The organism is Candidatus Dependentiae bacterium (genome assembly GCA_018266175.1).
GTDB lineage: Bacteria > Babelota > Babeliae > Babelales > RVW-14 > JAFEAY01.
In genome coordinates this window covers 57,672-173,014 of sequence record JAFEAY010000025.1, presented here as the reverse complement: position 1 = coordinate 173,014, position 115,343 = coordinate 57,672, and the positions used below count along the sequence as shown (strand labels likewise).

Sequence of the window (115,343 nt, the reverse complement as noted above, 5' to 3'; positions counted from 1 at the left end):
TTATAATCAACCAACCATTTTTATTGAAACGAATATCCGAACTATTTTCATCTACTTTTTCTTTAAGCATCTGCGCGAAGTTTACGATAAGCAAATTATGCCTTTAATTGAAGCAACGCTTGATCATCAAGCGCCACGAGCATGGTACTATGCTTTGATGGATTACGGAGTCATGCTCAAGAAAAATGTTGGAAACTTGAATCAGTTTAGCAAGCACTATACCAAGCAATCCAAATTTGAAGGCTCAGATCGCCAGATTAGAGGGATGATTTTACAGTTACTGCTCGATGTTCCAGGAATAAGTACCGATGATTTACTCATGCACTTTGCAGGCCTGGGCAAAGAAGAAAACCGAGTCAAAATTTTATTGAATGACTTGCTGCAAGAAAAGCTTATTTGGCTCTGTGAAAATCAGTTGCAATTAGGAAGCAAGGTATAGCTTGATGTATTGCCATTCATATAAACTCTCTATTTTTTTTGGGGCGATGCCGGCCACCTTTTTCAGCTGAACTGAACATGCGAATTGCAATAAAAAGAATTAAGCATGAAAGCAGGTAGTTCCAAGAAATTCGCTCATTGAGAAAAATCCAGCCATAAAATCCACCAAAAACTGGAATTGAAAATGTTGTTAGCGATAAGAATGTTTCTGAATATTTATCAAGTAACCGAGCATATAAATTATTACAGATCATGTATTCGATAATGATGGTGCTTGCCAAGAGCCCAAAGAATGGGTAAAAATCGTGGATAACGATAGGGCCTTCAAGTACTGGAACTGTACATAACGCAAGAGTTCCTCCGGTGAGCATTGAATAGCCGTTGAGCGTGAGCGGAGAGTAGTGTCGTTCGTGTACAAGTTCTCGAATAATAAACCAGCCATAACTGTAGGCAGCTGCAGAAATAATAACGGCAATTTCTGGAAAAGAGATGAAAAACATGCCCTGTAGAAACTCTTCTCTTGGGGTTGTTGTCATGAGAATTGGAAAGAGACCAATGAAGCCAAGCGTAAGTCCTGCCCATTTTTTAAATGACATTTTTTCTTTGAAAAAAAGATAAGCAATTAGATATGAAGTAAAGGGGCCAAAGTTATAGAGTAAGCAGGCCTTTGATGATGGCATATAATTCATGCCCCAAAATTGTAGGACATAACTCAGAAAAATGGTGAAAAAGCTTACTTGAAAAAACAGCCAGAGATCTTTTTTTTGAATAATTAGTTTATGACGAGCGGTAAAAAGCTGATACGAAAAGAGAATAATTCCTCCTATAACCATGCTCATGCCGACAAAGAAAACTGGTTTCGTGTAGTTTAAAACGACTTTGCCAAGTGTGAAAGTACTTGCTAACAAAGCGTTTAAAATAATAATAGGTAGCATCTAGTACCGTATTAACTCCCTATAATAAACCGTGAAATAAACCTCATATTTTTTTGCAGATACTGGTTATACACTTTTTCTAGGCTTTTTTCTACACTAATTTAAGTATAGTTTTTTGTTTATAGGTAATGCTATGTTTTGGAATAAAAATGATTATTCATCAACAGGGAGGGTTGTGTATTTTTTTTGGAGATGCTTTTAGTTGCAGCACTTCACCAAAAGATGCCCAATTTGGATTTTTTTGCCAAAGTCTTTGTTCGCAACTTCCGGCACGTAGCCTGGTTGTTTTAAAACAGGTTCATGGGGTTGCAGGGCAATTTATTGATAAAATTAATAATGAAATTGAGATTTTTGAGCACGAAGGTGACTATTTAACGACCAATCAACCTGAAGTTGCTTTGGGGGTTTTAACGGCCGATTGTCTTCCAGTTGTGATGTATGATCCTGTTAACCATGCTATTGCCGTGGTTCATGCAGGTTGGCGAGGGTCCGTCGCCAGAATTGCAGCGTATGCACTTGAGAGTCTTGTACGCAATGTTGGTACTCAACCTAGCGATCTCCAAGTATTTTTTGGTCCTGCAGCCAAAGTCTGTTGTTATGAAGTTCAAGAAGATTTTTGTGATTTGGTAAAAGATAATCATTTGGCCAGTGGCGCACTAATCAAGAGGAATGGCAAAGTTTATTTTGATAAAGTTTTATTTAATAAGAGCTTATTAATTGAATTAGGAGTTAAGCCTGAAAATATCAACCAGCAGTACAATCAGTGCACTATGTGCACGCAAGGGTTTCATTCTCATCGCCGCTCCGGTGGACTTGCGGGGCGACAACTTACTTGTGCATTGCTTACTGATATTGAGTAAAAATAACGTTTTTAAGTAATTTTATAAAAGCGTGCACCATGAATTTGTACTTGAATTGTCGTATGCAAAAGAGGTTGGAGTTTTTTGCTCATCATTTTGTGTTTCTGAATCTTGGGTTATGATATTGAATTCAGGAGATAGTAATTTATTAATTTGTGAATCGGTTTTGAGCGTCCACTCAGTAATAAAGTCGGCAATATCTGTTGCAAGCTTGCCAAGCAGGTTTTTGCATTCTCCCATAATTTTATCGTCGCCTATTACTAATTGCTGTTCGATCTTTCTTGAAACTTCTTGCATGCCTTCCATGAGTGATGAGCGAATGTCCAGTGATGTTACATGAGTGTATCCACCAATTTCAAGGTATGAGCTAAGGCCTAGGGAGTTTTCTGAGCACATTTCAAATTCATTTTCATGATCTGGATCTAAGTTGCCTGCGCTTGGGTTTATATGAAATCCACCAGCAAGGATAATGAATCTATCCTGTTGTTCAATGAATGATTGACTCAGAAGCCACAAGGCATTTGCCTCTATCATGCTGTCCAGAGGAAGAAATTCCTCTTCGAGTGACAAAGCAAAGAGTTCTTGTCCATAAAGCCCTTCATTGAGAAAGTTTTTGTATTGTTGGCCTGATAAAAAGCGGGTGCTTTTCAGGTGGTTATTGCATGCATCAAAAAGTTCCTTAAAAATAGGCTTAAAATCTTTATCAGGTGTTCTTGCTTGGTACATTGTAATTTGTCCAAAGAGTTCTTCCATGAATAACCCAGATAGGTATTTATCAAAAAAATCGGGATGTTCTTCAATAAGTCCATCTAAGCCAAATGATGCAGCAATGTTATGAGCTTGCCGAACTTCAATACATTCAGTGTTAAGATTATTAATTGATGCTCTATCAAGATGAGGAAATTTTGTACACAGGCTTTCTGGTGGTAGGCAAAATGTTTGGAGGGTACTTATTTTATGGTTATTGCTGCAAAGAAAAGTATTAATATTCTCTTTAAGGTGGTTATCGAGCTGACACCACTCAGAGCTTGTGAAAGTCCCTTCAAAAAGGATTTTGGTAGTTGCTTTTTTGGCTTCAAGTTTTCGTGAAAGTTGATCAATAAGAATTGTTTGAACTTCAGGAAAATCTTTTGCTAGTTCGTGATGATCGCTTCCAAGTAATGCAACGATTACCTTTTTTCACCCGAGGCAAGTGTTATGGGTTTTGCAAGAACATCAACGCGGTAAATAAAAGCGTGCGTAGTCTGTGAAAAAAATAAGCTTATAAAAACAACAACAAGCGACAATGATTTCTTGAAAATTGTAGTAATCATAAGAATGGACTCCATTTCAATTTATTACTAATATATTTTCAACTTATCATTTTTTTGATTTTTGTAAAGAAACGACTTTTATGGGGGAAAAAATGGGTCTTTTAATAGGAGCAGGGTTAATTAGATAGCTTTTTCAAAGCCTGCTTTGCCGAAAACTCCAGCAACAGGGATGCTTCCATAAATAGGGAATTTGCTACACAGGGTCATAATTTCTGCTTTGAGATGAGTTAAAAAATGCTCATCGTCATGTCGTCTAATTGCCTCATCGATCCAATGAACCAATTGAACAGCTTCAAGTTCTGTAAAGCCACGTGTGGTGATTGCAGGTGTTCCAATACGAATGCCGCTGGTAATGAAAGGACTTTCGGTGTCCTGGAAGACCATGTTGCGGTTGAGGGTGATATTGCAACGCCCCAACGTCTCTTCGACGAGCTTGCCGGTAATTTTTGTTGTACTTGAGCTGGAGATAGCGCTTTTTTTCAGGTCGATTAAGAAGAGGTGTGTGTCAGTTCCACCTGAAATAACGTGGTAACCAAGCTCCTGAAATGTTTGCGCCATAGCTTGAGCATTTTTAATGACTTGCTCTTGGTAGGTTTTAAATGACGGTTCAAGTGCTTGGGTAAATGCTATAGCTTTAGCCGCAATAACATGGAGCAATGGTCCGCCCTGGCTCCCTGGAATAATAGTTTTATCAATGCTCGCACCAAATGGTTGCTTGCTCACAATTATGCCCCCTCGGGGACCGCGCAGTGTTTTGTGAGTAGTGCTGCTCACAATATCAGCATAAGGGACTGGGCTTGGAATAATCCCTGCAGCCACAAGGCCTGCGATATGGGCCATATCAACAAAGAAGAGCATATTGTGGGTTTTGGCAATGTGGGCAAGCCGAGCATAATCAATGAGGCGAGAATAAGCACTGGCGCCAGCAACCAACATTTTAGGTCTGTGCTGTGCGGCCAATTGTTCGATTTGATTATAATCAAGAAGCCCTGTTTCAGGGTTAATGCCGTAGTGGATCATATTATAAAGTTTTCCAGAGAAGTTCATTTTATGTCCATGGGTCAAGTGTCCGCCAGCATCAAGGCTCATAGCCAAAATAGTATCACCAAGCTGCAGCTGGCTAAAATAGACCGCCATATTTGCAGAAGAGCCGGAGTGCGGTTGTACATTCGCACAGTCAGCTTTAAAGAGTTCTTGAGCAAGCTGGATAGCCTTGCTTTCAATCTGATCAACAATTTCACAGCCGCCGTAGTAACGCCTTCCTGGATATCCTTCAGCATACTTATTGGTTAAAACCGAGCCTGTGGCGGCCAGTACATCTGGGTGAACATAGTTCTCAGATGCTATCAGGTTAACGCATTGTTCTTGGCGCTGCTCTTCTAGCTGGATGAGCTTAAAAATCGCGTTTTCCATCGGTTCTCCTCGGCTTTAACTCTTTAAAAGTATTGACTGTTAGTATTTATTTATTGTTATACTCGTAATTGAGTACATGCAAAGAGTACCATTTTTTACCTGAATTGTTGAACCTCGGGAGATTAGCTATGAAAAAGATTATTTTAGCAGGTTTAGTTGCTGCAAGTGTGTTATTACCACTTCAAGGACGCGGTGGGGATGCCGTTGTCGGTGCGCTTGGCGGTCTTGCAGTTGGTACCATGATTGGTCAGGCTGCAGCAGACTCATCAGGGCGTCGTGCAACTCGAGCTGAGGATGAAATTCGACGAGCAGAAGATCGGCAAGAGATGCGCCGAAACCAAGATCAAGAGCGAATTGCTCGTCTCGAGCGCGAGCTTGAGCACAGTAAATTAAAAACAAAAGTTAAGCATGCTCAACCTCAAGGAACCGATCCGTTGATGATTTTCTTAGTTGTCTTGGTTGGTTTACTCATGGCGGCCGTGGCAGGATTGGGCTTCGCAGTGCTTCGTCGTCGACCATAAAAATAAAAATTGAAGGGTGAATTTATGAAAAAATTAATAGTTATAAGCGTATTCGCCGTAATGTCACTTGCTGCGTGCTATCGAATTTATGCTCGAGGAGGTGGTGATTCATTTGCTGGCGGAATGGCGGGTGGCATGTTTGGTGGTTTGCTTGGTGGTACAATTGCTTCAAGTGCCAATCGAAGTGGTGATGATGGTGGATCGCATCGCGCAGTAAAAAATTTGCGTGAAGAAATGGACGATTTACGAAGAGCTTTGAAGGCTGATCTTGAGGGTTTAAATAATAAGATTGATAAAATTTGGCGAGAAGTGAAACAGCTTAAAAAGCAAGTCGGTAAGGCAAGAAAGTCTAAGAAGAGGCGAGCTGTTGAAGTCTAACTTGAGTAACTTATTCAAAAATATCTAAAGGCGCTGGTAAAAAAGCCAGTGCCTTTTCCGAAATTATAGTATCGTAGATTAGTGGGGTTAATTAACCCAAGAAATAAGTTTATGATTCCAGAACAATTCTATTGAGCTTTGGAAATAAATTTTTATCTAATACCAATTCTTTAATTTTGGATGTTGCCAGGTTAATTGCTTGAAGCTCATTAAATGATTTTGAAAGCTCTATAGATTCAAGGTTTCTTGTACACATAAGCATGAGGTTTCTTAAGTTGGGGCAGTTATCACCGGAAATGTTTAGATTTTTAATCTCTGAGGCTAGGAGGTTAATTTCATGAAGCCTATAAAACGATCCAGAGAGTTCAATCGATTCAAGGTTTCTTGTAGATTTAAGGCCAAGTTTTCTTAGGTTAGGGCAGTTGTCACCAGAAAGTTTCAGATTCTTAATCTTGGAGTGAGACAAACCAATCTTGCCAAGATTATTGAACGATCCTGAGAGTTCAATCGATTCAAGCTTAGGTGTAGATTTAAGACTGATTCTTTCTAAATTAGGGAAGTTATCGCTAGAAATTTTTAATTTTTTAATTACTGAATAAGTAATGTCTATTCTTCGAACTGTATTAAATGATCCAGAGAGTTCAATCGATTCAAGCTTGGGTAGCTCATGCAAATAGAGTGTTTTTAAGTTAGGAAAGTTGCCGCGAGAAAATTTTAGTTTTTTAATTCCCGTACCTTGGAGACCAATCAGTTCAAGATTATTAAATGATCCAGAGAGTTCAATCGATTCAAGCTTAGCTTCTAATGCGTTCATGCGTTGGGGATAAACATGAACAATGAGCTCTTTTAATTTAGGGTAGTGGCCAGCAATCTTCAGTTTTTTAATTCCTAATTCTGGTAAGTGAATTTCTTCAAGTTCATTAAATGATCCGGATATTTCAATTAATTCAATATTAGCTTTCACATCAAGCGGATCAAGATTTATTGTTGCAAGATTGATTAGTGCAAGATTGATTTTTTTTAGATTAGGGCAGTTGTCGCTAGAAAATGTTATTTTTTTTTGATTAATCTTATTTTCAGCGATAAACCACCTTATATCTTTAAAAAATTCATGTGCTTGCTCTTCCGTTTCAAATCTATCTGATTTTTTATTGTAAATTAAGGTTTTCACCTCGTGTTGCAGGACTTCATCTATGCTATTGTTTTTCAATCCAAGGAAACTTTCAATAACGGGTTGAATGTTTTTACACATTTGTTGGTCTTCCCATAAAAAGGACTGTAGTGCATTTTGCAATATTGATTTTCCTCGAGGGTAAGAAATAATGTTCTTTTTAAGCATCTCATGTAATTGTTTGAGCATGATAATAATTGAGGCGCTATCAATGATATTTTTTGAAAAAAGTTTATGCAGGCATGTTGTTACAACAGATTTTGTTTCTGATAACAATAAAATCTGTTCTCCAGTTGAGTTTTGTAATATCTGGGTATGGTGACAAGAAATCTCTTCTACAGGCTTTCTATCTATTGGAATAAGGCTCGTAATTGAGTCAAATTGTGCGTGGCCAGGTGTAATTTTCATCAAAAATTTAAAATCTTGGTTAACCTGTATGGTGATTTTTGCAGAACAATCTTTACGTTTATCAGAAGCGGTGTAGGTTGCAACATCATTAAAGCGAATATCTATATTTTGCTTCTCAGGAGCAACTCTTTTAAAAAAGGTTTCAAGTCCATTCTCCATCCATTTCCTTACATCTTGGGCGTACTGATTGTCGTTATGGAAGAATGGTTCTTGTTGAAGTTCAAGTTCAAAAACAACGTTGAGTACTCGCATGATGTTAACAAGACCGCTATCAACTTCGTTATCATTATTGCAACTAAGTGGAAGATATTTTTTATTGTAGCGAATTTTAGAATCAAGATTATTTACTACTTTGCTCCAAGCATTACGTATTGTCTTTTCACCTGAGTTTGCTTGTTCAGGTTTTTGAAGTTGATAAAATGCTTCAAGCATATCAACTGTTTTTATGTTCTTAATTTTTTCCAGAGCATGATGCAAATTCCAATCTTTGGTTTGTTTGTTATACAAAGCTAAATTACACAAGTGACGAATAGTTGTTTCGGTACAATCGGCAAAAGCTTTGTTTTCAAGTAATTGATTGCTTTCTCGGTTATACCCACACGCAAGACCATTGTTGACTGGTTTGCATCTCCGTGCATATGGAATAACACTTTCGATCAAGTCTTTATTTTGAATTACCCAGAGGTCGTCAAGTGTTACATCGCAATCTTTTTGTGCAATAGATTTTTGGAGATCGGTTTTATCAATTAAACCGCTTTCAAACATTACTTCATGATCAACAATTTGTTCATCTAAGTTATTAATAAGATTTGGAATTTCGTCTGAACCGAATTTTAAACAAAAGAAAGCATTGAGTAGCATCTCAGCTGTGTATTTTGGGTAAAATGTTGCTTCGGTATATTTTTCAAAATGTATGTAATGTTCAGGGTTAGATGCATGAAGTGTTTTGCGATCATCGCGCTCTTCGAGCTCTATGCATTTGCACAGGACAGATAAGAGCTTTTGGGCCTGTGGCAAAAATATGCGAAAACGTCGATTGTTACTTAAAAAATTTTTAAAAAATTCTTTATCAACTTGATTTTGAGCCGCTGATTGAAGTCGCTTGATAATACTTCCAAAGTTATTACCAAATTCATTCCCGCCCATGAAGAGTAACTTTTCCCCATTATTCATGATTTCAAAAGACTTAACTGTTGTTCTAACTTTTGCACAAAAATTCAAGAGTGTAGCGATATCTTCAACGTTTAATTGAGCCCCAATACTTTGGGTGTTATTTGTCATAGCAGTCAACTGGCCCGCAGGTGATGGGAACAACAAGATTGCGAGCGCTGCAAATGGATCTCCTTTGGGTGCTGAGTCCTGAATATATAAGCGACGCCCCTGGACGTCTATTGGTCCTGGAATGACATTGTAAAAACGGATTGCATGTATAGTTCCATTTTTAAGTGCAGCACAACCAATGTTGGGTGCGTATAGTTTATTGCCATTGAAGTGCTTAAAAAGGCCTTTTAATGCCAAGGGTGAGATATTTGCTTGTGAGGAGCTCAAGTAAAATGTTGAAAGAAGAATTAAATTCAATAAAAAACGCATAATATTCATCATAACCTTTTTAATAGCTAGTAAGATTTTTTATTGGAATAGACTTTCTGGTCCTAATTTTTTTAAGTATAAATAAATTACGTATGTGGCGTATTATACCTGTATTATCAATGACACGCTATTAATCTTTTGCTCGTTAAGATTCAATTTATTTGCATAGATGATTTTTTATCCCCTGATATGTTATCTTTTGAAAAAACTATTTTTTTAAAACAGAATAAAAGGAGCTTTTATGTGTCGATCATCTCTGCGCTTCATGCTTATGCTTGCCGCTATGCACTGCATGCCAGGCTGTCTATCATCTGAAAAAAGTAGCCCTGTATTGCATATGAAAAATATCACTCTTAGTGAAAAACCCACTCCAGCAATTATTCTTGGCGGTGGCATTGCAGGTCTAACGGCAGCACTTTACATGGCGCAAGCAAACATTCCATGTATAGTTATTGAGGGATCAAAGCCTGGAGGTGCGCTTGCTCAATCGCACTCTGTGCGCAATTGGCCAGGGAAAAATGATGTTCCAGGTGCTCAAATTGTTTCAGAAATTAGAGATCAGGTTATTTCAAATAATGTTCCAATACTTGCCCAAGAAGTTATTGGGGTTGATTTTTCATCATGGCCCTACAGTATCAAAACTAGGCAGCTTACCGATGGTCAAGTAATCGAATACAAGGTTCTTTCTTGTATTATCGCTATGGGAGCGGAGCCAAACTTTTTGGGTATTCCTGGGGAGACTGGTAATAATGGTTATTGGGGGCGCGGTGTCAGTAACTGTGCTGTCTGCGAAGGGTCACTTTACAAAGATAAAACAGTGGTGGTAGTTGGCGGAGGAGATGCTGCTATTGTTGAAGCTGGTTATCTTTCGAATATTGCCAAAGAAGTACATGTGCTTATTCGTAAAGATGTTTTTCGCACCAAAGACATTCAAGCACGTGATCGAGCATTGCATAAAGCAAATGTAAATGTTCAATTTAATACTCAAGCAAAAGAAATTTTGGGTGATGGAAAAAAAGTAACCCAGGTTATCGTTGAAAATAGCAAAACTCATGAGCGTAAAGTGCTCGATGTAGATGGTTTTTTTCTTGCTATCGGTTCACAGCCTAAAACTGCAGTTTTTAGAAATCAGCTTGAACTTGAACAGCGTGGATTTATTATATTAAAGGATCAGCAAAGAACTTCAAAGCCAGGGGTATTTGCAGCTGGGGATGTTTGTGATCCTATTTTTATTCAAGCGATTACCTCTTCAGGTCAGGGATGTATGGCCGCTTTGCAAGCAAAGAAGTTTTTAGAAGATGTTGGTTTTGAAGTAACATTTCAAAATCAACATCAACAAGAAGAGGGCGTTAGTCATGACGTGCGTGTCTCTGAATCTGTGCGTGTTGCAAAAGAACCCGAGCATGAAGGTAAGCGACGTCGTGTGCACGAACCAAAAGATTTGAGAGAATTTGTTCGTTTAACTGCCCGTGAGCAGCTGCCATCCGTTATTGACTTGTACTCAACATGGTGCATGCCCTGCAAGCGTATGGAGCCTATTTTTGATGATCTGGCAGAAGTTTATAAAGATAGAGTAAACTTTATTAAAATAAATGTCAGCAATAGTGTTCCGAGTGCCGGCTCACTGGTTAAAATGTTGCACGGTAATGAAGTGCGAGCAGTTCCGACGTTCTTGTTTGTACGTGATGGTAGAGAAGTTGGGCGCATTGGTGGCATGTGTACCCGTGAGCAGCTTAAGCAGGGAATTCAAGAGATATTACTTAAAAAAAAATAGACAGGAGCAGTGATGAACAAGATTTTTAATCAGCTTATTTTAATCAGTATTATTGTCTGTTGTAGTTTGTACGACATGCAAGCAAAGTTGCATATTTCAAGTTTAAATCGGGCAGAGCAGCCAACGTCGGTGATAATTCTTGGAGGTGGACTTTCAGGTCTTGCAGCGGCATCGTGTTTTACTGAAAACGGTGTTTCGTGCTTAGTTATCCAAGGACCTGTGCCTGAAGGTGCACTCATGAAGGCAAGAATGGTGAGAAACTGGCCAGGAAAACCGGGAGCTGCTGGTTCTGACATTATCGATGAAATGAGCAGCCATGTTCAGGCAAATAAAATCCCTATTCTTGAAGAAGAAGTCATTAATGTTGATTTTTCATTTTGGCCCTATCGAGTTACAACTCGACGCCTTGATGACGGTGTTATTGTTGAACGAACTGCTTTGAGTTGCATTATTGCTATGGGATCTGAACCTAATTTACTCGGTATTCCAGGTGAAAGCGGTGATAATGGGTATTTTGGAAAAGGGGTTTGTACCTGTGTTTGGTGTGATGGTCCTTTGTATAAAAATAAAAAAGTTGCCGTTATTGGAAGTGGGCAATCGGCTATTTTTGAAGCAACGCATCTTGCAAGTATTGCTCGAGAGGTGTTAATTGTTGCGCGTGAAGATCGTCTTGCGGCTCGAGATCCTCAAGAATTGGATCGCTTATTAGCAAGGCCAAATGTTAAAGTTGTATTTAATACTGATGCGCAAGAAGTTAAGGGCGATGGTAATGCCGTAACGCAGTTAGTTGTGCGGAATAATAAAACAAATCAACAATCGACTATTAACGTTGATGGTATCTTTTTAGCGATTGGATCTCGACCAAAAACATCACTTTTTAAGGACCAAATAAAACTTAATGAACGAGGAACAATTGAGCTTGGTATAAATCAAGCAACATCAAGAGAGGGTGTGTTTGCTGCCGGTGAGGTCTGCGCGAGCAGGTTTTCCTCCGCAATAGCCTGTGCTGGGCAAGGTTGCATTGCGGCGATTCAAGCAAAAAACTTTCTTGAAGAGGTTGGTCTTCCTTTTTCAGCTCAAAAAGATTGGGGATACAATACTCGAAGTGATTTAGGATTGCATCATGATTATGTTGCGAGTGATGAAAGTAATATCAGTGAATATCGAGGAGCAAGTGAAATTTATACACAGGATGATTTTAAAAAGCTTGTTCTTGATGCTTCATTGCCACTGGTTATCGATTTTTATTCTCCAGCTTGTTCATCGTGCAAGCGCATGATGCCTGTTTTTGAAGAGCTTGCAAAGGGATATCAAGGCAAAGTTAATTTTATCAAAGTGAGTATCTCCAATATGGATATTGAAGCTGGCTTATTGGTAAAAAGACTTCGCGGAACTGAAATTAAAAGCGTGCCAACGTTTTTATTGGTGCGCAGCGGAAAAGAAGTTTCTCGGGTTATTGGCGTGCTGACGCGCGATCAGCTTAAGCAAAAAATTGATCAAACTTTCCGTCTATAAAATGTAGGAGGAGGTTGCAGAGGATTCTTTGTGACCTCCCCTATAATTTATTGAGAGATGGTCTGTGGATTCAGCCCGAAATGGATTAAAAGCTTGGTGTCAGCAGGAGTTGCATAGGGGCTTGCGGCTATATCAAGCCAAAGGTCGGGGTGATCCTGGAGGTTGAAGAACACTTGCTGAGTTGGTAAATTTTTTAAATCGACAAAAATTGTTATAAGAAAATTTTGTGAACCATGTTTGCTGAGTAGGGCGGCTTGAATAAGCCCTTTGTAATCAATTACTTCTGGAGATGTAGATAGAAGTTCATTATAAAGCTTCTTAAATTTTTGAAGATAATCAATTCGTTTATAGTAATCATCGCATTTATTGGATTTTTCAATGATTTTTTTGAGAGGGCGAGTTATGAGTTGCTTATGTGCTTGTTTAATCTTTTCGTCTTCTCTTTTCTTATGCTCAAGGGCAAGAAGTTTAGTTTGAAGGTCTTCTTGTTCTATGCGAGCTGCATCTTCAATCTGGTTCATGTATCTAATAATTTCTTCTGAAGATGGCATAAGCAGATTTGTGCATTGTTCAAAAATTTCGCGTTGGTATTGCAGAGGTGGCTTGATTGTAATGAACTGTAGGAATTCATAGGGGATTTTTTGTAGGTCACATACCGGAAGCTCAAGCTTAGGAATTACAAGTGTTTGTTGCTCGGTTTGTGGTGCCCTACAAAGAGGGCATACAAGAAGAGCAGGTTTTGCAAGCTCTTCAACTTCATCGATTGTGAGTGGATGATTACATGCATAAGGAAAATACAGCTCCATTCCAGGTTCAAAGGTATTAAGATAAATATATGAGTGACTGCCAAGTGTAAAGCGTGTACCATCTTGAGAAAAAATAGTGTACTCAGTTTGAGAGTCTATTGTTTGAACTTGAATCATACGTTGAGTTTGAGATAGAGAGAGCAGCAGGGTTTGGCCTTCTTTAATAAGCTGATTAAAAAGAGGCTCATTAATTAATTTTGTTTCTAATGGATCATCTACTTTTTTAGAATCGATATTTTCTAACTGATCAGCAGAGTCGAATTCACCTTCGAGTCGTCGATATTTGAGCTCCCCATCAGGTTCAGATGGTGTATTTTCATAATAAGATCGACTGCGTTTATTCTTATTATTTGTATTCAATTTTTCTGGTTCGTGCATGCATTCGATTGGTGCATTGCTTACAATAATTCCTGCAAAAAGCACTGATAAAAACTTTGTATTCATGAAATAACCCCCCACTTATATAGGTTTAAGATAGCACAATAAATTCTAATTGTAAATACCGGCAGGGAGGGTTATTGATTACAAAAAAGCTTTGAATTTATTCATTTGAGCAAAATAAAAAATTAAGCTTAATTTTTTATTTCAGACTTACAATTTTGATGTATAAAGTCTTAGTTAGTGGGCTTTTTCAGGAGGGGAAAAGTAATTCTTTTTATTGATATTATTGGGAATGGTGGTACCATTAATCTTGCGATTTTGAAACTGTGGGGCATCTTAGCATAAACATAGCGAAATTGCGATCTAGATTTGATTATTGGGTTGGGGTACCGTGGGAAAAATTTTACGCAGTGGGTGTTTGTCGCTTCAAGCGATATTCATCACTCTTATTCTCTGGTGTGCGGTTGTTGAAGCTCAGCAGCCCGCACCGGAAATTCTTGATCGTTTCATCGATGACAAACAGCTTGAAAAAATTCTTGAGCCTGCAATGCTTGCAGCTGAAAAATATTGCTCAGATGAGTATATTGATCAACTTGTTAACAAAGAGCATTACCAGTGGATGTGGCAAGAAAATTTTAATAACCAACTCCTTGCTCGTCTTCCACTTGTTCACAATATTGAACTTGGCATTTATGCAAAAGATCTCATGAAGGGTGGGTTTCTTGCAGGCGACTGGATGATTGAATGGCTGCTTTATACATGGTGTCATTCATACATTGTGAACCTTATGTTTGACCATGTAGTATTGCATTGCGATGACTATCTTAATCTTTTGCAGTCGGTGAGTGATGGTAAATTTCCGGCAGATCAGCTCGCAGGAAAGATGCATGAAATTGGCCCTTTCTCCGTGCAAAGCACCATAAAACAAGCATTGCCTCTATTAGATAAGCAGCTTATTGGCATGGCTATGATGGCCGTTGTTGTTTCTCAATCAATGCTTTGGAGCAAGAAATCACTCTTTTTGGTTGATGAGCCCGATTTATCAGCATTTTTTAAAGTGCCTGAAGTGCATGGCAATAAGCCAATCAGTTTATTTTCGTTTGTCGAAAAAAACCCTCTTCTTTCTATGCCCTTGTATCCCATGCGTGGCGGTGTTATGAACACTGTTAATATGGTTTTTAGATCGTGGGGATTACTTCCAGAGTGGAGCGATGCTTGGTATGTTTCTTTGGGGACTCAAATTTCATTTATGCTTCTATTTATAAATCGTACCTATACAACTAAATTTTCTACAAGTTGGATAAAGTGGTCAACGCAATCCACCGATATTTTTCGTACCTTGCTTGATGCCTACCAAAAGTCGCTGTCTGATGAAACGATCAGCGATCAAGCTCGAGTACACATTAAAGATATGCTTAAACGATATATTGCACAGGGGCATACTCTTTCATTTATTGAATGGATGTCGCTCAAAATTTTTTGGTATGGAATATGGCAAACAGCAGTGAATTGCACCTTGGCGCTTCCCGCATGGATAAAAATTGGTAAAAGCGCGTATCAGCTTTATAAGACTGTTAATAATGACTCTGAACCAGATCTTGAATTGGAGATTGTATGAATTTTTTAAAATTAATTGTGCTCATGTCAGTATGTTTGGCATCATCGTTTCTATGTGCTGATGAATCGGTTCTTCTTGATATTGGTGGTGTTAAATTTTCACCAGAAGCTGCATCAAAAATGGTTGCAGGTTCTGTTCAAGTAATTAATGAAATAGCCCAACGCAAGCGTGAAAAAATTGAAAAAGAGCTTGCTGTCATAACGCAAGAACGTGCTGCTCTTGGAGCTCAAAAAGATCTGTATCAAATTGGGCAATCTGAATTTGAACAAAAAGTTAAAGCACTTGATCAAAAAGCCGCACGTCTTGAACGTTGCCTTGAAAATTCAGAAAAAGCGGGCGAGCAAGCTGCTGCAACGGTGCAAAATGCAATGCTTGCAGGTTGGAATACTTTTCTTGATGTTCGACGCGATGAAGCAACACGAAAAACTCAAATAGCGGTTGCCGGTGTCAGTAAGGCTGTTGAGAATGAAGGAGCCTTGCAACGGCTTGAATTTTTATCCAAAAAAATGACCGAGCCTGAAACGTTGGTGCGTTTTGGTGGGTTCATGGTTTTGACTTCATGCGGCATGGTGGGTGGTTACTACGGCCTACGAATTCTTTCAAACCATATTCAGTCGCTGATGGGCATGCCAACACTTGTGCGAGAATCATCGCGCAAATCGGCTATGGGTTATTGGATGCAAAGCATTAATGAAAAACTTTTTGGTCCGGGCGATACGCTACAGCCGCTTGAAGAAATCATTTTAAGTGCTGAGTTAGATCTGCAAATTAAGCAACTTGCCGATGATGTGCGAACGAGCTACATCAGCGCTCTTCCCTTTAGAAATCTATTGCTCTACGGCCCTCCAGGTACCGGAAAAACTATGATTGCAAAAGCGATTGCTCGAACATCTGATTTGGATTTTGCATGTGTTTCAGGCGCAGACTTTTCTCAGTTTGCACAAGGAAATGATGTTGAGCAACTTCATATTTTACTTGATTGGGCTGCAAAATCTGAACGAGGGTTAGTACTTTTTGTTGATGAGGTTGATGCGTTTGCTCGCCGCCGCGATCAGTCAGATGATCGATGGGTTAAGTTGCTCAATGCATTTCTTTCTCGAACCGGAGAGCTTTCAGAAAAATTTATGATTATTGCTGCAACTAACCATCTTGAAATGCTTGATAATGCATTTCTAAGTCGTATGCATAAGCGTTTGTATGTTGGTCTTCCGGGGCAATCAGAACGTGTGCGCATGATTAAGCAGTATCTTGAGAAATATATTGCGCATGACAAGCGCACTGTTCTATGTAAGGGTAAGCGCGTAGAGGCATCGCTCACTATTTCTGCAGATGTTGATGAAACCTATCTTGAACAAGTAGCAGAGCGTATACAGGGATTTGCAGGGCGAGATATTGCTTTTATGATTGATGAGCTTCGTGCTATTTGTTATCGAAGCCCAGTGCTCTTATTGACCAGAAATATTTTTGATGCGCTGATTGATCAGACTCTGCATAATAGAGCGCAAGAAGCTCTAGTAAGTGGCGTTGCAGGGCCCGCCGCTTAGTTGTCAGAGTTCACCTTTAAGCTTTGAAAATTTGCATTCAACAGAGCATCAAGCGCGTATTGATTATGATTTCTTTGAGCAAGATCAAGAGCATCTTTTCCATCTTTGTGCCGTTTGATCTTAAGATCTCTTTTGTCATGGCAATATTTTTGCACAACAAAATCAAAAACTTCTGGCTGAAGATTTTTTGTTGCAACCATTAAGTCTGTTGAACCATAATTATTTATATTTTCGACTTCTATTCCAGGGATATCATAAAGTTTTTCCACCATGTGCAGCGTGCCTATTTCAAGGGCTTTACACAAGGCGGTTCTTTTGCGGTAGTCACGAGCATTAATAGGGCAATTTTCTTTGAGATAATATTCTAAAAACAGATCAAATATATCGTTGTCTCCAGTTTCAATAGCAAGCATAAGCATTGTTTTTCCGTTTGCATCACTGATTAAAATGGAGTGACAGAGTTCCTCAACAAAACGACGGTCTTTGAGTTTGAATCGATATTTTTCGATCATTCGAAAGTATTTTAGCGTGTAAATTTGTTTAGATACTAAATCTTGATTTTGAATAAAGCTCAGAAGTTTAACGTAAATTTGTTCTACCTCATTTTTTTTAAAATCTAAATCAAAGCATCGACTGACTACTCGTATGAGATTTCCATTTATATGAAGATTGCGAATGAATTTTTTTTGATTTTTCGAAAAAATTTTATTCATAAAAGTAACTGGATATTCGGTGAGAGCTAAAAACTCTAGTTGGGCTGGAGTAAATTCTTGGTGTGCGTTTTGCCATCCAAAAGCAGAAAAACTATAAAATATTGTGATGAAAAAAATGGATAGAAGTGTAGCGTGCATTATGAATCTTTTTTTCTTGAGTAATTAACGGTCTATGAATTGCATGATGCCTAGAGATTTTTGCATTGCCGGGGTTCCTATTTCTTGAGCAAGATCATAGGCTGTTTTGCCATCTGCTGCGCGAGCATTCAAAGGGCATTGTTGCTTTTGATAATATTTGAAAAAGAGTTCAAAAATAACATCATTTCCTGTTTTTATTGCAAGCATGAGGCCGGTTTCTCCTTTTTCGTTAACAAGAGAAGAGAAATTAGTTGTTTGTATAATATTTTCTATTTTAAGATTTTCACTATCAACAGAATAGTTTCCTGAAATTATAGAGGCAAGAGCCTGAAGAATATAGAATCTTTTACGTGCAAAGTTATTATTGATAGCAGAGTATCCTTCGATGAGTAAGGGCATTGCAAGAAGTTTTTCTAAAATTTCTTGCGCATAAAAATTGTCATCGCGGTCTTTGATTGCATGATAGTGTTCCATTAGTTTAATCAGATTACCGTTATCATAGAGGTAGTGCATAAATATTTGTTGATCATTACTGAATGCTGTATTTCGTATATAACTTGTATCATTTGATGTTCTAATAATTTCAAAGTGATCAAGCGTAAAACTTTGGTAGGAGTTTTCCCAGCAAAGTGCCGAAGAAAAGAATGAAAATATTGTTGCAACGTATGTTGCATATTTACCTATCATAAGGACCTTTACGGCATAAGAGAATATTTTTTAGATGTTGTTATTTTGGTTCAGCCAGTTTAATGTGCAGTTTTTTAAGTTGTGTATCATCAACGGCTGATGGGCTTTTAATCATTAAACAGCTGCCATTGCTTGTTTTTGGAAACGCAATAACATCACGAATTGATTGTGTGCTGCCAAGAATCATAATGAGTCTATCGATACCCAGTGCAATTCCACCTTCAGGAGGGTAGCCAAAATTCTGAGCATCAAGCAAGAATCCCATAACTTCTTTCATTTTCTCTTCAGAAAGACCCAAAACATTAAAGATTTTTTTCTGTAACTGCGCGTTATGAATACGAATCGATCCGCCGCCGAGTTCTTCACCGTTGCATACCAAGTCGTAGGCTCGTGCCTTGACCTGTGCAAGATCTTGCTCTTCCCAACCGTCGTGTGGGCTGGTGAATGGGTGATGACGTGCGTACCAGCGCTGATCATCTTTGTTCCACTCAAACATTGGAAAGTCTGTAACCCAGAATATTTTGTGTTGAGCAGCATCAATCAGATTAAGTACTTTACCCAATTCAAGCCGTAATTGCCCGAGTGTTGTCCAAGCGTCCTCAAAGTTTCCTGCAACCAAAAAAAGTGTGTCGTTTGTGGTGAGGTCAGGTACAAATTGTTGTGCTTGACTGAAAAAATCTTCAGGCAAAAATTTTGCAATCGATGATTCAGGGTTGCCATTGTCGGTAAAACGAACTGAAACGAGGCCTGCGGCACCAAATTCTTTGGTTGCTTTCAGGTTCCAAGCGTCAAATTCTGAGCGAGAGAATTTGTGATTTTTAATGCATAAAGCACCAAGTTTGCCGCCAATTTCAAGGGCTGTTTTAAAAAAGGGAACACTTGTTGTTGCAAATAGTTTCGTGCAATCATGAATTTCAAGATCAAACCGCATGTCCGGCTTGTCCGAGCCAAAGCGCATAAAAACTTCGTCATAGGTATAGCGTGCAAGTGGTAAGTTTAACTCGTAGTTTAAAAACTTTTTCCAAAGCAATTGAACAAGTCCTTCGCAGACATCTTGAATATCTTGTTCATTAATAAAAGCCATTTCAACGTCGAGTTGCGTGAACTCAAACTGTCGATTAGCGCGCAAATCTTCATCGCGAAAGCAGCGAGCAATTTGGAAGTAACGCTCAAAGCCGCCAACGGTCAGAAGTTGTTTGTAAATTTGTGGAGATTGAGGCAAGGCATAAAAAGTTCCAGGTTTGATGCGTGCCGGAACCAAAAATTCACGTGCACCTTCTGGAGTGCTTTTATGCAAAATTGGAGTTTCAATTTCTAAAAATTCAAGATTATTAAAATAATTACGCATGGCAAAAACAACATCATGCCGGAGCTTGAGGAGACGTTGAAGTTGTGGACGTCGCAAATCTAGATAGCGGTATTCAAGTCGTAATTCTTCGGAAATATTTGCGTCATCAAGTTGAAATGGAAGAGCGGCTGATTTGCTCAAAATTTCCATAGTTTGAACTTTGATTTCAAATGCACCCATCTTGAGCTGCTTATTGATGTTGCCTTCTGTTCGCTTGGCAACGGTGCCAGTAGTAGCAAGGACAAATTCAGATCTGATGGTGTGAGCTTGCTCACATGCTGGCGAAGAGTCTTGAGGATCAAGAACAAGTTGAATAATCCCGCTTTGATCGCGCAAATTAATGAACGTGAGCCCGCCAAGGTCTCGTCTGCTATCAACCCAGCCGACAACATGAACTTGTTTGCCAACCATCTGTTCATTAATTTTTCCGCAGTGTGCGGTGCGCTTAAAGTGAGCCATTTAAAAAATCCTTTGTTTAAAAACTCCAAAAAAGGAGGTATATAGGCTATTGTAGCACCTTTTTGCAAAAGCAAAAGACCTAAGGTTCATACTTTGTAATTTAAAATTTGTTTGTATTTGTTATAAGGTTTTTAGTTAGATTCAAGTTTTTTGTGATTATGGTATGCCTGAAAAGGCTCTAAAAAATTAATAGATTTTAGTGCTTTTTTTTCAAATAATTATCAGCGACGCTCATTAATTCAAGCAAGCGTTTTGGGTTCATTTTTTTTAAGAGTGAAACAACAAGATTCATCCGAGGATTAGCACTGAATAATTTGGCATGTTGATGAATAAAATTCCAATAAAGCGCATCCCAAAGCTCACACCAAGCGCCCTTTTTATAATCAGACATTCCCAAAATATATTTTGAACTTGAGCAGTATGGTTTTGAGGTCATGCTTCCTCCATCAGCGTACTGACTCATGCCATAGACATTGGGTACCATGACCCAATCGTATGCATCAATAAAGAGCTCCATAAACCATTGATACACATCATCAGGGTGAATTTGTGATAGAAGCATGAAATTACCGATTACCATGAGTCGTTCTATATGATTTGTATAAGCGTATTTCAAAACATGATTTATGCTTATATCAAGGGGAGTAACGCCGGTTGTTGCCTTCCAAAAACCTTTTGATAGTCGTTTTTTATGTTTAAAAAAATTACTCGATTTTTGCGATTTGCCGGTTAAACAATAAACTCCACGAACGAATTCTCGCCATCCTATAATTTGACGGATAAATCCTTCAAGTGAGTTAAGAGGAATTTCTTCTTTATTTGCATATTCAAGAGTCTCATTAATAACTGTTTGAGGAAGCAACAGTCCCGAGTTAAGCAGTGGTGATAGCAGCGAATGAAAGGATATAGGATTTGATTCTTTCATTGCATCTTGATAAGAACCAAAAAGTTTTAACTTAGTTTTTAAAAAATTTCCAAGCCACTTCAAGCTCTGTGCGGTTGTGACTGGATATATAAATGAATCCGAAACCCCAGGATTATTTGGAAAAAGCTTTTCAATATAACTTCGGGCTTCGCGAACAAAAGAACTTTGATTTTTTTTAGGGATACTCGGAATTTTAAGATGAGGTGGTATTGGTTCACGATTTTGAGAATCAAAGCTCCAAGTTCCTCCTAATGGTTTTCCTTGTATCATCAGAATGTTAAAACGCTTACGCATTTTTGTGTAAAAAGAAGCCATTGTATGGCGCTTTTTGCCAGGAAGCATTTTTATAATATCTTCCTGCGTAAGCAAAAAAATCGGTGTGTTGTGAACTGATAGCGCCAGTTTAAAGCTTTTTGCTTCTGCAGTTAATCGTTTCATGAGTTCATGATCAACGACATCAAACATATCGAGGGTACTGATTTTATTCTTTTTACAAAAATCGAAGACTTTTTTTAATCCATTTTTACATACGTGATAATCAAAATACTCGACATCAATTCCTTTTTTTTTAACCATGGCAGCATATGCTTTCATGCTTGCACGATGAAAGATTAATTTTTGTTTGTGAAAGTTCATTCGTCCAAAGAAGTGGTTATCTTCCACAAGAATGACATGAGCTGCTGTCTTTAATAATTCCTGAGATTCAAATAATTGATGAGGAAAAATAAGAAAGGTTTTTTTTGACATATATTAATCCTAATCATGAGCGGATCAATTTATTCACCCTGTAATTTGAGTAATAATATACGATAGCATGCTCGCCAAGCCTGTCATAAAAGTACCCCAAGCTAAATCAATAACTGTGATTACCATTGGCCAATCATTAAGCGTTGCGTGGTTCGTTAAATCATATGCTGCATAAGCAACGAAGCCAAAAAAAGCCCCATTTAAAAAGACTGTACTCGTTGGGTAGGAGTTTTGAAGTGCCGGAGAAAGAATAAAGTGCACAATTCCATAGGCATAAATAATGTAAAAAAAAATGGCGGGGAGTAATACAAAATTTCCACTCATCAAATGCGAAAGCTGTTTCATGTACAATATTTTTGCTGTGCAAAAAAGCCAAGTTCCATCAATAATAAGTAAAGCGAGTAAAGAGGTTATATAAGAGATATAAATTTTTTGTATCACACCCTTCTCCTTTCATTCTTGAGTCAATTATATAAAAATGATTAACTCGTCAGAGTATTTTTTTTGATACAGGTTTTTTATGTTTTTACAAAAATTATTAAATCTACTTGACCGTATTGGATGGTCCATGCTCCTGGCAATCTCGTAGGATCAAAAAGTAACGACAAAAAACCTTAGCATTTTCATGTTAGAATCCTGAGGTTATTGACTTTTTAATTGCAAATTCAAGTGTTGTAATTCAAGAAAAAACAGAAATAGCTCAAGTAATAACTTTATAGGACTTTGCAGTCAGATGCAAATCCCCGCTCAGCCTGCCTACGTACGTATAATGTTATATTCTAGACTTATCGGCACGTTATCGGCATACTAAAATTATCAGTGATGCCGATAATGTGCCGATAAAAAAGGGAATTTCATGGTAAAGTTTGATCCTCGATTTTCTATAACCCCTCAAATTGTACAGTATCTCATGCGTATTGAGGCAGCAAAACAAGAGATTGCAATGCTACCCATTACTCCAACGGTGCTTGCAAATCTCAGGGAAACAGCGCGTCTTGCCTCAACTCATTATTCAACCATGATTGAGGGTAATCGGTTGACGCAAGAGGAGGTTAAACTAGTTCTCAAGGAAGGGCAAAGTTATGCTGGTCGAGAGCGTGATGACCTTGAAGTAAAAGGCTATTATGCAGCACTTGATATGATTGAGCATTTTTGTGCTCAAGGTAAGCCGCTAACTGAAAAAGTTATTCAAAAAATTCATGGGTTAGTTATTGGTGGTGGGAAAAAAATAGTTTCCCCTACACCGTATCGTGATGGGCAAAATGTTATTCGTGATGCCGCAACAAGGCGAATTGTTTATTTACCACCCGAAGCTCAAGATGTTTTACCGCTTATGCATGCACTCATTGTTTGGATAAAAAAGCAAGCTACATTACCAGCGCCGCTTGTTGCAGCACTTGCTCATTATCAACTGGCAACAATTCATCCTTACTATGATGGCAACGGTAGAACTGCGCGTCTTTTAGCAACTTTAATTTTGCATATGCGAGGATATGATTTAAAACGAATCTATTCGCTTGATGAATATTATGCACATAACTTAAATGCCTACTACCAGGCTTTGAGCGTTGGTCCTTCTCATAATTATTACGAAGGGCGTGCGCAGGCTGATGTTACCGATTGGGTTAACTATTTTTGCGCAGGTATGGCTGAATCATGTGAGAAAATAAGAAATCAAGCACGTGGTGCATTGCAGCGTGGAAAAGCTGATCAATCACAACAGCTAAGACTTTTGGATTCAAAACAACGTAAAGCGCTTGATCTTTTTAGACAATATAAAACTGTGTCTGCTCAACAGATTGGAGCCATTTTTGGATTTAAGCCTCGAACTTCTAGTGAGCTCTGTCGTCGTTGGGTTGATGATGGATTTCTTGTTGTAGTTGATACGTCTCGCAAAGCAAGAACGTATCAACTAGCAGCTTTTTTTTCGGATTTACTTAACTCTTAAGAGTGTTTTTTTGATACAGGTTTTTGATATTTTTACAAAAATTATCAAACTTTGATTTTAAGCTCGTCAAGAGGCTTTGTGGTGGTTCTTGTATTTTAATGGCAACTGATTCAACTCCTTCAACTGACGATGCTTCGTGTGCTCGAATTTTGTCACGAACCTTCATTAAAATAATTCCAAGGTTGTTGTAACCAGCCTTGCCTGTTTTAGGATTGATTCCAATTCCCCAATATGTGTCAGGTGCTGCATGTTCAACAAGAACTTTATTCCCTGTACTCAGAAGAAGCTTTTTTAAATCAGCATGTTGTTTGAATTTTGCTTTAACTGCTCGATACATGGCGCCCCACTTAATTGCGGACCATTCATCCTTAGGAATAACTGCATGTTGATTTCGGTCTGCCCTTGCAGCATTAAATGCATCGCGTCCTGATCTACATTTTGTTCGAATATATTCTTGAATTCCTGGATTGTTAGGAAATCTTTGTGCTTGAAAATAATGTTCTGTCGTTGGCCATTCTTTTCCATCAAGTAAGATAGGAGCTGAGTAAAAGTTGGTAAACTCGTAGTAGGGCTCCCCACGATTATAAAATAAAATATCTTCCCACTCTTCACTATAAGGAAAAGGAGTTGATCTGTTTTCAGATCGGCTTGACCGTATTGGATGGTCCATACAGCCTGCAATCCCGTAGGATAAAAAAGTAACAATAAAGAACGTTAGCATTTTCATATTAGACTCCTGGGGTTATTGAGTTTTTAATTGCAAATGCAAGTGTTGTAATTGAAGCAAGGAATAAAAAAAGTCCTAGTAATAACTTTATACGATTTTGCCGTGCAGTGCAAAAGTAGTAAACCGACGAAACCAGCAATACCAGTGAATAAAGCTCCAGGACTACCTCTTTGTTGAGGAGCGGTGATAGGAAATAAATACATACTGCCAGCATCATAAATCCAAATGATTTTTTAATTTCTTCCATCCATTCTCCAGAGCGTGGAAGCAGATGGAGTGCCCCTGAAAAGGTTCCAATCAGGAGTAAGAGTGTTCCCATGCCCAGTGAAAAGAAAAAGAGGTATAAAAAACCTAACACAGGATTGCCAGTCTTTGCGGCTATTGCAAGAAGTATAGCAAGTGCTGGGGTGAGGCACGGTGATGCGACGGTTCCAGAAATTGCCCCAAATAAAAAGCTATGTGTTAGAGAGTGCTTTACAGAAAGATCTCGGCTTCGAGTTAAAAATGAAGGCATGTATAATTCGTAAAATCCAAACATTGCAAAGGCCAGATAGAGAAAGAAGATGATAATAAAGAGAATAAACCAAGGACTTGCAAGCCACCGACCAAAAATAATAGAAGTTGAGGCAGAAAGATAACCAAGGCTTGCATAAACAACTGATATTCCTAAAACATAACTGAGTGCAGAAAAGAAATTATAGGCCATCGACTGAGTAGCTTGTGCTTGTAAAATTCCTACGGTGATAGGAATCATTGGATAAATGCAGGGGGTAAAGCTGACCAAAACACCAGCAAGAAATGCTAAAATAAGCGCATAAAAAATATTGCTATTTTCCGACTGTGTTGCTTGCTTGAGCATATCAATAACATTAATACGAGTATCGGCTTCTGGATTTTGTTCAGTGGTAGCTGTTTGCGGTTGTATTTCTTCAGGGCCAGATGCCTGAGTTATTGCACAATGAGGGACAAGCATACTTGTAATGAACAGCATGAGCATAGCGAACTTTGTGCACTTGGTCATATGCCACCTTTCAAGGTTGATAAATATTATTCTTTATTAATTTTTTTCCAGTATTCCTTCATTCATATAACGCGTAAGTCCTTTGTAGTGCAAGAATTTATTCAGTTGCAATCAAAAAACGCCGACCTGTAAACTCTTGATAAGAATGTAAAAGTATGGCTTGAGGTAGAGGGGAATGTATGACTGAAAATCACCGAGCGATTTTACTTGTGGTTGCTTTTTTTATAGTCGGTTCATTTATTTGTGCGGTGCACAAGCGACAACTGCATGCCCAAATTCAGACTATGAAGCGACGAACGCAACACACTATGGTTGTAACCAGCTCAGCGTTTAAAGATGGTGAACGCATGCCTGATCGGTATACGTGCATTGGTGAGAATGTTTCACCAGATATCGCCTGGAGTAATGTTCCTGATAAGGCAAAGACTATTGCCATGGTTTGCGATGATCCTGATGCTCCAACTGGAACGTGGGTTCATTGGGTAATTTTCAATATTCCAGCAGGTGTACAAAGAATTCCAGAAGCTGTTCCTCATCAAGAAAAACTGAGTGATGGAAGCATTCAGGGAATAAATAGTTTTGGCAAGACAGGATTTGGTGGTGCATGTCCACCAAAGGGTCATGGTCGACATCATTATTTCTTTAAAGTTTACGCTTTAGATAGAGATTTAGACCTTGATGTAGCTGCAACCAAGCAAGATTTAGAAACTGCTATGATTGGGCATGTGCTTGCAACGGGAGAGTTGATGGGGATTTTTTCACGAGATTAAGTTTTATGACATTCAGGAGCGTGAGCAACTCTTTGTATTCACGCTTCTTGAGATCTAAATTATCTAATAACTCAAACACGGTCCAGCGATTGTATACTTCGCACTTGGTAAGGTCTGGGGAATATGTTCCTAAGAGTGAGATAATTTTTTTGAGATTTTTCTTACGCTGTGCTTTGTCAGGATTATGAGCATAGCTTGTCAAGGCAAGATGGAGTGGTGTATCGCCGTTGCACGTTTGTGCATTAATATTTGCGCCAGCTTCAAGTAATATTTTGGTGTTTCTCATATTTCCTTGTTCTACGGCTGCATGGAGAGGGGTGTACTTAAGTTCGTCTGGTTCATTGACATTCACTTGCTTGGTCAATAGAAGCTTGGTCATCCAGGTAAGTCCTCGTTGTGCTGTTAAGTGCAAAGGAGTCCAGCCGAGTTGATCTTTTGCATCAAGTTGTGCTCCATGCTTAATTAAAAGCAAAATGGTAGATTTGTTTGCTCGAGCAAGTGCGTGATGCAAAGGAGTTCGCTGAAAATATGCTGAGGATCGAGTTTCAAGATCAAAGCCATGCTTCAGGAAGTGTGCCATAATTTTACGGGCATTAAATTGGACCGCGTGAAAAAAAAGTGCAGACCATAATTTTGAGTATGCTGAATCATATTTGAGTTGGTAAATTGATTTTTCAAGGACAGCCGGCTTATCTTGTTTGATTGCACGATAAATTTTTGATGGACTCACTGGAAGATCTTGTGCCTGAAGATGCGATAGTATGAAGGTTAAGAGGAGCAGTATTAGTGATCTGGCTGAATGCATCCTAGTTCCCCCTATCAATCAGAATTAATCATTCGTCATATGCTCAATCAAGAGCCTATCGATCATCACCTTGGAAAGCAAGAGTTTGTAAAGCGTTTACTCAAAACAATATCTATTTTTCTTTAGAAACGAATGAGGCTTGATTTCAAGCCTCATAAAGTTGCTCATTAAAGATGGTAGATTTCTATCTATGAGTTCATGTAGATACGCATGAGAGCGCGTGCAATTTCTCGATCACCAGTAATTTGTTGATTAGTAAGAAGCTGACGAATGCCTGCTATATTATTTTGTTCATTACATTGACGGAGAAGATCTGCAAGATCTATGTTCTGGCTCTGATTTTGGGCTTGAGCAAGTTGCTGCCTAAGTGTGGCAACTTGAGTTTCGAGCTGTTGAACATCAGGATTGCCTTGTTGATGATTTTCTGCAGGTGTTTGGTTCATCATTAGATAATAGGTAACACCACTTCCAACTCCAACACAAATTGCTCCGGCAAGAAGAGCTAGCAGAAGAAGTTTACCTGTTTGTGGTTTTGCAGCGCTGAATTCTTCGTGCGCAAGGTTTTCTTCGAAAATACGTAAGATTTCGTGCTGTGAAATGCCTTGCTGGGCAAAGAATTGAGCCTGATTCATGAGATATTGAACTTGTGCTTCCTGCAATGGGTCAATAGTTGCTTGGCTAGTGTTGAGACATGCGGTGATTAAAAGAGCTAGAGATAAAATTTTCTTCATATATAAATCCATATAGTAAACTTAACAAGGTTTGCGTTATTTCATTTAGTAATAACAGTTTATCGAGTGTTTTTGTAAAATCAAGAAAACCTCTATGCTAGCAGGATATTGTATGTAACCCTGAGCTTCAGGACTTCTGAAAATGCTGGTTTTAATTTTATTGAAATATTTGTCTGATAACATGAACAGGGTTTTTAGCTTTTTCTTCTTTAAGTTTTTGATCCATAATGAGATACGTAATTCCAGCACCAAGTGCCATGAAAATTAAGCATTCAATCAGAGTGTTGCTGTCATGCTCACAGTTTGATGAACAAGATTTTTCGTTCATAAGGCTTTGTTCAAAAATTTTTACAATATCCTCTGGAGATTTACCTTGCAGCGTAAGAAGCCGTACTTGATTGATAAGGTAATAAGCTTGTTCTTTTTGCAAAATATTAGGTGTTGCGTTGCTTGGGAAGTTTCCAAATATGAGCATTGTGAGAAACAGAGGTAAAATTTTTTTCATATAAATCCAGATAGTAATCGTGTTAAAACTATTGTATTTCAGATCGTTTTCGGTGTCAGAAAAGGGTTTTTATAAGACCAAGAAAATTTGTATACTATCAGCAAAATTTATATCAAAAAATAGTTGGAGAGTACATGAAAAAAATTGTTTATTACGTAACAAGTAACTTTGCGAAGTTTCAAGAGGTGCAAGAGTTCCTTGCGCATCATCATTATGACTATATTGAGCTACGCCATAAATCGATCGATCTTGATGAGATTCAGACACTGGATCAGGAGTTCTTAGCATGCGATAAAGTTCGCAAGGCGTGGGAGGTTTTGAAGAAGCCTCTTCTCATTGATGACGGTGCCATCTACTTTGCTCGCTACAATAACTTCCCCGGCCCGTTGGCAAAATTTGTTGCCCAAGGACTGGGCTTTGAAGGACTCAAGCGCCTCATTGAAGATGGTGACCGCGCAACGCGCGTGCTTTACCTTGCTTATTATAATGGACAAGGTGAGCCAACGCTGTTTGAGGGCAGGTCTGAAGGGACGCTTATCAAGTCCGCAGATCAGGGCGATCCTCGACTTCCGTATAATGCACTCTTTGTCCCCGATGGAGCTGAGCAAACCAATGCCCAGATGAGTGGTTTGGTTGCACAGCAGGGCCATCATTTTTATCGTATCAAGGCCCTCCAGAAATTTTTAGATTGGATTAAAGACCAGCCTGTCTAAAAATTCTGAAAATTGCTTAAAAGAGCATGTTTTTAGGTGAGCCTCCTCAGTAGCTTGTAAATACGATATACTTAAGAAATTCCATAACAAAGTATATAGTGAAAGTTGAGGTTTATGCATGCTTGGTTTTTTAAAAGAGAAAATCAAAAAAGTTTACAATAGTTTTACGACCAAAGTGTCATCGATTTTTTCGCGTGCTTCGCTTGATGAAGAGTTTATCAAAGAGTTAAATGATCTTTTACTGGCTGCTGATACCGGTATAAAAGCGACCACAAAAATTATTCAAAATTTGCAAAAGCAGATTGCAAATAAAACTATTGGCTCTTTGGAGCAGGCAAAGCAGGAGCTTGAGGACTACTTAACGTCCGTGCTTAAGGTTGAAAAAACAGAAACCCTCAATCCAACGGTTTTGTTGCTGGTTGGTGTGAATGGAACAGGGAAAACAACTTTTGCAGCAAAGCTTGCAGCTCATCTTAAGGCGCAAGGGAAGCGTGTATTACTCGTTGCAGGCGATACCTTTCGTGCAGCAGCAACACAGCAACTTGCTGAATGGGGTAGGCGTGCAGATGTAGAAGTTTTTGTTGGGCGTGATAGTCAAGATCCAGCATCTGTTATTTTTGATGCCTGCAAAATGTTCAGTGAAGAGGGTTTTGATCACCTGATTATCGACACGGCAGGAAGACTTCAAACAAAAGTTAACCTCATGCGAGAACTTGAAAAGATTAGACGAATTATCGATAAGCAGCTTGATGGTTATCAGATTAGTACATGGCTTGCGGTTGACAGTATGTTGGGGCAAAATTCACTACGGCAAGCTGAACTTTTTTATGAATCAACCCAGATAACGGGTGTGGTTCTTACCAAATTTGATGGATCAGGAAAAGGTGGTATTGTTTTTGCAATCGCAGATCAATTACAGGTTCCGATTCAGTATGTTACCTTTGGAGAAGCGCTTGAAGACGTTAAGGTATTTGATGCTGCCCAGTATGTGGAAGAGTTATTAAACGAGTAGTCCTAAAAAGGGAAGAGGAGAAAAGATAATGAAAATTCAACAAATAATCATCAGTGTTATTTTGTCTGCAGGGGCTTGTAATTGCTTGCATGCAGGAAATATTAAAATGAGCTTTGACCGACTGCACAAAAAACTTGATAAGGTCCTTGATCAGGCAGCAACTGATGCAAAGTCTCTTTTTAAAAAAGGTTCAAATTTAATTACGGGATCTTCTCAGGCGCCACTTACGCTTGATATTGAAGAAATAAATGGTGTTAAACTGATCAAGGGGCTGAAGCGAGATAACCAAATAGAAAAAATAGTGAACCAGCTTTTTTGGTGTAAACAAAATGATTTGGTGGCCTTTTTACAGCAAAATTTTGAGTTGGGATCTACTCAGTTGAGAGAGCTCATTCTTCAGCGTGATGCCAGCAAACAGCAAGCTCTTATAAGGTTTATGCAAGAAATTGTCCATGAATATGAATGCCTGGATGAGTGTGCACAAAGTGCTCGCAAAGAAGAGGTTGCACGAGTTCAAGAGCTCCAGGCAACGCTTGATGGTCTCTTAGAAGGCCTCGCAAAAGCTTTGGGGATTTAAAACTGAACTCATTAATAAACATTCATACGCTTATTGCACAGCTTACAAACAGGCTGTGCACCCCAACAACCGTAGAGATACTTGCTCAGCAAGAGGCCTGGTGGATGCTTCAAGCGCTCACCGGCAAAACAAAATCTGCTTTGTGCATTCTTAATAAAATTGAACTTTTGCCAGTACAGCAAGCGTTACTTGATGAATGGATATGGCAACGAGTTGAGGAATATAAACCTTTACAATACATTTTGGGGTCAGTTCCGTTTTGCGATTTAACAATTCAAGTGCGTTCGCCTATTCTTATTCCGCGTCCAGAAACAGAAGAGTGGGTTGCTTGGTTGATTGAACAGCTCAAGCCGCTTGATACTCAAGGTTTGCGCATTCTTGATTTGTGTACCGGAACTGGTTGCATAGCGCTTGCGCTTGCGCGTCACCTTCCAGGTTCAATTGTTATGGGGATTGATATTAACCCAGAAGCAATAGCGCTTGCGCAAGAAAATCAAAAAGCTCATAATCTTTCAAACGTTCAGTTTATTCTCTCCGATCTTTACGCAGCACTTCCTCAAGATATGAAGTTTGACTTGATTGTCACGAACCCTCCGTACCTTTGCCCAAGCGAGTACGATGCACTGAGCGAAGATGTTAAAAAATGGGAAGACCCCCGTGCGCTTGTTGCCCAAGATAGAGGCATGCAGTTATATCAATATATCATTGCAGATGCTCACCGATATCTAGATGTCCAGGGTCGTAAAAAGTCGTTAGCACAAGCTCCTGCGTTTGTTTGTGAAATTGGGCCCGCCCAGAAAGAATCGATTAAAAATATCCTTGTAGGCCATGGCTTTAAAAGTGTTGATCTGATCAATGATTTGCAGGGTTTTCCGAGGTGGGCAATTGCCTTTATTTGACAGTTGCCAAAGATTAAGTTACCATTATCTCACTAAATCGATAATGGAATTCCAGAAAAGTCAATTGAAAAACATATTTGTTTGTAAAAAAAATCATGCGGCCGGTTCAAGGGCGCTGGGTATAAAAATATAAGAAGATTCACACGTAAGAGCGCAATGAGATACTGTTGATGTTGGGGGAGTGTCTTGATGATTACTTATTATTGTGTGGATATGCTTTAAGACAAAAGGAATGTATGAAGAACATTTGTTATTTAGTTCTATTTGTTTATGCATCGACAATGATCCTACCTGTAACCGCAAAAAATGTTGAAGAGACCTCTACAAAGTCTGCACTTATTAGTCATGCTCTTCAAGAAATTAAAAAAACAACAGCTGAGCAAAGTGGTGTCTACCGTGTAAAATACACCTATCATCTTGCCGGTGATGAGCAGTTGGCCGTTTCTACTAAAATTGACTTCAGTGGCTACCGTCAAGCACCTAAATCCTCAAAGCAAAATCTAAAAGATGGTGATGTTGATAACACTGTTGAAGTTATCTATAAGCCATGTGACTCGGGCCGCGTTACACTTATAACACAAGTTAATGGTGGAAGCCGTCAGTCAGAAACAGTTGTAATATCTGATGCCATTCGGGCATAAAAAAATAAGTTTGTTTGTAACTCTTAATTTTCATGGGCTACACTGTGCTTACTGAAAAGCATTTGTCTGTCTATTGTGGAAGGGGAGCTATGAACGCCTATCTCTGTACTGTATGTGGTTATGTGTATGATCAGCTCAGTGCTGAAAGATTGCATGAAAATCAGTTAATCTCATTTCAAGACCTCCCAGAGGATTGGGTATGCCCGACCTGTGGAGTGACCGCGGATTTATTTGATCCTATTGAATCGGACAATACTCCAGATCTTCCTGTTGAATAATAAAAAATCTAATATCTCAAATAACAGCTCTTCTTAATTTTGTAAATAAAAGGATTTCATGGAATCATATCACTCAAAAAAGAGTTATTCTTTTTTTAATATGCTCAAAAATGCCTTCTGGGTATTGCTCATCTTGCAATTTGCTCCCTCAATTATTATGAACATCAGCAAGTCGTTGCAAGAGACCATTGCACCAAGAGACAAGCTTGGGTTTATGACCATTCGTGGGTTTTTAGGTGATTCATCATTTTACCTCAAGCAGCTTGAGAAATTTGCCAAGGCGGATGACATCAAAGGTTTGCTTATTAAAGTGGATTGCCATGGTGGGTATCCCGGATCATCACAAACGGTTTTTAAGGAGCTTCAACGGTTTAAAGAAAAAAAACCGGTTGTCGTTGTTGTTGAAAATGTTTGTGCTTCAGGTGGTTACTATGTGGCGTGTGGAGCAACTAAGATTATTTCTTCTCCCGCTGCGTTGGTTGGCAACATCGGAACAATCATGCAGATTCCCGATGTTAAAGGATTGATGACCGAACTTAAAGTTGATATGCATCATATTTTTGGTGGGCACTTCAAGGCTGCAGGCAGTCCAGCAAGGACCTTAACAGAAGAAGAAAAAGATTATCTTCAAGCTGTTGCACATGATGATTATCAACAATTCATCAAAGATGTTGCTCAGAGTCGAGGGCTTGATATTTTAGAAGAAAAAGTTTGGGCTGATGGAAAAATAATCCATGCAACACGAGCCGTTGGTCTTAATCTGATTGATCAGCTGGGCTCATATAACGATGCTCTTACCCAGCTTAAAAAACTGGCTGGTATTGAAGGCGATGTTAAGTTAATCAAGGCAAAAAAGCCAACCGACTTGATGCGCTATCTTGTGGGAGAAGATGACTTGGATGTTGAGCAATCAAGCTTTGCGCAAACAACTGCTCGCTTTTTAAGTAATGTCTGTAGTTCGTTTTGTACTTATCAAGCTGTGAATAATCAAAAAATTATTCGTTCATAATTTTTTATAAAATATAGATAGTTTTGGGGGTGGGGTCATGGCGTTTATGAATTATAGAACTTTATTGAGCTTTGTTTTTTTATTTGTATTTCCATGGTGTGTCCAGGCATATCCGTCGGCTTTGTATCTGCTTGAGTGCAATGATCAAACTATTGTTATTTGGTCTGATGATCAAGTGTGTATTCCGGTAGCTAATGTGGATAAGTCTATCAAAGACATATTAGATTTTTTCTTAGAAAAACCTGAGCAATACAAAGTTATTGTTCGAAAAATTTCACCTGATTATGACCGAAAAAGTCGTGAAAAAATTGGCAAGCATGAGCACGAGGCCGATTATGCATTTGAGTCATTGGTGCTTGATACCCTTGTATCAAGGCTGAAAGATTTACCAAAGATTCTTATTGTTGAAGGCAGCCAAGATGATGTTGTCAATCAGACCACGGCCGCCTGCTTATCATCACCAGAAGAATGTATTGCTATTTTTGTAGATACTCCAGTTGCAGCTAAAGTTGCAGAACAATTAGTACAAAATGGCTTTACTCAAGAGCTGACAACGTCTTGACCGGGTATTAGTTTTTAGATGCAACATTCTGAGTAATCGATTCGACATTACAAAATTGAACCACTTTGAGCTGCTTGCTTGCAGTGGTAAGCATAGCATCTCCATTTGGTAATACTTGTGATAAAATTCCAGAAATAAGAGATCCATCTTTTTCATGAACAGAAACGTGCTTATGCAAGAGTACTTGCTCCTGTTTCCAAGCTCGATAGATATCAATATATTGCTCGTTTTGCCACATCAAATAATATTGGTCGAGGCTAGAGAGTAACTGTTTGTAGAGTTCGCGCATGTTCAGTTCAGTTCCTGTAAGGGTCCTTAAGCTCATCGCGCTTGAGTGCAGCTCATCTTCAGATTCAAATTTATTATTTATATTGAGGCCAAATCCCAAAATCAAACCCTGTAGTTTGTTACTTTCCCAGACCGCTTGCATGAGCATGCCGCACACTTTTTTATCACCGGCAACAAAGTCATTGGGCCACTTGATGCCAATTCCATATTGCTTGATGGGTTCAAGAATTCCCAAACTGAGAGCCATACTCAGTTGATTTAAGCGAATGCCCAAATCATCTTGATCACACTGCGCGAGCATCGCTGGCTTTAAAACTGCGGTGAACAAGAGTTGCCCAGGAGCAATAGACCATACCCGGCCTTGTCGACCCTGTGCCTGCTGGACTGTATCAGCCAGAAAAACAGCGCCGTCTGGCGCTTGAGATAGATATTCGCGTGCCCATTGCATTGTGTTTTGTACAACAGGAGCGCGATAAAGCTTTGAACCAAAAATCATGAGCGAGATCTAATTTCGCGTGCTGTTTCACGTGCAATATCACGTTCTTTCAGCTTATCTTTTTTCTCAAATTGCTTGCGGTGTTTTGCAATTCCAAGCTCAATTTTTACGTACCCACGGTCATTCAGATACACCTTGAGTGGTACAATGGTGAGTCCTTTGCGTGAGATATCACCAATCAGTTTATTGATTTCTCTGCGTTGCAAAAGGAGTTTACGTGTTTGACGTGAGTTATCACCTTTGCTGTAGGAATGCGAATAGGGGGCAATGTAGCAATTGATCAGTGTCATCTCGCCTTTGTAGACTGTTGCGTATGAGTCCATGAGCGAGATGCCCTTAGCGCGGATGGACTTTACCTCATTACCGCTCAGAACAATACCGGCTTGCAAGGTGTCGATAATTTCGTAATCGTGAAATGCTTTTTTATTGGTTGTAATAATCTTCATGGTGATTGAATCGTTTGATCTGATGGGACTAATTTTTTAAAAAATGAACTCACAATTGGGTAAGCCAGAAGGGCTGCTGCAATGCCTAAAATGTTGCCGCCAATAAAAAATGACCAGAGGCATATGGTGCCTCCACCAAAAATGTCTGCAAGGCAAATAGTCCAGCTTGGGTTAAACCCTAAAAAAGAATGGACAATCCAGTACCCAAAAACATAATCCAGTGAGAAGAATGGGATCATGGTCCAGGGGTTGTTAATCGATGTAACAATAAAAAGAAGTGGAAAGTTAAGTTTGAGTAAATAGTTAAGCGTTACCATCATAATCGTATGTCCACCAGGAAATGGAGAAAATGCGATGTATAGCCCCAGGCAAAAGGTAAGACTCAGCTTGTCGGCTGTCCATCCCGACTTGAGGGCGTTTACAATAATTGCTTTAAGCTTATTTGACCACATGACTATCGATTTTCTTAAAACTTAGTTACAAAAAACGTCATTTTTACCACTGTAGCATATTTTAAAAAATGCGTCTTTGTGGAGAGTTTTATCTGGAAATGGCTAAACTATATCCTAATGTAGAAAAGTCGCGACTTTTCGATATTACACTATGTTTTGGTCAGACTTATTCTAGCTTGTTTCTTGTGTAATTGTCACCTTTTTATTTAAATTCTCTTTCAACGTAAACATCTAAGCCAATTTTTCCGAGGCTTTATTCAAAGTATTTGATTTCGCCTGAGTTAATTATTTACAATTAGATTAAGTAATTAGTTTTTTAATCAATTGATACTGTATTTTAATAAAAATAGAGTTTTAGTGCTCAAAGCGGTTTTAACTGTTTGAGTATCGGACTCCCTTAGAAAAAAGGGTTAAGTATGAAAAATCGAGTAATAGCTCTTGTGCTATTAACCTTGAGTCTTGTTGGTAGCTTGTATGGAACAAAAAATTTCTTACAAGAGCTTGATAGTAAAGCCTTGGATGCTTTAACTCCAGAAGCGATCGCCAATACAATTAAGATCAATAGTGATTTTCTTGACCAGGTTGGGGAAGATGGAGAAACGCCACTTCTCACCGCTATTGAGTTAGATAGATTTGATTTGGCCAGTAAGTTAATCGAATTAGGGGCCAACGTCAATCTTCAAAATAATAATAAAAATAGCCCGTTGTCTCGTGCAACCAGTATGATGAAGTCAAACATAAAACTTGAAAACTATAAAAACTTAGTGAATTTATTGGTTGAAAAAGATGGTGATATTTCACAACAGCAGCTCTTCGGATACATTATAAATACTCTTTTCAGTGTAAAAAAAGATGATGACGCGAGCATGAATTTTCTTCAAATCTTTATCGATAAACTACTTGGAAAAGGTGCTCAAGTACATGAAGGTGCGATTCGTGCCCTGCTCAGAAAGAATAATTTAATGGATAATCCCAGGGTAGTTGCAATTGTTACTCAAATTATTGAAGCCACAATAAAAAACAAAGAAGTTATAAGTAAACAGATTACGGTTGGTAGTGATTTGACTACGCTTCTGCATTGGAGTGTGCAAAATAATTTAGCGCAAGCCTCCGCGGCGCTCATTCTCAATGGCGCAGATTTAAATATTGTCGATCATCGTAATAAAACTGCATTAGGCTATGCGATGATAGATCTTAATTGGGGAGCAACTGAGGCTCAAAAAGCAGATGCTCTTGCAAAGAAAGAGGTCATAAAAAAAATTATTGAGCGGTTACCTGATCAACACGCGTTAATAAACTCAGAAATTTTACTTAAAAAAAGCAAAAATGGAGAAGAGACTAAGAATACCTTTCTTATTTGGGCGGCCCAGAATTTACACGAAGACGTTTGCAAGAGTCTTATTTCAAAAGGAGCTCAGGTAGCTTTAAAGTTTGATGGTAAAACAGCATTGCAGAATGTTTTAGAGTTAGTTGGTGATGAAGATGAACTGTCTAAAACTTTAGATATTGTTTTACTATTATGGAAGGGATACCTAGCTTCGTATACATCTAAGGATATTCCTCTTTTAGAAGGAATTAAGGCAATACAGTTTCTACCAGCATCGTCAGGTTATATTCCTCAACTCATATCAAATTTTGAACAAATTATTAAAGAATTTATTGAGAAAGTTGATTTGAAAGATGAAAAATATAAAGGTATTCTTGCTCAAGCAATGCTTCAGAGTTCCTATCCGCGAAATAAGAATCAATTTATTCAATGGACTATTGCGCTAGAAGAACTTATTAAAAAAGATGGTTTAGACGTGAACCAAGTATCGGCCACCCGAACTCCTGTGCACCTGTTGATTTTAGCTTTTCAAAAATTATCTGATAAAAAATGGTTTGATCAGGATTGTGGATTAATGCTCGTTAATGATGTAATGAGAAAACTGCTTGAAAAAAATCCTAACCTATCACTTGAAAATAATCAAAAACAAAACCCTCTGCATTATGCCGTTTTACTCTTTAAAGAAATTACATCTCACTTTATAACTAAATTTAAAGAACCTTATTTAAAAATAATCAAGATGCTTGTTGAACACGGTTCACCAATTAAAAATGCATTGAGTTTTCTACTTGATGAAGAAGCCTCAAATAGCAATAATGATGACGTGAAAAAGCAATTGTTTGAGGTTATAAAAACAATTGTTCAAGCGATTCAATTTAATAATAGTGATCAGTTAAGTGAGCTCAAAGGACCTAAAATAAGCATCCGTATTATTAACTTAGCTGGCCAGTATAATGATATTGATTTTTTAAAGCATTTAAAAAAAGGTCGCCTTGATTTTAAACATCAAAACATTACTCCGGATAAGTTTGGTAAAAATGCTCAGGACTACTTAAATGTAATAGGCGCAGGCTCAAAAGAGCCTCGGTTATCGAGCGTAAAAAAGCCTGCTATGTCCACGGCGAGGAGGTCTAAGACACGAATAGGCTTTAAAGCGCAGCAACAAAAAACACAAGAGCTGCGTGTGCAAGAACAACTTGAAAAAGAGGAAATACAAAAAAAGCTCAGCCAAGCTGATAGTGCTTTGCTCGGTCTGCGTATCAGTAAAGGTAAATGTGAAGAACTTTTGCATATCGTTAAAGGGATGATAGAGATTTATAGTTCTAATTTGGGAAATGTTAAGAAGAATCAGCAACTGGCTCCTCTGAAAGAAAAATTAACAAAATGGAAAAATTTAGATGAAAATAAGAGTTTTTTAAGTATGCACGAAGATATTAATAGTAGCGGTATATTCAATATTTCTGAGGCGAGTGATGCTTCGAGTGTACAACAAATTATTGAGGGAAAAATAGCCGTAATTAATGGAGAGATTGATAAAATTACTCCTGCAGAAGAAAAAGCTATTCAAGAAAAAAAGAAAGTTAAAAAAGCTAAGAAAGCAGAAGAAAAAGCTGCACAGGAAAAATTAGAAGCAGAGAAGCTGGCTAAAATAATTGAAGAGCAGCAGAAAGAGAAACAGCGATTAGCTGAAGAGCAGAGGATCGCTGATGAGAAAGCTGCTGAAGAGAAAATAGAAGAAGCTAGGATAGCTAAAATTGCAGAAAAAAAAGCTGCTAAAAAAGCCAAGACAGTTGAAGAGGCTAAGAAGGCTGAAGAGCAAGCTGCACTAGAAAAATTAGCTCAAGAAAAAAAATTAGCTGAAGAAAAAGCTGCGCAAGAGAAAGAACGGCTTGCCGAAGAGAAAAGAATTGCCGAAGAAAAAGCTGCACAGGACGAAGCTAAAAAAGTTAAAAAAGCAGGCAAGGCAGCTCATGCGGCTCAAAAACAGTCTGAACTTGAAACAGCCCTTGGAACTTTAAAAGACAAACTTGGTGGACTTAAGGGCAAGCTCAAAGCGCTTAAAGAGCAGCTAAATCTTTTAAAAATTAATCTTGGTCAGCCTGTGACATAAGCTCAGCGTCAGTACTGATTGAGAAAATATTGGTACGTTGTCATTAAGCTTGCACAAAGTGCTACCGCTGCTATATTCTCATACAATAAAAAGATTCAATAGATTTGTGTGGGGAGTTTTGTATGAATTATCGCCTTTTGTTTCTAATATCTCTTATCGGTTTGGCAACAAATCTCTCTGCCGATGAGCAACCGGTTCAGTTCCCCGTTAAGCCTGAGCAACTAGTTCGACCAAGTAATCGCTTTGAGCTGCGTGGTTGCATTAAAGTAGAGAATGCTAGCGCCGACCGTGTTCCTGAATATCGAATTTACTATCAAGGTAAAGAACAACGAAGCAACAACGAAGGCTTTTTTTCACTTCCACTTGATACAAACAATATTCAAAAGTACTCATTGGTAATCTGTAAAAAGATTGATCAACAGTTTGAAAAAAGTAATACGGTTGCATTTTATGGGGTTATTCCCGATAAAAATTATCGTTATTTTACTTTCCGTCCAAGCAATAATCACGGGCAGTGGCTTGCTCAGGAAAAAAAGCTTACCAAGAAAAATTTTGTCATTCCTCAACACGCCATTGTTGCCTTGGTAGACCCCAAATGCGTTGACCGGCTTGAACTGTGGAATTTGAATCTTCCAGAACAGGTTATTAAGTTGCCTGCTATTGTGCTCAAAAGCAAGCTGGATGATAAGGTTTTAAACCGTTCTTCGGCCAAGTCGATTCTCTATTCGCTGGACTCTCGTCCCTTTCACCAAACATCCCGTTTTGAGCGAAAAGTACCTGGAAATAATCCAAAAGTTCAGCTTGTTCTTGATCGATAAAAAAATTTGATTCTAACTGAATTTTGCGCTCTGGGGGCGTTTTACAACGCCTGAGCATTCCATTACCATGAGATTATGTGAGGTTTCTCAAAAGTAGTGGAAACTGACCGATAAACTTTTAATGGAGGTTTCATGGTCAAGCGTATTATTGCTCTGCTCATCATCTGTATTTCTTCAGTTTCGTTTGTTCTTCCAGAGCTTGTTATTGGCAAGCATGTTCATGGTGACTTTGCACCGCTTGAAGATTCTGATCAAGAACTTTTCAAGTCTGCTCATAAAATTTTAACAACCTATCAGTGGCCTATGTGCTTGGCTCATATTCATGAATTTTCCCAACAAGAGCAAGAATTGCTTTTCTCATCACAGCCATATGCTGAAGAAACATTTATACGAAATAAGCTTCAAGAACTTGATAAAATTTTAGATGTTATTTTTGTTCCTACAACACTCTATGAGCTCTTTTGTTATCTAACTTTTTTTAAAAATTCAAAAGATTCGATTGTTCATAATTCTGCTCAGGTCATTCAAGAGAAATTTTTACTTGGAGAGTTTGACGAACTCTATTACCAATCAATTGCTCGAAAGCCTTTAGTTGAAGAGCGTCGGTTGAGTTTTGCTTTTTATGCAGCATTTAACGAATTGTCAGCAGTGTGTGATTTCGCATTTGGTGCTCATCAACAACTTGCTTCATTCCTTATAAACCACGTTGGAGGTTGTGCACAACCTCCAACCTCTGGAAAATTTTCTAAAAAAATTGAACAACAAAGTGCTTCTTTGGCTCAGGAAATTATTACTGAATTAGTGAGCGTAAGTGCTTCAGACTATAACTTTCAAAAGCTTAAAAAAGAGCTTGATAGAACCAAAAAATTTAAACGTGATGGCATGGTGGCCAAAGCACTCGAGCTTGAATACAAAGCCCGCAAGCATAACCGGATGCTTTTGTGGCGAGGAACAGAAGGCGTAAGCCAGTGTATTAAAGCTTTGGCGCCTGCCAGCAAGTTAAAAAGTCTTTCAAAGCAACTGCTTGATAGTGCGCTTCGTGCACAGAGCCTTCAAGATTTTGTTACCTTGATCAGAGCTCAAGCAGAAAAGGCATTTCAACCTTTTTCACTTTCTTACGGCAATAGCCTGTTTGCCGCATTTTTATATGATTGTGGAGCCTGCTCATATTATTACGCATACAGCTCAAAATTTGGTTATGCGCTTGAGCTCAAGAAAAGCTCGTACATAAAGCATCAGTGTCACGATACGCTTTTGGTTTCACCACTCGGAACCATAGTATCGCTTTTTGCAGGAGGGGCGCTTTTTCATTCACGCTCTAAGGCCTGTGCTTCGCCATCTCGTGAGGAAGGACCGGTACATGTTCAGGGAATTTTTGGTGGCGTTGATGTTGATGATGCGCAAAACTTCTTGGTGATACGCAAAGATCCTTTAATGCACGCATTTCATCTTTCTAAGCTTATTGCCAAAAATGCGCATATTTTTAAACTTAACTGCGATCAGGGTGAAGTTGAAGAAGTAAAAAAATCGCATCGAGATGCATCTCATTTCTATCGGCATCTTGGGCTTTACAAGGATGTGCTGGGTGAAATTAAGCAGCATGCTATTGCTGCACAAGCAGTTTAAAAAATCAATCTTGAATTCTTGCTATGCCCCTTTCTTAAATGAGAGGGGTTTTTTATTTCTTGAAAAGAGTATCTAAAAATAGAGATTGAGTGAGTTCTACCCAAAGACATCGAGTGTCAGATCTGAAAATTTGCCCTGTTTAGCTTTGTAGCTTGCAACAAGCGCAATCATTGCAGCATTGTCAGTGCACGATTGCGGTGGAGCAGCAAAGAATTGTTTGCCTCTCCGCTGGCATACTTTTTCAAGGCGAGTTCTCATGTATTTATTACAGGCAACACCGCCAACAAAAGTAACCGCTTTGACATCAGGGTACATCCTGAGTGCTTGCTTGATATTATTTTCAAAAATATCAGTGATGCAAACCAGCAGTGAACTTGAAATTTCTTGCTTGATCTGATGACTCATCTGAGCAAGTAATGGCCCTTGTGCAAGATCATAGACACCCAGCTTAACCAAGCGATAGAGTACTGCAGTTTTGAGTCCAGAAAAGCTGAAGAAAATTTCAGTTTTTCTTGTGCGCGTAAATTTATAAAAATCTTTGAATTGTACTTCGCTTGCCAGCCGCTCAATTGTGGCTCCGCCCGGATAGTTATACCCCATCATCTTGGCAACTTTATCAAATGCTTCTCCTGCAGCATCATCAATCGTTGCTGCAATCAGTTCGTACACCCCAAAATCTTTAACCAAATAGATAGCGGTGTGCCCTCCAGATGCCGACAAGCAGATATGAGGAAAGCTTAGTTGTTCATTAAAAGAGCCATCAGGCTTAAGAAATGATGAAAAGATATGACCTTCTAAATGGTCAACACCAATAAGCTTCTTATTGCCAGCCCATGCAAGGGCTTTGGCAAATGATATACCGACAAGCAGCGAACCAACAAGCCCCGGCTTACAGGTTACTCCAATGATATCGATGGCATCAAGTGAAACCTTGGCATCATCGAGCGCTTTGCGCACAATGCCATCAATTTTTTCAAGTTGAGAGCGTGAGGCTATTTCGGGAACAACTCCACCATAAACCCCATGCTCTGCAATTTGCGAAAAGAGAACATTTGAAAGGATAGTGCGGTTTTTTATATCAAAAACCGCAGCTGCTGTTTCATCGCAAGAAGTTTCAATTCCAAGAATATATCGTGCCATAGGTGCAATTATTTCTTAGAATTATCAGGGCTTTTTTTCTTGAGCATCAAGTCCCAGAATTCAGCATTGGTTTTGGTCTTCTTCATTTTATCAATAAGAAGTTCCATTCCCTCAACGGTATTCATGGTACCAATAAACTTCTGCAATACCCACATATTCTTAACCGCTTCTTCATTGAGCATCAACTCTTCACGACGTGTACCTGAAGCTTGCAGATCAAATGCAGGGTAGATACGACGGTTGGAAAGTTTTCTGGTCAAGTGAATTTCCATGTTACCTGTTCCCTTGAATTCTTCGAAAATAACTTCGTCCATTCGGGAGCCAGTTTCAACAAGTGTGGTTGCAAGAATAGTCAGCGAGCCGCCTTCTTCGATATTTCGAGCAGCACCTAAGAAGCGTTTTGGTCGTTGTAATGCGTTGGCATCAATACCACCGGTCAATACTTTACCGGATGATGGAGCTAGCGTGTTGTAAGCACGAGCAAGACGCGTGAGTGAGTCGAGCAAAACAACGACGTCGCGACCACATTCAACGAGGCGCTTGGCCTTTTCAAGTACAATTTCTGCAACTTGAACATGGCGTGTTGCGTATTCGTCAAAGGTCGAGCTAATAACTTCTGCTTTGACTGAACGTTCCATATCGGTTACTTCTTCAGGGCGTTCATCAATCAGCAGAATCATCATGATTACTTCAGGGTGATTCTGCAAAATGGTATTTGCAATTTCTTTAAGAATAGATGTTTTACCTGTACGAGGAGGTGCAACAATCAGACCACGTTGTCCTTTTCCAATTGGAACAAGGATATCAAGAAGTCTTGTTGATATGACGCCAGGATGAGCTTCAAGATTAAATTTTTCATTAGGAAAAAGTGGCGTTAAGTTTTCAAACATTGTTTTATTCGATGAGTGAGTTGGTGGTTGATAGTTGATACTTTCAACACGTTGCAACGCAAAATATTTCTCACCCTCTTTAGGTTTTCTAATGGTCCCCCTCACAACGTCTCCGGTCCGGAGTCCATATTTTTTCATGTGGACCGGTGAGACGTAGATGTCGTCTGGACCCGGTACATAATTAAATTTAGGAGAGCGTAAAAAACCAAACCCATCAGGAAGCTTTTCAAGAATTCCTTCGCCGTAAATTTCGACGCGTTGATCAGACTGAGATTCCAAGATTTTAAAAATAATTTCTTGTTTCTTCAGTGAGCTTATTTCAGGAATGCCAAGGCCTTGAGCATAGTTGATCAGGTTGGTAATGTTCATCTCTTTGAGTTCTTGAACATTAATTGTTGCTTTAGGCGCTGATTGTTCCGGTGTGGCGTGTTGAGGGTTGACATCATCAACAGGACCTTGATTTTGATTTCGAGGTGCTGCTTGAGAATGAGAATCTCTGTTTGTTGTATCCGCGGAAATTCTACTGTTCTTTTTGTTATTCGTATTAACCATATCCCTAGAACTGTTAGAGGATTAAACTTGTATTTAAGACACATCAAAAAATGAAAGAAGACTCAAGATGTATCATGTATCTCACACCGACATTATTTAAGTTATCAGCAAATTAGAAAAACTTTGCACGGCTTATTAAAAAATCGTGCAAAGTGCATACTTGCTCAAAAAAAATCAGAATTTATGGAGCTTAAAGAAAGCGTCGCGTGGATTTACTGAAAGGATGCTCCATCGAAATGGGGCAAGACCGCTTTTAAAAAAGTCTTGAGTGCTTCAAAGTTTCAGAATAAGTGAGTCTTACAATCCAATTATTTCTTTGCCTTGCCAGCTAACATCATAACAGGACTTGCGATGTAAATTGAGGAATATGTTCCAACAATAATCCCGATAAACATAACAAGCGACAACCCCCGTAACGTTTCTCCACCAAGCAATAAAATTGCAAGGACTGATAATAACGTTGCACTACTTGTTAAGAGTGTTCGACGCAGTGTTTGGTTAATGCTTAAATTAACCAAATCATACTCCGAAATTCCCTTTAATTTGCTTAAATTTTCTCGAATTCTGCTGAAAATCACAATTGTGTCATTCATAGAATATCCAAGAATTGCCAAAATCGCAGCTAAAACGTGTAACGAAATACTTTCGTTGAACACAAGAATAAATGCCAGAATAGCAAGTAAATCATGCACGAGTGATAGCACTGCGCCGATTCCAAATCGAAATTCAAAACGAACTGCAATGTAAAGGAGTAAGAAGAACAAAGAAATAAGAATAGCCGTAATTGCATTCGTCTTTGTATCTTTTCCTACTTCAGCGCCAACCCATGAAACGTTGTCAATGTGGACCTTGTTATCGTCCATGCCATCGGTTAAATCTCTTTTGATGTGTGCTTCGGTATCGCTATCAAGACTGCCAACACGGATAATAAAATTCTTACCGGTAGAACCTACGCTTTGAATTGAAGCGTCTTTCCAACCCTTGGCACTGATGATACCACGTACCGTTGAAATATCGGAGGGTTTTTCAAACGAGACGCGCAATTCAGCGCCGCCCGTAAAATCGATGTGATAACTAAACCCGCCTTTAGCAATGTAAAAACCAACTCCTACAACAATGTAGGCGATGGATACAAAAAGCCAAATTGATCGATATTTTAAAAAATCATATTTATATTTTACGGAATCAGCCGTCGTGACCTGCATCGTCTCTCCAATCTCAACAGACCGAAATCTATTTAATATTGACGTTTACAGAGGTGACCGTAACGAATTTTCTGCCTTTGAATCCACTGCGATATTTAACATATCCACCTGTAGATGCAAACAGCGTATCATCGCCACCGCGCATAACCCCTGCGCCAGGGTGAATTTTCGTACCGCGTTGACGGACTAAAATTTGACCTGAGCTAACTAATTGACCATCGAATCTTTTGCAGCCAAGGCGTTTAGAATGACTTTCGCGGCCATTACCTGTCGAGCCACCGGTTTTACTCGTTGCCATCGTCTCATCCTTTAGTTACGTATGTTTTTGCAAACACTCATTGTTTTTGAACATTTTCAGACTCATTTTGCAAATCTTCGATAAGCCTTAAATTGGCCAATCTAGAAACACAAATCTTCTTCTACTACGCTCGCTTTTCCTTGAACTACAATTAACCCAAGTCTGCCGTCTTTTAGGTTAAATGTCAAAATTATTTTGTGACATCGCCCCAGTTATTTCCAGCTCGTAGTGTCACTTTAAGCGGCACATTCCAGTTGACAACTTCTTCAAAGGTTTCTCGAACAATGGCTTCCACAGCATCTTTTGCCTTGTTATCAACCTCAATAAGCACCTCGTCATGAATCTGTAAAATGAGTCGGGCATCAAGTTTTTTTTGCTCAAAAAGATCATCTAGCCGGGTCATTGCTACTTTCATAATCTCAGCTTGTGTGCCCTGTACCGGAGAGTTAATAGCCATGCGGCGAGCAGATTCAAACAGAGTTCTATTTTTTTCATGAATTTGGGGTAAGTAGCGACGTCTGCCCATGAGCGTTTCGACGTATCCATGCTTTTGGGCAAATTCGACCGTTTTTTCCATCCAAACTGCTATTCCTGGGTAGGTAGCAAAGTATTTATCGATATACTCCTTGGCCTGCTTTGGACTGATTTCAAGATCTTGAGCCAGGCCATACGGTGTAAGCCCGTAGGTGATGCTAAAATTAATCCGTTTACCCAGTTGGCGGTCTTCATGACTGACCTGTTCAGGGGGAATTCCTAAGAGTTGGGATGCGGTCTGTGTATGAATATCCATATCAGATGAGAATACCTTCATCAAATTTTCATCTTGCGATAAGTAAGCAAGAATACGGAGCTCAACCTGTGCATAGTCTGCAGAGATAAATTGTCTGCCTTCAGGTGCAATAAATGCTCCTCTCACGGCAAGGCCAAGTCCTTGGGTCGTGGGAATATTTTGCAGGTTAGGGTTAGCGCTTGAAAGTCGGCCGGTTGTTACCATGGTTTGGCTGTATGAGGTGTGTACGCGCCCTGTTTTTTTGTTAACAAAAAGAGGGAGCGGTTCAAGGTACGTGTTCTGAAGTTTTGCAAGCTCGCGATATTGCAAAATTAAGCCAGGAATAGGGTGAACTTTGCTTAACTCATCTAATACATCGCGGTCAGTTGACCGTTTCCCCTTTGGGCTTTTTTTAACCGGACTCAGGTTGAGCTTATCAAAAAGGAGTACTTCAATTTGCTTGGGCGAGTTCAAATTAATCTCATGCCCATTAATTTTATCTGAACCAATAGCTGCGGCAATTTTTTCATTAATTGTATGAATACTTTTAGTTGCTTGTTTTGAGATTGCGGTAAGAACCGGTGCGTTAAGCATAATGCCGGTTTGCTCCATCTTGAGGAGAACTTTGTAGAACGGCATTTCAACATCGTGAAAAAACGCACAGAGTACTTTTTCGTGCGCAAGTTTTTTTTCAAGAATGTGTTTGAGTTTGAGTGTTTGGAGTGAATCGTGTGCTCCATAGGGCGCAGCATTTTCTACAGGAATTTGATCAAAGGCCTTGTACTGCTTACCCATTAGATCTTTAAAGCGCATCATTGGTTCGTGAAGATATTGCGCAGACAGATCTTTGAGATTAATTTTTTCATCATCACTCCGAAACAGATTTGCGGCTAAAATAGTGTCAAAGGTTGTGCCTTCTATCGTGATGCCAAAATTGCGCAAAACGAGTTCATCAAACTTTGCATTGTGCATATATTTGGCAATACGCTTGTCCTCAAGAACAGGTTTGAGTTGAGCAAGTGTTTGCTTGCGGTCAAGCTGTTGATGTTGGCCAATTGGTGGATGTAAAAACGGGATGTAATACGCTTGTTCCGTATTAACGGCAAAAGAAATGCCAACAAGCTGGCAGCTCATGGCGTCGATGCCATTGGTCTCAGTATCAAGGGCGCATTCGCCCGCTTTTTTAATTTCATGAATGAGTGTTGCAAGCCCTTCTTCGGTTTCAACAATCAGGCATTCCCACGGTTTTTCTGTGAGTTGGCGTGTCGCAATAGTGCTGGGGGTATCAGCCAAATGTTCAGGAACAACGGTAATGTTATTGTTGTCTGAATTGCTTACTTCAAAAATATTCTTTTGGACTGATGGCTTTTTAACAAAACTAAAAAACTCAAGTTGCGTAAAAAGAGCTGCCGCTTGGTGCCATTGCTCAGGGTTGAATTCCATGCAATTTTTAGGAACTTCTAAGTCAAAGGGCTTGAGTAAAAAAAGTTGATAGCTTAAATAAGCATCATCTTTGTATTCAAGCAAGCTCTTGCGTGTTCGTTCTTTTTCAAGGTTATCGATGTTTGCATACAGGTCATCAAGTGAATCAAATTGAACGACCAAATCAAGTGCCCCTTTTTTACCAATTCCTCGTACGCCCGGAATATTATCTGAAGCGTCGCCGAGCAGTGAATAATAAAAAGGCAGCTTTTCTGTGGGAAAGCCAAGCTCTTGCTCATATTCAGCTTGATCAAAGAGCCGATTTTTAAATGGGTCAAACACGAGCAAATTTTTACCCATCAACTGATACATATCTTTGTCGGGGCAGACCAGAACAATTTGATAATCGGGGCGAAATTTTTGGGCAATAGCAGCGATGACGTCGTCAGCTTCAAAGCCTGGTTGCGCCATTTGGCAAACGCCCATGGCATCAAGAACTTTTTGGATATGCTCTTTTTGAACGAAGAGGTCACTGGGGGGCGCTGAGCGCGTTGCTTTATATGCTGTGTACATTTCGTTGCGAAATGTTGGCCCCTTACTGTCCCACGCAACAATAATATTTGTCGGATGAAAGTCATCCATTATTTTTTTGAATGCTCGAAAAAAGCCGTAGGTTGCCTGTGTTGGTGTGCCCCCAGAGGTGAAGAGTGGCTTGATCGCATAATATGAACGGTACATGAGGTATGAAGCGTCAATAACAAAGATCGCCTCTTTTTTTATTCGGTGCACAGTGAGTTCCTAAATTTTTCTTGGTCAAATTTTAAATCTTTCCCTCAGCGTAGCAGCAAATACGCTGTTGTGAAGAGGCTTGCTCCGTTTTGCTGTCATGGGGTATACTTTGTCTTTGTGTCTGAGTATCAGATAAGATATTAGTACGTTTTGTAAATAAATTGTGACCAAACAGGGGCTGTCATCCTCGCGAATGCGGGGATTCACCTAAAAAGTAGGAACTGATGAAGATTTTAGCACTTGATCTGGGTGATGTATGGGTTGGCTCAGCGATTTCCGATGGCTTGGGAATCTCATGCCGTCCGTACCAAACGGTTCAGATTGGCGAACTTGAAACCTTTTTAAACAAAACATTGGCACAAGAACCAATTTCAACCGTTGTTGTTGGCTATCCAAAAACAGTTGGCGCGGGCACAGAAAGTGATCAGACCAAAAAAATTGTTGCACTCAAAGAAGAGCTTGAACAGAAGTTCTGCCAAGTTTCTTGGGTCTTATGGGACGAGCGCTTAAGCAGCAAGCGAGCAGATGAAGCGCGTCGAGGTCATTACAGAGATAAAGAAGAAAAGAAGCTGAGCCATTCGGTTGCAGCCTCTTTTATCCTGCAGACGTATTTAGATTACTTGGCATTTCAGAAGTCTTCTGAGAGCGAATAGTTAATTTTCAAGGTGTGGGAGCAGTAAACTCGCTTCCATCCACAAGCTTCTTTCTCAAAAGCCCGACGTTATCAATCTTGCCGACCATAACAAAGCCTTTAAGTTTTTTATTTTTAGTAAAATAGCAGTGATAAAAGCCATCGCCCGAAACTTCGTGCTTTTCAAGGTCAGCATCAGGCTGGCTTACCGGACCGCAGGTAACAAACTTGGTTCCAAAAATAGGTGATGCCGTAACAATCAAAACTCCAGGGTAAGCTTTTGGTGCACCAAGCATACCCTGCGCGGCAGTCATCCCCTGCATAATCGCATCGGTCCACAAACAGCTTTGCACAGGTTGGCCCGAAATTTGGTCTTTAACCATACAAACATCCCCCCCGGCAAAAATATTCGGAATATTGGTTTGCATGAACTCATTGACCAAAATTCCACCCTGTTGGCAGGCAATCCCTGCATCACGAGCAAGTGGGGTGCTTAACTGACCACCTACGGCAAAAATAACCATGTCTGTTTTGAGTTCTGTTTCATCTGCTAAAACAACACCACAAGCTACATTATTGCGCTCAACTATTCTTACAACGGTATTATTAAGGTGAGTTAGAACGTTGTAATTTTTCGACATGTGCTGTATCAAAAAATCTGAGCCTGTTTTGTTAATTTGTGTAGCAAGTACTTGAGGTGACATTTCTATAAGAGAAACCGCGATATTTTGTCCACGCAATGCATCAGCACACTCAAGTCCTGAAAGTCCAGCACCGATTACGGTCGCATGATTCACCAAATTATTTTTTGTGTACTCAAGAATATTGGTAGAATCTCTTAAATCGTAAAACGAAAAGACGCCGGCAGCATCGCTCCCCGGTATTTCAAGTTTGCGCGAAACCCGACCGGTTCCCAAAAAGAGCATGTCATATTCCAGCAGTTTTCCAGACTCAAGAACAACCTGGTTGTTCCCAGAATCAATTTTTAGTGCCTTGGAATTGAGCATGAGGGTGATTTTATTGTTATCAAAAAATTCTTGGGTCTTCGTTGAAACTTGGGTAAGTGACTTTTCTCCTGCAACAAAGTCTGCAAGCAAACATCGATTGTAAGGCATTTCCGCCTCTGCGGTGATGCACGTAATATCGATTGAATCATCTAAGCTGCGTAGCTTAACCGCCGCGCCAATTCCTGCAGCGCTTGTTCCGATGATGAGAAATTTTTTAGCCATAATTTGGGTCCAATTTATACGTTTTAAGGTCTAGGTAATATAAAAGTGAGCTGAGCTCTAAAAGGGTAGCATATCACAAATTTTTCGTTGTTTTGATAGCTGTTCGTTTGGTTTTTCTATCTGCATTTCATTGATAATACTAATATGAAATACAAGTTGAATCCTATTTTGCAGTTACTGATATGGTATTGTATGCTTGAGCAATGCGCAGTGTGCCATCGTATAACTATTGATTTTAAAAGGTGTGTGCCATGAAATTTTTTAATACTGTGGGCGTCATTGATCCAGAAAGACATTACTTTTTACCACGTCGTTTGGATTGGGAGCAGCTCACGGAGTTTATTGAAAGACAATATTATTTTATTCTTCACGCACCTCGCCAGAGTGGCAAAACAACCTCGATTATTGAATTTGTAAAACACTTGAATGAAGCGGGTAAATACAGTGCGCTCTATCTTTCAACTGAGCCCGCGCATTATTCCGTCAACAATGTGAAGTTGGCGATTAAGGCTATTCTTGGTCAGATCAAAGAACAGATCTTGATTTTTTTACCGGACGAAAAAGAAGCAATAGAGTATGCTGCAAAACTCTTGAGCAACAGTGAAGTTGATGAAGGAGGTGTTTACGATTTCATCTGTTTTTGGTCAAAACAAAGTTCTAAGCCGCTGGTTATTTTTCTTGATGAATTTGATGGACTGATGGGAGATTCGCTCATTGCATTACTCAAGCAATTTCGTACCGGATACACCAACCGCCCTGCGCACTTTCCTCAAACGATCTGCTTAATTGGCGTGCGAGACCTGCGCGACTACAAGGTTCGGACTAAGCAACAAGAAGAGTTGGGTGTTTTGTACAGCCCGTTCAACATCAAAGCAGAATCAATTGTACTTCCGAATTTTTCGTGTGATGATGTCAAAACTTTGTATCTTCAACACACCCAAGAGACCGGACAGCAATTCACTGATGAGGCTATAGAGTATGCATTTTACCTGACACAGGGTCAGCCGTGGCTGGTCAACGCGCTTGCGTACCAAGCCTGCTTTCGAGATGTAAAAGATCGCTCCCAAACGATCACCAAAGAAGTTATTGATCGGGCAAAAGAGGCGCTCATTGCTCGACGAGATACACATATCGATGCACTTATCGATCGACTGCAAGAGCCTCGCGTTCGAAATATTATGGATGAAATTATCAATAGTACTGCGCAGCTTCAAGTTTTTAATGATGATGATGTTCAGTATGTTCGTGATCTTGGGTTGATAGGTCAGAAAAATTACGCAATTGCCAACCCAATTTATCAAGAGATAATTCCTCGAGCTCTTACCATTACAACTCAGCAGAGCATTGAGCAAGAATCTTTATGGTATATAAATCACGATGGATCACTTGATATGATCAAACTTATGCAAGCGTTTACAGACTTTTTTAGGAAAAATTCAGAGATGTGGCTTGAGCGCTTTCATTATAAAGAGGCTGGCCCGCACCTGCTCATGATGGCCTTTTTGCAGCGTGTTATCAATGGTGGTGGTAAGATTCATCGAGAGTATGCGCTTGGCCGTGGGCGCAGTGACTTGCTTGTTGAGTGGGGGAAGCAGCGGATTGTCATTGAACTTAAAGTTTTTTATAACAAACAAACGCTGCCAGAAGGGCTTATGCAAACGGCTCAATACATGAAAACATCTGGCGCAACTGAAGGTCATCTGGTTATTTTTGACCACAAATCAAAAAAATCTTGGGATGAAAAAATTTATCATAAGGTTGAATCAGTTGATGCAAAGACTGTTCACGTGTGGGGAATGTAGCCATGCTGGTTAGAATAAATAAATTATTTTTAAAAATGATTGTGGTTCTTTTCATTGCTCAGGTCCCGATTAACCTGCTTGCAATGCAGCAAGCAGAACATGAGCAGATAGATTCATTTGAAGATGAACTTAAAAATAGTATTTTTAACAGAGTTGCAACCGCATACAATGATTTGGAAGATATTGATCAGAATGCTCTCTATCGATTTAATAATGTTTGTTGGGAGCTCAAAAACTTTGCACTGGAACTTGCTTCAGATCAATACAATCTGCAATCAGTTCAATTGCTTGCCGCATTAAAAACTCAATCAATTATGCAGTCCGTCTTCGTCAAGTGTTTACATTTTTTTTCTGAAGATGATGCAAAAAAAGCGGTTCTAGATGCCATGTCTCACAGAGATGAATGGAATTTTTTCTTTGCTGTGTGCCTACCAAATAACAACCCAAATGCTCTTTACAGCGAAAAATATAAAGCAACACAATTGCACTTTGCTGCAGCGTGTGGATTTACCCATGCTCTCCAGGCTTTGCTTAATGCAGGAGCTCGTGTCAACGAAGTTGATGCTTACAAGCTGACTCCGTTACATTGTGCTTCAATGAAAAAAAATAATCTTTGCATGGAGATTTTGATTCAAGCAGGAGCGGACCAAGAAGCGCAGGATATTTGGGGAAGAACACCGCAGGGGTGCTATGGAGCAGCTTCGTCGGATCAATAAATTTTGGGATAAGAAGCTAAGTTTATTTTGTTGAACCCAGTACAAAGACGGTCTAGACTTTGTACTGGGTTCTTGCTTTCTAGATAGCTATCTTTGCTACTATGCTGCAGCACCAGAACCTTTAGAAAGAGCATCTTCTAGATTTTTATAGTCAGCAACTGTGCCAAATGTAACTGCGGTATTGATTTTGTTCTTAAGATCTTGAAGAGCTTTCGCGTCTCTTCCTTCTTTTAGAATAGATTCTAATTTTCCTTCAGGGTCTTCTGATTTAATATATTTTTGTTGTCCATTAAGTATTTTTTGTATTTTTTGCCTTAACTTAAATCCTGTTTCTGAGGCATTTTCGATATCGAGTAACGCTTGCTTAAAAGCCTCTTCAGGGGTATGTCCTTTAAACAAGTGAACGGTTGGTGGGAGTGTAAATGGAGCGAGTAGTACTCGCTTGTCTTTGTCATCAAATAATTGGTTGTAGTGTTGTGCAAGTGGTTTTATTTTTTCATCGGCGGATAAAGTATTATACATGTCTATAAATTCATCAGCCAATGTTGGCTCTTTTATCAATTGATTCAATAAGTCTTGATTGTTGGTAACAATAGTTGTGATTGTATCTACGGTTGAGTTTTTTACCGCAAAACTGAGTGCACGCATAAGTTTGCGAGCTTCTGCCATAAACGATTGACCCGCTTTACGAGATTCTTGTTCTTGCTTAATTACAGGATTGTCTTTAAGAAAAGGATGAGCTGCAAGTTCTGAGAGCTCTTCTTCATTAAGTTCTGATAGACGAGGTTTGAGCTCTTCAGGGTAAAGTCGAAGGATTTTGAGGTCATTTTCATTTTTAAGAGATAAAGTATCTAGATTTTTTGGTTTATTCTTCTTGATCCACTCAGTCGCCCTGGCGTCAAATTTACTTTTCCATCCTGGATATTTTAGTAGATGGTCATAAAACTTGTTAAATTGATCCGAATTCATTCCTGTAATAAATTCATCCCATAAAGCATCCGGAATTGATGGAATAATAAGCTCGTAAACATAATCATTTTGTTGCATGGCAGTTACAAGGATTTTTGCTTGTGCGAGCTTTTCTAGGGCTATGTCATGTTCAAGCAATTGTTCTCGAACGAATCTGCGAAAACTGTTATCGTCTATAAGCTTATCTTTAATCGTTTCTTCTTCATCAATAACAAGAGCTTCGTCTTCGTCATCACTCCAGCCTTCGTCATCGCTCTCAGCCTTTGTAGATTTAGGATTTATAGGTTGATTAAGAATTTTTGTGAGATTTGGGAAATCTTCTCCAGCGCTTTCTTTAATCTGTTTGTAATACTTTGCATTAAGAGCTTGCGCAGTTTCTTCTTTTAGGCCCGAGGTTTTCTTTGGTTTTTCTAATATCTGAATTGTCTCGAGTAATGATGCTTGTTCTACAGCACTCAGTAAAGTTAGAATAGGGTTTTTATCATTAAGTGTAATCTTGAGACAAGGGCAGTAGAGTGATTCAATTGTAAGATAATTATCAAAAATATTTTTTCTAAATTCTGAGTCAGTATTAAATTTGTCATTAAAGGCTTTTTGTGTAGGGGTTATGGCTAAGGGCCAATCTTTACTAGAAGGGACGGATGATTCGCGTACAACTTTTTTGAGGGTAACCCCTTTTTGAATTTCGCTAAGCAGATCTCCTTTTACAGGTGTTGTTTGTTCAGGCTGAATCAGGTCAGTTTTTTTTGGGTCAGACTGAACCAAGTCAGGTAGCTTTTTTTCAACAATAACTGTATACCAAGATGGGTTTGGGATTTTGATTTGGTCCTTTAGTGCCTCCATAATATCTATGAATTCATCTAAATTATCAGATTTTATAGATTTAATGGCCTCTAAAAGATTCTTGAGATTCTTATTGTTATATTTTTTGAGGTGATCATCTATGGCAGTATAAGCAGCTTTTTTTGCATAAGGGGATTTAGATTCTGTCAATTTTTTGATTGATTGTGCGGTAGGTTGACTAGATTCTTCGTATGTTGTTCCGTCATTGCTTTCCATTTTTATATTCAGAATAGCTTCTATGTCTTTTTCTAAATATTCATGAAGAGGCTTGATTACGAGTGAATTATTGATTGTATCTGCGTCTTTACCGAGCTCTTTAAACTTATTATCAAGGGCCTGTTTTTCTGGATGTGAACTCAGATAAATCGTGAATTTTTCTTTGTCTGTATCAGACAAGGCTTTGAGTTCATTGGTTAAGGAAGAAAGTTGACTTTTAAATGCTATTCCATCTAATAAACCGCTAGACTTTTTCAAAGCTAAAATCTTTTCTGTAATCAACTCAAATTTTTTTTCATCGCCATGAATAAGCTCATTCTTCAGTTCCCCCAGCTTCCCCCTCAACATCCCCAGCTTTCCTTTAAGCGCCCCAAGCTTACCTTGCAACGTAACCAGTTGATTGCTTAATGGCTCGGCCATAGGGTGAATTGGGGTAAGCGATGACGCAATAATGCACGTCAGTGCAAGCGATAACAATTTTGTAATCATAAGTATTCCTTGAATTTAAAAGCTAGAGGTCGATAAGCTTGTGGCATAAGTATTAAAAAATACTCATGCATAAGACAAGGGTTCAAATAAACAAGGAGAAAGAATGTTAAAAGGAATACGTAAACTATTTTTGCTGACTGTGCTTACTGTTATGCAGGGAGTGCTTCAGGCAGACTTACCAGCACAACTTCATAGCCTTCAGGGGCGACTTGGAGGCCTTAAAGCCAAGCTTGAGGAGCTTAGAGGTGCCTTGCAGGATTTGAAAATAAAGCTTGAAGAGGCTGGCAAAGAAGAGGCGATGAATCAGCTTGTTCAAGAGAAAGCCTTTGATAGCTTTATGAAAAAAATTTCACCACACCTGAGTGATAAAGTATTTATCGATAAAATTAAGGCAGCTTTTAAAAAAAATGGCTATGCAGTATTCGATCAAATTGCGAAGCTTTTTCCTGAAGATCAGTTTAATGATGAGCTTCGACAAGTTAAAGAACACTTTTTAGATCTTTATGAATCCTTTATTGAAGATGATCTAAAAAATGACAAGATTGGTGACAGATTTGGTGCGGCACGAGCAAAAAGCTCACGCTTATCGGAGTTAGAGCGGCGCTATAATTTGGCTTTTTTAAAAGGAAAAAGAGCATTAATTATAAATGAGATTATTAACAATAGCAGTGGCTTAGGTATTGAGGAGCTTAAAACAGTCTTAGGAGCTATTAATAACGATTACGAAAAGCATTTATTTGTAAGTCTTGTGACAAAAGCTTTAACTGAAAAATTTCTTATCGAAGCTGATCAAAAAATATTAGCCCAAGAGCTTATTAAAAGTATTTCTTCAGGTACCAATGCTCAACAGATAAGCACAATTAAAAATATTATCAGCAAAGATGGGCTTAAAGGATTTTATCAAAGAAGAGCAAAGATTTTATTGATGGATGGTCTAAGCGGTGCAGCAAGTAAATACCATAATAAGAGTGAGATGAAATATCAGGGAATAAACATTATGCCTGCTGCTGCAAGTAAAGCAATCTTCCCCCATAACACAGGTGGGTTTAATGATCTACTGAAGAAACTTGAAGAAGGATTAGCACAGAAAAAACCATTAGTAGAGACCGAGCAAGCTCGAATAATTCGTGTTAAGGAAAATGAAAAGATATTTAAAGCAATTCCTATTGCCGGCATTCCATGTGAGCAGCTTTATGAAGCTTTTGCACAAGAAGTAGAACATTTAAATTTCTTAAAATTTTTTTTAACTAATCAGAATTTGCTTAAGCCAGATGAAAATAAAAGGCTTTTAGCAAAAAACATCCTTCAAAAAATTGTGGGCGAAGTTTCTTCAAAGAGTGATGACGATTGGGATACTGAAGAAGATAGAGTTTTTAAGATTCCAGACTGGTTCAATACTTTATCAATAGACGAAGCTCTAAAAAAAGAAGCTTTAATCACTATCATGAGATCTACTCTTGAAGAAGGAATAAAAACTGACGACGAGTTTAAGATATTTAAAGCGAAATGCGATAAACTCACGGCGCTTGCTCAACCAATACAAGATATTCTCTTTGATGAAGATACAAAAACCAAGCTCGAGGGGTTTTTGAATTATTCTAATACCCCCCCCGTAAGAGTGCATGGGTTAGAGCAAAAAATTAAAAACGCTGAAGATGCTTATAATAAGGCTCAAGATGAAGAGGCTAAAAAAAGAGGACCTGGAGGAGCTGGCGCTAGTAATGAGCTCAAAAAAGCTGTGATTGAAAAACGGAGTGCTTTTGAAGATTCGGATGACGATGAAGAAGATGATGGTTTTTGGGACTCATAAGCTATGATTCTAAATGGGGCCGGTGGTTATGTGACTATCGGCCCCGCATATTTTTGAGCCCTCGGGCTATTTGTTATCCCTCATAGAGAAGCCTGGATAGACAACATCGAGTTGGCCTAGAGTACGATTGAAGCCTGTGATCAATGAGTTCCAGAAGAGATAGGCTTATGCCTGCTTGAGTAAAATATCTTTTTTATGGCAAGCGATGCCAAAGAAGGCTATTTTCTCAACTCCTTGGCTGCGCAGCTCTGCGGCATAATCTCGTTTCTGTATCTGCTCAAGCGCTCGATCAGCACATTCCTGCATGGTTTCGTCTTCATCACTATCGAACTTTTTAAATTCGATAATAACTCCAGGCAAGGTTTTGGCGTGTGGTATGAGCATGATGTCATATCGACCATAGCCACTTTCGCGATTTGAGCGGACCGCGTAGTTGTTCGATAAAACCACAAGTAATCCAAGCGCGAAAAGATGGTAACTTTTTTCAGGTTCATTGGTGTCGACATCATGAAAACTCATGCTTTGAATCATAAATTTTGCCAGAAGTTTGCCAAAAAGTTTTCCATCAGCTTCACCCAGTGCTTGCTCAAGATAGCGGACGTCGTCGTAGCCCAAGCTTTGTCTAAACAGATCACTGATGAGCGTATCAAAAAGTGAGAGTAATTCTTTGTTTGGAAGCACGAGCGAGCAGATGTAGTGGCCGCGAGCGTTGATAACAACGTGGCTGATGGTAACATAGCCGCTAAAAAGCAAAAGCGACCAGATGGAATTGGCGTCGTTACTCATTCCAGGAAGTACCATTTTATCGTCGATTTGGATATCAGGAAGAGCATTGCCCTGCACAAGTTGGGCACAGGCTTCTTTGATTTGTGGTGATGCCTGGGCAATAATGGTTCGAATTAACCCGTTATCGCTGGTGTTAACCCAGTAGGGGATAAGGCTGCCGCCTGATTTAACGCAGTTCAATGCAGACCAAGGGTTATAAATTTTGGTCTCACCAATCAGGTAGCCGTTGTACCAGTCTTTAAATTGTGGTGCAATTTGTTCAAGCTGATAGTCTGCAAGCATGCGGTCAATTTCTTGTTGCGTGAATCCAAATTTATCAGAGAAATTTTGATTCAAAATTGTTGCAACTTCAAGGTTATTCAGGCCAGAGAAGATGCCTTCTTTTGCAGTACGTAAGATGCCTGTTATCACGCTGCGCTCAAGGCTCGAGTTGTCTTTGAGCACACCGCACAGCAAGCCGCGCATAAATTCAATAATATTGTTGTAGTAGTTATGCTGATATCCAGCGTGGACAGGTGAGTCGTATTCATCAATCAGGACAACAACTTTTTCTTGATGATAGCGCTCTAAGAAATCCGAAAGGTTCCGAAGGCTGTTGTGATAGTCTTTGCTTGTTGCTTTTTGTGCACAAATATTTCTAAAGAGCTCTTTTTCAAAGTCTTTGAGTATATTAGTTTCTAGAAGATAATCATGTCGTGCGTATTCTCTGGCTATAATATCAATAAGTTTTCCCTTGGTAACTTCCCAATCACTCTCTTTAACGTCTTTAAACGTGACAAAAATAACCGGAAATTTGCCCTGCAATTTTGCCATTTCAGGAATATTCCAGATCTTTTTATCTTCAAAAAGATGAGCATTTGATTTTTCGGTCTTTTCATAAAAATATCTGAGCATCGATAAATTTAAAGTTTTACCAAAGCGGCGGGGGCGAGGTATGAGTGTGACTATTCCACCTCTGATACGAAGCTCTTGAATAAGCAATGTTTTATCAACGTAATAATAATCATCTTCAATAAGTCTTTTGTAATCGCTTAAACCAATGGGAAGTAGTTTCATAGCCCGCCTCTTTTTGAAAGAGAGAAATTATACTTTTATGCTTTGAGTATAGCATACGGTGCAAACCTGCCTATACCTCCCCGAATTCAAAGCGTTCTAAGCCCCGGGCTGTTAATTTATCCGCCATAGGGAAAACTTCATGGCTAGGATAGATAACAGAGGCGTCGTAAAAGTAAGTAAACTTACTTAATGAGTCTTAATGTGCGGTTAAAAGTAAGCGTGCTTACTCTTCAAACGGCTTGCGTCTGCCGGCAAAGGCTTGGGGACCAGCAGCCACACGGTCCAATCAGGCGTGCACGGTGCAACCTGGTCTTGGGTTGGAGGTAGAGGGTGATGGGATACAAAAGAGAACAGGCGGCCTTTCGACCGCCTGCGAGAATTACATTTATTTTGAGTTAAGGCGTAATGCCAAGTGCTGTCAAAACCTCCAAGCCATAAGGGCCTTTTGCAGAGAATTGATCTCTTTTAGCTGTGACAAGATTTTTGAGTTTATTTTTATTAATCCTATCTAGTTTTGCGATAGAATTTCGACATTTTATAATGTCAATAATTTCATCGTCGTCTAAGTTTCGAACTGCTCCAGACCCGATAAGGCCGCCGATGGGAGGAGGTGTTGGCGGACTGCCTGCTGCTGATATTGGAGGAGGTGTTGGCGGACTGCCTGCTGCTTGAGCTACAGCTAACGGTTTTTTGTTGATAATCTTTTTAAGAGCTTCCTCATCTTCAGGTACTGAAGTTGCTATCACTGCTGGACTTTCAGACGATGCTTTAGGAATTGCTTTTTTTGCCCCTTGAGGCTTTGGTAGTTCTATAGAATCTATTTCATCATCTGAAGCACCAAGACTTTGCAGTAATGCACTTACGTGAGGTGCTTGTATTATACTTGGAAAAATATACCCGCTATCGCTTTTGGTAACTTTATCTTTGAGAATTATTAAAATTTTATCTTTAAGTAATATTTTATCCTCATCTTCTAGCTTATCTAAGCCAGCTTTATTATCGAGCAAGGCTTTTATTGATTCTGGCGTTGCTTCAAAAGAATTAATTAGTCCTTTAAGCGTATCTCTATTAGCCTCTATTTTTAGGCGAAGGCTTTCTATCTGTTCGAGAGTTAAAGGTTTTTTTGAAATAGGAGTTTTTACAGGTGCTGCGGCTCCGCTCAGTGATGAACTTGGCGTAACTGGTTTATTTAGATTTTCTCTTGCTTTTTGAACAAGCGAATGGACTTTTTGATTATCTTTTTTACCTGTGTTTAAAGTTTTGATTTTATCATCTAGAGTCGTTTTAAATTCACTGTAGTAATCAAAATGACTTGTCCCAATCACCGCATTTAAAGTATTATTGAATGGTTGCTGTAAGTTTGCTGCTGAAGCTGGAAATTGACTCAGCTCAAGCCAATTATCTAGATTAAGACTAACAATAAAATTTTTTAAATCTTGAGTTGTTTTTTTATCGGATATTACTTGTTGCCAGGCCTGAATAATAAAACCTTTTTTCTCATCATCAGTGGCTTTTAGTGCTTTTGTTTTTTCAAAAATAGAGGCAAATGTCTCAAGGCTAGTGATATCTTTAGCATTTACTATTGCTTTTTGTAAATTTAATACAGCATTAGTTAAAGCTTCTTGTTGGGCAATAGCTTCTTTTTTTTCATTGAGCTTTTTATCAATGAGTTGTTTAAGGGCTTCAAATGATTGTTTATTTTCTAAAAGAGCAGGGAAGTTTTGAATGTACTGATCATCAAGACAGACGTCTGTTGCAGATTTAAATTCTTCTAACTCTTTAATTGATTTGCCTCCTAAATCTTGAGTGACCAAATCTTTTGAGTTAGAGGTTAGAAAAGGAGTAAGATTAGAAATGTTTTTTGTTGCTTCTGCTAGTTGTAAAGTTTTTGCTTGCTCAGAGAGTTTTGGATTTGTTGGTTTTTCCAATTTAATATTAGCAGAAAGGGGTACCCATACAATTTCTGCGGGTGTTGAAACTGCGACACCACTGCTTGGACTGCTTCCTCCACCAGAAGGCGCCTTCCCATCAAGCGCATCTTTTAGCTTTTCCAATCCACCCTTAAGCTGCCCAAGCTTGCCTTTTAATCCAACAAGTTTGGACTGTAAATCACCTAATTGACCGCCAAGGTCCATAGCCGCAACAAATCCAGGAAGTGTGATGGCAAGGATAAGGGTGAGCGCAAGCACCCAGAGCTTTTGATGAAGAGCATTGAGTCGATTATGCTTCATGAGGAACCTTTTTTTACTATAAAAAAATTATTGTATGACTTTTAAAAAACAATCTATTATTTCAAATATACAGATGAGTGGGGGGGGGATGCAATAGTTTAGGAAGAAAGGGGGGAGCTGAGCTTGAGCATGGAAGATAGGCAGAACAAAAGGTTCTTGAAGAGCGCTCCTACCAGGGTCATGTAAGAATAATTAATAAAAATGCTTACATAGTTGTCATTTTTTCGATAAATTTGCACATGTAAGTGTCATTTTTAATAGAAAAGTGAAACCATGTTAAGCAGAATTTTGAAATTACCGCTTGAAGGCCAAAATAGCATCTTTCTCTTTGGGCCACGCGGGACCGGTAAGACGTCATGGATTAAGCAATCTTTAGCATCAGAAATTTATTTGGATCTTTTAGATTCATCTACCTATAATCCATTAGCAGCTAACCCGAGCAGGCTGCAAGATTTGATTCCTCAAGGTTACGCCGGATGGGTTGTTATTGACGAAGTGCAACGTATTCCGGAGTTACTGAACGAAGTTCATCGCCTGATTGAACTCAAGAAGATTAAATTTCTTTTGACCGGATCAAGTGCTCGTAGTTTACGACGAAGTGGGGTCAACCTGCTTGCGGGTAGGGCGCTCAAGTATTCTATGCATCCGCTGGTTGTTCAGGAGTTTGGGGGCACACCTTTTCAATTAGATACTATTCTTCAATATGGACTTCTACCGGGTGCCATTGGGCACAGTAAACCCGAAAAGTATTTAGAAAGTTATGTGCAGACCTATTTGCGAGAAGAGGTACTTCAGGAAGGGCTGACTCGAAATCTTGGAACATTTACTCGGTTTTTGGAAGTTGCAAGTTTCTCTCAAGGCCAAGTTTTGAATATTTCAGAAATCTCCCGGGAGCTTGCATTAAGCAGAACATCGGTTGCAAACTATTTTGATATTTTGGAAGATCTTCTTTTGGCAGTGAGAATATCGGTATTTTCTCGGCGAGCAAAAAGAAAAGTCATCACACATCAGAAGTTTTATTTCTTCGATACAGGTGTTTATAAAACATTGCGTCCCAAGGGGCCATTCGATTCAACAGCTGAGCTTGAAGGCGCTGGTCTTGAAACACTTTTTTTTCAATCACTTCGTGCAATTAATGATTACTACGAACTGAATTACCAAATTCATTTTTGGAGAACACTTGCAGGAGATGAGGTTGATTTTGTTATCTACGGTCCACGAGGTTTTCATGCTTTCGAAATCAAGCGTTCATCACAGATCAAGCCCAAGGACTTAAAGGGGCTTAAAAATTTTGGAGAAGATTATCCTGAAGCCAAGCTTTACGCGCTTTATTTAGGCAACCACAAGGAATACCATGGTAACATCAACGTGATGCCTTTTGAAGAAGCGTTACGCCTGTTGCCGGAGCTGATTGGTTGAGTTTTCTTGTATATCTGCTCAAAGATTCTAAAAAAAGTTGAGATAAAAAAGTAAGAAAATGATGGTTTGTTCTTAAAACACCTTGTAAATTTTAATTTGATTTCGAATTTACAAGGTGTTTTACAGAAAGTAAGCATAAATTGCTTATTAAACTAATATTAATTATGCGGCTCTTCCTTAATTTCAAAGTCCTCAAAGACCTCAAAAGAACAGTTTTCTTTCCATCCATCCATTGGCAGGCTGGCCTTTTGAGCCAGTTGCTCAAGGGTGGTTGGTAAGTCCCATTTCCATTCAACCGGTACCTGGGGTAAAAATACCGCGCTGTGGGTCTTGGCGCCTGCTTGATCAAGCTTGTTTAAGATGACGCCGTGCTTGCCAATTATAATATCTTGGCAGCTTGGTACCGTATGTGGCGGTGTGAGGACTGAGATATCGATAACAAGATTGTTGAGCTCACCTGCTTGCACCGGCTTAAAGCGGGTGTCGTGAAGTGCCGCTGCGTAGCTCATTGCCATGACGGTTTGGAAGAGCGGGTCAGGTGTGGTAATACGGCCAATGCAGCCGCGCAAGTTGCCATCTTTTGTATTGAGCGTAATAAATGCACCGCTGGGTTGCACAACTCCGGGGCTGATGATGGGGCGCAAGAGGTGGTCATCAACTTGCTGGTCTTGAGGCTTAACAACATTTTCAAGGGTGCTGCGCGCGCAGGCAAGCAGTGCTTTTTTTTCGTAACCGGAAAGTGAATCGGAGGCTATATTTGGCCCTTCAGGTTTCTGGGCAAAGACAATTCCTGCGTAGCTGACGCTGCGGTGTGCCTGCGCGTCTGGTACCGGTTGCATGAGCTTTTTGATGTTGATGATTTGATCTGCTGTTTGGCGCGCTTGCTCAAGGTGTGCTGAGGTGTAAGAGCAGCAGAGCGTTGGTGTTACCGGCTGAATTTTTTCAGACTCAAGCAGCGCAAGCAACAGTTTGATGGGGTCGCGTCCGCAAATGGTCGCGCTCGTTTGGTGAAGGTATTTTGAAAAACCTTCGAACGATTGTGCAAAAATTGCTTGCAGTCCCATGGAGTCGAGCTGGCGAATATTGTCCATAATATTGGTATCAAAAATTTTGTAATCATAGTCGGTACCGTGATGTGTAAAGTCTGAGCTGACGACAATCAGCGTTGTGTCATCGATAATCTGACCCAAGTGCTTTAAAATTTCTAAATAATTTTCTCCTAAAATTCGTCCAACAATCAGTGGGACAAGTTGAAAAGACTCAATCGTTTTTTGCAAAAAAGGCAGCTGTATTTCAAGCGAATGTTCGGGCTTATGTGCTTCAGGAACAACGCGAAATTGCTTGCAGTGTGCAAGCGTGTTGAGCGCATTGTGGTCAACAGGAATTTCCCCGAGTGGTGTTTTGTACACGGTGTAGTCGGGCAGTGCAATGCCGTGCAGCAATGCAAAATGACTGGGTGCAAGGATGATAACGCGTTCGATGAGGTTGTTTTTTTGACCATTTTCAACAAGGGTTTGATATGCGCTTGCAGCGCAAAGCCCTGAGTAGTAGTGGCCAGCGTGAGGAACAATGAGTGCGCGCACGTTGCGTGCTGCAACCGGCACTGCAAATTCTTGAGCTGCAAGTTCAAAATAGCCATCAAGCTCAGCATCTAGTTTGGCAGGGTCATGCGCATACCAGCCTTCAGGTAAATGTGCTTCGTGCACAACAAGCGGTGCAGGGGGTAGGCTGGAGTTAACAATTTTTTTAGTACAACAGGTTGGTGCAAGCAGCATGAGGGTCGGCAGCGACCAGAGAAGAATTTTTTTCATAGAGAGATCCTTTTTTTCGAATTTTTATTTCCAAGTGTATGAAGATAAGAAAAAAGATACAATTTTTTCGGTATTATTGACTATTTGAATAATGAGCCAATAGAATCAAGGTGAGAAGAGCACGTCGTATTTCATAATGAGGGGGAGGAGCGATGCGTGCAATTAAAGTCTTGTCTGGCTTCTATTTAATGCTTTTGATGTTGCTTTCTATACAACAGTTGAGTTGCCAAAGTGAAAATAATAAAAATAATAAGAACTTATTGAAGCTTGCGCTTTTCGACAGTGTTGGCCAAGAGCGTTGGGCTTACCGACCATTTATCAAACTTGCTCAATCAGCCGGTTTTTCGGTTAAGTATGTTCCGATTGACCAGATTATGGACAGCACAATCAGTCAGCTTAATTTGTCCAGCTACGATGCTGCATTTTTTATCACGGGAGGAGAATTTTTTGGAGGGATTCAAAAATCTGCCGTGTGCCAAAAATTTCTTCAGCTTATGCGTTCCTATGCAGTGCTTAAAAATCGTTTAATTGGACTTGCACTTCCTGGTGCAAGTGTGCCACCAAATACAAGTGTTATTGGCGCTTACGCACCGGTTTTGGGTGCTCTGGGTATTCCCGTTGCATTAGCCAGTGGACAGCAGTTTGCAGCACAACATGCAACGCAGCACAAGCTCCATGCATTCTTAAACACATGCAATCTTTTTTTAACAACACCTCTTGAACGGCGCTCGTGTGCCTACCACACAACGCTTAATGCTCCGCATCATGGTTTTGTGTGGGATTGCGATGCGGTACAAAATCGCTTGCTTGCTCAAAAAAGCGACGTGTACCTGCTTCCCATGCGCCGTACCTGCTCAAAAGAAATTGAGCGCAGCTTGCCGTATGGCGTTTATTGGAACGATACAAAAAATCAAAATCACGTTGCACTCATTTCTCCTGCAATGCTTTCGTTTGGCGGGATTTCTGAAAGTTTTCATATCACGCCGATATCACCAACACTGAAAAAAGAGATGCTCAGTATGGTGCAGCGTATGCTCTGCGAGCTTAAAACGCTCATGACAAGCAGCGATAAAAATATAGAGCAAACAATTTATTTGCTTAAAAACGGAACTGCATCAGCTCCATTTCCTGAAAAGCTACAGTTGGTTGGGAATGCAGTTCAAACACCGCGCAATCACATGCGAAAAACTGCTTGGATGGAGATTCCAGCATTTTATGATGATGATTTTCCAAAAGACTTTACCCCTGAACAAAAACAAGCGGCGCAAGCTGACCGAGCCGCACGGCAAGATGCTTTAATCAATTATACACTCACTTCAGGCCTTGATGCCTTGTGGATTAGCATTACGCCCAACATTTACTACAGTCCGATTGCAAAAATGGTAAAGCCGGATGCAGCACAAACAAAAATATTACAAAAAAAGTTTGTCGACTCACTTTCGCTTTTTACTCAAAAACTTAAGCAGGGGGCAGAGCGCCTGAAGTGCAGTATTCCTAAAATTATTGTTGGGTTTGAAGTTGCCAATAATTTATATCCGCCCAACATGCCGAAAAATTTTGCACTCGATTTGTATGGTAATGAATATCGCGATATCCCGGCACCGCTTGAACCAAGCTTTTGGGAGCATGAGGTAAAAATACCCCTTGATGCCTTTTTAAAGACTTGGAATAATCCAAATGTTGGTCGTGGCATTCCTATTTCAGGCGTTATGCTTGACCTTGAAATGTATTGCCGAAAAACAACCGGTACCTTTTTAACGACCATGGGTTTTGATGCTCAGACTTTTAGCCAATTCAAAAGTGATAAGAATGGTAGTGCTCTTGGTAAGCAAATTCACGATCGTGTTCAGTATCTGATGCAGCATCAGCTCACCGAAAAATATTTTCAATTTTTGGAACAAAAGGCTGGAAGCCTTGGTGACTCGCTCAAGCAATTTTTCCTCAAAAAAATACCTGGCTGCCAGATAATGTGTTATACTCCGAACATTCTTTCCAACTGGTTTTATAAGGGACTATGCAAAGGGTTGAGCAAGGGGCGCTCAGACCCGCTTTACTTACTGACTTTCAATTCTGAATTTAGTTTGCATAAGCGGTGGTTTGAAAAAAATAACATTCCAGTTAGTCACGCGTGCGTGTTGCTGCTTTCAAAATTGCAGAAACCTGATGACTCCACGTTGGTAGAAGAGATTTTGCGTACACATCATGGCGTCTGGTATAATCGCTTTTCTCGTTTGGCAGAAAAGCATGAACCGGGAAGCTGGATTAATGTGGAGCAGTCTCCCATGAGCGATGAGCAAAAGGCGCAGTTCTTTGCTCGGGCTCGTGCACTGAAGTGATAAGGTAACTAGTTATTTGTTAGAAGGATTTATAAATCATGGCAGAAAGTGTTAACGCAGCAAATTTTGAGCAAGAAGTTCTTAAGTCTACGATTCCTGTGGTTGTTGATGTTTGGGCAACCTGGTGTGGCCCTTGCCGCCAAATGGCTCCTATTTATGAAGAGCTTTCAAAAGAGCTTGAAGGAACTGTTAAGCTGGTGAGCTTGAACATTGATGAAGAGCGTGATCTTGCAATTGCGCACAACGTTTCTTCAATTCCAACCTTCATCTTTTTCAAAGATGGCAAAGTGGTTGGTAAAGAGACCGGATTCATGAATAAAGATGCGCTCAAGGGAAAAATCGATACGCACCTGAAATAAAAAATATGGGCCGTAAGTTTTACAACTTACGGCTTACATAATAGATGGTTCAATCTTTTATCAAAAACGGGTTGTTTTTATGTACATTCTCAATGGCAAAATTCTCATACAGCCTTTACTTGATGCGCAAATTCAGCTTAATGAGGCAATTAAAACAGCTCAAAGTCGTCTTGAAATTACAGGGGCAATTAAGTGTTTTGAATATTGTTATGAAATGAGCTGGAAGATTATGCGTAAGATTTTAATTGAGCAAGGGATTGATGAGAATGTTAATAGCCCAAGGAGTGTATTTAGACATGCTCATTCCTCAGGCCTGATTGATAATGTTCAAGCATGGAATGATTTTATAGAAAAAAGAAATTTAACGGTCCATACCTATGATGGCCATTTAGCTGATATTGTTTTTGAGTCGCTGCCAACTTTTGCAGACGAACTTGATTTATTTGTTCTCAAAATAAAGAGACTATGATGTCACTTATTCTTGATAAAAAACACAAAAAAATTATTGATGCATTTTTACTTCAATATCCGTATCAGTTTTATGCCTATGGCTCACGAGCAAAGGGTTCTATAAATCAGTATTCAGATCTTGATTTGTGTTTAATGTCACCGGTTTCCGGGGATGTTTTTGCCCACATAAAATATGGCCTATCTCAGCTTATGCTCCCATTTGGTATCGACTTGATTGCTTGGCAATATATTTCAGATGAATTTAAAAAAACAATTCAAAGTAGCCTGATTCCCTACACGCCGGATCTATTTTTGAGTGCAGACCTTATCGATCTTTCTCATCAGATTAATTCTTCTATGCCAACCTGGGATGGTCGCTGTGGGCTGCAAATAAATGTAACAAATGACTACGATCAAACATTTCGTGTTCAGAAAATAACCATGAATGCAGGTTTGGGAACTCATCTTGATGTTCCTGCTCATATCATTCAGGGGGGACTTGATTGTTCACAAATAACTTCACAGCAGCTTCAAGCGCCTTGTACCGTCATGTATGTTGATATTAAAAAGAATCCCGATTTTATTCTAACAAGAAATGTGATTGAGCAGTTTGAAGCTGAGCATGGGAAAATAATTCCGAACAGTTGGTTTCTTGTTATGTTCGGTTGGGGTAGTCGGTGGCACGACGCCATTGGTTATCGAAATGCAGACGCTGCAGGCACGATGCATTTTCCAAAAATCGATGGAGATGCGGCTGAACTTTTTATAGAACGTCAAATTCTAGGAATAGGGGTTGATACTTTATCTCCTGATGGCGGCGATGGTTCTTTGCAGTTATTGCATAAAGCTTTATTACCTAAAAATATTTTTATTCTTGAAAACCTAAAATTTGTAGAAAATCTTCCAATTCAAAGTGGTTATCTTTTAGTGTCACATCTACCAATTGTTGGTGGTACAGAATCTCCAGCGCGTGTGGTATTTTTGTGTCATCAGTAAAATAATTTATGCACCCCATACAGGAATGGTCTTGCCTTCAACGGTATGACTTTGTGTGAAGATTTTTTCATCCCACGATTTTGTATCAGAAGGGTCAAAGATAACCAGGTACCCCTCAGTTGCATTTGCTTTGTCCATATACTCTGCAGTTTGCTTGAGCCCTTTTTCTAAAGATTCTTGTGATCGTTTAATTTTAAGCTCAACAACAATCCGCTGATTTCCAGCTGGCCATTCAATTGAGATATCAACACGCTTGCGCCCAAGTGCATATTCGCGATGAATTTTTCCCCCGCCATTTACAATGCGTTGTAGAAACGCCATCATAATGATGTGAGGGGCCGATTCTTTATAGCTATTTCGCTCGATCCAAATTTCAGAATGTTCTCGATAAAATTGTTGAAAGGCTTGTAGTACTTTGTGCATGTTCAAAGACCCATCAGGGTTTTGGTACCAGATTGTCTTTTGAACAATCGTTGCTTGTAGTGCGTATGACAATTCTCGAGGAATTATTTCTTGATAAATTGGGTTTGCAATACATAAAATTTTTTCTTTTTTGGCGATAAGTCCCAAATCACAAACATATGCAATATCATCAGTTGAAACATCAAGACTTTCTTGATCGCCATTGATAATTGCATCAATGATACTTCTTACACGTGGTTCATGGAGGCGGTCAACTAAAACATCGATATGTGTGTCACGCCTTAAGATAAGCGTTTCTTTTGCTTGTTCAATAATATTTTTGGTAATTGCGCAACTACGATCTGTTATGTTTCGAAAGCATGCTTGGTATGCAAGTGCGTTGACAAGCCATGGTTGTCCCTGAGTGAGATAAAATGCATACTCAAGAGCTTCATCAGTGAATTGTTGCCCAGTTTCTTTCGTATGTTGTTCATATAAATTACGCACTTGTTCGCGTGAGAAGTTTGGAAGTATTAAGCTTTCTGCCTTGATGTTAAACGCGCTTCCACCTAAAACCATCGATTGTTCTTGTTCTGACCAAATACGGTAATCGCGAACATCTCGTACTCCCACCAAGCAGACAGTCTGCGGAAATGCGTGCGGTCTACTTGAATACCCGGCGCGTAATTGTCTCAAAACTGAGATGAGGGTATCCCCGATGAGTGAATCAATTTCATCAATAAAAAGGATGAGCGGTTTGAGGCTTACTGTTGCCCAGTGAGATAAAAAAGTGAGGAGCATAGCTGCTGGAGGGGTTGATGACTGGATCAGCTCTGTGAGATGTTTTGTAAGATTCTGTGAGTTTGGGATTTGTTGTAAAATAGCAATCAAAAATAGTTGTAAAATAGTTTTCATGCCTTCGTGAACATTTCCTCGTGTTACTTGTGCAGGTTCAACGTTTACGTACAGTGCTTGATATTTGCTTGCTTCATTAATTTCACTGACAAATTTGAGCAAAACGGTTGTTTTTCCACTCTGACGAGGAGCATGAAGAACAAAATATTTTTTTTGGTCTATAAGTTGTTGTAATTCGTTTGCATTTAAGCGGTGCGGCACGTAGTAGTGGTTTTCAGGGTTAACTGGGCCTGCGGTATTAAAAAAGCGCATGATCATATCCCCTATTCAGGTATAATTTGTGAAAAACTCTTTTCAATAATACCACAACGTGCAAATGAAAAAAGGGCAGCACCGATTAAGTGCTGCCCCTGAATAAGAAAAAAGTCTTATTTTTAGAATCGATATTCAAATCCAATATTCAAGTGAAATGCTGTGCTTGTGCTGAGTCTGAAGTTTTCTTCAGCATCGGCATCGGTACGAGCATCGTTTGGAATATTTGTTTCAAAATAGTCGCCATTCAGTTTTACGCCTTGCACGTCAGTGAAAAATCCACCAGGGATAAATGCTGCTGCGTTAGCAAAAATCGATAAATCTTTGATTGGCACATACTTGGAAATGATGTTTAATTCAGTTCCCATAAAGTTGCGTGCATCTTGGTCTGTTGTCTTCTTTGTTGCAATATCATACTTTTTAGAAGTATGTGTTTTCCAGAAGAACATCACGTTAGGGTTGAGCATCAAAGTTTTGTCTTTGAGTGCTGGCTTCCATTCAAGACTAACGCCGGTGTGTTGCAAGTCGCTGAAGCTCAAGTCAACGGCTGCAGATGCAGATGAGTTTGCTGGAAGGCTGATAGGTCGTCTGAGGTTACGCTCATCAAGTACCAAAATACTCTTTACGCGTTTACCCGCATACCATTCATGAAGACCAACAAAGCCTTTGAACTCTTTGTCCGCTTCAATTGCATGAGGGTTGGTGTCACCGGTTGCATATCCGTAGGCGGCTGCAAGTTTTAAGTTTGCTTCGTCAAAAGTGTATGCTGCGTCAACAACGCCCATCCAGCCATTGAAGTGACTCTTGTATTCTGGACGGAAGCGGTCAGATTTGCTTTGAAGACCGTTGCTGCCTGGTTTGCTTCCTACCTGGACGACGCCTGCAATATTTTGATCGGGATTGTTATTAATCAAAAGTCCCGTTGCAGGGTTAACATTGTTTTGATACACAGTATTGTTGTTTGATGGAGTAGCATAAGCAGTAGAAAGAACTTTTCTTGCTTCATCTGTAGCAGTTCCTGGTATAACTATATTTCCTGGTGTAGTGTCTATGACGTGTGAATAAACTTCTGCAAGTTGATCTTGCGTATCAAGAAGTACTCCAGCAGCATTTACATTAGGAATACGAGTTATTTTGGTTACGTTACGATCAATTGCATGCGCAATTTCACGACCAAAGTTGGATGCAAATTCGCCACCAAATTCAAAGTTGTTTTTGCTGTATTCAATTGCAATACCGGTTGCGCCCAGGCGTGTTGATGCGTCCGGAGCAATTTCGATTTGTTGGTCTGAAGCTTCGTTTACAAAGAAGTATGGTTCAATTTCAAGATCACCAAATTTTTCAAAGCGAGCTGGAGAATTAAACTTAATGCGTGCTGCAAACAGTTCATCATCTTTGTTTACGCCTCTCCATGGAGATGCACGTCGGCCAACCCAGTGCTTTTTATCACCGTTGAGCGTATCAGAAATGCTCTTGCTGCGTTCTTCAAACTTTGCATAATACAGATCGTAGCTCACAACATCTTTGACCAAAGAGCCGCTGAGCAAAATGCCCGGAGCAGATTTATCATCTGAGTATGAATAGAGACCCAAAATTTCTTTGTTAGCACCGTACATTGAACCAAGCGCAATACCGCGACCAAGATCAAACGGGAACCAACCAAGTTTTAAGGTATGAATGTTAACGGATTCTACGCCAAAAATAGCGTTCAAGCTCATTTGGAGCCATCCATCTTTAACATAAACAAGCGGTTTGCCTGTTCCGTGTGAGTGATAACCAAATACCGATTCGGAAAGTTTTACGTTTGAAACGCCAACGCTTCCTGCTTCGTATTTATCCGCAAAGGTTGCTTGCTTACCCCAAACACCTTTGTGGCGCAAGTCGGTAAACAATTCAACAGCGGTATGACCAAATTTTTCTTTTCCAAATTTTGCATCAAAAAAGAGGTCGATGCTGTGTTTGAAAAATTCACATTGGTCAGGGATCTGTCGGTTCAAAAGATAGGTTGCATCTTGGTAAACATGTGAGATTTTCGAGATGCTTCCAATAGTAAGTTCCGAATCGCCTTGCTTGAAAACAAAGGGAACTTTAACACCAGCTGTTGCCGGTTTTTTAATAACGACGGGAGAGAATTTTCCCTGAGTTGCTCGAGCGCTGCTTTGAAGTATTGGAGTTGTGTTTGCTGCCATTAAAAGTGGCTTCGCTTCAACTTCTTGTTCTACCTCTACGATGCGTGCTAAATCTTGGTTGATTTTTGCTGCATGTACGGTAAAACTTCCGCATACCAGCATACTGGAGACTGCAAGGAGCAATTTCCTGTGCATTGTCATTGATGTCCTTTCCACGATAAACAGATACGCTTGAACACCTTGTTCAAGTGAGCATATGATCTCGTGGATTTGGACTTTTGTCAATTTCCGTTTTTACCCAGCGCAACAAGCAAATCGCCTATCTGGTAGGCCTTGCCAGCTCCAAGCGTGAGGAGCAAATCGCCCTCCTGGAGCTGGTTTTTGACTAATTCTGCAATTTCATTGTGCTGTTGGATGTAGCGGATATCAAGGCCTGGTCGGAGTTCCTTGATCTGTTCAACAAGGCGCAAACTAGTAATATTTTCAATCGGTTTTTCCGATGCCGGATAAATATCGGTGATATAAATAGTTGCAGCTTGGTAGGGTGCATCTTCTTTGACAAACAGCTGAACAAAGTCATTCCATAAATGCATGGTACGACTAAAGCGGTGTGGTTGAAAAATAACAATCAAGCGCTTTGCTTTACGCTTTTCAGCCACCTTAAGGGTGCTGTGCATTTCGGTTGGATGATGACCGTAGTCGTCAAAAATTTCAGCACCTTTGTAGGTTCCCTTGAATTCAAAGCGACGCTCGACGCCCTTAAAATTTTCAAGTGCATGAGCAATGCTTGCAAAAGGGACTTCAAATTCTAAGCAGACTCCCAGTGCAGCCAATGCGTTTTGGACATTATGAATACCCGGGACATTGAGTGTGATGCTGCCCAACAATTGCTTTTCTTTAACGCCTCGTTCGGGAACAAAGCTGTTGCGATAGACTTGAAACGTCGATTGCGATTTGCCAAGATCGGTTATATTTCCAATAATGTCGGCATCATCGGTTAGTCCATACTTAACAACATTAACGTGATGTAACGGCAAAATAGCACGAACATGCTCGTCGTCGTTGCATAAAAAAGCTTTGCCATAAAAGGGCAGACGAGCGAGAAAGTCTTTAAACGTGCGTTTGATGTCATCTAAATCTTTGTAGGTATCAAGATGTTCAGCATCAATATTGGTAACCACTGCCATGGTGGGGTTGAGATAGAGGAGTGATCGATCGCTTTCATCGGCCTCAGCAATTAAAATGTTGCTTTCTCCAAGGCAGGCTTGGGTGTCGATATTTTTAAGTACACCTCCAACAACGACGGTTGGTTGTTTATCAGCTTCAATCAAAATATGTGCAATGAGTGACGTGGTGGTGGTTTTGCCATGAGCACCCGAAACGGCGATGCTGTACTTGGTACGCATAAGCTCTGCAAGCATGATCGCGCGTGGAATGACCGGAATACCTTTGTGCATTGCGGCAACAACTTCAAGATTGTCCGGTTTTACTGCAGAGGAGTAGACTAAAACGTCAGCATCATGGACATGGGTGACGTCGTGCCCTTCGTGAATGATGCAGTCTATTTTTTGGAGTTCTTGGACTGTTTTACTGGTGGTGCATTCATCACAGCCTGATACGGTGTAGCCTTGCAGCTTAAGGATGCGCGCAATGCCGCTCATTCCTATTCCCCCGATACCCATAAAATGGATGTGCTCGTGTTTTTTGTACATAAAATTATTTACCTAAAAAATTTACCAAACGATTCAAGCCCTTTTCCAATAGCTCTGTGTCACGAGCATAACATAACCTTAAAAACGAATCACCCGATGGACCAAATGAATTTCCAGGAACAAGCGTAACCTTAGCATTATTCACAATGTTCATGCATAAATCGGTTGCATGAGCTTCTTGCGTTTTAAAAAATGCAAAAAATCCACCAACAGGCTTTTGGACAGAAATAATGCCTTGCTCAACAAGTGGAGTAAGCATGCGCATGGTCATATCTCGATTGTAGCGAACGAGCGTATGAAAATGTTGCACAATTTCTTGATGGTCAAGGGCGTACATTGCAGCATGTTGCGAGACATTGTTCAAGCAGTTCAAAAGAGCATCTTGCATACCAGCCAGTGCTTTATTCAGCCGTTCAGGAACAACCAGGTAGCCAACGCGCCAGCCGCTCATGCCAAAATTTTTTGAGAAAGTGTTTGCGCTAATCACCCAGTCCGATTTCATAACGAGTGGGACGATTGAGGTGAGGAGTTCATCAAAAGCATAATCGCTGTATGCTTCATCAACAATTAAAAAGATCTTTTTTTGTTCGCACCATGCAACCAGTTCGAGAATAGTTTTTTGTGGAACAATAATTCCCAGGGGGTTCCAAGGGTTGGAAAAGATGATGATTTTAGTTTTATCGGTTGTTGCCGCTTTTATTTTTTCAACATCAAGTTCCCACATCTCATTATCGTGAGGTTGTGATTTCAGCATAGAAACATGGACCGCTTGTGCTCGGCTTGCTTGGGTTAAAATATCATATGCTGGGTATGCCGGTTCAGGAACAATGACCTCATCGCCAGGGTTCAAAATGCTCAGGTACAAAAGCGAAAGTCCGCCAATGCAACCATGGGTTGGAATGATGTTGTTGACACGAACATCGGTCATGTAACGAGCTGAAAGAAAATTTGCTAACTTTTCGCGTAAAATTTTAAGACCCCAGCAGCTGTCGTAATAGTCGGTCTTGTCGGTTGCCATGAGCGTTTGCGCATACTCTTTAATTTTTCCAGGAATGCCGCCAATCCGTAAAGCACCTTGAGAAAGTGAAATATATTCATTGCTGCTTTTGGCAATTTCTTCAATTTTTTTGATACCGGAGAGTGGAATCTCAAGCATGGTTTATCCTTGCATTAAGAAGTGAAAGGGGAGGGTAATTTGTACAGCAGGGAGTATAGCGGGTGATTGCTTATTGGGCAAAGATTTGAAGATAAAAATAAGAGAGGCTGCAGATTACTGCAGCCTCTTAGAAAGAGCGTCTTTTTTTCGAAGATTCACATGTTAAACTTAAGAGACAGGAACTTTTTTACTGATTTTTATTTTTTTCTTTTGTTCTAGAGGAATTAACGCGAGATTGCGTGGATGCTTATTCTGGTAAGCCGTTGCTTGTGCAGAATAATCTTCAGGCTTAAACTCTTGCTTGTCGTGAGGGGTTTGTAAAATAGAACTAAGCTGTTGTTTAATAGTGTCTAGATAGTTTATAATACTTGATTTGAAAAGCATTTTTGTAGCATTATTTACTTTTGCAAGAGCCCCTAGCCTTGTATCGATTGCATTTTTTATATCGCTGATTTTGTCTTTAACCTGAGATTTTTCAACTGCATCAATTTTCAAAAACATTCCTTCAATTAAGTCGTTAGCCTGTATTTTTCTGGTAATACCTGGAACTACTGTACCGTTTGCAAGAATATCTTTAAGCGGGGTAAAGTCTTGTGCAATTGCTTCAACAAATTGATTATATGCTTTTATATTTTTGTTATCCAAGCTCTCGAGAATCTCTTTAAAGTCATATCGAGCTTGAGTAATCCGTGTGACATCATCTTTTATTCGGTTAAAAATTCCAGAGGCAACGACGCTATCAAAAATTTTTAAAAAGTTGCGGTAGTTCACAATATTTTTCATTATCGTATTTCTAAAAGCGGGCTTTGATTGCATCAAGGCATTAAGTGAGGTTAGATAATCCTGGGAAATTTTGTCACTGACAAGCGTTAATCCTCCTACCCCAACTCCTCCTGCTAGTGGTGCTGGAGGTGGTCCTGCTCCGATAAGTGGCGGTGGTGGCGGTGGTGGCGGTGGTCCACTCGGTAATCCTACTGCTGGTGCAGGGGCTTGCAGTGTGCAGTAAACTTCTGGATGAGCTTCTGCAATTAACGAGAGTAAGATAATAGTTGCTTCGCGTATTTTATAGGCTTTGAGCTCTGCGTTGAGCTGTTCAAGTCTATCTTTAACTGAGAGGTGAATTTTCATATCTTTGTCAGCATGTTTGATAAGCATTTCAGTATTAAGAAAAATAGGAAGAATTTGATTGATGAGTTGTTCGTGTGGTAGTTTATCGCTGGGAGTATTAAGTTCCTTTTCTTTTCGCTTTTCAGCTGAAAGAAATTGCTTGTATACATAACCTTGATCTGGTTTGTCTTCATCAATCAATTTATCAATAAACTTCAGAGGTTCTATAGTTTTTTCCAAGCATGTTAATTCATCTATCGTTAAATCACGTCCCAACTCTTTTTTAAAACCTGCTTGTATTTTATCAACAGAGCGTAGCATTGCTTTGGTTGTGACTAAGAGATCATGAGGAAGGTTCTGCAGAGCTCCGTGAGCTGAAAATTTATCATAGAATATTTCTAATAAATCGGGTGTTTGAGTTGTCTTTCCGATGTTTTTCTTTGCTAAAATCGCTTCAATAACTTTATTAAGAAGATTTGGAATAAGTTGCTCGGTTGCGTATTTTGTTGCCATTTTGCCTAGGTAATCTGCGCCCTCGGCATTTAAGTCTATCAGGGTACTTAAGTCACTTGTCTTAATAGCATCTATGATTGCATCGATGGTTTTTTTAATTTCAAGTGAATTTTTATATGGTTTTGTTTGTATCTCTTTTAATTGAGCTTCAAGTTTTTTGAAGGTATCTTTTTGAGTTTCATCAAGAGTTTTTTTATTAATAAACTCTCCAATAACATTGAAATCTTTAGCTTTGAATTGTTCTTCCTCTTTATCGGTTGCAAATTGAACAATTTCTTTGAATTTATCAAATATTTTATTTGTGTGCTTCTCGCCGATAATAAAAACAAGTGCACGCTTTAAACTTGATTTATCATATTCAGCCTTGAATTTTGCAGGATCATCAAATTTTAATGTGTACAGCTTAATGATCCGGAGAATATGAGAAAATGGTTGTGTAAAACCTATAAATCTTTCTGGTTCTAGTGCTTCTGGGGCAAGTGCAATTTCAAGCAGCTTGCTTGATAATTCCTTGCTCAGTTGGTTTTTATCAGCATCGACTGCTGTGTTAAAGTTGTTAATCAGGAGTTTGATTTGTTCGTATACAAATTGCTGCGTGCGAAATGTTTCTGTCTTGGAGAGTGTTTCTGTTTTGTTTGATTCGTATATTTTTTTTAGTAACTCATGAATCAAAAAGTATTCACGTGCTTCGTTTGAATTGTGAATTAAGCTTTGATCGGGTTTGCTTGAGGCTTTAAATCCAAGTTTCTCAAGAGCGCTTGTTAAGCATTTTTCAACAATATCTGTTGGTTTATAAGGATCGCCAGAACTTTTTTTTCCTTTTCCGGCTAACTGATTTGGTGTGTTTGATAATAAAAGAATATTCGTGTTAGCTAATTTCAAAACGTTTATCCATTCAGCATCAGTTGGTGTTCCTGGTTGTGCGCCAGGAACTTTAGCTGGGCTGGGTCCTCCTGGAAAGGCTCCTGGAAAAGCTGGTGGTGGTGGTGCTCCAAATGGAGGTGGTGGCCCAGAGGGGGCTGGCATTGGAGGAATGGATCCAGGTGCTGGAAGTTGCCCAGCTAGATCAGCAAAAAGACGATCGTAAGAATTTTTGTACAAGGCTGCATGATCAGATCCAAAGTTCGTCTGGGCGGATGCCAAAAAGTCTGCTTCGAATTTGGCAAGATTATTTCCTTTTTTTGTTACGTGAAGTACAGCCGTTGTGTTTATTTTTTTGATTGTATCTTGTGTAATAATTCCTTGAATCGTGTTCTTGAAGTTGACATCAAAGTCCCAGGTATCAAGCATCTGGACAGACTCAATGAGCTTATCTATAAAAACTGCCCGCATGACAAACTCTGCAAAGTTTTTTTCAACGCTCATAGGGTCTACTGCTGAAGGCTTCATAAATGCATTGGTTGCAGTTTGGGCTGCCCGCTCAAAAATAAGCATAAAGATTTGTGTAGAGGTATCTTTTACGCGTTGGTCAGCATCTTGATTTATAATTTTGATGAGCGTGCTGTACAATGTTGGTGTATCTAGTTCAAGTGCAGCTGCAGGGCCCTTGCTCTTTGCTTGTGCAAGCTTAGCATTGGCTTCCGCTATATATTTATCTTTTGCATCGAGCTCGGCTTTAAGTCTTTGAGCTTCTTGTTCTGCTTTATCTCGAGCATCTTTAGCGGCTTGGGCTTCTTGTTCAGCTTTTTGAAGAGCTGCTTGAGAAGCAGGGGATGCGATTGAGGCCTGAAGCCGAAGTATATATTCTTCAAGGGCTCGTTTATCGGCTGATGTTTTTAGTCCTAATTTAATTTTTTTTAAAGTTGTAATGTCAGTTATTCCATCCCATGGGTTTTTCATTGCTGAAGTAGGGGATGAAGATAGAGATAAAGCTATTAAAAGACAGATTATAGCTTTATGAATTTTTAATTTCATTAAGTTACCCTTATTTTTTAAATATTAAGAGAGCATTCCAACCAAATTTTCCAGTCCTGCATTACTTTCTTGCTGCTATTTACTTGGTATGAGCTACCAAAATTAAGATTTATTGGTTGCTTTTTCCAATCTGTTGCATAACCAATTGATCCAAAAATTGTATGCCCAATTGCGCCCGGAAAAGATGCTGAGTTAAGATTTAGATTGTCTTTTGAAACAAGCTTAATAATTGGATTGTCACCAACTAATCCATCGCTAGCCCCAGCCTGGTTAATACTTTGCTTGATGCTTGCTTGAGAAAATGATTCTAATCTAAAAGGAAAGTCTGCTTGTGTACTGAAGTGTTCAATGGCGACTTCTTTGTTCCATTCATGTGCAAGTTTTACCTGTTCTTTATCTTTCCACCACAAGTTATATCCAATATTAAAGTTAATATTATTGCATGAAAGGTTTAATTGGTTTGTCCAATTGATTTCTGATTGAGGGGTAACTTTCATAATTTCTGAAAAAATATTGATTCCGGGTGTTGGAGTTCTATGATCTGTATCTTTTCCGATATTAGGAGCAAAAACAAGAAGATAACGGCTGAATTCGCCGTTTGATATGAGGTCAAAAGAACGTCTTTGGCGGTTTTCAAGAAGATATGCATAATCAAAATTACTGGAAAAAGATGCTTCCCAGCATGCATCTTTAAAGAATTGAATTTCTCCTGCAAAACCAGCGCCAAGTCCAACGTGTTTACCGTTACCAACAATAGGTTCGAAAACATTTTTGATAGTAGGCTTGTAGCCTGTTGGAATAATCAGTTGAGAATACATATTGAGAAAGTATGAATTTTTTTTAATAGGATAATAACCAAGCTTGAGTGTTATGTCTGCAAGCCCTGCAAGCTTTTGTACTCCATTGCTGAATTTACCGTAGTTCCAGCTTGGGTTATTGAGTCCTTCTGTGGCATTAAGCATGGTATACATTGTCGCTTGCTCAATACGTGCAGGGTCTCCACCTAGGTCAGATAAAATAAACTTTTCAATATTTCCTCGATTTTCAGCTGCATTTTGTACATCAAATTCTTTTAAATTAAGATTCGTTTCAACTTGCACAAAGGGAAACGTTGCATCAAACCATAAGCTTTTGCAGATTGAGCTGAGTGCTTTGTACAGATAAAACGTCGAGCCAAAGCGCTTGAGCTCTGGTCGGATGCTGACTTTGGAAGAAAAGCTATTGAAGAAAAGTTCTTCAAGGGGTGTAGTTGCATCTTTGCCGCCAATCTGTAACCATGTGCCAGAAATATCAGGAGCATCGCCGCCAGCAGTTGATCCTTTGATGGTTATTTCAGTTTTATTTTCAGGCAAAATATAGCGCGCAAGATCTTTGCCGTTGGTGGACTCTTGGTAAAAGAGCGTAGCATCAAGCAAGAAGCGATCGGCTTTTTTGTTATGTGCTATGAAATGATTTGTCTGTGCCCCTGTGATAAGATTGTCTGTATGCATGCTGCGTGGCATGAAAAATGTTTTGCTCGTTGCAGCTTTCACATTGCTGCTCAAAAATGCGAGTGCAAGAATAATAAGCAATAGTTTCTTCATTGACTCTCTCCTCAATCATGAAAAAAATTTCTAACCGATATTGTTAGGAAATCAAAAAGTGGCATTCTGCGTCAATAGATTGAAGCTTTTGGAGGAAAAGGAAAAGGAAAAGGAAAAGGCGTTTTCTTAGCCAATGTGATGAGCAACTGTGTGCAGAAGAGTGATGAGCTCTTTGTGAGTAAAAAAGAGAAAAGCAATGATGCCGCCGATGATCAGCAGCAATCGGATGATAGCATGCCGGGCTTTGTAGTGATGGACTCCTACGAGTGAACGGTAAAATGTTCCAGGAAATGCAGTCGCAAATGTTGCCCAGCATGGATAGGGTGTTGTGATAATCAAGTAAAGCAGTTGAGTTGGCAGAATTGTTTGATAAATCTCTGGTCTGAAAATAAAGCTGAGGATGTTAAGCACAACCATAAAGCTCCAGATGTAGGGTTCGGTTGAAGGAACGATATTAAAAAATCGGCCGCAGGGAACACCGATTAGAATTTTTCCATGAGCACCAGGAATACATACAACATACAAAGACCAAAAAAGCATCAAGCTATGAATGCCGTCTTTGATTCCATGATATGAGACTAAGAAAATAAGCATCGTAGAAAAAAGTGATGCGACTGATAAGAATTTTAGGAGTAGGATATGGTGCTTGCGGATCACAATTCACCTTTGAGAAAACTGGTTCTGACATGAAGTTTTTCAAAAAATTGGCAGTATGAGTCCGGCCTACGCATAACTGCCGTTGCGTAAAGCTATGGCCAGTCAAGAAGCTACGGCGGACAACCTTCGCATATTTCTATCAAAGCTTATTCTTTTATGTGCATCAAGCCATTAAAGAAGCTGGCCCTGCCAACCGAAGCTTTGGCGAAGGTTGGTGGAGCTAACCGGGGTCGAACCGGTGACCTCATGAATGCCATTCATGCGCTCTACCAACTGAGCTATAGCCCCTCATAAATATGTCCTGATATTTTAGAAGATCTAAGCTCTGTTGGCAAGCCCCGAGGCATAAAGTTTAATATCAAAATAATGCATTTGACAAACTGAATTTTTATAATTAATATTATATTTGTTTAATATAATAAATTAAATCCAGTATTATTTTCAATAATGATAATTAAATGAGGGGTTTTATGAATATTCGTTTTTTATTTCTTTTGCTGTCTTTGCTTCAAATTTTAGTTTCAAATACAGAACCTGTTTTCTCTATGAACATTGGTGGGCAAGAATACTCAAGCAAAACAGGTGCCTCAACATGTGAATGTCCAATTTGCGGTGAGGAAATTGCAGGACAGCCAATTGTGTTGCATGGGCAACATTCGCCAGGCTGCAATGCGTGTCTTGAGTATGCTCTAGAGGTTTCGTATAACAATCGAGGAGCTCAGCGCTTTGATCTGACCAAATGTCCTCAAAGCGGTTGCAAGCAGACGATAACGCTTGATGACATGAAATTGATCGTTGGTGAAGGTGATCTTTTTAAAAAATATAAAACTGAGTTTGAAGCGTGCTCAAAACAAATCAAAAATAACAATAATTTTTCTCCTGATGAAGCAAAAATGTTTTCATCGCTTGGTGCAAAAAAGTGTCCAAGTTGCTCGAAATTTGTTCAAAAAAATAGTGGATGCTTAATTATGGATTGTCCGTGTAAGTTTTCATTTTGTTGGGTTTGTGAGAATGATTACAAAAAATCAGGCTGCGATGCTGCTAGTTGCAGAAATATGCCTGATGTAACGTTGATCGACGCTGTTAAGAAGGGTGATGAAGATCTGGTTGAACAGTTGCTGAATAAGCGAGCTAATCCTAATCAAATTGATGGGCGCTTTAAGGGTGATGCTATGACACCGCTCTTGTACGCCGTAAGAGATGAAAAGGTAGAAATAGTTGCATTGTTAATTGGGCGTACCGATGCTGACGGTAATATGCGGGTTAATGTAAACCAGGCTGATAATAATGGGCAAACGCCATTTCATTATGCTGTTAAGAGTGGTAATGTAAAAATTGTTAAGATGTTGCTTAACTTGCGCAATGCAGATGGATCCTCCGTTGTTGATGTAAACCAGGTTGGTTATCTTGGAAAAACGACATTTCATTATGCTGTTGAAGGTGGTAACGTAGAAATTGTTGAGATGTTGCTTGGCCTACGCAATGCTGATGGATCGTTTGTTTTTGATGTAAACCAGCCAGATAATACAGAGCAAACGGCATTTCATTATGCTGTTGAGAGTGGTAACGTAGAAATTGTTAAGATGTTGTTTAAGCTACGTAATGCAGATGGATCATTCATTGTTGATGTAAATCAGGTTGGTGCTCTTGGGAAAACAATATTTCACTTTGCTGCTTTGAGTGGTAAGGTAGAGCTTTTTAATTGGTTGCTCAACCTACTTAATGAAGATAAAGCGCTCGTTTTTGATATAAATCAGTCAGATCACAAAGGGCAAACAGCATTACATCTTGCAGCTTGTGCCGACAAGGTAGAGCTTTTTAAGATGTTGCTTGGCCTATGCAATGCAGATGGATCGTTTGTTTTTGATGTAAACCAGGCTGATAATTATGGGAAACCGCCATTTCGTCTTGCTGTTGAGGGTGGTAACGTAGAAATTGTTAAAATTTTGCTTAACCTACGCAATGAAGATAAAACGTTCGTTGTTGGGGTAAAACAGTTAGATAGAAAAGGGCAAACAGCATTGCATCTTGCCGTTCGTGCTGAGAATGTAGAGCTTTCTGAGCTGTTGCTTGGCCTGCGAAATCCAGATGAAACATTCGTTTTTGATGTAAATCAGGCCGATAATGATGGAAAAACACCATTTCATCTTGCAGCTTGTGCCAATAAGGTAGAGCTTGTTAAGATGTTGCTTGGCCTACGTCATGGAGATGGATCGTTTGTTGTTGATGTAAATCTCTCAGATAAACGTAAACACACGCCACTTCATAGTGCTGTCGGGTGTGGTAAGGTAGAAATTGTTAAGATTTTGCTTGGCCTACGCCATGAAGATGGATCATTTGTTGTGAATGTAAATCTCTCAGATAACCAAGAGAGAACACCGCTTCATCTTGCTGTTCGGTCAGGTTCTCTTCGGTCTGGTCATGAAAAGATTGTTAGTTTGCTCCTTGGCTTACGTAATGGAGATGGATCGTTTGTTTTTGATTTCAATAAGGTTAATGCAGAAGGTAACACTTTATTACACTTTGCTGTTGACAACCGTGTTAACTTAGAAGTTCTTAAGCAGTTGCTTGCCTTACGTGATGCGAATGGCTTACGTATTTTCGATCTTAAGAAGGTTAACAATAACAATCAAAGTCCGTTAGATTTGGCAAAAGAAGTTCTAAATAGAGGGTATCCAAACAAAGATGTGTATAAATTATTATACACAACTACTTACCCTAATCAACGACGGCTTATGGCAGCCGCAATACTTATTTCTCTTGGAATAGGCGTTTCTGCGTATCTGTCTTGATTATATTGGTAGATTTTAATCATCTATAAATAAAATTTTTAAGCCCACTGCCTAAAAACAGTGGGCTTTTTTATTGGCTTTGTACAATCATTTTGGTTACAATCGATTAACTTTTTAAAAGAATAAAAAATGATTGGCTATGTTATGAAATCAGAAAATATTTTTTTTCAATTTCTTTCTTCAATACAAGAAATTATTCGGAGTATTGATATCGCTGGCGGTGTTCCCTATTTTGTTGGCGGCTGTGTTCGAGATCTTGTGCTTGGCTGCGAGCTCAAAGATTTTGACATCGAGGTTCACAGACTTTCGCTTGAGGAGCTCCAAGCAGTTCTTGAGCAGTTTGGTCATGTGCGTTTGGTTGGTAAAAAGTTTGGGGTGCTGCGCATTGATGGCTTTGATGTTGATTGGTCACTGCCGCGGCGTGACAGCAAGGGGCGTAAGCCGGTTGTCCACATTGATCCAACCATGACGATTGCCGATGCCTGTCGGCGCCGCGATGTTACGATGAATGCCATGGCGCTTGATCTGCGAAAGGCGTTCATGTTGTCACAGCAAGCGTCTGATTTTGAGCAGCAATTGTTATCGCTCATTATTGATCCGTATGGAGGGCTTAATGATATCAAGAACAAACGTATGTGTGCCGTTGACGTTGATTTGTTTGTTGAAGATCCGTTACGCTTTTTTCGTGTTATGCAATTTGTTGGCCGCTTTGAAATGGAGCCAGATCAAGAACTGAATAACATTTGTACCACCATGGAGTTGCATGATACGGTGTTGGATGTTCCGTTGGCGCTTGAACGAATTTGTGAAGAGTTTAAAAAACTGTTGCTCAAATCAAGCAGGCCATCGCTTGGTTTTGAATGGCTGAACAAAATTGGTCGCTTGAAAGAAGTTTTACCAGAGTTTGCAGCGCTTATTGGTGTGCAGCAGCGGCTTGAGTATCATCCTGAAGGAGATGCGTTTGTACACACGATGCAAGCAGTAGACTTGGCAGCGCAGTATTCAGACTATCACGATGGAATGTGGGGTGATGCGGCGAGGGAAAAGTTGACCATACTTTTAGGAATTGTGTGTCACGATTTGGGAAAAGCGGTGACGACCGCGCCAGATTTGACCGCTCATGGGCATGCCGAAGCGGGTGTACCGATTGCAAAAAAATTGCTTAAGCGTATGACGAACGATCATGAAATTATTGCGATGGTTTGTGACTTAGTGCAGTATCACATGCTTCCGTTTGCATTTTTGCGTGAAGATGCTGGAGCACGATCGTATCGACGGCTTGCTCTTAAGCTTAAACATCCGCTGACGATGCGTCAGCTCGGTTTGGTTGCATTGTTTGATTCACAAGGTCGTTGTGGTAAGGGGTTTGATCCTCGTGCGCAGGCGCAAGAACATTTTGAACAATTTATGCAGCGAGCTGAAAAAGCATCGGTTTTGCATGGGCCTGAAGATCCAGTGCTTTTGGGGCGCCATTTATTTGGTCTTGTCCCACCCGGCCCTCGCATGGGTGAGCTGCTCAAAAGGGCGTATGAAATTCAGATTGAAGAGGGCATCAAGGATGTTGAGCTGCTCAAGCAACGAGTCTTGGAGTGAAAAAAATGAGAAAAATGAAGCAAATGCTCAAGTAAAATCATGTTGAGCATTTGTTACAAACGACTCCAGACCGTGCGCCGTGATATTTTCTGCAAGGGAGAATGTTTCTTTTCCTGGGTATATAACCATGATATGGTCGAGTTTAAGGTCAGCCATTGCAATTCTCATTGACTTAGTGACTTTGGGAACATCAGCATATTCAAACTCAAAACCCAACCGTTTTCCATTTCTAAAAACAAATAAATCTAACTCGGCATCTGCTTGAGTTGCCCAAAAGAAGCATTCTTCAGAATTAAGGTCATATGTTTTGATAATTTCCTCCAGAGCAAATCCTTCCCAGAAAGACCCTAGTTTAGGATACGTATCAAGTTCTGTAAAACTTTTGATATTGAGGAGCGCATGCAAGATGCCACTATCGCGAAAATAAATTTTTGGTGAACGAACCTGTCTTTTTTGTAGATTCTCAAACCACGGAGAAAGTTCGCGAATCATAAATGTTCCAGAAAGAATATCAAGATACCTGCGACTTGTATGATCGGAAACTCCTAGAGATCGAGCTATTTCACTTGCATTAAAGGTTTGTCCATGATAGTGAGCAAGCATAAGCCAAAATCTACGAAGTTGCTGTGGAGGTATGTTAAACCCGAGGCTAGGAATATCACGCTCAAGGAATGTTCTTATGTAATCTTGTCTCCATAAAAAACTATCAGATTCATTTGAAGCCAGGTAAGAACGAGGAAATCCGCCCCGCAACCAGAGCTGGTTCATTGTGTTTGTTTCATGCAAAGAAAACGGTGGTAATTCAATGTACCCAATCCGACCAGCCAGAGTTTCAGATGATTGACGGAGCAAATCACGTGAAGCACTTCCCAGAATGAGAAGATTTCTTTTGTGTAAAGGATCGTCCACTAAAACGCGAATTGCGGGAAAAAGATCTGGTCTCATTTGTACTTCATCGATAACAATAATCCTATCTGGGTCTATTGAAAGAGCCGCCATCGGATTGTCTAAACGAGCAAGATCGACCGCCTTTTCCAGATCGAAAAAACGTGCATTACCGTCGCGTTTTTCCTGGACAAATGTCCTTGCAAGCGTTGTTTTCCCAACCTGGCGAGGACCTAAAATTGCGCACACTGAATGAACTCGAAAGTGTTGCTCAATTTTTTGCAAATATTCTTCTCTTTTAAACATATTTATCCTTGTAATTTCGAGGTACAATCTCGATATTACAAGGAGTTTTAAGCCAAGTCAACAACTTTAGTTATTTATTGAGGGTGTGTTATAATACATTTAGCCGCCTGATGGCCCATTAAATACATGGAATATATGCTATGACAAAACCATTATCCCGCATAAACCTTTTTATTTTATTCGGCACGGTGAAACCGACTGGAACAAAGAAGGCAAGGTTATGGGGCAGACCGATTTCATCAACCAAAATGGATGTTCTTATTGACCCATTAAATTCATCTGTTGCTGCATAGATTGAAGCAAGGTTTTTGCTTGGATCGCTTAACAATAGGTACGGAATAGCTAGGCGCTTTTTGAGTGATGCAATATTTTCTACTGAAGCTGTGCTAATTCCAGCAACAATTACGTTTGTGCGCGTATTGCATCATCAGAAATCCATTGCTCATGTTCAAGCAAGTAATCAAGTTGCTTGAGTGCCTGCCAAGTGCTCCATGGTTGATGTTTAATCTGTGAAGCAGCTTTGTAGTGGTAGCACAATGCTGTGATACTTCGCTTATTGCATTCTTCTTGCAAGGATACAAGCTCTTCATGGCTATCGTCAAAAAGAATAATTGTTTCAGGCTTAAGTTTAAAGTGATCAAAAAAAGTCATAATGACTTCACTTTTAAATCGCTGATTGCAGCAGATAAGTCCAGAATGGAGCACGGGGTAATTATTGCGATATGGTTTTAGGTTATCAAAAGTAGTATCTTTAAATTCATTGCTGAGATTAACTCCAAACTCTTTAAGCATATTTGCGCGCCACTCCGGCATGCTTTTGATGTTGCCAAACGATCCGGTTTCCATCCCGGTAATAGCAAGCACATGAGCGCCTTGTTTGTATAGCTTATTAATAGCTTTCGTAACAGCTGGTTCAATCAAAAAACGTGGTGCTTTTTCAAGCATCAGGCTAAATACTTTTTCTCCATACGCTCGATCATAAATAAGGCGACGATGTTTGAGTGCAGCCAATACTCTGAATAAAGTTGGCATGACAAAGTGTCGTGGAAGATAATCTTGAGCGCTGATGAGTGTGTCATCGCAATCGAAGAACACGAAGGTGCTATCGTCAGCCTGGTTAAGTTGATCTTGGACTTCATTGATCGAATAGATTTGAGGAAACAGGCATACTTCTTCTGATGATGTAGAATCGTGTCTACTGATAATATAAATACTTACAAGTGTTACGATGCTGAACGAGAGTAAAATAATTTGTCTCATAAAATTAGGCTTTCGTGTATTGTATCTATATTCAACAAGCTATTGGACAATCAGCAAAACTTACTAGCAATTTATTTTTTTACCATCTTCAACTCAACAGTACCATTAGCCGTTTGGTGCAGTCCAATTTTTCTAAAACCGACTTTTTCATAACAACGAATAGCTCGTGTATTTTTGGGATCAGGGTCAACAATAATTCTTTTGATATTCGGTTTTTTAAACAACAAGTCAACAAAGTCTTTAACTATTTGGGTTCCATAACCTTTACCTAAACAATCTATTTCCCCAATAAATTGATCAATTCCCCAAGTTTCGACATCAAATTCTTTGTGTGTATGGTAACACTGAATGTAGCCAATAGGACTATTGCCCAAATGAACAATAAAAGCGCTTTGACTATCAGAGGTTATTTTTTTCAAATATTTATCACGAATTGATTGATTATCAAATGTACTTTCTGTTGGCCACCATTGTGCTACATGTGGCTGCTTAAACCATTGTGCAAGGAGTGGGAGGTGACTTTTTTTAAGTGGTTTGAATGTGATTTGATTTTTATTCATATTTTTTTACCAAGTTTTATCAGATATAAAGGCTTGAAGGTTTAAAAATCTTGATCTAATTTTAATCCGCTAGATAAAATAAAATTTGCATCTTAAAAGGAGTTTAGCATTAAAATAAAGTGTGAAAAATGTGGCAAGCAGATGGATGTTTGGGAATTTGTAGCGCATATAGAATTTTATTTTCTTAGTGCACTTGAAACTGTGTTAATACAATTTCTTGTAGAAGCTGCAAAATTTTATTTGTTGACACCTCACAAAGGATTTATCGATGGTCATATGGCTACGATTGCAAACCGTTCAAAGATAAAATGTCCTAAATGTGAGAGTGTTGATCGTTGGAATACCATATCAGAAATAACTCCTAATCAAGTAGATGTTGCCCACGCAAATTCTGGCCAGATAAATGCTCAGGAAGTGGGTTTTGATAAAGCTAATCCTAATCAAGAAAATTCTGAAAAAGTAAATTCTGAAGAGAAAATTAAACAAACTCAATCTTAAAAATAACGAGGTGGGTGATGAAATCGATGGTAGGGATAATTTTTTTGACTTTTTTTCTAAGCTCTTTAGAAGCCAGTACAAAGCTTATAAATCGCCGATATCGCCCATCTTTACTTAAAAGATCTTTGACTTCGCAGCAGCAACAATTAACAAGAAAATTGAGTGCCCCTAACAACTCAGTTATTCAGCTGGTCATGCTTATAAATTCCTTTGGTGATGCATGTTATGACTATTACAAAGCATACGTAAAAGATAGAACAGAGCCTGTGATTCAGTGCAAAAACTGTAAAAAAAAAGCAATGACATACTCAGAGTTTACTCGCAGATTAATAGCAGAAGCATGGGATAAAGCAGCAGGGGATTCAAGTGGTGTACAGAGAAATATGACAGAAGCGATAAAAATAATGTCTGAAAAAACTGATTCATGCGCAGAGATGATAAATTTCATGATCAGAAGTTCAAAAGATCTCGAGTTGGACTGTTATCAGTGCAGAAGTATCACTTGGGAAAATGTTTAAATTCAAAGTTATTTCAGAATCAAATCAGTAAATAAAGCCCGCATTAACACGGGCTTTATTTACTCAAACCAATAGTTTTTGTTTTATAATCAACTCTTACTCACTTGCAGGAAGCGGCTTTATTCCCGTAGCCTGCGTTCCAGGTTTTGGCGCACTTTGAGCTGCAGCTTTTGAAGGTGCTGCTTGAGCTGTTTTTCTTTTTCGTACTGCTGGCCGCCATGCTTTTCGTTGCACGCGCTGTGCCGGTAACTTCCCTCTAAACGCTGTTTGCTGTGGTGTCTTTTTTTGTGGAGCAGCATCTTTTTGAGGAGATCCAGGTTGCTTTGTTGGCGTACTCTTTTGGTCGGTAGTAGTTTTTGAAGTTCCAGCGGGAGTTGTTTTCGCATCAGGTTTTTTCACCGGTGCAGTCTTAGGTGCTGATGTTTGTACGCCTGCATAGTCCTGTGCCTGTCGTGCAGAAACTGATTGAGGAGACCATGCGCCGTATTGTTGCGCAATTTTTGCATCTTGTTGAGCTTGGTAATATTGTTGAATTGATTGCTGAGGTACAGGACCTGTTGCTCGTGCCGATGCTTGTGCGGCAACTGATTGTTGGTGTGCTTGTTGCATGCGCTGTTGTTGAGCTTTTAATTTTTGTTGACGTTCAGCCATGATTTCTCGGTAATCTCTTCCAAGCTTAACATCTTTTTGCGGGGCAACAGGCTGTTGAGCAGCTGGTTGTTGGGTTTGTACTGCTGGTGTCTGGAGGGTTGTTGGTGCTGCTTGCAAAGCAACTGGAGTTGGAGCTTGCGTGGTGGGAGGTGTTGTTGGGGGTGTAACAGCAGGTGCTGCTGAAGTGCTAGTAGCTTGTGTAATTGGAGTAGAATCTACTGCTGCAGGAGTTGGTGCGCTTGGAGCAGTGCTTGGCGTTGTTGTAGTAGTTGGAGTGGCTATCGGTGTAGCTGATGTGTTGGCAGAGGAATCTGGGGCCATTGCGGTATAAACGTTTATAAAAGATGCTGTAAATAGAACGAGCCAACTGCCTGTGTGAAAAATCGATTTCATACAATCTCCTTGTTCTGTTATTTCAAAATATTAGGTAATTTTTTATTGAATCGTTTAGATCTCTCCGGCATGTTGATAATTTTGAGCGTACCATGGTGCGGGTGTATCGGGTCAATAAATTTACAATCCTTTCTTTGTTTATTTGGCACTTTTTTTGTTTTATACTACATTCTGTCGATACGTATAAAATCGAGCACATATGAATTGCTTACCAAAAGGGGAATGGATGGATTTAAATATTTTTAATTCAGCGGCATGGCACTTGATGATGCAAACCGACTGGATGTGTAAATTGATCTTGTTGGGCTTATTTGTTCTTTCTGTTTACTGTATTGCCATAACAGCGCTTAAATATATGATGCTGAGTAAGCAAAAAGCGCTTATGCAAGAATTTTTACTCCAATTCAAAAAAGTACGCACGTTGCAAGAGCTGTTAGATTTATATAAAAATTCACCTGAAAGTCTTGGTGGTAAATTAGTTGGTCGTTTGCTTACCGAAGTCCAACGTCTGCAGCAATCAGGTGACAATTTTGGATCAGGCATTACACAGGTTGCAGCATATAAACGTGATTATCTTGAGGTACTGGTTAGCCAACATATCGGTACATTGATGATTGAAGAAGAGCGCTATCTTCCGATGCTTGGTTCTTCAGCTGCGGTTTCGCCGCTGGTTGGTTTGTTTGGAACTATCTGGGGACTTATTCATGCGTTCCTTGATATCAGTAAAGAAAAAAGTGCAGACATTGCAACGGTTGCACCCGGTATTGCAGAAGCGCTTATTACCACACTTGCGGGCCTTGTTGTTGCAATCCCTGCAATGATTGCATTTCATTATTTTTCACATGAACTACGACGCATTGAATCTCAACTGATTGATATCGGTGAGATGTTACTGATCCTTACTGTTCAAGAAAGGTAAGCGTTATGAAATTACGTCATATGAGAAAAAAAGAATTTCGTATGCCTGAAGTTACGCTGACGCCATTAATTGATACCGCGCTGACGTTGCTGGTTATTTTTATGGTGACAGCACCCATGGTGCAAAATGGGATTAAGCTTGATTTGCCGCATGGAAAAAGTAAAGAAACCGGAGCCGTGCAAGAGCTTGTTGTATCGGTGAGCAACGATGGTGCGGTGTATTTCAACAGCTATCAAGTGAAACAGCAAGAGCTTGTGAATTCGGTGCAACAAGCATTACAGGGAAAAGAAGATGAACCGGTTTTTGTTCGTGCTGATAAAGCGGTTGAGTACGGTAAGGTAATGGAAGTTGTTGATGAACTTAAGCAGGCTGGCGTTAAATACGTTGCTATGTCGATGCAACCACCGAAATAAGTATATCTATGCACATGAATGATTCTACAGTAAAAAAATATCTTATTGGCTCGCTTGCCGCGCATGTTTTGATTATTGTAATCGGAGCTCTTTTATCCCATTCAACAACTATTCGGCATACCTTTGTTGTCTTTGGTGCGCATTCAAAAATGCCCCACAAGACACTTTTGAAGCAGTTTGGAAATAGAACAGCAGCTGTCCCTGCTGGTAAAGCTGGAGCCAATCTGCAAGCTGCTCGTTTGCCTATGTGCAAGCAGGCTGCAAAAAAAATTATACCTCAACCTAAAAAAGCTCCAATAAAAAAAAGCATTGAAAATATACCAGCAAAAAAAATAGCACCGGCAAAGCCTGCTCCTGGTGTTGCATTTGATAACAGTAAGCGCAGTGATACAGAAAAAAAGAAGATAGTTCCAGCTGTTCAAAAAAAGCAGGTTGTTCCTCAAAAGCCAGATGCCAAATTAGATAAGAAAATTGTTGCTCAAAAAAAAGTTCAGCAAAAAGTACCTGAAAAAAAACTTGATAAACAGGAAGCAAGAAAACAAGAATCCGTAAAAAAAGAGCTTGTACCTCCTCAATCAGAGCCAAGTAAGCCTTCTCAGCAAGAAGAGTTTGTTACTCCTTTGCAGGCTACGCAAGCACTCGACGAGCTTCCAGAGAAAACCTTTCAGACTGAAGACGGCGAGCAATTTTTTGTTGGAAAGACCGATCAAGATAATGTTGTTGTCGCATTTACCGACCGTGAAATGTTGCTTTATCAGCGTCTTGTACAGCAGGAAATTGAGCGTACATGGCAACCTCCACTGGGTGTTCCTAAGGGGACTGAATGTACCGTGCGCTTTGAAGTTGCCGATAATGGAAGCATCAAAGGTGTAACGCTGGTGCGTCGTTCTGATATTCTTATTTTTGATTTGAGTACTTTACGCTCTGCGCGTACATGTACATTCGCGCAATGCTTGTGGGGAAAGATTTTTCAGGTTGATTTCAGGCAATAGTTGCGTATCCTTAACCCTGCTTCTTAAACTTGTAAGAAATTTGCAGCTGATTATCAAAGGTGCTTTTATGGTTATAAAAAAAATTATACAAAATTTATTCTGTAGAGGGTTGCTTATTTTAGTAATGCCTTTGCTTTTGAGTGCGGGCACGACACCGCTTGCACAGCATAGTCAAACATTTGCTTTTTCAGCGCCAAAAGAATGTAAGCCTCTTGATTGCTTGATGGTTTTTGTTGGCAACGATGATATTCTTGAAAAGCTTTCAAAGGTTATGCACTTTGATCTTGAATTTTCAGACCAATTAAAAATTGATTTAAAGCGTGCACGGTCAGAGCCTTCAGCAAAGCAGCTGGCAAAATTGTATGAGCGAGGAACAACGCTTTATTTTCATCTAAAAAAAATTAATACTTCAGGTGTTTTGAATAAAGGTACCGTGCAAATTGAAGTGACGGCAAAAGATCCATCTTCAAGTGATGTGCTGTTTCAAAAAACATTTGCGGTCTCAGATGATCATCTTGTTTTTAATGCGCATGTTATTGCCGATGAATTAATGCCGGTTTTGACAGGAAGCAAGGGGCCGCTGCTCAGCACCTTTGCCTATTGCAAGCAGATTGCTCCCGGTCGCAAGGTGGTGTGCATTGCAGACTATGCGGGAAGAAAAGAGCGTGTTGTTGTGCCCGATCATCGTATTAATGTTGCTCCTCGGTGGCACACTCAGGCTCCTGTTTTGTTCTTTTCTCAGTTTACACGGAGCAATTGTGCGCTCAAGTCGCTTGATATTCGCTCTTCGCAGCAACGCGTCATTTGCTCATACGATGGGTTGAATATGCAGCCATCATTTTCGGGTGATGGTGGGCAAGCGGTATTGTGTCTTTCAAGTAAGGGAAATTCTGAATTGTATCTTTATGACCAAGCAACCTGTAAAAAATTAAAGCGACGAGTTTTTAAGCAGTTAACCAATAATGGAGCGAATAACGTTTCACCTTGTTTGACGACAAATGGTGATGTTATTTTCTGTTCAGATTACCAGACGGGATCGCCTCAAATTTATTTGCTTGATGGCAAAACTGCAAAAATGCGTCGTCTTACCAATGGTCAGGGCTATTGTACTTCACCGAGTTGGTGTGCAAAAACGAATGCGGTTATTTACACTCGACGAGTGAATGATACATTGCAGCTTTTTACACTTGATTTGAATACGCCTTCAGCGGCAGAGCGGCAACTCACTTATAATGAAGGCGATAAGGTTGAGCCTGTTTGGTCTGAATGTGGAAAGTACGCAGCGTTTTCATATTTATGCAGAGATCACGAAGAAAGTTCTATTGTTCCACAGATTGCAGTTTTGAATGCAATGAGCGGCAAAGTACGCATTATTACAGCGGGAAATGAGCCAAAAAGCTATCCTGCATGGGTGAATGCTCCGTTTTATCACTTATAAGGCCTATTGGCTGTGTTAAAATGTTATTTTAAGAGAGTAATATTTTCTAGGCTTATTTTCCTTTATTTATTATAATAAGTTGAGTCTGAGAGACTCAATTTTGAAGTTTTGAAACAGTTATTAAAATATGTTTATCGTGTACAGAGGGTGAAAATAAACATGGCAAAAAATACATTTGGAAAAGGGCCTAATGCAGTTTGGCTATTACTTGCCTTGCTCCTTTTAGGTGTTGGATACCTTTTCTGGTACAACAGTATTAATCGTGATGTTGAAGTAATTAATTATAGTAAAGTACTTAAGGCAATTGAGAGCAAGCAGGTTGAATCGCTTGTTATTCAAGATCAGCATGTTCAGGGTAAGTTCAAAGATGGACGTATGTTTGATTCCTATGTTGTACCAACTCAGTTGTTTTGGGACACTGTTCAGGCGGCTCAAATTGACGTTGAGGTTTATCCTCAGGAAAAACATTCTTGGGTAACATTTTTGTTGGTTATGCTTGTGCTTCTTGCACTTCTTCCGCTTATTCTCTATTTGCGCCAAAGCCAAGGTGGTGGTGGCGGTGGAAGCAGCAAAATTTTTAGTGTGGGTAAGAGCAAGGCTCGTTTCTTTTCCCCCAACACCATTACTGTTACCTTTAAAGATGTTGCAGGTGTGACTGAAGCCAAAGAAGATTTAAAAGATATTATTGATTTCCTGAAGAACCCTGAAAAGTATGCCCGACTTGGAGCAAAAATTCCTCGAGGCGTGTTGCTTTCTGGTGCGCCAGGAAATGGTAAGACGTTGCTTGCAAAAGCTGTTGCAGGCGAAGCAAGCTGCCCATTTTTCAGCATTAGCGGTTCTGACTTTGTAGAAGTTTTTGTTGGTGTGGGTGCTTCTCGTGTTCGAGATCTTTTTGCGCAGGCTCGACGCCATGCCCCATGTATTGTATTTATCGATGAAATCGACGCAGTTGGTCGCCAACGAGGTATTGGTCTTGGTGGTGGCAATGATGAGCGAGAACAGACCCTTAATCAGCTGCTTTCAGAGATGGATGGTTTTTCAACTGAACATGGTTCAGTCATAGTTTTGGCTGCTACCAACCGTCCTGATGTTCTTGATAAGGCACTGCTTCGACCTGGTCGCTTTGACCGAACGGTTGAGGTTCCATACCCAGATTTAAGTTGCCGTGAAGAAATTTTACAGGTTCATGCACGCAAGGTTAAGCTTGATCCAGAGGTTGATTTACATCGAATTGCTCGAGGAACTCCTGGCTTTAGTGGTGCGGATCTTGAGAATCTTATTAATGAGGCTGCATTACTTGCATCAAAAGGTAACGATGAAACCATTAAATTGTCTCATTTTGAAGTTTCGCGTGATAAATTAATGCTTGGAGCTCAACGTAAATCTATTGTTTTCTCTGAAAAAGAGAAGCTTATGACGGCTTACCACGAAGCAGGACACACGCTCCTGAACCTCCTGTTGCCACAAACTGATCCGTTTCATAAAGTGACGATTATTCCTCGTGGTCGAGCATTGGGCGTTTCATGGTCATTACCTGAGCGAGATAAATATTCTCAGACAAAGGGTGAAATGCTTTCACGAATGACGGTCTGTTTTGGTGGACTTTTAGCTGAAAAACTTATTTTCAATGACCAAACAAGTGGTGTTTCTAATGATCTAGAGCAGGCAAGTAAGATTGCTCGAGCAATGGTTTGTCGTTTTGGTATGTCCAGCCTTGGGCCTATTGAGTATGATTTAGTTCAGGAAAACCCTTATTTGGGGCAAAGTCAGAGTTCGCGTCAGTTTTCCGAGCGTACAGCACAGAAAATTGATGAAGAAGTTGAAAAGATCATCAATGAGTGTTACAAGCACGGTGATGAGCTTTTACAGCAAAATCGTGATAAACTCGATTTATTAGCTAAGACCTTGGTTGAAAAAGAGACCTTGCAGGCTAAAGAAGTTTATGAGCTCTTGGGCTTGCCTCCGCGTGAAACGCATAGCCTCCAAGACGAGTAACAGTTACGATTTAAAGGTGAATCTTCATAAAAGTTTGGGTTTTTAGCTAACTTTGTGTTGGGATCTTTTAAAATAATAGGTTTTTGGTAAACTAGTATTGATTTTTGGCTTTCCATGCGAAAGGGTTTTAATACAATGGCTAATATTTGTTCGATCTGTGATAAGCGACCCCGTTCAGCTAATAATGTGAGTAACGCAAATAACAGAACTATTCGTTGGGTATATCCAAACGTTCATGTTATGCGCTATACCATGAAGGGACAACGTAATGTTCATCGTGGTGCAGTGTGCACAAAATGCGTAAAAGCTGGCAAAGTTGAAAAAGTTGTTTAATAGTTTTATCTGATTTCGATTTTAAGGACGGTTTACATGGCGAATATTAAATCCGCTAAAAAAAGAGCTCTTACGAACGAAGTTCGTCGTGAACGTAATGTTGCACGTCGCTCTGAATTCAAAACAGCTACTAAAAAAGTTATGACTGCTCTTGAAGGCAACGATCTTGCAGTTATGCAAGAATTGCTCAGAGATGCTGAATCAAAGCTTGCACGTGCTCGAGGAAAAGGCGTTCTGAAAAAGAATACCGCTTCTCGTAAAATTAGCAGATTAGCAAAAAAAGTTGCTGCTGCAACACGTAGCGGAGCAACAACTGCTGCTTAAGCATACTTTTTTTCAGTGATAAAAGGGAAGAGAAGGTGTTGAATGATGAAGGTAGGTAAGGTAGTCCTTGTAGTCGATTCTGTTGAAGAGGCTGTAAAGTTTTACACAGAAAAGCTTGCGTTTGATCTTGTCGGTCTTGAGTCATCAAAAGACGGAGGTCGACAGACCTTAGTTGCCGCTCATCTTCGCAAAGGAAAGAATTTTATTTCTTTCCGTATTCCCAACATTGAAGAGCTTGCTGAGTTTAGCTTTATCAAGCGTTGTGCGAGCCGATGTGTCGGTATTGTTATTGACATGAAGCGCGGGCTTGATAAGTATTACCAGCGGTGTCAGAAAAAAGGTCTTAAGATCTTGCAAGAGCTGACGCAAACCCCTTCTGGGGATAAAGAATTTTCATTAAAAGACCCTTTTGGTGTAAAGCTTGCTTTTGTTGAGCCTACACCAAAAAAGGTTGTTCAAGGAAAACTTGATTTCTTTGGTATTCCGCTCAAAAAGAGTGATATACCATCTAAGCTCTCTGATCAAGCTAAACTAATTGATCAAATGGTTACTCAAATTAGACCATTTGGTATTAGCCGTCGGAGTGGCAAAAAATTTGCAAAAATTAGGCTTAAAGAAATTATTAAAGGCTCGTAAGAGTTGATTAAATTTTTTAAGACAAAATTAAAGGCGTTCATAATAACATGAACGCCTTTTCTCATTCATAGATAAAAATGTAAGCAAAATTATTTGCTTGTAAACTCAAGCTTCTTCGTTTTTGCTTCAGCCTGGTTATCTTTTTCAAATTCAATTTTCAAGACATTATTTTCAAAGGTCATTGTATATTTATCCGGCTTGATTGTGCGTGGTAAATCGATCACTGCATTAAGCTTACCGTCTTTATAGCTTATGGATTGCTGTCTTCCATGAACATAGGTGCTTGATGCTACCTGTTGCGAGGAATGTTTTATAACGGTTTTTCCGTTAGATTCAGACCTGGTTTTTTGTGGGACATCTGTATGTGCTACAATTTTGAGCCGGTTTGTCTTATAGCGATCTTTTTCATTTTCTTCAATTGAAACTCTTACCTGTTCTTCATTAAATCCCGGCATTGAAATGCTGATGCCGTACGATTGTCCATCGTCACTTTCGAATTCATTGATTTTATAGCTTGCAGCAGCTGCCCTTGTTCCAAAGTCTTTACGAAGATTGGAAAAAAAATTACCAAATGCTTTTTGGCTTCTTTCCATATCATTAAACATCGAATCCCATACTGATGCGGTGCGATTTTTTCGTGATTTAAGCAATTTTCCTGTTTGTCGCTTAATTTCACTGGCTGTTTCGTGTAGTTGCTCAAGGTTATCGCGTAGATCGGGGGTAAGATCTTCGACTGGCTTTTTATCATCAAAAAGTGTATCCAGTTCTTTGACGACGTCTTTTTGTATGTCAGTAAGTGTTTTGAGTGTAGAAGGCCGTGCCGCTGTGGTGTTATTTAAAATATCACTCGACTGTGCCCAGATGGAGAAGTGAATAGGAAAAGCAAGTAAGAGAGCAAAGGATTTGTACGTCACTTTCATAAGGTCTCCTTGTGAATATGAGATAATTTAATTTTAAAAAACCTACTTATATTTATTTTTAAAAGATTGGTTTTAAAAGTCAAGGGCTGTGAAATACTCCTTTTAATTAGATAAAAGTCTTGAAAAAGTCGAATGAAATAGCCGTTTTTTAACAGGATAAAACGTGTATGGCCACAAATAAACTACGGATAGCACTTCAAACGCATAAGCTTTTAGTTGACAGGCATACCTAAACAGCGTCGTGCGTTGGAGATTTCCTCGATTACTTTTTCAAGCCTTTCTCGCTCTTCTTGAATAGTACATTCATCATCTTCTGAGTCATCTGAATCTTCTGAGTCATCTGACTGCTCCAAGCGCCATAGTGCGACATCCAACGCCGTACGGCCTTGCCAGTTTTTTATATCAAGAAATTCGACAGCTTTGCCTGCTATCTTGGCTTCATCTATAAGCATAGTGCATATTTGGGCTTCACCACCCAGCGCAGCGTTATGCAGAGCGGTTGCGTTTCCGTTATTGACTATACTAATAAAATCATAGATGTCGTGATGAGTTTGTCGAGCAAAAGCAATCAATCGTGTAACAATTGCATTGTGTCCATAGAGCGCTGCAAGATGAAGAGAGGTGGAATTGTTGAATTCTCTTTTCGGACAAATAAGTTTCCAAGCTCTGTTTCTGGCAGCATCAATAATGATATCAACAATTTCTAAGTATCCATTCCTTATAGCATTATCGATGGGTAAATGATCAGAACCGTCTTGAGTAATCAAATACTCAAATAATGTATCACCTGCAGCCATCATGATGGCTTTGACCAGATGAGTGCTTCCACTGTCGCATGCAAGATGAAGAAGCGTTTGACGGTTTCTGTCTCGGCAGAACATCATAGAGTAACGGTTTCCCCAACTAGATAAATACTTATTAGTTTGCAGGTAAGTCTTTAGGCCTTCGGCAATAGCTTCTGGTGTATAAGGTTGATCTTGAAGCTCTTTAAGTGCTTGAAAAGTTTTTTCTGCATCTTTTGCATCTTTTATTTCAGCAAGCTTACAAGCAACTTCATGAGCCGCTTGTAGGTCTGCATTGGACATTCCCTTGAGTTGGCATATGCTGATCAATGAAGTAATCATCATTGCCATAAAGAATTTTTTTACAAAAAACATGTGCAATACTCCGTAATATTAGAATTATTATTACTACGTCCTTGTTTTCATAATGGCTCAGAAATCTATTCTTAAGATCTGTAAGGAGCTTTTTAAAAATTAAGCGCTGCGAAATGCTCTTTTAATTGGCTAAAGGTTTTAAAAAGGTCCGATGAAATAATGGTTGTTTCCGTTAAGGTTTCTAAAAAGCTGGTATCTCCTTGCCAGCGCGGGAGAACATGCATGTGAAGGTGGTCAGGAATACTCCCTTGTGCCGCTGCACCCATATTGATGCCCACGTTAAAGCCGCGTGCTTTCATAACGCTTTCAAGAGCAGCAACTGAAGCGTTTGCTACTTCCATGATCTCTGCACGTTCAAGGGGGGTAAGGTCTTTTAAAAAGCCAACATGCTTATAGGTTAAGATGAGTAAGTGTCCTGCGTTGTATGGATAGTAGTTCATGACCACCGCACAGTGGGTAAAGCGCTTAACAATAAAGTATTTATCGTCATCATTTTGTGATAATTGATGGCAAAAAACACATGCGTTTTTTATTTCTTTGCTTCCAGTACTGCGTGCTTTACCTGTTACGTAGTCATGTCGCCACGGTGCATACATTCGTTCCATGAAAAATTTCCTGTTTAAAGCGGTAATAAAATATTAAATGTTGTGCCAGATTCCTTCGGAGTCAGTTCAATACTCCCCTGAAGCTGGTGCGTGATGATGTCATGAATGATGGCAAGTCCAAGCCCCATATTCTTTTTCTGCGTTGAAACGTGAGGAAGAAAAAGCTGCTCGCGAACCGATGCGGGCATTCCCGGTCCATTATCAGAAAAAGTAATGGCCAACTCTCCGAGTTCATGATCAGGAGCTGTTGTGATCATGATACGCTTTTGTGCTATCGGCTGCAATGCTCTGACGCTATTATCAAGAAGGTTCACAAAAACACGCTTTAATTTTTTTGCGTCGCTTTTAATAATTGGTACCGGCTCATGCAAAGTAAGGACAAATTCGATATCCGGATAACTGACGTGGTACAAGCAGATGAGTTCGTTAATGATTGCATTAATATTGACCGCTTCGATATGCGGATCAGGCATTGAAGCAAATTCAGAAAAGTGGCTTGCAAGATCTTTGATAATTTTAACTTGATTTAAAATGGTATTGGTGCAGCCGATAAAAGCTGGGTCATATGCAAGGATGTCTCGATATTTACGCTGCAAGCGCTGTGTGGCGAGCTGAATGGGGGTCAGTGGATTTTTAATTTCATGCGCCATTTGGCGTGCGGCAGTTTGCCAGGTTTTCATCTGACTTTCTTTAACGATATTTGTTAAGTCTTCAACAACAACTAAGAGGCCACTTTCATGTTTAGTATCTAAAGCATCATGAAGTGTTAGGCGCGTAAGCTGTACCAAAAAGATACGACTTTCTCCATTGATTGTTGGGTAAATTTCGCGAGCTATTTGTTGGGAATTGTTGTGCAAAAGTTCTTTTGCCAGGGCAAATAATGAAGCATGTAAGTCTCTGGGAATGACGGAAACTTTTTTGTATTTGAAGCGTGTGATCCCCAGCGTGCGGCTCATTAAATTTTTTGAAGCGGAGTTAAACGTTAAGATACGGCCAAAGCGATTAATCAGAAAAACTGATGAAGTGATGTTTTCTAAAATCATCATGAGTTCGTTATTTTTATGCTCCAGTTGTTGCCGGGCAAGCCTAAGTGCGCTGGTCATATTGTTAAATTCAACAATAAGATTATGCAGATCATTATCCGGTTGGTCGCTGACCTGTATTCCCCACATTCCCTTACGAATTTTTGCTGTTGCCTCTAAGAGCTCTTGGAGCGGTTTACTAATGCTCCGTGCTAAATAAAAAGCACACCAAATTGATAAGAAAAGAATGAGCAAAGTAATGAGTATGAATGAAAAAAGATAACTTAAATAAATAGGGTTGCGCATAGACTTGAGATGTTCATAATCAATCCGAGAGGTCTGAATTTCAATAAGCGGGGTTCGTTGGCTTTCCGGATAGCGATGTACAAGAACAATAACTTGGGTGCCAATTTTTTTTGCCCAATAGAGTGATCCATAAAAATCAAAGAGCTCTGCGTGGTCTTGAAGTGCTTCCAGTCGCTTGTAAAAGCGAATTTTTAAACTGCGCATGGTTCTGTCGTTGAGTTTACGATAGGTGCGCCATACTCTTACTTCATCTTCCAGGGCACCGTAGAGCTTTGCGCTGGTTGTATCCCAAAGATAAGTTGTTGTAAGTGGGAAATTGGAAGTTGCAAGTGTTTTACCATTGGTAACATGTGCCGCGAGCTCTTCTCCCTGTGCTGCCAAAATTTTGCGTACAGCACTCGTGTGTGATTCATGAAGCTTTAGGCTGTTATCAAGGCCGGTATGGATTCTTGCTGAGAACCAATAATCGATGCTTTTGGTTATAAACTTGCCAGCGGTAAAAAAGACAAATAGCGATGGAATCACCGAAAACAAGATAAACGCGAACAGGAGGTTACGCTTAAAAATGCTCCCCGGTGCTTCTTGGTTGCGTTCTACAAAGAGCTTAATGCTTTGACGTATGATCAAAAAAAGCAGCACAATGATTGCTGCAACGTGAATATTAATGAGCAGGAAGAGTGAGGCTCTATTGATGCCTGCCCCAATCAGATGGTGTGAGCGTTGCAAATAGAGCTCCAGCCAGCTGATCGTAAAAAGTGATAGCAGGCTGATGATCAGGATAATGATTCGTCTTTTTATGAGGGTAGTCATAGGCTCAGTAGTCTGTTTAGGCTAATAATTCGATCCTGTCGCAGTATACTTTTTTGCTCGAGCAAGTCAATTGTTTCCATAATTGAAAATATTTTAAAAATAAAAAACGCTTTATTATCAAATAAATCTAATAAAAGTTTCTATTGAGATAAGTTTTGTTTGTGCTATACTCTGCATCTCGGGGGGCGTATTGCCGTGGTTTGAATGAGGTTTTTCAAACAGGTGGATATGCATGGATAACCGTTATGGGGAGTTTCCTTTTATGAACTATCAAACACGCACAAATTATCAAAAAAAATCCGCTTATGTCGTTGCATTCGTCGTAACATTATTGTGTAATAACATCTTCGCGCAGAACAACAATCAAGCTGTATTTGCAATGCCACAATTTTCTCCCTTTCTAACTGGGGAAAATAATGGTTCTGTTGTAACAATTATTAAAGATTTTATGCATAGTTTTAGTGACCTTGATTATGCAACATCAAAAGAACTTATTATTGCATTGCCAGGAACTGGACACGAGCTGTCATATAACTGGGGCTTTGTTGGATCAGGTGATTTATTTTCACCGCTTCCAATTATTAAGGGTCAAATTAGACCAATTCAGTCTTTCCTTAATCCAGCCGATTCAGCAACAGCGTTTATCGATCTTGGTAAGGTAGTTGCTCAAAATGAGCTCATTAAAAAAAGCAAGCAATTGCCGCTTATTAAATGGTTGAGCGAGTCTGAGCTTTCTCCGGTCAAGCTTTTAGTGGTGAAGACTATTTTGCTGGTAAAAAGTAATGGAATACTTGGGATTAATTCACTCAAAAGCGAGCTGTTTAGATTGTTGTTTCGATTGAGTCTTGTTGATGACGTTGTGCTCTTTGATTTGTCAAAGCCATTAACATCTTTTATTCCAGAGTCTATCAAACTTGCGCTGGATGAAATGTCTCCAGAGATTGTAACTACTATTAATGAAGTATGGGCGCATGTTGCCGACTCTAAAAATTTATTACAGAGTATGAGTAATGATACTTCAGAAAAATCAAACACACTTGCTTGTGTTACCGCGTATATTTTTAATGATGAACAACTTGCTCAAAGTTGCTTTGATAACAATCAGCAAGCGGTTGAAAAATTAATTCAACAGAGTGATTGCTCACTCTTGGCGTATGATGACTTTGTTCGTTTTTCAAAAATTGGAGCACCAAACCCGTTGCTTAATCCGGCTCGTAAGCTTGTTGGTCATAAAACCTGCGGCGTTGTTAATCTGGAGTTAGGTTCAGGGTTGCCAGCAGCTGTATCTGCTCAACTCAAACAGCAAGCTTCATCATCTGTTGTTATGATTCATGGTGTTGATGGGCAATCATGGATTGTCTGCAAGGGCGGAAAGCTTGATGTCCTGGAAACTGCAAAAGTTTTTACGGCGACGCTGATTGCAACATTTAAAGATTATGTAAAAGCTCGAAAAGCGGTCATGACGAGCACTTCTGTGCAAGCGGTTGAGTATCGCAAAGCGCTTCAGGCAAAAGAGCTTGAACGTTCAAAAATGATGACATTCCTTCAAACTCAGCATGGTAAAGCATGTGTAAAACGACTTGAGCAAGCACTTCAGGCCCTTGATATTCAGCGTAATCCTGCTGAGCAAAATGGGTATGATGTCGTTAAAGCTGAGCAAGAAAACATTATGGCATCACTGACTGCTGAGTATGAAAAGAAAATGGCAGACCTTGCTCGCTTGCAGGCATCTGCGGTGCGTACCAAGGGTGATGCCGGACGGATCGCTCAAATGGCTGTTGCTCAGGCTCAGAAGGCATGTGAGCTTGCCCATCAAGCACTACTTAATTATCAGCTTGAATGTCAAGATCAGCAATCTGCTCCTGTATTACAACCTGATTTTTCTCATAATCTTGATCAAAAAAGAGCTGAGTATTATTCCCATATCAGCGCGTTGCGTGATATGTTGCGTAAAAATCAAACATTGAGTCTGCAAGAACAGCAAGAAATACAGGCTTGTATTATTGAGCTTGAATCTAAAATAAAAGACTTGAGCCCTGCTCAACCGGTTAAGGCTTCGATAACGCTTGAGGAAATTATATCCAGACGAGAAAGTGCTTGTGCTCTTTATGCACAAGAAGCTACCGTGTTGCGTCAAGAATTAGCGCAGCATCAAGCCGGCATTATGAAAATTGTTGATCCAACAATCCGTATGGCTGCAAAGCTTGAGTTCTCATCAATGCAAAAAGGGTACGAGGCTTATATCGCTTCACTTGAGCAACAAGCTGCTCGTATCAAACAAGAAAATGGAAAACTTTGTCAGCTTGATGCATATAAAAATATTCTTGCGAATAACAGTGATGCACTTGGTATTCAAGAACTTGAAGATATGCAAGAACTTGAATATGAAGTTGGGTACCTGATGCAAACAGGTGGTACTAATTGGTTACGTCATCTGCTTCATGCATCTTCTGATATCACTGATGCAATGGATGATCTTGGTCATAGTTCACTGAGTGAATTCAAGCAGGTTAAAGAAAACTTTTTCACCATGCTTGGATGGATTGTTACTCATTCTGATCACATAAGCGAAAATCAGCTTTTATATCGACATTTTATTGGCCTGATTATGCCAGAATTTCTTCTTTCATTTGATCGTTGCTTCCAGGCTTTTATTAAGTAATTTTGTGTTTGGTGACAGCACATGGTTTTATACCCATGCGCTGTCACCAACAAAATTTTTAAAAAGGATTCGCCATGAGAATACTCAATGTAATAATTATGCTTGTGACGATCTTCGTGCAGATGCATGCAGCAGCTCCTGAATCACTTACTCAGATCTGGGAACAAATTGGGCTTCTTCAGCAACAACAAACGTTGGAAATTAACCCTTCAAAAGCTCAAGCGCTTGCAGAACAAATTAACCAGCTTCTTGATCAAGCTAATGCACTCAATGCAATTAATCACGATGTTGTGGCACAAGAGCCTTATGCAAAACCTGTATTAGCCGACATTAACGGCCAAGAGCCCGAGATACCACTTTCGGGTAACAAACTCGCTGACCAGCTTGAAGAGCGTATTCAAAAGCTCGATACCGATATTCAGCTTATTCTTACCTCGTACTGCAATAAATCATTATTAACGTTTCAAGATAAAATCAGGCATGATCAACTTGCTCTTTTTCTAACCTCTCGACTTGATGATCTTGCAGCATATTGTGATCTTTTAAACGCTGTTCAGGGTGATGATGCAGCAATCATTACTGCTCAAATCAATAAAACGTGCGAATTTCTAGAAGCATGTATGTATTGGATTAAATGCACTCATGCAAAAATGGTAGCTGTCTTTGTTTGTTGTGCTGATCGTGGTGGTGAATCAGTGATGTGGTCGGATCTTCACACAATGACCCTAGAACTGATTAATCATTTTGAAGAGATTCTTGAAACAATGTGGCCTGATGTTATTGAAGGTCAGTTGGGTATTGAGCTTTTTAATGAGTATCTTGTAGATTGTGCATACCAAATCCTTCCTGCATCATACAAATCATCTTTTTTAAAACGATTAGCCTATGGATTAACTCCATGTGTGCAGCTTTATCTTCATCAAGTTCTTGAATTTTCATGGTATGAAAAATTTCCTGTTTTATGCGAAAATTTTACGCGCGATATGACCGCTGCATTTATTGAGTTGCAGAACTATCAACCTGTCCAGCCTGCAAAGCAGTTACGTGCCCTGAGTAAGACCGTTGCTCTTTTTGAGGGGACTAAGTTTGGATGCTTACAACAATTTAAAGACAATAAACAGGAAGCTCAGCTGGTGCGAGACATGCTCAACAGCAGTATTTTTGCTTTACTGACAATCAAACATGAGCTTGCAAGCAGTGCGGCAATTCAGCTCGATTACACTGCAGCTCCTGATAAGGCAGAGGCCTATCTTGGTTATGCACAGGTTATTAAAGATCCACTCTTTCAAGCCATGGCTCAAAAAAATTCATTTAAAAACTGCATGGCACAGTACATGCATGCGCTTGATTTTTATTTCTCCAGTACAGAATGTAGCGTTGATGTGATGTATCAACTCTATGGGGCAATGTACGCATTAACACAGCTCAGGCTTGCCTGTAGCCAAGGTGCAATTAAAAAGTTCTTGTATGGTCTGCAAAAATATGAGCTTATAATTGATCAAATGTTGGGTATTGTACAAAAAGCCTACCTTCATGCACGTACGCTTTTACTCCCTCAACAACAAACCTTTATGCAAAAATTGATGGGTGGAGAGTGGTTGCATGCTGATAAGCTTAAAAAAGCTCTTCACGATAGCGCAGGTAAGGTGATGATTCAGCTTGGAGGTAAATGGTTTGGACAGCATTTTGATGATCCAGAATCGGCAGCATTTTATACAGCAAGTGTTCTGGCGCCTATTGCTATGCTTGCTATTCTCAAGTACCTGGTACCAAACTTACCTGAGCGCATTCAGCAAAAAGTAATTGAATTTATTGGGGTAATGCCGCAGGTCCAATCGGATGAAAAGAAGCTTGCGCAGCTTATTCAAGCAAACCCTGAGGTAGTGAGTGAATTCTTTAAAAAAGAACCAGCGTTTGGCAAGATGCTCATGACTCAGTTGCAAGGCAAAGTGAATTAAATACTTAACATTACGCACCCATTTTGAGCATTAAAATTTAAGCAGCAAACCGGCCGCAAATATCTAATAATATTTGCGGCCGGTTTATTTTAATAGGAAAGATGTTCAGTAAGTGAGGGATTATATCATTTCCGCGTATAAGTTCTCTAAATTCTTGTCCTTAAATCATTCACATCTTTATATTCTTATTACTCAAAATTATATTAATATGCATACAACTATTTTTAAAACTGAGGAATTATATGTGCAATAATTTTCTAGTATTGATGCTTGCGTCTATTTTTATTTCGTTTTCTATCCCATTGTTCCCCGATGTTTCTGAGCAACTTAATGTGCTTAAAGAAAAGCTTACACAACTTAAAGTAAAGCTCAATTTACTTCAAAATTCATTGCAAGAATTGAAAAAAAAACTATCACAAGAAAAATCTAAATATCCTCCAGGAATAAAAATATCAAGCAATTTACTTGATGAACTTAAAATAGGAGCAGTGCTTAAAAAAGCGCCTCCTCTTAAAAAATATGAATCAGAAGAAACCTCTAAAACAGGCTCGCTTTTAGAGAGCATTCGAAAAGGAATAAAACTCAAAAGAACTGAGATTATCAAAGTTGAGAAAACTAAGGAAAAGATTCAGCCTCATATTCAAGAACTCACCAAAAAATCTCAAGAGAAAGAAGCTGAAATGGTAATCCTTGCAGATCAGCTTGAAAATCTAGCAGGTCATCCAGAAAAATTTCAAGACTTTATCCAATTGGTACGTTCAAAATTAACACAAAAACCGTTTACACATAGTATGGTCTTAATTTTAAGTGGACTGAAACTTATCGATTTAGAAAAAATTGGGCGGAACGCTCTAAGTCATCCAATAGATAATCAGATTCGAAAAATATTAGACCTGGTACATGCAGCCTACGAAGAGAAAATCAGGCAGGATATTAGCGCAAATAAACTTGATGAAGCCAATGAATGTCTTGAAGTAATGAACTCGTTTGAGGCAGAGTATCTCCACCAGCTTAATTTACTATCTCCCTTACACAAGTTAAACAAGCGAATTTCTAATGCTTCAATAACACCTGATGAGATCATAGAAGCTATTAGTAAAAATATTTTATTGCTTAATGATGATCTGCAGAAGAAAGTTTTAATGATTTTTGATGAAAATTATGAGTTGCAGCTTTATACAAAAACACTTTCAACAATATTGGCAGATAAAAATCCTGATCTTGATTTTCTTAGAACTCAGATTAAGGAATCCCAAGAAAAAGATAATGAATGGGAAGATGATGATCAGGAAAATGATGAGGCTAATCAAATTCCAACTTGGTATTTAGATCTTGAAATTCCTAAAGATCTCTATCAAGCAATACAAATGGATTTTGTAAGAGAAAAACTTAAGCAAGATTTTCAAACACTCTTAAAAGTTTTGATAGGGTTTGATCAAGCAATTGGTGTAATCCTTTTTAATGGGATTAATGATGAAGATAATCAACCATTCAACTTTGACTCGTCGGCTTTTATAATTAAATCAAAAAGAGAATCTCTGGCTCAAGAAATAGATGCAGCTCGCGCTCGAGCTGCTACTTTATCCTCTTCTTTTGGATATAATCTTTCAAAGCCAGTGGTACCTGTGGCTGGAGATCTATCATTATTGGCATCAGAGATTTTAGTAACCAATCCCCAAAATAAAAAATTTATTACAGTACTTAATAATCTCTCTAAAATGGATGATGTTGCACTTATGCAAGGTCTCTTTCAAGAACAAGAAAATTTTATTAAAGAGAAGACATTCGATACGATTCGAGCACTTATTGCGACGCTTGATATAGGAACGTGTGAAGAAATTTTAAACAAAATGAAAATGCTTAACCCTAATATTCAAAAAGAACTCGATCTGCAAAATCCATCATCAAAATTCTATAATGTACTTCACAAGACGATTCAAGAGAAGAAAAAAGCGCCCATTACAATTAATAGTGGCCTTGCAGCTCAGAAGGTGCTTATCAAACTATTTGAGGAACGGAAGTCTGATTACTCTAAACCTCTTACTTCAGATGAGATTGATGCGATATCAGCTCAGTATCAGGGAATTCGTCTATGTCCCCCTGACATTAAAATTGGGCTTAAATTATTAGTGGAAAAAAATCGAGCAGATTTTGAAGCAACAGAGAATGGAAAGAAGGTTGTCAAAGCTCTTGAACTTGAGTAAAGAAAATATTCAGGGCTGGCAGCTCACAGAGCTACTGGTCCTGAATATTTCTTATTAAGAGTAGAGTAGCTGTATAAATCTATAAAGCTCATGTAACGAGCAATATTTTATTGAAGTTTCAAAAAATAATTTATTGATTGTACTCGTTTTTTATAATGAAAAAGTTCGCCTTTTAGTGGTATACTACCCTCTCTATTTATCGTAATAATTAACCCTCTTGAGTACCAAGGTCGTATGATTTATCACATAGCACAGGCGCTTCAGGCTCATTATTCATTCTTCAATCTTTTTCATTACGTGACGGTGCGCGCTATTGCAGCACTCCTTACTTCACTCTTTTTATCATTTCTATTGGGTAACTGGTTTATTAAAACATCGCAAAAATTTTTTCGTTCAAAAGTTCGAGAATGGACGCCAGAAAGTCATCAACAAAAAAATGATACTCCTACTATGGGGGGACTTTTTATTGTTTCAATTGCCTTGATCACAGCACTTTTGTGGAATGACTTGACCAAAAGTTCGGTCTGGATTTTTATGTTCTGTTTTCTGAGTTTTGGCCTGATTGGTTTTTTGGATGACTGGTTTAAAATTAAAAACCGCAAAGGAATCTCTGCACGCCTTAAATTTTGGCTTCAAGCGGGATGTTCGTTTGGGGCAGCGCTGATTTGGTACTTTGTTATGCAGCCTGAAGGTTCGATCTGTGTTCCTTTTTTCAAAAACTTTAATCCCTACTTTGGATTGTTCTTGATCCCGTGGGGTGCCTGGATTATTACCGCAACAAGTAATGCGGTCAATTTAACCGATGGACTTGATGGCCTTGCAACGGGTCCACTTATTTCAAATTTTAGCGCCTTTGCGCTGATCACCTATGTTGCATCGCACAAAGGGTTTGCTGCCTACCTTTACATTCCGTTTGCAGGAAGTCCTGAGCTTGCGGTGATTGGTGGAGCGCTTGTAGGAGTATTGCTCGGATTTTTGTGGTACAACACGCATCCTGCACAAATTTTTATGGGCGATGTTGGTTCACTGGCGCTTGGAGCAGGCTTGGCGATGATGGCACTCATGGCACGACAAGAATTGTTACTGGTGATCAGTGGTGGAATTTTTGTTCTTGAAACAGTCTCGGTAATTATTCAAGTTTTTTCATTCAAAGTCTTTGGGCGCCGCATGTTTCGCATGGCGCCCATTCATCATCATTTTGAATTGATTGGTTGGGAAGAGCCCAAAATTACCGTTCGCTTTTGGATTATCTCAATTATTCTTGCGTTGTTTTCTCTACTGACTCTGAAAATTCGCTAGGCGATTGATAGAAGTCCAATTCGGTAAAAAATCCTAGAATGAAACGTTTGCTTTCGGGTATAAGTTGGTCATCAGCTTCAATGCTTTCTGCCAATTTGAATGCACATTCATCATCAACATGTAACGATGGGTGAACTCTTTGACAGTATGTTTGGAGTACTTTATAGAGCTCAATAATTAATCGATCGCGGTTCATTGGTTTACAGGTCTTAGGCGATTTCTTGTGTGCAACTACCTGTTTACCAAATTTTTCTATAATTTCTTTGTATGAAAAAAGAGCTTGTTTATAAGCGAATCTTTCATGTTGCTCAGTCATACCAATACATTGTTGACTCAAAGTTATTGCAAGTACAATCAATAAGTATTTTTTCATGGGACAGTCTCTCTCCGAGATATACGATTGGTTAAAAGAAATTGGTCTACGAATTGAACATTTTATCATCAATATTTCTTTTAACACCAGCTTGAGAAATAGTCTGAACCGTAAAATTATCATGCGATATTAATCGTTTGATGAAGAAAAACTTTCTATAATTCCAAAAAAGCAGCCGCAACATGATAAACTCAGTTCGTGGAAGGCTTGGCTGCAAGCAAAACTTGCGCCCATTTCTGCACAGCAGGTACATGCTTTCTTTTCATGTAAGTTATTATTTTTTATAGTTTTTACCTTTTTAGGTTTAAGGCTTTTTTGAGTACATTTTGAGCAGGTACTTTCTTCTGTTTTTTTACACAACTTTATGTAACATGAGTCGTGTAAATTATACAAATCAAAAAACAAAGATGTATTCTGAGAATTGTATCTTTCGGTTTCTTTTTTGAAGCAGACTAAACAGTTTTTATCAGCAAAATTAACAGAATTATGAGCGTTAACAAGGTAGTACGAGACATCAAAACTTGCAATTTCCTTTTTACATTTTTCGCATTGGTGAGGGCTGTCTTGCAAAATTTGTTGAATGAGTGATGAGATCGTTGCTCTTTGTGGTGTAATATCTTGCATTTCGATCTCTGTTTCAGAGTTTTCATGATGCTGCATGCACAGCGTTGAGGATTGTAACAATAACATTGTGCATACCATTGAATAAATAAAGCGATTGAGAAGCATATCTGTCCCTCTCATTTTTGTATCAATGCTTGGGGTTCTTAAAATATTTTTTGATCATTCCTATGTGCTCATATTAAAGGCTCAGAAGTCAATTATTCGATTAATGTAGTTGCTCTCTTGAGCAAGGGTTAAGCCATATGATCAATTAAAAACATCCAAACAAACATGAAAATCGATTTTCAGATGGAGGTTTTTGTTGGTTAAGAAAAACGCACGCATCACACAAAATAGTATTTATTCTTTGGTGTGTTTTTTTATAGCATGACTCATGAAGCGTGTATGAATTAAAATATCGTTTTCGACAACCAGATGCTTGAAGACACAAGAGACAACTTTCATAGGAATAATTGTTTGTTTCTAATGCAGGAGTTTCTTGAAAAACATATGATGTAACATCAAGTTGAAGCGCAATAACTTCATTGCATTGTGTGCAACGACACCACTCTTTCTTGTGAGCTTTTTGAAGCTGTTGAACATATTGACCTCTCGAGTGATGTATCTCATACGCAGGACGTGATGTCTGAAAAGATCCATATGTCTGATTATTCATACAATATGCTGATGATATCAACCATAAAGCTGCACTTATCATAATAAAATATTTCTTGTAAACCATTATCTAATCCTTTTAGTTATTCGGGCCAACAGCTTGCTCAGCTTCATCTAGTTTTGTGTACTTATTTTCTTTGCCAATTTCTTCTTCAAAATTATCCTCTTCATCACGTTTTCTTTTTTTATCAATCAGCTTGATTCGAGGGTCATTTGTTGTAAGTTTTGGAAATGAATTTTTATCCAAAACCAATTCCTTGATTCTTGAGAAATGAAGGTTAATCCATTCAAGAGCATTAAAAGATCCTGAAAGCGTAAGCGATTCAAGGTTTCGTGTGTTATTCAGGAAGAGTTGTTTTAGGTTAGGGCAGGTGTCCCCAGATATTTCTAGAGTTCTGATTCCTGAGTAACCAAGGTTCAACATTTCAAGTGCATTTAATGATCCGGAAAGAGTAACCGATTGAAGATTCTGTGTTTTACTAAGCTCGAGCTTTTTTAGGTTAGGGCAGGTGCCAGAAATTTCTATGGTTTTGATTCCTGAGTAAGAAAGATTAATCCATTCAAGCGCATTCAATGATCCTGAAAGCGTAAGCGATTCAAGATTTTGTGTGCAGCCCAGGTCGAGTTTTTTGAGGTTAGGGTAGGTGCCACCAGAAATTTCTATGGTTTTGATTCCTGAGTAAGAAAGGTTAACTCTTTTAAGGGCTGTAAAAAATTTTAATAGATTATCAAAATTGTTGTCGAAACAATCGAGCCATAGAAAGCCAGTAATTGTTTTGACCTCTTGACTCAAGACAGCACAAATTTCGTTATTTTTAAGGTTGAATAGATCTCTTAAAATAGTCTGAATATCCATGCTCATTTGGTAATCTTGCCACAAGAAGCGCTGAAGTGCATTCCGTAGAATCAAAGCTGCATGAGTGTACGAAATTTGGGTATTTGTAAGCGTCAGATATAATTCTTTGAGCATGTTGATGATTGCAACACTATCGATAACATTTTCCGAAAAAAGCAGGTGTAAAGGTGTTGTGATAGATTTTTTTGTTGCATCATTCAACAACAAAATTTGTTCGCCTGTGGAATGTTGCAATACATGAGCATGCTGTTCTGTGCATGAAGAAATTGTAGTGCTTACTTCAGGAGCAAGCGTGGTGATTGAGTCAAATTGTGCGTGGCCAGACTTAACGCTTATGACGAACTCAAAATCTTGTTCAACCTGTATGGTTATTGTTCCAGAACAATCTTTGCGATTATCGCTTGCGGTATAGGTTGCAACGTTATCAATTTCAATGGAGATATTCTGTTTTTCAGGAGCGAGTGTTCTGCAAAAGGTTTCAAGTCCTATGGTTGCCCATTGTGTTACCGCCTGAGTGTACTGATTGTCATCTTGATATACAGGCTCTGATTCAAATCCAAGCTCAAAAACTGCATTGAGCACGCGCATGATATTAACAAGGCCGCTATCAACTTCATTATCATTATCATTGTGGTTGCTGTGAGCAAGATATTTTTCGTTGTAGCGAATGTTAGCATCAAGGTTATTCACCACCTTGCTCCAAGCGTTGCGTACAGAAATTTTACCTGAATTAGCTTGTTCAGGTTTTTGCAGTTGATAAAATGCTTCAAGGTTATCGTATGCTTGCACATCACTAATTTTTTTCAGAGCATGCTCTACATCCCAATGCTTTGTCTTTTTGTTATACAAAACCAAATTGCACAAGTGACGAATGGTAGTCTCGGTACAATCCGGATATGTTTTGTTTTCAAGTAACTGATTGTTTGCACGGTCATAACCACAAGCAAGACCATTGTTCACCGGCTTGCACTGGCGTGCATAGGGAATAACAGCGTCAATTAAATCGCGGTTTTGAATGACCCAGAGGTCATCAAGAGTTGCTTGATCGGAAGATTTTTTCACCACATCCTCAAGATTGCCTTGATCAATCAAACCATCTTCAAACATTGCTTGATGATCAACAAGCTGTTCATCTAAATTTTGGATTAAGGTCTGAATTTCCTCTGAGCCAAATTTTAAACAAAAGAATGCGTTAAGGAGCATTTCAGGCGTGTATTTTGGGTAAAATGTTGCTTCATGATATTTTTCAAAATTTTTGTAATGTTCAGGGTTAGATGCACAAAGAGCTCTTCGATCATCACGCTCTTCGAGCTCGATGCATTTGCAGAGTACGGACAAGAGTTCTTTGGCTCTTGGCAAAATAATGCTAAAACGTCGATTGTTGCTTAAAAAGTTCTTGAAGAAGTCTGTATCAACTTGATTTTGTGCTGCAGCTTGCAATCGTTTGATGGCTGCATTGAAATTACTTCCAAATTCATTACCACCCATTACATGAAACTTTTGCCCATTTCGAATATCAAAAGATTTAACCGTTGTTCTCACCTTTGCGCAAAAGTTCAAAAGCGTAGCAACATCGTGCACACTCAACTGTGCACCAATGCTCTGGCTGTGACTGGTCATGGCAGTGAGTTGTCCAGCCGGCGATGGGAACAATAAAATTGCCAGTTCAGCAAATGGGTCGTTTTTAAGTGCTTTGTCTTGAATATACAGACGACGCCCTTGCGAATCTTGCGGCCCAGGGATGACGTTGTAAAAACGGATTGCATCAACTGTACCGTTCTTGAGTGCTGCACAACCAATGTTGGGTGCGTACAGCTCGTAGCCAGGCTTGAAGTGGCTGAAGATACCCTTGAATGCTAAGGGTGAAATGTTTGCCTGCAGCTGCATGCTGATGAGCAGTGCTGTACCAGATAAAAGTTTTACCATCTTTTTGAGTGCGTTCATGATAACCTCCAGGTTTCTATTAAAATTTTATTTGCTTTCAATTATCCATAATTTCGTCGTTTGCATTATTTTGGCCAACTGGTTGTTCAGCATCAGCAAGTTTGACGAGCTTGTTCTCTTTGCTAATTTCTTCTTCAAAGTTGTCCTTTTCATCACGCTTTCTTTTTTTATCAATCAGCTTGATTCGAGGGTCATCTGTTTTGAGTTTTGGAAACGAATTTTTATCCAAAATTAATTCTGTGATTTCTGAGCCCCAAAGTGTAATTTTTTCAAGTGCATTTAATGATCCAGAGAGTGTAAGCGATTCAAGGTTTTGTGTTTTGTCCAGGTAGAGTTGTTTGAGGTTAGGGCAGGTTCCAGAAATTTCTAAGGCTTTGATTCTTGAGTAAGAAAGGTAGATGCTTGCAAGGGCATTGAGTGAGCTCGAAAGAGTAACCGATTTAAGG

At 39.4% G+C, this 115,343-nt stretch carries 96 protein-coding genes and 1 tRNA gene (2 of these 97 cut by a window edge); 46 read left to right on the top strand and 51 right to left on the bottom strand.

What is annotated here, in order from left to right; all coding sequences use genetic code 11:
- On the top strand, positions 1–439 hold the final stretch of the coding sequence (locus JST56_06480; GenBank protein MBS1988604.1) for an A/G-specific adenine glycosylase. The gene continues 476 nt to the left of window position 1, outside the view; the window shows 439 of its 915 coding nt (coding positions 477–915); the start codon falls outside the window, past its left edge; it ends in the stop codon at positions 437–439.
- A gap of 16 nt (positions 440–455) precedes the next feature.
- Here the strand turns inward: JST56_06480 and JST56_06475 are convergent, their stop codons facing one another.
- Positions 456–1,373 (bottom strand): DMT family transporter, encoded by a 918-nt coding sequence (locus JST56_06475; GenBank protein ID MBS1988603.1) that lies wholly within the window; start codon positions 1,371–1,373, stop codon positions 456–458.
- 149 nt (positions 1,374–1,522) lie between these two features.
- On the opposite strand from JST56_06475, the gene pgeF reads away from it, so the two are divergent.
- The gene (gene pgeF / locus JST56_06470; protein ID MBS1988602.1) at positions 1,523–2,233 is read left to right on the top strand and encodes a peptidoglycan editing factor PgeF; all 711 of its coding nucleotides are present in this window, start codon (positions 1,523–1,525) and stop codon (positions 2,231–2,233) included.
- A gap of 21 nt (positions 2,234–2,254) precedes the next feature.
- Here pgeF and JST56_06465 read toward each other — a convergent pair whose 3' ends face one another.
- The 3 genes from JST56_06465 to JST56_06455 form a co-directional block, all read right to left on the bottom strand.
- Positions 2,255–2,986, bottom strand: a complete 732-nt coding sequence (locus JST56_06465; GenBank protein MBS1988601.1) for a hypothetical protein — start codon at positions 2,984–2,986, stop codon at positions 2,255–2,257.
- Between the two features lie 416 nt (positions 2,987–3,402).
- Positions 3,403–3,546: a hypothetical protein gene (locus tag JST56_06460; GenBank protein ID MBS1988600.1), complete on the bottom strand. Its 144-nt coding sequence runs from the start codon at positions 3,544–3,546 to the stop codon at positions 3,403–3,405.
- Between the two features lie 120 nt (positions 3,547–3,666).
- Positions 3,667–4,959: a serine hydroxymethyltransferase gene (locus tag JST56_06455; GenBank protein MBS1988599.1), complete on the bottom strand. Its 1,293-nt coding sequence runs from the start codon at positions 4,957–4,959 to the stop codon at positions 3,667–3,669.
- Between the two features lie 128 nt (positions 4,960–5,087).
- Between JST56_06455 and JST56_06450 the strand changes: the two genes are divergently transcribed.
- Together JST56_06450 and JST56_06445 are read left to right on the top strand one after the other, a co-directional pair.
- Complete coding sequence (locus tag JST56_06450) at positions 5,088–5,480, top strand: hypothetical protein (GenBank protein MBS1988598.1); 393 nt, start codon at positions 5,088–5,090, stop codon at positions 5,478–5,480.
- Between the two features lie 24 nt (positions 5,481–5,504).
- Positions 5,505–5,858: a hypothetical protein gene (locus JST56_06445; GenBank protein ID MBS1988597.1), complete on the top strand. Its 354-nt coding sequence runs from the start codon at positions 5,505–5,507 to the stop codon at positions 5,856–5,858.
- A 109-nt stretch (positions 5,859–5,967) separates the two neighbouring features.
- Here the strand turns inward: JST56_06445 and JST56_06440 are convergent, their stop codons facing one another.
- On the bottom strand, positions 5,968–9,039 hold the full coding sequence (locus tag JST56_06440; GenBank protein MBS1988596.1) for a leucine-rich repeat domain-containing protein: 3,072 nt from the start codon (positions 9,037–9,039) through the stop codon (positions 5,968–5,970).
- A gap of 229 nt (positions 9,040–9,268) precedes the next feature.
- On the opposite strand from JST56_06440, the gene JST56_06435 reads away from it, so the two are divergent.
- Positions 9,269–10,801 carry an FAD-dependent oxidoreductase gene (locus JST56_06435; protein ID MBS1988595.1) on the top strand — a complete coding sequence of 511 codons (1,533 nt, stop codon included), beginning with the start codon at positions 9,269–9,271 and terminating at the stop codon, positions 10,799–10,801.
- A gap of 12 nt (positions 10,802–10,813) precedes the next feature.
- On the top strand, positions 10,814–12,316 hold the full coding sequence (locus tag JST56_06430) for an FAD-dependent oxidoreductase (GenBank protein ID MBS1988594.1): 1,503 nt from the start codon (positions 10,814–10,816) through the stop codon (positions 12,314–12,316).
- Positions 12,317–12,363: 47 nt separating this feature from the next.
- Here the strand turns inward: JST56_06430 and JST56_06425 are convergent, their stop codons facing one another.
- The gene (locus JST56_06425) at positions 12,364–13,566 is read right to left on the bottom strand and encodes a hypothetical protein (GenBank protein MBS1988593.1); all 1,203 of its coding nucleotides are present in this window, start codon (positions 13,564–13,566) and stop codon (positions 12,364–12,366) included.
- Positions 13,567–13,894: 328 nt separating this feature from the next.
- Between JST56_06425 and JST56_06420 the strand changes: the two genes are divergently transcribed.
- Together JST56_06420 and JST56_06415 are read left to right on the top strand one after the other, a co-directional pair.
- A complete protein-coding gene (locus JST56_06420) occupies positions 13,895–15,121 on the top strand; it encodes a hypothetical protein (GenBank protein ID MBS1988592.1) in 1,227 nt (408 codons plus the stop codon).
- Positions 15,118–16,665: an AAA family ATPase gene (locus JST56_06415; GenBank protein ID MBS1988591.1), complete on the top strand. Its 1,548-nt coding sequence runs from the start codon at positions 15,118–15,120 to the stop codon at positions 16,663–16,665. Before JST56_06420 ends, JST56_06415 begins: the two co-directional genes overlap by 4 nt.
- On the opposite strand, the gene JST56_06410 is transcribed toward JST56_06415, so the two are convergent.
- The 5 genes from JST56_06410 to JST56_06390 all read right to left on the bottom strand — a co-directional run bounded on the left by JST56_06410 (position 16,662) and on the right by JST56_06390 (position 22,123).
- Positions 16,662–17,516 (bottom strand): ankyrin repeat domain-containing protein, encoded by an 855-nt coding sequence (locus JST56_06410; GenBank protein ID MBS1988590.1) that lies wholly within the window; start codon positions 17,514–17,516, stop codon positions 16,662–16,664. The genes JST56_06415 and JST56_06410 overlap by 4 nt on opposite strands.
- Before the next feature lie 24 nt (positions 17,517–17,540).
- Positions 17,541–18,203, bottom strand: coding sequence for an ankyrin repeat domain-containing protein (locus JST56_06405; GenBank protein MBS1988589.1), 663 nt, complete (start codon positions 18,201–18,203; stop codon positions 17,541–17,543).
- 40 nt (positions 18,204–18,243) lie between these two features.
- Positions 18,244–20,010 carry an aspartate--tRNA ligase gene (aspS, locus tag JST56_06400; protein MBS1988588.1) on the bottom strand — a complete coding sequence of 589 codons (1,767 nt, stop codon included), beginning with the start codon at positions 20,008–20,010 and terminating at the stop codon, positions 18,244–18,246.
- Positions 20,011–20,206: 196 nt separating this feature from the next.
- Positions 20,207–21,682, bottom strand: coding sequence for a cryptochrome/photolyase family protein (locus JST56_06395; protein ID MBS1988587.1), 1,476 nt, complete (start codon positions 21,680–21,682; stop codon positions 20,207–20,209).
- Positions 21,683–21,715: 33 nt separating this feature from the next.
- The gene (locus JST56_06390; protein ID MBS1988586.1) at positions 21,716–22,123 is read right to left on the bottom strand and encodes a DUF2177 family protein; all 408 of its coding nucleotides are present in this window, start codon (positions 22,121–22,123) and stop codon (positions 21,716–21,718) included.
- A gap of 415 nt (positions 22,124–22,538) precedes the next feature.
- Here JST56_06390 and JST56_06385 point away from each other — a divergent pair, with 415 nt between their 5' ends.
- On the top strand, positions 22,539–23,630 hold the full coding sequence (locus JST56_06385) for a Fic family protein (protein ID MBS1988585.1): 1,092 nt from the start codon (positions 22,539–22,541) through the stop codon (positions 23,628–23,630).
- On the opposite strand, the gene JST56_06380 is transcribed toward JST56_06385, so the two are convergent.
- Together JST56_06380 and JST56_06375 are read right to left on the bottom strand one after the other, a co-directional pair.
- Positions 23,620–24,300 carry an NADAR family protein gene (locus JST56_06380; protein ID MBS1988584.1) on the bottom strand — a complete coding sequence of 227 codons (681 nt, stop codon included), beginning with the start codon at positions 24,298–24,300 and terminating at the stop codon, positions 23,620–23,622. The genes JST56_06385 and JST56_06380 overlap by 11 nt on opposite strands.
- A gap of 58 nt (positions 24,301–24,358) precedes the next feature.
- Positions 24,359–25,378 (bottom strand): sulfite exporter TauE/SafE family protein, encoded by a 1,020-nt coding sequence (locus tag JST56_06375; protein MBS1988583.1) that lies wholly within the window; start codon positions 25,376–25,378, stop codon positions 24,359–24,361.
- 308 nt (positions 25,379–25,686) lie between these two features.
- On the opposite strand from JST56_06375, the gene JST56_06370 reads away from it, so the two are divergent.
- A complete protein-coding gene (locus JST56_06370; protein MBS1988582.1) occupies positions 25,687–26,148 on the top strand; it encodes a YbhB/YbcL family Raf kinase inhibitor-like protein in 462 nt (153 codons plus the stop codon).
- Here JST56_06370 and JST56_06365 read toward each other — a convergent pair.
- The 3 genes from JST56_06365 to JST56_06355 form a co-directional block, all read right to left on the bottom strand.
- The gene (locus JST56_06365; protein ID MBS1988581.1) at positions 26,090–26,953 is read right to left on the bottom strand and encodes an ankyrin repeat domain-containing protein; all 864 of its coding nucleotides are present in this window, start codon (positions 26,951–26,953) and stop codon (positions 26,090–26,092) included. The two genes, JST56_06370 and JST56_06365, sit on opposite strands and share 59 nt — an antisense overlap.
- 188 nt (positions 26,954–27,141) lie before the next feature.
- The gene (locus tag JST56_06360; GenBank protein MBS1988580.1) at positions 27,142–27,684 is read right to left on the bottom strand and encodes a hypothetical protein; all 543 of its coding nucleotides are present in this window, start codon (positions 27,682–27,684) and stop codon (positions 27,142–27,144) included.
- A 157-nt stretch (positions 27,685–27,841) separates the two neighbouring features.
- On the bottom strand, positions 27,842–28,189 hold the full coding sequence (locus JST56_06355; protein ID MBS1988579.1) for a hypothetical protein: 348 nt from the start codon (positions 28,187–28,189) through the stop codon (positions 27,842–27,844).
- A 134-nt stretch (positions 28,190–28,323) separates the two neighbouring features.
- Between JST56_06355 and JST56_06350 the strand changes: the two genes are divergently transcribed.
- The 8 genes from JST56_06350 (at position 28,324) to JST56_06315 (ending at position 33,880) form a co-directional block, all read left to right on the top strand.
- On the top strand, positions 28,324–28,902 hold the full coding sequence (locus JST56_06350) for a hypothetical protein (GenBank protein ID MBS1988578.1): 579 nt from the start codon (positions 28,324–28,326) through the stop codon (positions 28,900–28,902).
- A 118-nt stretch (positions 28,903–29,020) separates the two neighbouring features.
- Entirely contained in the window at positions 29,021–29,914 is an 894-nt protein-coding gene (gene ftsY / locus JST56_06345) for a signal recognition particle-docking protein FtsY (protein MBS1988577.1), read from the top strand.
- 28 nt (positions 29,915–29,942) lie between these two features.
- Entirely contained in the window at positions 29,943–30,491 is a 549-nt protein-coding gene (locus JST56_06340; GenBank protein MBS1988576.1) for a hypothetical protein, read from the top strand.
- A gap of 104 nt (positions 30,492–30,595) precedes the next feature.
- Complete coding sequence (gene prmC, locus JST56_06335; GenBank protein MBS1988575.1) at positions 30,596–31,390, top strand: peptide chain release factor N(5)-glutamine methyltransferase; 795 nt, start codon at positions 30,596–30,598, stop codon at positions 31,388–31,390.
- A gap of 236 nt (positions 31,391–31,626) precedes the next feature.
- Positions 31,627–32,031, top strand: coding sequence for a hypothetical protein (locus JST56_06330; protein MBS1988574.1), 405 nt, complete (start codon positions 31,627–31,629; stop codon positions 32,029–32,031).
- 89 nt (positions 32,032–32,120) lie between these two features.
- Positions 32,121–32,309 (top strand): rubredoxin, encoded by a 189-nt coding sequence (locus tag JST56_06325; protein ID MBS1988573.1) that lies wholly within the window; start codon positions 32,121–32,123, stop codon positions 32,307–32,309.
- 58 nt (positions 32,310–32,367) lie between these two features.
- The gene (sppA, locus tag JST56_06320) at positions 32,368–33,318 is read left to right on the top strand and encodes a signal peptide peptidase SppA (protein MBS1988572.1); all 951 of its coding nucleotides are present in this window, start codon (positions 32,368–32,370) and stop codon (positions 33,316–33,318) included.
- A gap of 37 nt (positions 33,319–33,355) precedes the next feature.
- Complete coding sequence (locus tag JST56_06315) at positions 33,356–33,880, top strand: hypothetical protein (GenBank protein ID MBS1988571.1); 525 nt, start codon at positions 33,356–33,358, stop codon at positions 33,878–33,880.
- 7 nt (positions 33,881–33,887) lie between these two features.
- Here the strand turns inward: JST56_06315 and JST56_06310 are convergent, their stop codons facing one another.
- The 3 genes from JST56_06310 to JST56_06300 are packed head-to-tail and all read right to left on the bottom strand — an operon-like array spanning position 33,888 to position 35,562.
- Positions 33,888–34,664: a biotin--[acetyl-CoA-carboxylase] ligase gene (locus JST56_06310; protein ID MBS1988570.1), complete on the bottom strand. Its 777-nt coding sequence runs from the start codon at positions 34,662–34,664 to the stop codon at positions 33,888–33,890.
- Positions 34,661–35,110 carry an SsrA-binding protein SmpB gene (gene smpB, locus JST56_06305; GenBank protein MBS1988569.1) on the bottom strand — a complete coding sequence of 150 codons (450 nt, stop codon included), beginning with the start codon at positions 35,108–35,110 and terminating at the stop codon, positions 34,661–34,663. The genes JST56_06310 and smpB overlap by 4 nt, the downstream gene beginning before the upstream one ends.
- Positions 35,107–35,562, bottom strand: coding sequence for a DUF2062 domain-containing protein (locus tag JST56_06300; protein MBS1988568.1), 456 nt, complete (start codon positions 35,560–35,562; stop codon positions 35,107–35,109). The genes smpB and JST56_06300 overlap by 4 nt, the downstream gene beginning before the upstream one ends.
- 416 nt (positions 35,563–35,978) lie before the next feature.
- On the opposite strand from JST56_06300, the gene JST56_06295 reads away from it, so the two are divergent.
- The 3 genes from JST56_06295 (at position 35,979) to JST56_06285 (ending at position 41,443) form a co-directional block, all read left to right on the top strand.
- A complete protein-coding gene (locus JST56_06295) occupies positions 35,979–38,999 on the top strand; it encodes a hypothetical protein (GenBank protein MBS1988567.1) in 3,021 nt (1,006 codons plus the stop codon).
- A gap of 122 nt (positions 39,000–39,121) precedes the next feature.
- The gene (locus tag JST56_06290) at positions 39,122–39,817 is read left to right on the top strand and encodes a hypothetical protein (GenBank protein MBS1988566.1); all 696 of its coding nucleotides are present in this window, start codon (positions 39,122–39,124) and stop codon (positions 39,815–39,817) included.
- A 132-nt stretch (positions 39,818–39,949) separates the two neighbouring features.
- Positions 39,950–41,443 (top strand): hypothetical protein, encoded by a 1,494-nt coding sequence (locus JST56_06285; GenBank protein MBS1988565.1) that lies wholly within the window; start codon positions 39,950–39,952, stop codon positions 41,441–41,443.
- A 96-nt stretch (positions 41,444–41,539) separates the two neighbouring features.
- On the opposite strand, the gene tsaD is transcribed toward JST56_06285, so the two are convergent.
- From tsaD to polA, 5 genes are all read right to left on the bottom strand, one after another.
- Positions 41,540–42,583, bottom strand: a complete 1,044-nt coding sequence (tsaD, locus tag JST56_06280; protein ID MBS1988564.1) for a tRNA (adenosine(37)-N6)-threonylcarbamoyltransferase complex transferase subunit TsaD — start codon at positions 42,581–42,583, stop codon at positions 41,540–41,542.
- Between the two features lie 8 nt (positions 42,584–42,591).
- Entirely contained in the window at positions 42,592–44,025 is a 1,434-nt protein-coding gene (rho, locus tag JST56_06275) for a transcription termination factor Rho (protein ID MBS1988563.1), read from the bottom strand.
- Positions 44,026–44,333: 308 nt separating this feature from the next.
- Positions 44,334–45,230 (bottom strand): protein translocase subunit SecF, encoded by an 897-nt coding sequence (gene secF / locus JST56_06270; GenBank protein ID MBS1988562.1) that lies wholly within the window; start codon positions 45,228–45,230, stop codon positions 44,334–44,336.
- Positions 45,231–45,258: 28 nt separating this feature from the next.
- Entirely contained in the window at positions 45,259–45,528 is a 270-nt protein-coding gene (gene rpmA, locus JST56_06265) for a 50S ribosomal protein L27 (GenBank protein MBS1988561.1), read from the bottom strand.
- A gap of 190 nt (positions 45,529–45,718) precedes the next feature.
- The gene (gene polA / locus JST56_06260; GenBank protein ID MBS1988560.1) at positions 45,719–48,508 is read right to left on the bottom strand and encodes a DNA polymerase I; all 2,790 of its coding nucleotides are present in this window, start codon (positions 48,506–48,508) and stop codon (positions 45,719–45,721) included.
- A 224-nt stretch (positions 48,509–48,732) separates the two neighbouring features.
- Here polA and ruvX point away from each other — a divergent pair, with 224 nt between their 5' ends.
- A complete protein-coding gene (gene ruvX / locus JST56_06255; protein MBS1988559.1) occupies positions 48,733–49,161 on the top strand; it encodes a Holliday junction resolvase RuvX in 429 nt (142 codons plus the stop codon).
- A 7-nt stretch (positions 49,162–49,168) separates the two neighbouring features.
- On the opposite strand, the gene JST56_06250 is transcribed toward ruvX, so the two are convergent.
- Complete coding sequence (locus JST56_06250) at positions 49,169–50,368, bottom strand: NAD(P)/FAD-dependent oxidoreductase (GenBank protein MBS1988558.1); 1,200 nt, start codon at positions 50,366–50,368, stop codon at positions 49,169–49,171.
- Between the two features lie 251 nt (positions 50,369–50,619).
- On the opposite strand from JST56_06250, the gene JST56_06245 reads away from it, so the two are divergent.
- Entirely contained in the window at positions 50,620–52,170 is a 1,551-nt protein-coding gene (locus JST56_06245; protein ID MBS1988557.1) for an AAA-like domain-containing protein, read from the top strand.
- 2 nt (positions 52,171–52,172) lie between these two features.
- Entirely contained in the window at positions 52,173–52,886 is a 714-nt protein-coding gene (locus tag JST56_06240; GenBank protein MBS1988556.1) for an ankyrin repeat domain-containing protein, read from the top strand.
- Positions 52,887–52,985: 99 nt separating this feature from the next.
- On the opposite strand, the gene JST56_06235 is transcribed toward JST56_06240, so the two are convergent.
- A complete protein-coding gene (locus JST56_06235) occupies positions 52,986–55,403 on the bottom strand; it encodes a hypothetical protein (protein MBS1988555.1) in 2,418 nt (805 codons plus the stop codon).
- A gap of 103 nt (positions 55,404–55,506) precedes the next feature.
- Between JST56_06235 and JST56_06230 the strand changes: the two genes are divergently transcribed.
- Entirely contained in the window at positions 55,507–57,213 is a 1,707-nt protein-coding gene (locus JST56_06230) for a hypothetical protein (GenBank protein MBS1988554.1), read from the top strand.
- Positions 57,214–57,378: 165 nt separating this feature from the next.
- On the opposite strand, the gene JST56_06225 is transcribed toward JST56_06230, so the two are convergent.
- Together JST56_06225 and JST56_06220 are read right to left on the bottom strand one after the other, a co-directional pair.
- Complete coding sequence (locus JST56_06225; protein ID MBS1988553.1) at positions 57,379–59,055, bottom strand: AAA family ATPase; 1,677 nt, start codon at positions 59,053–59,055, stop codon at positions 57,379–57,381.
- Positions 59,056–59,450: 395 nt separating this feature from the next.
- Positions 59,451–61,109: a hypothetical protein gene (locus tag JST56_06220; protein MBS1988552.1), complete on the bottom strand. Its 1,659-nt coding sequence runs from the start codon at positions 61,107–61,109 to the stop codon at positions 59,451–59,453.
- A gap of 450 nt (positions 61,110–61,559) precedes the next feature.
- On the opposite strand from JST56_06220, the gene JST56_06215 reads away from it, so the two are divergent.
- A complete protein-coding gene (locus JST56_06215) occupies positions 61,560–62,705 on the top strand; it encodes an ATP-binding protein (protein MBS1988551.1) in 1,146 nt (381 codons plus the stop codon).
- A gap of 158 nt (positions 62,706–62,863) precedes the next feature.
- On the opposite strand, the gene amrB is transcribed toward JST56_06215, so the two are convergent.
- The gene (amrB, locus tag JST56_06210; protein MBS1988550.1) at positions 62,864–64,516 is read right to left on the bottom strand and encodes an AmmeMemoRadiSam system protein B; all 1,653 of its coding nucleotides are present in this window, start codon (positions 64,514–64,516) and stop codon (positions 62,864–62,866) included.
- 152 nt (positions 64,517–64,668) lie between these two features.
- Here amrB and JST56_06205 point away from each other — a divergent pair, with 152 nt between their 5' ends.
- The 4 genes from JST56_06205 (at position 64,669) to JST56_06190 (ending at position 68,657) form a co-directional block, all read left to right on the top strand.
- Entirely contained in the window at positions 64,669–66,852 is a 2,184-nt protein-coding gene (locus JST56_06205; GenBank protein ID MBS1988549.1) for a hypothetical protein, read from the top strand.
- 38 nt (positions 66,853–66,890) lie between these two features.
- Complete coding sequence (gene trxA, locus JST56_06200) at positions 66,891–67,211, top strand: thioredoxin (GenBank protein ID MBS1988548.1); 321 nt, start codon at positions 66,891–66,893, stop codon at positions 67,209–67,211.
- Between the two features lie 79 nt (positions 67,212–67,290).
- On the top strand, positions 67,291–67,680 hold the full coding sequence (locus tag JST56_06195; protein MBS1988547.1) for a nucleotidyltransferase substrate binding protein: 390 nt from the start codon (positions 67,291–67,293) through the stop codon (positions 67,678–67,680).
- Positions 67,677–68,657 carry a cyclase family protein gene (locus JST56_06190; GenBank protein ID MBS1988546.1) on the top strand — a complete coding sequence of 327 codons (981 nt, stop codon included), beginning with the start codon at positions 67,677–67,679 and terminating at the stop codon, positions 68,655–68,657. Before JST56_06195 ends, JST56_06190 begins: the two co-directional genes overlap by 4 nt.
- A 6-nt stretch (positions 68,658–68,663) precedes the next feature.
- Here JST56_06190 and JST56_06185 read toward each other — a convergent pair whose 3' ends face one another.
- The 8 genes from JST56_06185 to JST56_06150 all read right to left on the bottom strand — a co-directional run bounded on the left by JST56_06185 (position 68,664) and on the right by JST56_06150 (position 81,285).
- Positions 68,664–70,226, bottom strand: coding sequence for an AAA-like domain-containing protein (locus JST56_06185; protein MBS1988545.1), 1,563 nt, complete (start codon positions 70,224–70,226; stop codon positions 68,664–68,666).
- Between the two features lie 122 nt (positions 70,227–70,348).
- A complete protein-coding gene (locus JST56_06180; GenBank protein ID MBS1988544.1) occupies positions 70,349–72,556 on the bottom strand; it encodes a hypothetical protein in 2,208 nt (735 codons plus the stop codon).
- An 80-nt stretch (positions 72,557–72,636) separates the two neighbouring features.
- Positions 72,637–74,067 carry a UDP-N-acetylmuramate--L-alanine ligase gene (locus JST56_06175; protein MBS1988543.1) on the bottom strand — a complete coding sequence of 477 codons (1,431 nt, stop codon included), beginning with the start codon at positions 74,065–74,067 and terminating at the stop codon, positions 72,637–72,639.
- 4 nt (positions 74,068–74,071) lie between these two features.
- On the bottom strand, positions 74,072–75,223 hold the full coding sequence (locus JST56_06170) for a pyridoxal phosphate-dependent aminotransferase (GenBank protein MBS1988542.1): 1,152 nt from the start codon (positions 75,221–75,223) through the stop codon (positions 74,072–74,074).
- Positions 75,224–75,391: 168 nt separating this feature from the next.
- Complete coding sequence (locus tag JST56_06165) at positions 75,392–78,757, bottom strand: hypothetical protein (GenBank protein ID MBS1988541.1); 3,366 nt, start codon at positions 78,755–78,757, stop codon at positions 75,392–75,394.
- A gap of 17 nt (positions 78,758–78,774) precedes the next feature.
- Positions 78,775–80,340, bottom strand: a complete 1,566-nt coding sequence (locus JST56_06160; GenBank protein ID MBS1988540.1) for a hypothetical protein — start codon at positions 80,338–80,340, stop codon at positions 78,775–78,777.
- A 126-nt stretch (positions 80,341–80,466) separates the two neighbouring features.
- Positions 80,467–80,997: a hypothetical protein gene (locus JST56_06155; protein ID MBS1988539.1), complete on the bottom strand. Its 531-nt coding sequence runs from the start codon at positions 80,995–80,997 to the stop codon at positions 80,467–80,469.
- Positions 80,998–81,209: 212 nt separating this feature from the next.
- Positions 81,210–81,285 (bottom strand) — tRNA-Ala (locus JST56_06150).
- Positions 81,286–81,467: 182 nt separating this feature from the next.
- Here JST56_06150 and JST56_06145 point away from each other — a divergent pair.
- Together JST56_06145 and JST56_06140 are read left to right on the top strand one after the other, a co-directional pair.
- Positions 81,468–83,789 (top strand): ankyrin repeat domain-containing protein, encoded by a 2,322-nt coding sequence (locus tag JST56_06145; GenBank protein ID MBS1988538.1) that lies wholly within the window; start codon positions 81,468–81,470, stop codon positions 83,787–83,789.
- Positions 83,790–83,918: 129 nt separating this feature from the next.
- Positions 83,919–85,382, top strand: coding sequence for a CCA tRNA nucleotidyltransferase (locus JST56_06140; GenBank protein MBS1988537.1), 1,464 nt, complete (start codon positions 83,919–83,921; stop codon positions 85,380–85,382).
- Between the two features lie 27 nt (positions 85,383–85,409).
- Here the strand turns inward: JST56_06140 and JST56_06135 are convergent, their stop codons facing one another.
- From JST56_06135 to JST56_06120, 4 genes are all read right to left on the bottom strand, one after another.
- Positions 85,410–86,573 carry an ATP-binding protein gene (locus tag JST56_06135; protein MBS1988536.1) on the bottom strand — a complete coding sequence of 388 codons (1,164 nt, stop codon included), beginning with the start codon at positions 86,571–86,573 and terminating at the stop codon, positions 85,410–85,412.
- Between the two features lie 118 nt (positions 86,574–86,691).
- Positions 86,692–86,976: a redoxin domain-containing protein gene (locus JST56_06130; protein ID MBS1988535.1), complete on the bottom strand. Its 285-nt coding sequence runs from the start codon at positions 86,974–86,976 to the stop codon at positions 86,692–86,694.
- On the bottom strand, positions 86,976–87,833 hold the full coding sequence (locus JST56_06125) for a DUF2608 domain-containing protein (protein ID MBS1988534.1): 858 nt from the start codon (positions 87,831–87,833) through the stop codon (positions 86,976–86,978). Before JST56_06125 ends, JST56_06130 begins: the two co-directional genes overlap by 1 nt.
- A gap of 71 nt (positions 87,834–87,904) precedes the next feature.
- Complete coding sequence (locus tag JST56_06120) at positions 87,905–88,393, bottom strand: acetyltransferase (GenBank protein ID MBS1988533.1); 489 nt, start codon at positions 88,391–88,393, stop codon at positions 87,905–87,907.
- A gap of 141 nt (positions 88,394–88,534) precedes the next feature.
- On the opposite strand from JST56_06120, the gene JST56_06115 reads away from it, so the two are divergent.
- Together JST56_06115 and JST56_06110 are read left to right on the top strand one after the other, a co-directional pair.
- Positions 88,535–88,891, top strand: a complete 357-nt coding sequence (locus tag JST56_06115; protein MBS1988532.1) for a hypothetical protein — start codon at positions 88,535–88,537, stop codon at positions 88,889–88,891.
- 17 nt (positions 88,892–88,908) lie between these two features.
- Complete coding sequence (locus JST56_06110) at positions 88,909–89,409, top strand: hypothetical protein (protein ID MBS1988531.1); 501 nt, start codon at positions 88,909–88,911, stop codon at positions 89,407–89,409.
- Positions 89,410–89,505: 96 nt separating this feature from the next.
- Here the strand turns inward: JST56_06110 and JST56_06105 are convergent, their stop codons facing one another.
- Positions 89,506–90,453 carry a hypothetical protein gene (locus JST56_06105; GenBank protein MBS1988530.1) on the bottom strand — a complete coding sequence of 316 codons (948 nt, stop codon included), beginning with the start codon at positions 90,451–90,453 and terminating at the stop codon, positions 89,506–89,508.
- A gap of 226 nt (positions 90,454–90,679) precedes the next feature.
- On the opposite strand from JST56_06105, the gene JST56_06100 reads away from it, so the two are divergent.
- The 8 genes from JST56_06100 to JST56_06065 all read left to right on the top strand — a co-directional run bounded on the left by JST56_06100 (position 90,680) and on the right by JST56_06065 (position 97,503).
- Positions 90,680–91,372 (top strand): MotA/TolQ/ExbB proton channel family protein, encoded by a 693-nt coding sequence (locus tag JST56_06100; protein ID MBS1988529.1) that lies wholly within the window; start codon positions 90,680–90,682, stop codon positions 91,370–91,372.
- A 5-nt stretch (positions 91,373–91,377) separates the two neighbouring features.
- On the top strand, positions 91,378–91,785 hold the full coding sequence (locus JST56_06095) for a biopolymer transporter ExbD (protein ID MBS1988528.1): 408 nt from the start codon (positions 91,378–91,380) through the stop codon (positions 91,783–91,785).
- A 14-nt stretch (positions 91,786–91,799) separates the two neighbouring features.
- Positions 91,800–92,777, top strand: a complete 978-nt coding sequence (locus JST56_06090) for a TonB C-terminal domain-containing protein (GenBank protein MBS1988527.1) — start codon at positions 91,800–91,802, stop codon at positions 92,775–92,777.
- 67 nt (positions 92,778–92,844) lie between these two features.
- A complete protein-coding gene (locus JST56_06085; protein MBS1988526.1) occupies positions 92,845–94,215 on the top strand; it encodes a hypothetical protein in 1,371 nt (456 codons plus the stop codon).
- A 159-nt stretch (positions 94,216–94,374) separates the two neighbouring features.
- On the top strand, positions 94,375–96,210 hold the full coding sequence (gene ftsH / locus JST56_06080; protein ID MBS1988525.1) for an ATP-dependent zinc metalloprotease FtsH: 1,836 nt from the start codon (positions 94,375–94,377) through the stop codon (positions 96,208–96,210).
- A 135-nt stretch (positions 96,211–96,345) separates the two neighbouring features.
- A complete protein-coding gene (locus JST56_06075; GenBank protein ID MBS1988524.1) occupies positions 96,346–96,543 on the top strand; it encodes a 50S ribosomal protein L28 in 198 nt (65 codons plus the stop codon).
- A gap of 36 nt (positions 96,544–96,579) precedes the next feature.
- Positions 96,580–96,867, top strand: coding sequence for a 30S ribosomal protein S20 (gene rpsT, locus JST56_06070; GenBank protein ID MBS1988523.1), 288 nt, complete (start codon positions 96,580–96,582; stop codon positions 96,865–96,867).
- Between the two features lie 45 nt (positions 96,868–96,912).
- Positions 96,913–97,503: a VOC family protein gene (locus tag JST56_06065; GenBank protein MBS1988522.1), complete on the top strand. Its 591-nt coding sequence runs from the start codon at positions 96,913–96,915 to the stop codon at positions 97,501–97,503.
- A gap of 89 nt (positions 97,504–97,592) precedes the next feature.
- Here the strand turns inward: JST56_06065 and JST56_06060 are convergent, their stop codons facing one another.
- The 4 genes from JST56_06060 to JST56_06045 all read right to left on the bottom strand — a co-directional run bounded on the left by JST56_06060 (position 97,593) and on the right by JST56_06045 (position 102,323).
- Positions 97,593–98,423 (bottom strand): Hsp20/alpha crystallin family protein, encoded by an 831-nt coding sequence (locus JST56_06060; protein MBS1988521.1) that lies wholly within the window; start codon positions 98,421–98,423, stop codon positions 97,593–97,595.
- A gap of 212 nt (positions 98,424–98,635) precedes the next feature.
- Entirely contained in the window at positions 98,636–99,580 is a 945-nt protein-coding gene (locus JST56_06055) for an ankyrin repeat domain-containing protein (protein ID MBS1988520.1), read from the bottom strand.
- Between the two features lie 92 nt (positions 99,581–99,672).
- A complete protein-coding gene (locus JST56_06050) occupies positions 99,673–100,185 on the bottom strand; it encodes an HIT domain-containing protein (GenBank protein ID MBS1988519.1) in 513 nt (170 codons plus the stop codon).
- Positions 100,186–100,199: 14 nt separating this feature from the next.
- A complete protein-coding gene (locus JST56_06045; GenBank protein ID MBS1988518.1) occupies positions 100,200–102,323 on the bottom strand; it encodes a GHKL domain-containing protein in 2,124 nt (707 codons plus the stop codon).
- A 262-nt stretch (positions 102,324–102,585) separates the two neighbouring features.
- Here JST56_06045 and JST56_06040 point away from each other — a divergent pair, with 262 nt between their 5' ends.
- The 4 genes from JST56_06040 to JST56_06025 all read left to right on the top strand — a co-directional run bounded on the left by JST56_06040 (position 102,586) and on the right by JST56_06025 (position 110,446).
- The gene (locus tag JST56_06040; GenBank protein ID MBS1988517.1) at positions 102,586–104,985 is read left to right on the top strand and encodes a hypothetical protein; all 2,400 of its coding nucleotides are present in this window, start codon (positions 102,586–102,588) and stop codon (positions 104,983–104,985) included.
- A 74-nt stretch (positions 104,986–105,059) separates the two neighbouring features.
- Positions 105,060–106,943, top strand: coding sequence for a hypothetical protein (locus tag JST56_06035; protein MBS1988516.1), 1,884 nt, complete (start codon positions 105,060–105,062; stop codon positions 106,941–106,943).
- A gap of 242 nt (positions 106,944–107,185) precedes the next feature.
- Positions 107,186–109,147 carry a hypothetical protein gene (locus JST56_06030; protein ID MBS1988515.1) on the top strand — a complete coding sequence of 654 codons (1,962 nt, stop codon included), beginning with the start codon at positions 107,186–107,188 and terminating at the stop codon, positions 109,145–109,147.
- Positions 109,148–109,381: 234 nt separating this feature from the next.
- Positions 109,382–110,446, top strand: coding sequence for a phospho-N-acetylmuramoyl-pentapeptide-transferase (locus JST56_06025; protein ID MBS1988514.1), 1,065 nt, complete (start codon positions 109,382–109,384; stop codon positions 110,444–110,446).
- Here JST56_06025 and JST56_06020 read toward each other — a convergent pair.
- The 5 genes from JST56_06020 to JST56_06000 form a co-directional block, all read right to left on the bottom strand.
- A complete protein-coding gene (locus JST56_06020; protein ID MBS1988513.1) occupies positions 110,403–110,819 on the bottom strand; it encodes a hypothetical protein in 417 nt (138 codons plus the stop codon). The genes JST56_06025 and JST56_06020 overlap by 44 nt on opposite strands.
- 129 nt (positions 110,820–110,948) lie before the next feature.
- Positions 110,949–111,548 (bottom strand): hypothetical protein, encoded by a 600-nt coding sequence (locus JST56_06015; protein MBS1988512.1) that lies wholly within the window; start codon positions 111,546–111,548, stop codon positions 110,949–110,951.
- Between the two features lie 145 nt (positions 111,549–111,693).
- The gene (locus tag JST56_06010; GenBank protein ID MBS1988511.1) at positions 111,694–112,098 is read right to left on the bottom strand and encodes a hypothetical protein; all 405 of its coding nucleotides are present in this window, start codon (positions 112,096–112,098) and stop codon (positions 111,694–111,696) included.
- Between the two features lie 78 nt (positions 112,099–112,176).
- On the bottom strand, positions 112,177–114,897 hold the full coding sequence (locus tag JST56_06005; GenBank protein MBS1988510.1) for a leucine-rich repeat domain-containing protein: 2,721 nt from the start codon (positions 114,895–114,897) through the stop codon (positions 112,177–112,179).
- 37 nt (positions 114,898–114,934) lie between these two features.
- A protein-coding gene (locus JST56_06000) for a leucine-rich repeat domain-containing protein (GenBank protein ID MBS1988509.1) crosses the window boundary here: on the bottom strand, positions 114,935–115,343 show its final stretch. The gene runs 2,396 nt beyond the window's last position; only the last 409 of its 2,805 coding nucleotides appear in the window; the start codon falls outside the window, past its right edge; its stop codon occupies positions 114,935–114,937.

Coding starts and splice junctions, on each gene's coding strand:
- JST56_06475 (MBS1988603.1), bottom strand. CDS start 1,373: ATGCTACCTATTATTATTTTAAACGCTTTGTTAGCAAGTACTTTCACA.
- pgeF (MBS1988602.1), top strand. CDS start 1,523: ATGATTATTCATCAACAGGGAGGGTTGTGTATTTTTTTTGGAGATGCT.
- JST56_06465 (MBS1988601.1), bottom strand. CDS start 2,986: ATGGAAGAACTCTTTGGACAAATTACAATGTACCAAGCAAGAACACCT.
- JST56_06460 (MBS1988600.1), bottom strand. CDS start 3,546: ATGATTACTACAATTTTCAAGAAATCATTGTCGCTTGTTGTTGTTTTT.
- JST56_06455 (MBS1988599.1), bottom strand. CDS start 4,959: ATGGAAAACGCGATTTTTAAGCTCATCCAGCTAGAAGAGCAGCGCCAA.
- JST56_06450 (MBS1988598.1), top strand. CDS start 5,088: ATGAAAAAGATTATTTTAGCAGGTTTAGTTGCTGCAAGTGTGTTATTA.
- JST56_06445 (MBS1988597.1), top strand. CDS start 5,505: ATGAAAAAATTAATAGTTATAAGCGTATTCGCCGTAATGTCACTTGCT.
- JST56_06440 (MBS1988596.1), bottom strand. CDS start 9,039: ATGATGAATATTATGCGTTTTTTATTGAATTTAATTCTTCTTTCAACA.
- JST56_06435 (MBS1988595.1), top strand. CDS start 9,269: ATGTGTCGATCATCTCTGCGCTTCATGCTTATGCTTGCCGCTATGCAC.
- JST56_06430 (MBS1988594.1), top strand. CDS start 10,814: ATGAACAAGATTTTTAATCAGCTTATTTTAATCAGTATTATTGTCTGT.
- JST56_06425 (MBS1988593.1), bottom strand. CDS start 13,566: ATGAATACAAAGTTTTTATCAGTGCTTTTTGCAGGAATTATTGTAAGC.
- JST56_06415 (MBS1988591.1), top strand. CDS start 15,118: ATGAATTTTTTAAAATTAATTGTGCTCATGTCAGTATGTTTGGCATCA.
- JST56_06410 (MBS1988590.1), bottom strand. CDS start 17,516: ATGCACGCTACACTTCTATCCATTTTTTTCATCACAATATTTTATAGT.
- JST56_06405 (MBS1988589.1), bottom strand. CDS start 18,203: ATGATAGGTAAATATGCAACATACGTTGCAACAATATTTTCATTCTTT.
- aspS (MBS1988588.1), bottom strand. CDS start 20,010: ATGGCTCACTTTAAGCGCACCGCACACTGCGGAAAAATTAATGAACAG.
- JST56_06395 (MBS1988587.1), bottom strand. CDS start 21,682: ATGTCAAAAAAAACCTTTCTTATTTTTCCTCATCAATTATTTGAATCT.
- JST56_06385 (MBS1988585.1), top strand. CDS start 22,539: ATGGTAAAGTTTGATCCTCGATTTTCTATAACCCCTCAAATTGTACAG.
- JST56_06380 (MBS1988584.1), bottom strand. CDS start 24,300: ATGGACCATCCAATACGGTCAAGCCGATCTGAAAACAGATCAACTCCT.
- JST56_06375 (MBS1988583.1), bottom strand. CDS start 25,378: ATGACCAAGTGCACAAAGTTCGCTATGCTCATGCTGTTCATTACAAGT.
- JST56_06370 (MBS1988582.1), top strand. CDS start 25,687: ATGGTTGTAACCAGCTCAGCGTTTAAAGATGGTGAACGCATGCCTGAT.
- JST56_06365 (MBS1988581.1), bottom strand. CDS start 26,953: ATGCATTCAGCCAGATCACTAATACTGCTCCTCTTAACCTTCATACTA.
- JST56_06360 (MBS1988580.1), bottom strand. CDS start 27,684: ATGAAGAAAATTTTATCTCTAGCTCTTTTAATCACCGCATGTCTCAAC.
- JST56_06355 (MBS1988579.1), bottom strand. CDS start 28,189: ATGAAAAAAATTTTACCTCTGTTTCTCACAATGCTCATATTTGGAAAC.
- JST56_06350 (MBS1988578.1), top strand. CDS start 28,324: ATGAAAAAAATTGTTTATTACGTAACAAGTAACTTTGCGAAGTTTCAA.
- ftsY (MBS1988577.1), top strand. CDS start 29,021: ATGCTTGGTTTTTTAAAAGAGAAAATCAAAAAAGTTTACAATAGTTTT.
- JST56_06340 (MBS1988576.1), top strand. CDS start 29,943: ATGAAAATTCAACAAATAATCATCAGTGTTATTTTGTCTGCAGGGGCT.
- prmC (MBS1988575.1), top strand. CDS start 30,596: ATGCTTCAAGCGCTCACCGGCAAAACAAAATCTGCTTTGTGCATTCTT.
- JST56_06330 (MBS1988574.1), top strand. CDS start 31,627: ATGAAGAACATTTGTTATTTAGTTCTATTTGTTTATGCATCGACAATG.
- JST56_06325 (MBS1988573.1), top strand. CDS start 32,121: ATGAACGCCTATCTCTGTACTGTATGTGGTTATGTGTATGATCAGCTC.
- sppA (MBS1988572.1), top strand. CDS start 32,368: ATGGAATCATATCACTCAAAAAAGAGTTATTCTTTTTTTAATATGCTC.
- JST56_06315 (MBS1988571.1), top strand. CDS start 33,356: ATGGCGTTTATGAATTATAGAACTTTATTGAGCTTTGTTTTTTTATTT.
- JST56_06310 (MBS1988570.1), bottom strand. CDS start 34,664: ATGATTTTTGGTTCAAAGCTTTATCGCGCTCCTGTTGTACAAAACACA.
- smpB (MBS1988569.1), bottom strand. CDS start 35,110: ATGAAGATTATTACAACCAATAAAAAAGCATTTCACGATTACGAAATT.
- JST56_06300 (MBS1988568.1), bottom strand. CDS start 35,562: ATGTGGTCAAATAAGCTTAAAGCAATTATTGTAAACGCCCTCAAGTCG.
- JST56_06295 (MBS1988567.1), top strand. CDS start 35,979: ATGAAAAATCGAGTAATAGCTCTTGTGCTATTAACCTTGAGTCTTGTT.
- JST56_06290 (MBS1988566.1), top strand. CDS start 39,122: ATGAATTATCGCCTTTTGTTTCTAATATCTCTTATCGGTTTGGCAACA.
- JST56_06285 (MBS1988565.1), top strand. CDS start 39,950: ATGGTCAAGCGTATTATTGCTCTGCTCATCATCTGTATTTCTTCAGTT.
- tsaD (MBS1988564.1), bottom strand. CDS start 42,583: ATGGCACGATATATTCTTGGAATTGAAACTTCTTGCGATGAAACAGCA.
- rho (MBS1988563.1), bottom strand. CDS start 44,025: ATGGTTAATACGAATAACAAAAAGAACAGTAGAATTTCCGCGGATACA.
- secF (MBS1988562.1), bottom strand. CDS start 45,230: ATGCAGGTCACGACGGCTGATTCCGTAAAATATAAATATGATTTTTTA.
- rpmA (MBS1988561.1), bottom strand. CDS start 45,528: ATGGCAACGAGTAAAACCGGTGGCTCGACAGGTAATGGCCGCGAAAGT.
- ruvX (MBS1988559.1), top strand. CDS start 48,733: ATGAAGATTTTAGCACTTGATCTGGGTGATGTATGGGTTGGCTCAGCG.
- JST56_06250 (MBS1988558.1), bottom strand. CDS start 50,368: ATGGCTAAAAAATTTCTCATCATCGGAACAAGCGCTGCAGGAATTGGC.
- JST56_06245 (MBS1988557.1), top strand. CDS start 50,620: ATGAAATTTTTTAATACTGTGGGCGTCATTGATCCAGAAAGACATTAC.
- JST56_06240 (MBS1988556.1), top strand. CDS start 52,173: ATGCTGGTTAGAATAAATAAATTATTTTTAAAAATGATTGTGGTTCTT.
- JST56_06235 (MBS1988555.1), bottom strand. CDS start 55,403: ATGATTACAAAATTGTTATCGCTTGCACTGACGTGCATTATTGCGTCA.
- JST56_06230 (MBS1988554.1), top strand. CDS start 55,507: ATGTTAAAAGGAATACGTAAACTATTTTTGCTGACTGTGCTTACTGTT.
- JST56_06225 (MBS1988553.1), bottom strand. CDS start 59,055: ATGAAACTACTTCCCATTGGTTTAAGCGATTACAAAAGACTTATTGAA.
- JST56_06215 (MBS1988551.1), top strand. CDS start 61,560: ATGTTAAGCAGAATTTTGAAATTACCGCTTGAAGGCCAAAATAGCATC.
- amrB (MBS1988550.1), bottom strand. CDS start 64,516: ATGAAAAAAATTCTTCTCTGGTCGCTGCCGACCCTCATGCTGCTTGCA.
- JST56_06205 (MBS1988549.1), top strand. CDS start 64,669: ATGCGTGCAATTAAAGTCTTGTCTGGCTTCTATTTAATGCTTTTGATG.
- trxA (MBS1988548.1), top strand. CDS start 66,891: ATGGCAGAAAGTGTTAACGCAGCAAATTTTGAGCAAGAAGTTCTTAAG.
- JST56_06195 (MBS1988547.1), top strand. CDS start 67,291: ATGTACATTCTCAATGGCAAAATTCTCATACAGCCTTTACTTGATGCG.
- JST56_06190 (MBS1988546.1), top strand. CDS start 67,677: ATGATGTCACTTATTCTTGATAAAAAACACAAAAAAATTATTGATGCA.
- JST56_06185 (MBS1988545.1), bottom strand. CDS start 70,226: ATGCGCTTTTTTAATACCGCAGGCCCAGTTAACCCTGAAAACCACTAC.
- JST56_06180 (MBS1988544.1), bottom strand. CDS start 72,556: ATGACAATGCACAGGAAATTGCTCCTTGCAGTCTCCAGTATGCTGGTA.
- JST56_06175 (MBS1988543.1), bottom strand. CDS start 74,067: ATGTACAAAAAACACGAGCACATCCATTTTATGGGTATCGGGGGAATA.
- JST56_06170 (MBS1988542.1), bottom strand. CDS start 75,223: ATGCTTGAGATTCCACTCTCCGGTATCAAAAAAATTGAAGAAATTGCC.
- JST56_06165 (MBS1988541.1), bottom strand. CDS start 78,757: ATGAAATTAAAAATTCATAAAGCTATAATCTGTCTTTTAATAGCTTTA.
- JST56_06160 (MBS1988540.1), bottom strand. CDS start 80,340: ATGAAGAAACTATTGCTTATTATTCTTGCACTCGCATTTTTGAGCAGC.
- JST56_06145 (MBS1988538.1), top strand. CDS start 81,468: ATGAATATTCGTTTTTTATTTCTTTTGCTGTCTTTGCTTCAAATTTTA.
- JST56_06140 (MBS1988537.1), top strand. CDS start 83,919: ATGATTGGCTATGTTATGAAATCAGAAAATATTTTTTTTCAATTTCTT.
- JST56_06135 (MBS1988536.1), bottom strand. CDS start 86,573: ATGTTTAAAAGAGAAGAATATTTGCAAAAAATTGAGCAACACTTTCGA.
- JST56_06125 (MBS1988534.1), bottom strand. CDS start 87,833: ATGAGACAAATTATTTTACTCTCGTTCAGCATCGTAACACTTGTAAGT.
- JST56_06120 (MBS1988533.1), bottom strand. CDS start 88,393: ATGAATAAAAATCAAATCACATTCAAACCACTTAAAAAAAGTCACCTC.
- JST56_06115 (MBS1988532.1), top strand. CDS start 88,535: ATGGATGTTTGGGAATTTGTAGCGCATATAGAATTTTATTTTCTTAGT.
- JST56_06110 (MBS1988531.1), top strand. CDS start 88,909: ATGAAATCGATGGTAGGGATAATTTTTTTGACTTTTTTTCTAAGCTCT.
- JST56_06105 (MBS1988530.1), bottom strand. CDS start 90,453: ATGAAATCGATTTTTCACACAGGCAGTTGGCTCGTTCTATTTACAGCA.
- JST56_06100 (MBS1988529.1), top strand. CDS start 90,680: ATGGATTTAAATATTTTTAATTCAGCGGCATGGCACTTGATGATGCAA.
- JST56_06095 (MBS1988528.1), top strand. CDS start 91,378: ATGAAATTACGTCATATGAGAAAAAAAGAATTTCGTATGCCTGAAGTT.
- JST56_06090 (MBS1988527.1), top strand. CDS start 91,800: ATGAATGATTCTACAGTAAAAAAATATCTTATTGGCTCGCTTGCCGCG.
- JST56_06085 (MBS1988526.1), top strand. CDS start 92,845: ATGGTTATAAAAAAAATTATACAAAATTTATTCTGTAGAGGGTTGCTT.
- ftsH (MBS1988525.1), top strand. CDS start 94,375: ATGGCAAAAAATACATTTGGAAAAGGGCCTAATGCAGTTTGGCTATTA.
- JST56_06075 (MBS1988524.1), top strand. CDS start 96,346: ATGGCTAATATTTGTTCGATCTGTGATAAGCGACCCCGTTCAGCTAAT.
- rpsT (MBS1988523.1), top strand. CDS start 96,580: ATGGCGAATATTAAATCCGCTAAAAAAAGAGCTCTTACGAACGAAGTT.
- JST56_06065 (MBS1988522.1), top strand. CDS start 96,913: ATGAAGGTAGGTAAGGTAGTCCTTGTAGTCGATTCTGTTGAAGAGGCT.
- JST56_06060 (MBS1988521.1), bottom strand. CDS start 98,423: ATGAAAGTGACGTACAAATCCTTTGCTCTCTTACTTGCTTTTCCTATT.
- JST56_06055 (MBS1988520.1), bottom strand. CDS start 99,580: ATGTTTTTTGTAAAAAAATTCTTTATGGCAATGATGATTACTTCATTG.
- JST56_06050 (MBS1988519.1), bottom strand. CDS start 100,185: ATGGAACGAATGTATGCACCGTGGCGACATGACTACGTAACAGGTAAA.
- JST56_06045 (MBS1988518.1), bottom strand. CDS start 102,323: ATGACTACCCTCATAAAAAGACGAATCATTATCCTGATCATCAGCCTG.
- JST56_06040 (MBS1988517.1), top strand. CDS start 102,586: ATGAACTATCAAACACGCACAAATTATCAAAAAAAATCCGCTTATGTC.
- JST56_06035 (MBS1988516.1), top strand. CDS start 105,060: ATGAGAATACTCAATGTAATAATTATGCTTGTGACGATCTTCGTGCAG.
- JST56_06030 (MBS1988515.1), top strand. CDS start 107,186: ATGTGCAATAATTTTCTAGTATTGATGCTTGCGTCTATTTTTATTTCG.
- JST56_06025 (MBS1988514.1), top strand. CDS start 109,382: ATGATTTATCACATAGCACAGGCGCTTCAGGCTCATTATTCATTCTTC.
- JST56_06020 (MBS1988513.1), bottom strand. CDS start 110,819: ATGAAAAAATACTTATTGATTGTACTTGCAATAACTTTGAGTCAACAA.
- JST56_06015 (MBS1988512.1), bottom strand. CDS start 111,548: ATGCTTCTCAATCGCTTTATTTATTCAATGGTATGCACAATGTTATTG.
- JST56_06010 (MBS1988511.1), bottom strand. CDS start 112,098: ATGAATAATCAGACATATGGATCTTTTCAGACATCACGTCCTGCGTAT.
- JST56_06005 (MBS1988510.1), bottom strand. CDS start 114,897: ATGAACGCACTCAAAAAGATGGTAAAACTTTTATCTGGTACAGCACTG.